Origin of the sequence: Salinicola sp. CR57 (assembly GCF_003206585.1) — a bacterium.
In the GTDB taxonomy this organism is placed as follows: domain Bacteria; phylum Pseudomonadota; class Gammaproteobacteria; order Pseudomonadales; family Halomonadaceae; genus Salinicola; species Salinicola lusitanus.
The window spans coordinates 274,545-387,499 of record NZ_PZJL01000004.1 but is presented as its reverse complement, the minus strand read 5'-3'; the positions used below and the strand labels follow the sequence as shown (position 1 = coordinate 387,499).

The window sequence follows — 112,955 nt, the reverse complement described above, 5'->3', positions numbered from 1 at the left end:
GGCGCATGAAGCCCGTGGCGGGTTATCTCGCCGGACTGCTGTTCGGGCTGGGCCTGGCGCTGAGCGGCATGACCGACCCTGCCCGGGTGATCGGCTTTCTCGATGTCGCCGGCGCCTGGGACCCGACCCTGATCTTCGTGCTCGGCGGTGCCGTGGTCACTACCTTCATCGGTTACCGGCTGGTGTGGCGCCGCGGCACGCCGCTGCTGGCGGGGCGGTTCCAGCTGCCGACCCGGCGCGACCTGGATGCCCGTCTGCTGGGTGGCGCCGCGCTCTTCGGCATCGGCTGGGGGCTCTCCGGCTACTGCCCGGGGCCGGCAGTGGCCTCGCTGGCAGGGCTGAGTTGGCCGCTGGCGGCGTTTCTGGTGGCCATGGTGGTGGGATGGTGGCTCGCGCGCCGGCTTTCTTCCGCTCACTGAGGAGCCAACTCATCCTGGCATCATCGCCGTTCGCCAGACTGTGGCGGGAATGGACCGGGTGAAAACGGGAGAAACATGCGCGTACTACTCGTGGAGGACGATGCACCGGTGGCGGCCGGCATCGAAGTGGGATTGGCGCTGAGCGATTTCGTCGTCGATACCGTGACCACGCTGGACGGTGCACGCGGGGCGCTGGCCGCGATCGACTACGATGCCGCGGTGCTCGATCGCCGTCTGCCTGACGGCGATGGTTTGACGCTGCTGCAACAGTGGCGTCGTGCGGGTATTGCCATGCCGGTACTGATGCTGACGGCGAGAGACGCCGTGGCCAGTCGTGTCGAAGGGCTTCAGGGCGGGGCCGACGATTATCTGGTCAAGCCGTTCGACCTTGATGAGTTGACGGCAAGGCTGCAGGCGCTGTTGCGCCGCAGCGCCGGGCAGGTCGACCGCTCCCTTCGCCACGGGCGCCTGGCGCTGGACCCCGTCGCTCGCAGCGTGACGCTGGATGGCGCACCGGTGGCGCTGGTGCGTCGCGAGCTGATGCTGCTGGAGGCGCTGATGCGCGCGCGTGGGCGGATCCTGAGTGCCGATCAGTTGAAGGACCGCCTTTACAGCATCGACGACGAGATCGAGAGCAACGCCCTCAACGTGCATATCTACCAGTTGCGTCGCAAGCTGGGACGCGAAGTGATCGAGACGGTCCGGGGCGTCGGCTACCGTCTTGGCGCGCTTCCCGCCGACGAGCGACTGCATGGCGATACGCCCTCATGAGCCTGCGGCTGCGTCTCGTCGCCACGCTTGGGATCACGCTGATGCTGCTGTGGGGGCTGACGGCGGCGTGGTCGATGCGCGATCTCTCGACCCAGCTCGAGCGTTCGCTGGATCAGCGTCTGGCACAGTCGGCGCGAATGGTGGCCGGTCTGCTCGGTCGCGTGCCGACGGCGGCCTGGGATGGAGAGGTTGGCGAGACATCGACCATCCCTGCGCTCGAGGGTGTCGCCTGCCGTGTATCATCGCTGCGCGGGCAGGTGGTGGCGGGTACGCATCCGGAAATGAACGATGTTCTCGCAGTCGATGACGAAGGCTACAGCTACCGAGATCATAACGGTCAGCGCTGGCGCGTCTATACCCTGATCGACGACGACAAGCGGATCACCGTGGCGGATCGCCTGCGTGAGCGGGAGTCGTTGCTGGCCCAGGTACGCCGTGCGGCGTTCTATCCCTTTCTGTTTGCTTCGATCGGCAGTCTGATTGCGCTGTGGTGGGGCGTGACCCGGGGGTTGTCGCCGCTTTCGAGGCTGCAGCGGCGCCTGATGTCACGCGATCACGACGATCTCTCGGCCCTGCCGATCCGCGGCCTGCCGGGGGAAATTCGTCCGCTGATCGACGGTTTCAACACCCTGCTTGCACGCACCCGGCGCATGCTGGAGCTGGAGCAGCGCTTTACCGACGATGCCGCGCATGAGCTGCGCACACCGCTGACCGCGATTCGTACCCATCTTCAGATCGCGCGACGCGTCGACGGCGATCCTCGCCGGGAGGCGATGCAGCAGGCGGAAGCGGGGGTGGGACGGCTGACGAAGACGCTCGATCAGCTGCTGTTGCTGGCACGGATGGAGAGCGAGAAGGTCGCGCGGGGAAGTGTCGATTCCACGCGGCTGGGGGAGGCCCTGGAGGCTGCGATGGTGGAGACCGGCAGTCGCGATCGCTGTCACTGGCACGCTTCGGTCTACCGGCTTCACGTTGCGTTGTCCGGGGAGCTGCTGGTGATCGCGCTGCGCAATCTGCTCGAGAACGCCATGCGTCACGGTTCGTCCGACACCCCGATCGAGATCGAGGCTCACGAGACGGATGGCATGGCCGTGATCGACATCGTCAACCAGGGCGAGACCATCCCGCCCGAACAGATCGCCCGCCTGACGGAGCGCTTTCATCGCGGCAATCATCCACAGGGTAGCGGCCTGGGATTATCCATCGTCGAGGCGATCGCCACCCGGGCCAGCGGAAGCCTGCGGCTCGCCTCCGGCGACGGTACCGGGCTGCGGGTTACGCTCTCGCTGCCCCTGGCCTGATTCGCCAGGGGCGGGTGAGCAGGGGTGGACAGGGAAGCTCAGGGCGAGTCGCTACCCATGATTGTGCGCAGCTTGTCCGGGGAGGGTGCACCCATGACCTTATGCACCGCGCCATCGTCGTCCTGATAGAAAATCACCGGTGTGGCATAGAGCTGGGCGTTGCGCATCACTTGCGTGTTGTCGGCGACCCACCGCTCGCTCTGATCGGTTCCCTCGCTGTCCGGCATGGCGTCGGTGCGATAGTGCTCGGCGATCGCGGCGCTGGGATCGTCTGCCGCCAGGATCGCGGCGGCCTTCTCAGGGCTGTTCGCTTTCAGAATGCCCACCATCAGATGACGAATCTGCACATCACCGCTTTCGACCCAGGGCTGAGCATCCTGCCAGAACTTGCGGCAGTAGGGGCAGTTGGGATCGCTGAAGGTGTAGACCACGCGCGAGGCATCGGTATCACCCTCGCGAACCCAGTGATGCTCCGCCATTGCCTTCCATAGCTCGGCATTTTTGGGTCCATCGACGAGCTGTTCCAGCGGCTCGGCGGAGACGTCGCGGCCCTGGGCGTCGATCAGCGTGCCGACGACGGCATGATCGCCGTCCGGCGTCAGATAGGCGGCCACGCTCTGCCCTCGAATGCTGGCAGCGTAGCCCCTGAGCCCGCCGGGGGCGTCGAATTCACCGTGAATGGTGAGGCCCTGCCGCTCGAGTGTCTGGATCGGCGTGGGCCAGTCGTCGGCGGCGGTGGGCAGGCTCGTCGCCAGGGCAATACCGGCGGCCAATGGCAGCGCGAGCCGTAGTCGCATTATCCGGGGGGCGTGGTCTTGCATCGTTGTCGTCTCCTTTTCTGGATATCCGGGGCGAATGAAGCACTCGGGTTGAACGCGCGTCCGGGTCGTCATGGAGCGAAGCGCTCGAGACTGCGATCGAGCGTGGCACGGGAAAGCTCACCGAAGTGGGTGTCGACGAGCTGGCCATCGGCGTCGTAGTAGAGCGTGGTCGGCATCGCCACCGCGCCCACCTTCCGACCGAAGGTCATGTTCGGATCGCGATAGAGGTGATCGAGCGTGAGTGACTCCCGCTGCAGAAACGTCTTGATGACGTCGACGCTCTCGCCCTGATTGACGAACACGAACGACACGTCGTCCCGCTCTCGCTGGGCCTTTTCCAGCATCGGCATCTCGCGACGACAGGGCGGGCACCAGCTCGCCCAGAGATTGACCACCATGGGTTGGTCGGCTTCCTGCAGTACGTTGGGCAGAACCACCGGCGACCCATCGAGATCTGCTAGCGGGATCGAGGGCAGGCTCGCCCCGCGGGGTGTCATCAATGTCAGGGCGCCAGCGGTCATCGACCAGGCCAGGGCACCCGAGAGAACCGCTGCACCCAGGGGGCGGCGCATGGCCGGCTGCCGCCAGAAACGCCAAGCCAGATAGATGAAAGCGATGACCAGCCCCGCCAGTGGCTCGAACCCGCGATCCCGGATGTCTAGCCAGGACCAGAACGTGTCGTAGCTCTGCCAGTAGCGGGCCACGAACACGATGCGTGCGCCGATGACGCCGATCAGCAACGCATTGAACAGAACATCGCCGACGCTGATCTGTCGACGACGGCCCATCCAGGCACCCACGATCAGGGCGACGATCATGGCTACGACCAGCAGAAGCTGACCCAGACTCACGCCCAGCGGCCCCAGGGCGATACTGCGATCTAGCGGATTCATGGTCAGCCCTCCGTGGACTCGTTGGCACGCTGTCTGGCTTGCGCATAGCGGTCGAGAAAGGCTTCGGCATCCAGCTCGCCGATGATGCGGGCGCTGCGCTGCTCCTGACCGTTGGGGCCGAACCACATCAGGGTCGGTGGTCCAACGACACCGAAGTGCTGCATGATCGACTGGTCCTCGGCGTCGTAGTCCGTGACGTCGATACTCAGTCGCTGCACGTTCTGTAGCGCCTTCTTGACGGCCGGGTCGCTGAACACTTCCCGTTCGATGACCTCGCAGGAGACACACCAGTCAGCGGTGAATTCGACCAGTGTCATCTGGCCGCTGTTGGCGGTTGCCTGGACGCGGCGTTCGAGCGTGGACAGATCCTTCACGCCGTCGAACGCGATAGGTCCGGACTCGCTGGCGTCTTTGGAGGCCGCTGCCCCACCGCTCGGGGTGTAGACCGACAGTGGCCGCCACGGATCCCTGGCGCCACCGGCGGCACCGATCAGGATCAACGCGCTCCAAAGACCGATGATGGCGGCACTGGCGGTGGCGAACCGGGGCAGAATGCCACCCGTGCCGTTGCCCCGCGCCATGGCGACGAGAGAGATCGCAGCGCCCAGGCCCAGCGCGCCCCACAGGCCAAGAACGATGGCATCCGAGAGGATTCGGGCGACGAACCAGATCGCCATGCCCAGCAGCACGAAGCCGAACAGCGCCTTGACGCGGGTCATCCAGGCGCCAGGCCTGGGCAGCAACTGGCTGCCGAGCGTGCCGATCAGAACCAGCGGGGCACCCATGCCGAGCCCCAGCGCGAGCAGTGCCGCACCGCCCAACCACGGATTGCCGGATTCGGCGATGAACAGCAGGGCGCCGGCGAGGGGAGCGGTCATGCAGGGGCCGACCAGCAGGGCGGAGAGCACCCCCATGACGGCGACGCCCTTGAATCGGCCGCCGCGCTGTCTCGACAGTCCCGCATCCAGGCGTTGACGCAGTGCCCGCGGCAGTTCGAGCTCGAAGGCACCGAACATGGCGAGCGCCAGCACCACGAACAGCACCGAGAAAATGCCGATGAACCAGACATTCTGGAACAGTATCTGCAGATTGGCGCCAGCCATGGCCGCGGCCACACCCAGTATCGCGTAGGTTGCAGCCATGGGGAGAACGTAGGCGAGCGAGAGCACGAAGCCGGCGGCGCGCGGATTCTCGCCGCTGCGACGTTGGCCGACGATCAGGCTGGAGAGGATGGGGATCATCGGCAGCACGCAAGGCGTGAAGGTCAACAGCAGCCCCATGCCGAAGAACGCTGCCAGCGTCCAGATCCCGTTGCCACCGGCGAGCTGCGCCGCCAGTTGCTGGTCTTCCGCCATCGCGGCGTCTGTCCGGGGCTCAGGCTGAGTGGTGGAGCCTGACGCGACAGACGCTGATGCCGCGGATGACGCATTCGGCACATCGGCCGAGGCATCCGTTCCCAGCGCGTTCGCGTCGGTGGTGCTGCCCCCCGAGGCATCTGCGACGGACTCCAGATCGAAGGTTCGCTGCTGGGGCGGATAGCAGAGGCCGGCATCGGCGCAGCCCTGCCATTGGAGGGTGAGGGTATCGGCTTCCCCGGGGTGCGTGGTCATGTGCAACGCATGACGATAGATCTCGGAACGACCGAAGTACTCGTCCTCGATGGTCACTCCTTCGGGGATGTCGAGTGACAGTTCGCGCTCATCGGCCTTAGCAGAGAAGCTGTGGCGATAGAGGTAGTAACCGGGCTCGATCTGCCAGTCGATGTCTACCTCGTCGCCATCCTGTATCAGCGTCGGCTCGAAGGCCTGATCCGGCGGCAGGAAGTCGCCCTTTTGCCCGAACGGATCCTGCGCCATGGACAGCGTGGCGACACCGAGCAATGCCAGCATCATGATCCACTGGACTCGCCTCGACTGCATCGACTTCCCCTTCGCTCCTGCCCACATTGGCCCCGCTCCTGATTCGATGGCGACAGATTGGCCCATGGGGATGAGCTGAAAATGAACCCTTACCATCGCTGTCGATAGCGTATATTCATATATTGAATATCGTTATTCTTTTTATAAGATCTATGCGGAGGTCAAGATGCACAATTACCCCTCATCGGAGTGGCTCGATTCCATGGGGCTGATTCGAGGCAAACCCGGTAATGCCGAACTGGCGATCCCCAGCTCATCGCTGCCCGTAGGGCAGGAGGTCGATCAGTGGCTTCCCGCGCCCGGCGAAACCTGTCAGGGGCTCTTCCAGATTTCCAGTGCGGCCGATGCGCCGGAGCGCGTGCATGGCGGCGTCATGCGGCTGATAAGAACGCTCAATCTGATGTCACAGGCCGAGGTGACGTGTCGCGCCGTGGTCGTCGTTGCCGGGCCGGCGACGCCATGCGTGTTGAAATCTGCAGCCTATCGCGAGCGGGTTGCCGAGCCGTCACTCGAGGAAAACCCCAACGCGCCCTGGTGGAACGCGCTGCGCCAGCAAGGGGTGCCGGTGCTGGTCTGCCTGCAGGCGCTGGCCGCTCAAGGGCTGTCGCTCGAGGAGGTCGAAGCCGGTATCGAGCCGGTTCAGTCAGGCTTGAGCGCAGCGTTGGCACTGGGACGGCATGGATTCATCGCCATGTCGCTTTAAGGTGGGCTTCTTTTGCGAGGGCGCTTTCTATGAAGACGATTCTTTCTTTCAAAGCCACCTGAATGCGGGTGGCGGTTGTGGTTCAGTGGCGCGTCCATCGCCTTCGGTGCTAAGGTCTCGCCGTGGGAGATGGCATTCCTCCCGAGCGGCTTTCCCGCCCGCTCGAACCACCGTCTATTGGTTAATGATGCCTGCGAGGCGCTTCGGTCGAGGCGTGTCAGCAGGTGTCCGTATTTCCTTCCTTGCTGGCTCGCCTCCTCGAGCGGATCATTTCATCAAAAGGATCTATCGAGGATGTCAGGTATGTGGTTGTCCGTATTGTCGATCGGGGCCGGCGCCGCGATCGGCGCGAATCTGCGATGGCTGTTGGGCGTCTGGCTCAACGCCCTGTTTCCGGCGATCCCGCCCGGTACGCTGGTGGCGAACCTGCTGGGGGCGTGGCTGATCGGTATCGGCATCGCGCTTTTCGCGCAATTGCCGTCCTTGTCGCCGGAGGCCCGGCTGTTCGCGATCACCGGCTTCCTGGGCGCACTGACCACCTTCTCCACCTTCTCCGCCGAGATGTTCGGCAACATTCAGGCGGGGCGGTACGGCATGGCGCTGCTGGGCATCGGCATTCACGTGCTGGGCTCGCTCGCCATGACCGGCCTGGGTTTTCTGACCTACGGCGTCATCCAGAACCTGCTGGGAGGATCGCAATCATGAATCGGCTCAAGAGCGGTTATGAAGTGATATTCATCGTGCCGGAGTCGCGTCGGCATGAGGGCAAGCGTGTCTACGACTGGATCGTCGAGACCGCGAAGAGCCTGGGCATCGGCCGGATGACCCAGCGCGGCGACGTCGAGGGGACCGGGGCGGATGGCAAGCTGCACTCCGCCCATTTCTTCGACCTGGCCGACCAGCCCATCGAGCTGATGTACGCGATGGACGAGGAGACGGCGGAGCGCTTCGTCACGGCCGTCGAGGCAACGGGGGCGCCGGTCTTCTGCATCTGCCGTCCCGTCCACTTCGGTCAGTTGAACGACAAGAGCGACTGAGATCGGCGTAACCGATGGCTCCTGAGGGAGCCAATTCCGTTGGATCTCTCTCCAATGCCATTGCCAGGGTTTGATATGTCTTATATTCTGGACATATGGAAATAAAGAGCGCTATCGACAGTTTCGCCGCCCTGTCCCAGGAGACGAGGCTCGAGGCCTACCGGCTGCTGGTGAGCCATGAACCCGAGGGGCTTCCCGCCGGTGAGATCGCGCGTCAGCTCGACGTGCCGCATAACACCATGTCGGCCCATCTTTCGGTGCTGGCGAGGGCGGGGTGGGTCCTCTCCCGGCGGCAGAGCCGGTCGATCATCTACCGCGCCAATCTCTCTCACATGAGCGAGACGATCCGGTTCCTGGTTCGCGATTGCTGCGCCGGGCACCCGGAGGCCTGTGAACCTTTTCTGACCTGTTCCCCCGGTGGCTGGAACACCGAAGATAAACCGTGAGGGCGCCATGAAACCGTTGATCTATCACAACCCCGCCTGTGGTACGTCGCGCAACACGCTGGCGATGATCGAGGCCTCCGGCGAGACGCCGGACGTGATCGAATACCTGAACACGCCGCCCACGCGCGAGCGCCTGGTCGAGCTGATCGCGATGATGGGCATCACGCCGCGAGAGCTGCTGCGCCGCAAGGGCACGCCGTTCGAGGAACTCGGCCTCGACGATCCGGCCCTGAGCGATGACCGGCTGATCGACGCGATGATGGCGCATCCGATCCTGATCAACCGGCCGATCGTGGTCACCGACAAGGGCGCCCGGCTGTGCCGACCTTCGGAGCGCGTGCTGGCGCTGCTGGCCAACCCGGTGGCGACGTTCACCAAGGAAGACGGCGAAGTGGTGCGGGCCGATGGGGCAGGGCATGAGTGATGGGGAGATGAACGACGAGGTCATGAATGACAGCGGCGCGCGCGAAGTGAGTGATTCGGTCGATCTTGACGACCTGCCCAATATCGATCCGGAGAAGTTGCAGCCGATCGACATCGAGGCGCTGGTGGGGGCCGGCGCGCCGTGCCATCCGCCGCGAATTCTGGTGCTCTACGGCTCGCTGCGCGAGCGCGCCTTCTCGCGGCTCGCCTCCGAGGAGGCGGGCCGGCTGCTGCGCTGGTACGGCTGCGAGGTGAAAACCTTCAATCCTTCCGGCCTGCCGCTGCCGGACGATGCCGAGGCGGAGCACCCCAAGGTACGGGAGCTGCGTGATCTCGCCGAGTGGTCCGACGGCATGCTGTGGGTCAGTCCGGAGCGTCATGGCGCCATGACCGGGGTCATGAAGGCCCAGATCGACTGGATTCCGCTGTCGCTGGGCGGCGTTCGCCCGACCCAGGGCAAGACGCTGGCGGTGATGGAGGTCTCCGGCGGCAGCCAGAGCTTCAATGCGGTCAACCAGATGAGGATCCTGGGGCGCTGGATGCGGATGATCACCATCCCCAACCAGTCCTCCGTACCCAAGGCATTCACCGAGTTCGACGACGCCGGACGGATGAAACCCTCGCCGCTCTACATGAGAGTCGTCGATGTCTGCGAGGAACTGGTGAAGTTCACCTGGCTGACGCGGGAACGCTCGGCCTATCTCACCGATCGCTATTCCGAGCGGGTCGAGAGCGCGGAAGCGCTCTCGCGTCGCGTCAATCAAGGCACTCACTAGAACGTACAGGCTAAGCGTACTCACTAAACGTAATTGCTAAAAAGCACTCACTGAACGCAGGGGCATTCGATGCTGGCACTGGCTATTTTCGTCGTCACCCTGATCCTGGTGATCTGGCAGCCCAAGGGTCTGGGAATCGGCTGGAGCGCCCTCGGCGGGGCGCTGGTGGCACTGCTGGCGGGCGTGGTGCGGCTCTCCGATGTCGGCGTGGTGTGGGATATCGTCTGGGATGCGACCTTCACCTTCGTCGCCCTGATCGTCATCTCGCTGATCCTGGACGAAGCCGGATTCTTCGCCTGGGCGGCGCTGCATGTCGCCCGCTGGGGCAACGGTCGTGGGCATCTGCTGTTCCCGCTGGTGGTGGTGCTGGGCGCGGTGATCGCGGCGTTCTTCGCCAACGACGGCGCGGCGCTGCTGCTGACGCCGATCGTGATCGCGATCCTGCTGCGGCTGGACTTCTCGCCGCCGGCGGCGCTGGCGTTCATCATCGCCACCGGCTTCGTCGCCGACACCACCAGCCTGCCGCTGATCATCTCCAACCTGGTCAATATCGTCAGTGCCAACTACTTCGACATCGGCTTCGACCGCTACGCGGCGGTCATGGTGCCGGTCAACCTGGTCTCGCTGGTGGCGACGCTGGGGGTGCTCTGGATCGCCTTCGGCCGTCGGATTCCCAGGCGCTACTCACTCGAAGCACTCGATGCCCCGCGTTCGGCGATCCTGGATCCGCTGATCTTCCGGGCCGCGTTTCCGCTGCTGGTGGTGCTGCTCGTGGCCTACTTCGTTACCGCGCCGCTGGGCGTTCCCATTGCCTTCGTGACCGGGGCCGCGGCGATCGTGCTGATGGCGATCGCCGGTCGCTGGTGGCAGGGCGGCAAGGGCGCCGCCGTGTCGGTCACCGCGGCGCTCAAGGGCGCGCCGTGGCAGATCGTGCTGTTCTCCATCGGCATGTACCTGGTGGTCTACGGACTGGGCAATGCCGGTCTGACCGACTACGGCGCCCGGGTGCTGCAGTGGCTGGCCGGGCAGGGCAACTTCATCGCCACCATCGGCACCGGCTTCCTCTCCGCCATCGTCGCCTCGATCATGAACAACCTGCCGTCGACCTTGGTGGGGGCGCTGGCCATCGACCGGGCCCAGGTGCCGGCGGTGACCCAGGAGCTGATGGTCTACGCCAATGTGATCGGCAACGACCTGGGGCCGAAGTTCACGCCCATCGGCAGCCTGGCGACGCTGCTGTGGCTGCATGTGCTGGCCGGCAAGGGTTACAAGATCGGCTGGGGGCAGTACATGAAGATCGGCCTGTTGATCACCCCGCCGGTACTGCTGGCGACGCTCGTCGCGCTGGCGGTGTGGCTGCCTGTCATTTCCACACCGTAAGGTGAGCGGTGATAAAGGTCGCCGCAAACAAGGAGTGTCGACATGATCGGGACCCGGCATCCCCACTTCCGCCGTGGGGAGATATTCCGGACGTTTCTGCTGCTTGGGCTAACCTCCTTCGGCGGCCCCATCGCGCACCTGGGGTATTTCCGCGAGGCTTTCGTGGTGCGTCTGAAGTGGCTTTCCGAGTCGGATTTCGCCGATCTCGTCGCGCTGTGCCAGTTCCTGCCCGGTCCCGCCAGCAGCCAGGTCGGCTTCGCCATCGGCCTGCGACGGGCAGGCCTACCCGGTGCGCTCGCTGCCTGGTGTGCGTTCACGTTGCCCTCGGCCATCGCAATGGCGCTGTTCGCCTCCGGCGCGTCGGCGCTGGGGAGCGATGTCGGCCAGTCCCTGATTCATGGTCTCAAGCTGGTGGCCGTCGCCGTGGTCGCCAACGCCGTGTGGGGGATGGCCGGAAAACTGTGTCCCGACCGGACTCGGGCCGGGATCGCCCTGGTGGCCGTGTTCATGGCCGTCTTCATCGGCGGCACGGCAGGCCAACTGGGGGCCATCGTGGTGGGAGCTGGCCTCGGCGTGTGGTGGTGCCGGCCGGTGAAGACGATGACTAGGCCCGGTCGCCTCGAGTTCTCCGGACGCTGGAGCCGCTTCGCGCTTGCGCTGTTCTTCCTTCTCCTACTGCTGCTGCCGCTGCTGCCGCTGCTGCCGCTGGTGGCGTCGACAGGGGGAGGCGAGGTCGTCGCGGTCATGGACGCGTTCTACCGAGTCGGAGCGCTCGTTTTCGGTGGCGGCCATGTGGTGCTGCCGCTGCTGCAGGCCGAGGTGGTCGATCCCGGTTGGATGTCGGAGAGCACCTTCCTGACCGGTTACGGGGCAGCGCAGGCCATGCCGGGTCCACTATTTACCTTCGCTTCCTATCTGGGGGCGGTGATGGCGCCCGGCGTTAAAGGCTGGCTGCTGGCGGCAGTGGCGACGATCATGATTTTTCTGCCGGGCATGCTATTGCTGGTGGGCGTCCTCCCGCATTGGGACCGGTTGCGTGCCTCGTCGACCGCGCAGCGGCTGATCCAGGGCACGAACGCGGCGGTTGTCGGCATACTGGGGGCCGCGCTGTACGCCCCGATCTGGCAGGGCGCCATTGTCGAGCCGGCCGATTTCGCGCTGGCGTTGGCCGGCTTCCTGCTGCTGACGGTATGGCGCTGGCCGGCGTGGCTGGTCGTGATCGCGCTTCCCGTGGGCAGTCTCGTATCGGGCTGACGATTCCAGCGACGAGTGACTGGGTGATATGGGTCTAACGATCAGGCTGGCGTTACACAACGAAACATAACTTCCGCGCTTCTTTAACCTGTATGAACTTCATTGATGGCTGTGAGGCGTACGGTGATCTTGCAGCGTCAGGGAGACGCAGTGCCAAGGAGGGAGTCGCGGGAAGCGATGTTCACAAGGACGCATGGCAGGACGCCATGGCGAATTGGCAAGGAACTGCCACGATCTAACCCCGGCCCCAGCGGCCGGGGTTTTTTGTATCCACCTGGGCGTCGAAGACGCATCTGTATCGCCTCGTCACTCGAGGCCAGCCTGGCCCGGGAGCGCAAGCTTGCCTAAGTCGAAAGCCGAGAAGTCGGGTAAGCCGCATCACCACGATAGTGGCTTCCGTGGCCCGCGGCCGTTCTGGTGCGGCATCATCGCCTTTGGGCTGATCAATGGCAGGTATAGCGGCATGACCAAAACCCAGCTTATCGGTTCGTCGCCGTCACGTGGGTGACGATGTTGCCCGGTCGATCCTACCGACTGACCCAAAAAAGCCGCCATACAGGATGGCGGCCAGACAAGTACGATCGAATGATGAATCAGGCGGCAGAGACGGCCGTGCGGTGCCGGCTTCGGCCAACGGCGATCAGAGCTTTCTCGAGATCCTGAACCTGGCACTTGTACGCCGAGCAGTTCGCGCAGGTGACGCGGGAACCTTCCTCCTGCTTGATGGGCAGTCGAAATCGGTGATGGCCGCAGACGCTGCAGTCAAGATTCAGGGTGACGGTCATCATGCCGATTGCCGCATCGTCTGCTGCTCGAGGCGATGGCTGCTCTCTCTCGCCATCTGCAGGATCAGGCCGCGCGATAGATTGAGTGCGTGAAGCGCGTAGCTCGGCGAGGCGAGATCGGCCTGATGGCCGTAGGTATCGATGAATTCTCCGCACTCCGTGCAGGTGATCTCATCCCAATCTCGTGGACTATCTGCAGATACTGCGTGTTGGTTTCCACAGCGGGTGCATGAAATGTGATGCTTCATGATGCTCCCTCCTTGGTGATTGCTGGCCGTCCTGGCCAGCGAGTTGAGGCAGTCCTTGCCTCCGACGGTTCGACGATCCTTGTCGATTCGGCCAGCGGTCCTTGCTGCCGTTAAGAACACTTTGGCATAGCCGTAAAAATTGTACAAGGGAGATTTCGCGTACAAGAGTCGTCATCGATGGGCAGCATGTTGCTGCCGGCAGCATTCCTGCCTTCCAGCGGGGCGTCGATGCCATAATTACTTTTCGATAAAAGATTTTATCCTTTTCGATCAACGCTCAGGGTGCCAACGATTTCTTGCGGGTGAGGTCGGAGCACTACGGCGAACTAAATGTAATTAAGTTTATTTGTACAGCAGCCGATAGGACGTCTCACGGCATGGTGCGAATGATACAGGCCTTCTCACGCTTGCCGGATCCAGTTCCATACCGCCCAACGGCCAGAGCCGAGGGCATCTATCGGGGGCTTGCCATGCTGCTACTGAATCGAAGTGTGAAATTGCGTCTGGCCGCGAGCCTGGGCGCCTGTGTCGTGATGTTGTTCATCGTCGGAAGCGTCGGGCTGTTCGGTCTGGGCTCGACCAACGATGCGCTCGAACGCACCTACGAAGGCAACGTGCTGACGTTGAAAGCGTTCAGTCGCATCGACCGGGCGCTGCTCGGCAACCGGGTCAAGCTCACTGCGGAGCAGCGTGACCGCGACCCCGAATCGGCGCGGGCGACACAGCAGGAGATCGCGGAGAACGACGCCATCATCGATGCGGCCTGGGAAGACTACTATCCGAATCGCATCAGCGGCCCCATAGAGCGGGAGATGGCCAATGCCTTCATCACCTCGCTGTCCGAGCTACGGTCCTCCATCGCCGAACTCAACGCCGCCGTAAGCGGCAATGATTTCGATCGGGCCCGGGAGATCGCCACGACGACGCTGGCCGAGCGATATTCGGCAGCGCTCGGCGACATCCAGCAACTGGTGGATCGCAACAGCGCGCAGGCCGCCGAGTCCTTCGAGGGCGCGGTCGCGCTGTATGAATGGGAGCGCAAGCTCGTCATCGGCACCATGATCGGTGCATTGATCGTGAGTGTACTGCTGGCACTGTGGCTGATCCGGGGAATCATGACGCCGCTGGGTAAAGCCCAGGATCTCGCCAACGCCATGGCAGACGGCAATCTCGACAACGCGATCGATATCACCTGCAAGGACGAGTTCGGCGTGATGCTGCGCTCGCTGAAGGCGATGGAGAGCCAGTTTTCCCATGTCGTCATGAGCGTACGCGGCAATGCCCAGTCGGTCAGCACCGCGGCGGACGAGATCGCCCAGGGTACCGACGATCTCAGTCGCCGCACCCAGGAGCAGGCCGCGAGCCTCGAGCAGACCGCGGCATCGATGGACGAGATCACCTCGACCGTGCGCCAGAACGCGGAGAACGCCGCCGAAGCCGACAGGCTCGTGCATGATGTCAGCCAGCGAGCCAACGCCGGCGGCGAGGTCGCCGGCGAGGCGGTCAAGGCGATGGAGGGGATCAATGCCTCGAGCCGCAAGATCGCCGGTATCGTCGGGTTGATCGACGAGATCGCCTTCCAGACCAATCTGCTGGCACTGAATGCTTCGGTGGAAGCGGCAAGGGCCGGCGAGCAGGGACGCGGCTTCGCCGTGGTGGCCAGCGAGGTGCGCAATCTTGCCGGACGCAGCGCTGATGCCGCCAAGGAGATCAAGCAACTGGTTCATGAGAGCATGGGTCAGGTCAACGCCGGTACCGAGCTGGTCAATCGGGCGGGCCATGCGCTGGAAGAGATCGTCGGGGGGGTTGCCCGCGTGACCACGCTGGTCGGGGAGATCGCTGTGGCCAGCCGTGAGCAGGCGCAGGGCATCGATCAGGTCAACACCGCCGTATCCCAGATGGATGGCGTGACCCAGCAGAACGCGAGCCTGGTGGAAGAGTCCAGTGCCGCGGGACGATCATTGCAGAGTCAGGCCGCGGCGCTGTTGAAAGAGGTCTCTTTCTTCAGGGGAGCCGCGAGCGGCACCGCCCAGGCGCTACCTGCCGCTTCGACCGGTGTGGCATCGACCGCGCCGGCCAGGAGCGCGCCGAAGTCCCAGGGCCAGGAACGGGCACCGGCGAAAGCCGCCCCACGCCAAGCCGAAACCGAAGAGTGGACCGCTTTCTGACGCTCGTCACGCTTGAAGCGCCTCCCGAGGGGGCGCTTCGCCTCGCGCCCACCCCCGGTAGGCCTTCCGCCCCCCGGACCCGCGTCATTCCGCTCGGTCCTTACTTCGCCGCCAGCTCGTAGATCCACACACTGAAGCCGCCCAGGGTATTGGGGCCGAAGGTATGGGTCAGCGGCACGTCGGTGGCGTCGCGACCCTGAGCGATCAGCACGCGGCCGATGCAGGGCGCGTTGTTGCGCGGATCGAAGGTCCACCAGCGGCCTCCCAGATAGACCTCCATCCAGGCGGCGAAATCCATGTCGGCGTAGGGTGGCGGCTTGCCGATGTCGCTGATGTAGCCGGTACAGTAGCGGGCCGGCAGGTTCATGCAACGACAGAGGGTGATGGCGAGATGGGTGTAGTCGCGACAGACGCCGACCTTTTCCCGGTAGGCTTCGGCGGCCGTGCGCGTGGGTCGCGAGTGCTCGTAGCCGAAGGTGATGTGCTGATTGACGAAGTCGCAGATTGCCTGGACACGGGCCCATCCCGGTGGCGTGCCCTGAAAGCGTTGCCAGGCGACTTCGCTGAGCAGGTCGGTCTCGCAGTAGCGACTGCCCAGCAGATACTGGAGGACATCGGCCGGCAGCTCCTCCACCGGATGCTGGCGGGCTGATGGCTCGACGGGATCGTAGCCGCCGTCGTCATGCAGGATCGCATTGGTGCCGAGGGTGAAGGTGCCGGCCGGGGCCACCATCCGGTTGCACCAGTTGCCGAAGCTGTCGCGATAACTCGATAGATCGACCATCGGCGAGGTGACCAGGTGATCGGGCCCCTCCAGGCTCGAAAAGCGCGAGTGGTGCACGTTGAGCATGGCGATCATCGGTGTGGGGACCGCGAACTGGTAGATCATTTCGCAACCGAGCTGAATTCTCATGAGCGGTTTCTCCGAGGTGCCGTATCGGCGAGTGTTGGCGCGTGTGGGGCAGCTTTGCCCTGGCGTGGGGGCTCGCGCCGGCGTTCTTTCATGCTCCGCCGCCGTCGGCGCTTGCAACGGGTGGCGGCGAGGTTCGCGGGACGGCGCCGGACCATGCCGGATCGGGCCCGCGTTCCGCGAGACGCAGGATCAGCAGATGAGGTTTGCCATCCAGCGTCAGCCAGGCATCGAAGGCGCTGTCGGGCAGCGGCTTGCCATCCAGGGTGGCGCCGGCCGGCCGGTCTTCGGAGGGCCGCTCGACGCGTATCACGCAGGCGCTACCCTCGAGGTCGATGGTGGCCGAAAAGCCCGGCCAGCTGTCGGGAATGCAGGGCGAGACGATCAAGCGGCGACCTTCGCGGCGGATCCCGAGGATGCCTGCCACGCCGGCCTGATGCATCCAGCCGGCGGAACCGGTGTACCAGGTCCAGCCACCGCGTCCGACGTGGGGCGGCTCGGAGTAGACGTCGGCGGCGATCACATAAGGCTCGACGCGGTAACGCGCCACGTCTTCCGGGGTCAGGGCGTGGTTGATCGGATTGAGTAGCGAGAACAGCCGGTAGGCCTGTTCGGCCTGTCCCAGCTTGACGAACGCCAGGATCGACCACATCGCGGCGTGAGTATATTGCCCGCCGTTCTCCCGCAGCCCTGCCGGATATCCCTTGATGTAACCCGGCTCCATGGCGGTCCGGTCGAACGCTGGCGTGAACAGCAGCGCCAATCGTTGTTCGGGTTGGATCAAGTGGCGCGACACCGACGCCATGGCCTGGCTGGCGCGTTCGGGATCGGCGCCTTCCGACAGTACCGCCCAGGACTGCGCGATGGCGTCGATCCGGCAGGCATCGTTATCGTGGGTGCCAAGCCATCGACCGTCGTCGAAGGTGGCGCGGCGGTACCATTCGCCGTCCCAGGCCTCGCTTTCCAGCGCCAGGCGCAACGCCTCGGCGCGTTCCCGCCAGCGTTGGGCGAGGGCCCGATCTTGCGGCGCATCGCGGGCCTCGGCCAGTGGCGCAAACAGCCTCAGCGCGCGCAGCAGTAGCCAGCCCAGCCACACGCTCTCGCCGCGGCCCGCATCACCGATACGATTGAATCCATCGTTCCAGTCGCCGGTGCCGATCAGCGGCAGTCCGTGTTCGCCGAATTGTTCGAGCGCCTGATTCAGCGCGCGGGCGCAGTGCTCGAACAGCGACGCCGTCTCGTCGGCTATCCGCGGTTGTGCGAAGTCGTCATGCGCCTCCGGCGCCAGCGGCGGCCCGTCCAGGAACGCGACCCGCTCATCCAGCACCGCGGTGTCGTCTGCCGCCTGGATATAGGTGGCGGTGGCGAAAGCCAGCCACACCCGGTCGTCGGAGATACGGGTGCGCACGCCCTGGCCGGAGTGCGGCAGCCACCAGTGCTGTACGTCGCCCTCGACGAACTGGCGACCGGCGGCACGCAGCAGGTGATGTCGCGCCAGTGCCGGCATCGCGAAGGTGAGTGCCATGCCGTCTTGCAACTGATCGCGGAAACCGTAGGCACCGCTGGCCTGGTAGAAGGCCGAGCGCGCCACGATGCGACAGGCCAGTGTCTGGTAGGTCAGCCAGCCATTGAGCATGAGGTCCATGGCCGGATCCGGCGTGCTGACTTGCAAGGTGCCATGCAGCGTCTGCCAGTAGGCTTCGACCTCGTCCAGCTTGGCGTCGAGATCGGTACTTCGGTAGCGCGTTATCAGCTCTCGAGCGGCCTCGTCGTCGCTGGCCTGGCCCATGAACGCCACGATTTCGACCGTCTCTCGGGGGGCCAGTGTCAGCTCGCACTGCTGCACCGTGCAGGGGTCGTGTCCCGCCCCGCTGCTTGCCGACAACGACCGCATCGCGGTCAACGCTTCCGGCGCAGCCAGCGAGCCCCGGCCGAGGAACTCGCGGCGGTCGGCGGTCCAGCGACTCTGGCGTCCGTCCAGGTCGACGAACCCGACCCGGCCCGGGAAGGCCTGGTTCCACGGGTTGTGCATCAATAGCGCACCAGTGACGGTATCGTGTCGGGAGATCAGGAACGGTGCCGTCCTGGCCCGCGCCGTGCCCATCACCCACGCGGTATAGGCGGTCACTATCAGCCGACGGGGGGTCGCGGTGCGATTCTCCAGCGTCAGTCGCGATATCTTGATCGGGTCGTTCAACGGCACGTACTGCAGCAGCATCATGGATAGCTGGGGCGTGTCGTGCTCGAAGCGGGTGTAGCCGAAACCGTGACGCGTGATGTGACGGGCCTGATGCCCGGGGCGCGTGCGACAAGGGCGCGCGGTGACGGTCGTCAGCGCGCCGCTGTCGGCATCCTGGACGTAGATCACCTCGCCGGGCAGATCGCTGACCGGATCGTTGGACCATGGCGTCAATTGATTCTCGCGGCTGTTGTCCGCCCAGGTATAGCCGCCGCCCTCCGCCGAGACCTGAAAACCGAAACCGCCGTTGGCGATGACGTTGATCCAGGGCTGGGGTGTGGTATCGCCATTGTCGAGCACGCAGACGTACTCGCGCCCGCCACGGTCGAAGCCGCCGGTGCCGTTGAAAAAGGCCAGGTCCCCCAGCGGCGGGCGCGAGGACGGTGCCACCGCCGGTCGCGGTGACCTGGTCGGCGTGTCGGGGTTGCCATCGATCACGACTGTCTTGTACGCCAGGGATCCACGAGCGGCGTCGGGAGACGGGGTATCGGCCCTGACCGCGCCGGACCCGAGTTTGTCGGCTCGAGCCAGCGTGTCGAGAGCGGGCCTGGATGAAGGCGGCGCCAACAGGGCGTCGAGTTGAGCGGTGAGTGCGCCCTTGCGCGCCGTCAGCACCACACGAGCCACGGCCAGCAGCAGTTCGTGACTGGCCAGATTCAGCTGGTTGGCTCTCAGCGTGTAGATCGAGCCCAGCGCCAGATCGCCTTCGACATGGGGGGGCGGTCGGTTGACGCTAACGGCCGATTCGATCGCCTCCTGCAACTCCTCCAGATAGGAGTGGGCGCGATCATTGAGCACCACCAGGTCGACGCCGAGCCCTTTGGCGCGCCAGTATTCGTGGGCACGCAGCAGGGTCTTGAGCCAGGCCACATCCTCGATATCGCCGAGCCGGAGCAGCACGATCGGCAGGTCGCCGGAAATCCCCATCGGCCAGAGGTTGGACTGCATCGCCATTCCGCGCTCGAGCATATCGGAGGAGGGGCGGAAGCGGGCATCGTTGTACAGGATCGGCGCGGCCAGGCGTTGGAAATCGGCGGCCTCTTCCAGGTCGATGTCGAGGTGACGCAGTTGCACGTGGGCCTGTGTCCAGGCCAGGGTGCGGGCGCGGTCGAAGGCGCTGGTGTCATGATGCTTGTCGATCAGTGCCAGCACCGCTTCACGACTCTCGGCGACCACCGTCCAGAAATCGATGTGGGCAACGTGCCCCGGCGTGATGTGCAGCACATAGCGCAGCGAGAAGATCGGATCCAGCACCACGCCGGTGGTGTTCGACAGTGGCTGGCCGTTCAGCGCCAGGGCATTGCCGATTTGACGCCCCCGGCCCAGAAAACGGGCGCGATCCGTCTCGTACTGAGGCGCTTCGCACTCCCCCTTGACCACCGCGAAGTGCGCCGCCCAGATCGGAGTTTCGCTGGCATCCCGGCGGCGTCGGGTCGCGGTCAGTGCGGCGTAGTCGGCGATGAAATCGGTCTCGACAAAGAGCTTGGCGAAGGCCGGATGGGCGTCGTCGGCGGGCGGCTGCGTCAGCACCACCTCGGCATAGGAGGTCAGTTCGATGGTCAGCGCTTGGCGACCGCCGTTGGTGACCGAGACACGTCGTACCTCTCCATCGTCCTCACCGGAGACCAGCACCTCGAGTGTGGTGGTGATCTCACCATCGCGGCGGCTGAAACGGGCGTGATCCTCGGCGAAGATCACCTCTCGCCAATCGGCTGCCTTGGCCAGCGGGTGCGCGCCAGCGGACCAGCGCACGTTGCTCTCCCGGTCGCGCAGCAGGATGAAGCTGCCCCAGTCATCGCAGGTGGCGTCCTCGCGCCAGCGGGTGATCGCCTGGCGCTGCCAGCGACTGAAGCCGGCGCCGGCGTCGGTCAGCATCACGTTATAGCGACCATTGGAGAGAAGGTGGGTCACTGGAGGCGACGAGGATGGCTCGCCGACGTGCCGTCGCATCGCCGCCGCTGCTGTCGCGGCGGTGCTCGACGGCGCGGCGTGCCTGGCATCGTTGGGAGATGGCAGGGTCGCGACTTCCCGAGGCAGGCGCTCGTGCAGCAGCAGCTCGCTGGCCTGGATGATCGGCTCGCGATGGAAGTGGCCGCGCAGCCGTCCCTCGAACAGGCTGTTGGCGATGGCGGCGATGGTCATCCCCTGGTGATGGGCCATGACGTTGCGCACGATGGCGAAGGTCCGGTCGATCGGCAGTCGCGTCGGGGTGAAGTCGATCGCCTCGAAGAACCCGAAGTGGCTCTCCGCCTCCATGGCTTGCAGGCGGGCAAAGTTTTCCAGCGCAGCCTGCGGCGCGACCATGGTCGCCAGTGCGGTGGCATAGGGGGCGATGACGAGGTTGTCGCCGAGTCCTCGCTTGAGTCCCAGTTCCGGCACGCCAAAGTTGGAATACTGATAGGTGAAGTCGATGTCCCGCGCGTTGTAGGCGGATTCCGAGATCCCCCAGGGGATCTCCTTGCGCCTGGCATAGAGACGCTGGCTGGTCACGACCAGCCGGTTGGTCTGCTCCAGCAGGCTACCGAACGGCGCACGCATGACCAGCGAGGGCATCAGGTACTCGAACATCGAGCCCGACCACGAGATCAGTGCGACGCCATCTTTTAGCGGTGTCACCGCCCTGCCCAGACGGAACCAGTGGCGAGTGGGCAGGTCGCCCTTGGCGATCGCCAGTAGGCTCGCCAGGCGCGCCTCGGAAGCGAGCAGGTCGTAGCAGCCTTCGTCGATTCGATCCTCCCGCGGGGCGTAACCGATCGACATCAGCTTGCGCTCCGGCACCAGCAGGAAGTGGAAATCCATCTCCAGCGCGAGCCGCCGCGATTGCGTTGCCAGCATGGACAGGCGCCGTCCCAGGGTGGCCTCGGATGCCGCCTCCGAAGGATCTCCTTGGGCGGGGGTAGTCCGGGACAGGGGCGCGGTATTCTCGGCGTCGCATCGGTGTTCGTCGAGACAGCGCTGCAGGATCCGCATCCAGCCTTGAGGCGGGACTTCCCCGGTCGCCTCGTCGGCGTCGGTGGCATCGCCGGACTGCGCGCCCAGCAGGTGCAGGCAGCTATCGATCGACTGACGCAGGGCATCGCAGTAATCGATGCCGTAGCCGGTCGATTCGAGATGGGAGGAGAGAGCGTCCAGCTCGTCGAGCAGGGCCGTGCGTGTCTCTGCGTCGAGCGATGCGGTGGTGGCGATGTCCTCTCGGCACAGCAGCAGGGTGTCGGTGAGGCCGTTGCGCGGGTCGGGGACGTGGGGGTGGGCGGCCCAGGCTTCGCAGGCGTTGGCCAGTGTGATCAGGTGGCCTGCCAGATTGCCGCTGTCGACGGTGGAAACGTAGAGCGGATCGAGTGGCGCCAGTGTTCGGGTGTCGTACCAGTTGTAGAAATGGCCCTTGCAGCGCTCCAGCGTGAGCAGCGTGGCCATCGTGGCCTCGAGTCGCTCCACGGCGCGATGGGTGCCGATCCAGGCAAACTCCCGCGCGGCGACGCAAGCCAGCAGATAGAGGCCGATATTGGTGGGCGAGGTGCGCTGGGCAATGACCGGCTTGGGGTCGAACTGGAAATTGTCTGGTGGCAGCGCGTGGGAATCCTCGGTCACGAAGGTATCGAAGAACTGCCAGGTGCGTCGCGCGATGCGTCGCAATGCCTGCGCTTGCGGCGGAGAGAGACGAAGGTTGTCGGTGGTGTCGGTGGGCGCGCGGCTGGTCCAGAGCGCAATCAGCGGAGCGGCCAGCCACAGTAACAACAGTGGCAGGATGACGATCCAGGCCGGTGGCTCGACGATCGCCAGAATCAGCGCCAGTGCCAGGCTCAGCAGGGTGCCGCCGGCCATTTCGCGACCGAACCCGGCCGCGCCGAGACGCTCGTTGCCGGCCAGCTGCGATGCCGTCGTCCACTCCAGCAGATGGCGCTGGGAGATATAGACGCGAAACAGCGTGCGCACGATGGCATCACCCATTTGCCAGGCCTGATCCGCCAGCAGGGCGAGGCTCAGCAGGCAGCGGCCCATTTCGGTTCGCAGGTCCCGCCCCAGTGTCCGCCAATGATGGCGCCAGTTGCCGTCGCGGCGATGGGGCGCGATCGCAGAAACGACCGGAATCAGCGCGGGAATGATCAGGCAGGCCAGCGTCAGTGCCAGGGTGGTGAGCGCGGCCGATATCGGCAGCCAGGCACAGATCATCAGCGCGCCGAACAGGCTAGGTGCCAGCAGCGATCGTCGCAGGTTGTCGGCGATCTTCCAGCAGCCGACGGCGGTCAGCGCCTGGCGATCCGATCGCCTCCCCCAGAACCAGGGCAGTAGTTGCCAGTCGCCTCGCGTCCAGCGGTGCTGGCGCCTGGCGGCAACGTCGTAACGTTCCGGGTAGGCTTCGACGACTTCGACATCCGAAGCCAGGCCGGCCCGCGCGAAGATGCCCTCCAGCAGGTCGTGGCTGAGCAGACTGTTCTCGGGAATTCGGCCCACCAGGGAGCGCTCGTAGGCGTCCACGGCGTAGATTCCCTTGCCCGCGAACGATCCTTCGCCGAACAGGTCCTGGTAGAGATCCGATACCGCGGCGGTATAGACGTCCATGCCGCCGGGGGCGGAGAACAGCCGCTGGTAGCGTGAGCCCTGGCGGCCGATGGGCAGCGAGGGCGTCACCCGGGGCTGGAGAATGGCGTGCCCGCGAACGACCCGGTCGTTGGGTCCGAAGACCGGCTGATTGAGCGGGTGCGCCATCTTGCCGACCAGCCTGGTGATGGTATCGCGAGGCAGGCGAGTATCGCTGTCCAGTGTCACCACGTAGCGCACGTCGGGCGGTACCCAGGGCGTGTGGCCGACGACGTCGATATAGGAGGTATCGTCGGCGCCACGCAGCAAGCGGTTGAGCTCGGTCAGCTTGCCACGCTTGCGCTCCCAACCCATCCAGCAGCCCTCGCTGGCATTGTAGAGTCGGCGACGATAGAGCAGCAGGAAGCGCGGGCCTGCCGGACCAGGGCCATGGCGCTGGTTGAGGTGTGCCATGGCGTCGACCGCACTGGCGAGCAGGATGTCGTCGCTGGCGAGTTCGGCAGTATCCGCGTCGCGGCCGTCCAGCAGCAGGGCGAAGGTGAGATCGCCGCCGGTGCCGGAGAGATAGTGCACTTCCTGTCGCTCGATCAGTTCACGCAGCGCGACCGAATCGGTCAGCATGGCCGGTACCACGACCAGCGTTCTGAGCGTAGCGGGAATGCCCTCCTCGAGTGCCAGACCGGGCAGCGCCTCGCCGCCGACACCTTCGCCCAGGGCGCGGTTGGTCAGCGCCGTCGCCACCTCGTAGGCGGGCAGGACAATCAGTACCAGCCACGGCAGTTGCCACTCCGGTGTCAGACCGGCCGCCGCCAGCGCCCAAACCGCCAGCCCCAGCAGCAGCAGCGTGATCAGGCTGGTGGCGCAGGCGTAGCCCGTCAGGCCCAGCTTCAGCACGGCCCGTCGAATTCGCAGTGCCATGGGCGGACGGAAGCCGAGCGATCGCTCCAGTTCACGACGACCGTCGTCGATCAGGTAATACCCCGGATCGGTGCGTCGTTCCGCCTCGGCCGGCTGGCAATCCGGGGCAAGCTCGGCCTGCGCGGCGGCCAGTGCCTGCTCGGTCACCAATAGCTCGTCCCGGTGCGAGCCGCGGGCCAGTTGCTCGATGGCATTGCGATAGCGGTCGCGGGTGGCGAAGTCCATCTCGGCAAAGCGGCTGCCAGCGCGCAGGCGCTGGTCGACCAGGCTGACCTGCTCGACCAGGGTCGCCCAGTCGAAATCGGCGATGTGACGCAGGCTGGTGATCACATTACGGACGCTGACGTTGGATGCACCTTGGCGTTGCTGGGCGTTGTGCACCACGGCGGCGATCGAGGTGTGCTGGCGAGCGAACTCCTGCTCCAGCCAGGCCAGCGCCGGCACCTTGCCGGGATCCTGATCCCTGAGGCGCTTGACCATCTGGGCGTAGAAGTGGGCGGCGAAAGGCTCGTTGATGTCGAGGTAGGCGTACGCTTGCAGCGAACGGCCATCGTCCTCACGCCGCAACAGGCTTTCGCATAGGGTATCGGCCTCGGCCCGGGCTTCCCGCGCATGGACGATCTGGTCCGAGAGCCGCCGCAGGTTTTCCACCAGAACCAGTCGCAGGCTGATGGCGATCGCCCATAACTCGCCGATGGTCAGCGCTTCTGAGCGCTGGTAGGCATTGATGAAGCGGGCCAAGGTGAGGGGATCGAAATGGCTGTCGGTATGGGCGACGTAGGCCCAGGTCAGGCCCAGCACTCGTGGGTAGCCGGCGAAGGGGCCGTCGGCCAGCTTGGGCAACTGGCGGTAGTAACCTGGTGGCAGGTCTTCTCCGATATCACTGACGTGTTTCTCGACATGGTGGTAGTGATCGAGTAGCCACTCCGCGGCTGGCACGATGCTGCGGCGCTGGGCGACTTCGTCGGCAATGCTGCGGTAGGCCGCGTTCAGCGCCACCGTGTTGTCGAGAAGTCGTCGATGCAAGGGCAGGACCGCTGGCGGGCGCTGGGTGACCGACTGCGCCAGTGCAAGACTATGCGCGTGCTGCTCGAGCCGCTCGGGGCCGAACAGCTCTTCGCGGACCGGGGCCCTGGAATTCCAGGGAGGAGGTGGGGTGGCACTAGCGTTGCCCCGCCGCCACCAGGCATTCATGGTTGATATCCCCGCGATGAGGCGCGGGAGAGAGTGATCGGCAAGCCGTTGCATCGATGCATTGGTGATCTCCTGCCGCCGACCGAGGGGGCAGGGCTCGGGTCGAGGCGGTAACGCCATGCCATGGTGAAGAATGGGGCACGCCTGCTGGCGTTAGGCGGTGCCACTCGAAAGTTCGTCGAGTGTCGAGGTGAAAAGCGTCGCGACCGACGGTCACGGCGTGCTACGAGGTGAGGTGTCACGAGAGGTGCAGGCCGATCTTGGAGGATCGGTACGCGCCTGGCGAGAATCCGAGCAGATCGTGAAGTCAGTATGGGTGCAGGATAGCGAATTAGCGAGTACTGACTTCGGTGCCGGCCAGGGGTCCGGCGCGACGGGATGGGATGCGCCTCTGGAACTGAACTTCCTGCCAAGAAAGTAGTAGTCAGCGGTGAGAGAAGCGACTAACTTCGTGAGGCTCGATACCGTCGAGCCGTCGTGTCCGAATCTCCTGACCATATCGTTTTCCTCTCACTCGAGAACAGGGGGCTAGCGCCTCCAAGGAAGTTGCGATGAAGATCACCCCGCACGAGCAGCGAGTGCTCGTTCTAAAAAAGAGAAATGCTCCTAAGGAGGGGAGTCTTACGACCAGGGCAACGATGGGAAAAATGCCGGCGGGCACACTCAAGACACGCCTCAAGAAACTCATCGAAGGTGGTCTCGACAGGGATCGTGCGATCGAGATCGCGTTGGGCCGCCCCATCGGCCCGCAGGGGCGGCCTAGAAAGACCTGAAGTTTCAAGCTGTTGGCGAGAAGCTGCGGGCGCAGAGGGAGCCGGTCGCGGAATTCATGGGTTTCGCTGACGCCCCAGGCACAAGTCGAATCGAGTCGACACGGCAATGAAGGTGGAATTGCAGGCCAAAGCCTGCTCTCGTCGGGCTTTTGCCGAGAGGTATCTTGGCTAGACTAGCCGTCGTTTCGTTCCCTGCGGAACCTTTCCTTGGCCCCGATCTCGATCGGGGCTTTTTTGTGGCTGGAGGTTCGCGCCACGATGAGGGAGGGCCCTGGGCTCGGCCATCCGATCATGATGGCCTCAAGTACGGAGCCATCGATAGAGCAGTTTGTAGAACGAGACGTCGGTCAACTGGTCGTATCGCGAAAGGTCCCGCTTCTGACCGAACTGCAGCTCAGTGAAGTAGTATTCGCCTTCCGACTTGATGATCTCCTTGATGTCGTCTTCATCGGCAGATGAATACAATAGTATGCGACTACCATGAAGGTACTGCTCTTCGGGAGCGACATGCAGTTTGCAGCTGCCAAAGGAGAGAGTCAGCTTCTGGAGCGTCAGCTCGAAGGTTTCGTCGAACTTTTCCAGCGTATGGGTCTGTTCATCGTAGCGACGATCGATGTCTTCCAGCTCCAGTGCATCAACCCACTCTTCGATGTTTTTCTGCAATAGACACAGGTCTTGTTTACGGGCTTCCAGCTGTTGCCTGAACTCTGTCAGGCGCTGTTGGCAAGTACCAACCTCATCTCTTATGTGACTTTTCAACTGCTCGATATCGACCATGGTCTGGATCCTTTGTCGGAACCTCTAATAGATTTTTTCATTATGATTGGCAACGCAAAAAACCGCCTCTCGGAGGCGGCTTGTCAAATGATGGTTCGCGTCAGGCTGCTGCAGGCTGGCCTCTGGCGGATAGCCGGTTCACGGCACTGAGCGCTTTCTCCAGGTCCAATATCTTGCATTTGAAGGCGCTACAGTTGGCACAGCGGACATTGGAACCTTGCTGGCTGTTGACCGGCAAGTGAAACTGCTGATGACCACAGACGGAGCAAGTGAGATCCAGAGTGACTTTCATCATGCCGATTGCCTCAAATCGAGGTGATGGTCATTCGGGAGGCGATGCGACAAATCCTTCTCGCGCGACATCTTCAACGTCAGACTGCGGCACTGATTGAGAATCTGTACCGAGTAGCTGGGCGCATGGATATCCTTCCAATGACCGACAGTATCGAGAAATTCGCCGCATTCGATGCAGCTGATTTCATCCCACTCGGTGTGCGATTCGAATAGAACCGGCTGGGTGTGACCGCAGCGGGTGCAAGCAATGGTATCTTTCACGATCAGCCCTCCTTGGCTTGGACGTTGGTCTTCCTCACTGACCAGTTGGCGGCAAATCCTTGTCGCCCCGTGCCGGGCATCCCTGCCCGATCGTTCCGGCTTTCCGTGCCGAATTCACGACTTCATGCTGGCATAGCGATGGAGGGTGTACAAGGGTTGTACGGTAGTGGATTCGATGTCTTATTATCCTGCGTTAAACAGTGTCTGGTAAGTCGCTGAATCAGCTAAGCCGGTAGCCAGTCGTGAAAATTGAAATTTTTTGTAAGCTCGCAGGTTGCTGAAACCGGGACATTCATCCTGGGTAGATTCACATCGTTGTTAACGTTTTGTCATCTACCGGGGGCTAGAGTGGCGATGCGATACCGGGAAGGTATCGATCAGCAGGGAAGCGCAACGCAGGAAGCGCGGTTCGACATCAGGGATGATGGGTCAGTACCAGCGCTCAGCCGTGAGGCTTGGCGCTTCTTCGTTGCCGTCTGGCGAGGGTGGCTGGAGCGCCTGGACCGGTCGAGATCGGATTGTCGGCATTCTTAATTGAACGCCAAGGTGTCGAGAACGCTATGCTTAGCGTCAGTGACCCTTCAATTCGGAATCCCCATGAGTTCTCTGAGCCAACACAAAGCGTTCATCCTGTTGCTGACGCTGGTGTCCATCGCGTTCGTCTGGCTACTGCTGCCTTTCTACGGTGCCTTGCTGTGGGCGGTGATTCTGGCGATTCTCTTTCAGCCCATGCACCGGCGTCTGGTCATCCGACTTAAGGGCCGGAACAACTGGGCCGCGCTCATCAGCGTGATGGCATGCGTATTCATCGTCATCATTCCCATGTCGTTGATCTTCGGTGCCCTGGTACGTGAGGGGGCTAGCGTCTACCAGCGCGTGGGCAGCGGTGATATCGACTTCAACCAGTACATCCAGCAGTTCCAGGGGTCGCTACCGGCTTCGGTTCAGAGCTGGCTGGGGGACGCGGGCTTCGGGAGCTTTTCCGATATTAGCAACCGCCTGGCTTCGGCGCTCGAGCAGGGGAGCCGGCTGATCGCCACGCATATGCTGAGCATCGGGCAGAACACGCTCCAGTTCCTGGTCAGTGCCGGCATCATGCTCTATCTGCTGTTCTTCCTGTTCCGGGACGGGCGCTCGCTCGGACAGTTGATACGCACGACGATTCCGCTGAGTGACGAGTACACCTCCAAGCTGATCGAGAAATTCACTGCCGTGGTGCGTTCCACCGTGAAAGGTAACGTGATCATCGCCATCGTCCAGGGGGCGATCGGCGGCGTGGCGTTCTGGGCGCTGGGTATCGAAGCTGCGCTGCTGTGGGGCGTGATGATGGCGTTCCTGTCGCTGCTGCCGGCGATCGGCTCGGCGATCGTCTGGGTGCCGGTAGCAGCGTACCTGTTGCTCAGCGGGGCCTACGTGAAAGGCGTGATCCTGGTATTTGTCGGCGTGGTGGTCATCGGGCTCGTCGACAACTTCCTGCGCCCGCCGCTGGTGGGCAAGGAGACCAAACTGCCTGATTACGTGGTGCTGATCTCGACCGTCGGCGGAATGACCCTGCTAGGGATCAACGGCTTCGTGCTAGGGCCGCTGATCGCCGCGCTGTTCATCGTCGTCTGGTCGCTGTTCCGTCAGGAGCAGCAACAAGAGGCCGAAATGGCGTCACGCGAGGGCACGGCGGGCGAGGTGGTTCCCGAATCGCCGAAGCGCGGTGCGTCAGTGGATGGCTAAGTCATGTTATTGTTATAGTGCTAATTAATTTTTGGAACGCTTTGGATCAGGGCACGGATGTCTGACTTCTCTCCATTCCCTGGCGTCACGGCCCGATGGGCCGCTGGCGCCATGCTCGCCGGGACCTTGCTGGCAGGCTGTGCCAACTATGCCGGGATCGAACCACAGCAGACGCTGACGCCCATCAGCCAATTGAGTGCCAATCAGGTGCTTGGCCGCTCACCGGTATCACCGGCCGCGTGGCCCGAGGCCGACTGGTGGAAGCGGCTGGGGGATCCGGTGCTCGATACGCTGATTCAGGAAGCCTTGAGTGACTCTCCGGACATTGCAGTAGCGCAGGCGAGGCTACGTTCCGCCAACGCTGCCATCGCCTCGGCAAGGGCCGATGAACTCCCCAGCATCGATGCCTCCGCCGAAATCTCGCGCTCTCGCGTCTCCAAGGTCGAAGACCCGCTCGGGCAGGGAAACTTCTACTCCACTTCGCGCTCGCTGCTGCTCTCCTTCGACTATGATCTCGACCTATGGGGCGGCGCCCGTGCCGCCTGGGAAGCCGCGCTGGGAGAAGCCCGCGCCCAGGAGATCGAATACCGTGCCGCCGGATTGACGCTGTCGGTCAATGTGGCACGCGCCTACGTCAGTCTCGCCGATGCCTATGCCCGCCGCGATGTCGCCCAGCGCCAACTGGACCGAGCCCTGCGGATCAACGACATCAACGATGAACTGCTCCAGGCCGGACTCAACAACCAGACCCAGAGCCTGCAGTCGCAGGTGACGGCCGCCAGTGCACGCCAGGCGCTGGAGTCGGCGCAGCAGTCGATCCGCAGCGAGCGCATTTCCCTCGCCATCCTGCTGGGCAAGGGGCCGGACCGTGGCGAGACGATTCCACAGCCCGACGCGCTGTCGCCCGCCATTGCCGCGCTGCCCAGCGTGATCCCTGCCGACCTGATCGGCCACCGGCCGGATGTCGTCGCCGCACGCTGGCGGGTCGAATCCGCCTCTCGCAGCATCGATGCCGCCAAGGCGCAGTTCTACCCCAATATCAATCTCTCGGCGATGGCGGGATTTCGCTCGGTGCTGGGGGATTACTTCTTCAGTGAAGCGGCCAAGTCCGGCAGCGTCACACCTGCCATCTCGCTGCCCATCTTCGAGGGTGGCCGGCTTCGTGCCAACCTGGAAAGCACCGATGCCGAGTACGACCTGGCCGTGGCGCAATACAACAAGACCATCGTCTCCGCGCTGGGAGAAGTCGCGGACGACGTGACGACACTGCAATCGCTGGAGCGTCAGCGCCAGAGTCAGCAGCAGGCCCTGGCAAGCGCCCGCTCCGCCTACGGGCTGGCCGAGGAGCGCTACCGTGCCGGGCTGGCAGACTATCTCGACGTGCTCAGCAGCGAGCAGCAGTTGCTATCGGCCGAACAGAACCTGACCCAGATCAACACCCAACGCCTCGACCGCTCGGTGCAGCTCGTCCAGGCGCTGGGTGGCGGTCTCGTGCTGGACGCCAGCATTCCGCCGGACGAGGACGGCCCGGTCGCTGCGCCGGGCGTGAAATGAGCGCTCCGAGAACTCAGGCGCGGCAGACGATATCGGAAGCGTCGCCCCAGTTGTCCGCCACGGATTTGGTGATTATGATAGGCGCCGCCTGGCCGGTATAGCTCAGCTGGCAGAGCAACGCATTCGTAATGCGTAGGTCGGTGGTTCGAGTCCACTTACCGGCACCAAAAAACCATTGGTTTAGGTATCGCTAAAAAGTCACCTTCGGGTGGCTTTTTTCGTTGGCGTCAACAAAGTCACGACACATGTCTTTGTGATCTGGTTTAAAAATCCTTCCTGTCCAAGTGGATACAGGATCGCCATGCAATTCAGGGCGATCGGCGGTGCAGCAGTGGGCAGGCGAAGTGACGCATCGTATGTAGTCGCACGCGCACTCGCCGAAACAACCGGTCGCAATCGCCATCCAGGCGGAGGCCATCCCTCGGAGGGCACGTAGGCACCAGGCAGGCGAACGCGACCTCGGTCACGCCCGTGCCATGCGGCAGGGTTGGACCCAAAAAAACGGCCCGATAAGCGTCATTCTGGTGATGACTTGCTTACGGGCCTGAAGATGCTGCTCCCTGCGAACTGTGACCATGAACCCAGTTGCAACTGGACGGGGTGTTTTCCGTCCGAGCAGTGCATGGGGAAACATTGTGGCCGTTATATGGCAGAAAGGGGATAGGTAAAATGAAAACAAAAGTTACATAACAAATTAATTAATAAAAACAGTAAGATACTTATTAAAATCATCCGGGTGTTCGATTCGCCGTTACACTCGGTAGCACTAGGTGCTGTCTGAAATCGATGAGCGGGTCTGGCTGGCTGCTCCGGTGAGTGTCTAGGGCTGTCATTTTCGGGAAGAGAGGAACGGTCAAAAGAAACCCGGCGATGGAAAACCGTCAGTGAGGACCGTTTGCCATGCCGGGTCGAAGCGGCCGCAGGGAAGCAACCAGAAATCGATCTTTGGTCGTTTCCGAGAGGACGTCGTTCATGGTCGCCTCTGGAAACTGACCTACGGCCGCTGTTACTGCTTAGTTAACATAAGTTAACGACAAGAAACAAAGAAAGTGTAGTCCTGGAGCGAAAGAAATTTCAGATACTTTCGTAGGGATCGCGGTGATCGGCCACGCCGAGCTCCATCGCTGGGTGGTCATACGCGTTTTCCCGGTTGCGACCGGCTGCCGGCTGATGCGAAGCAGTGTTGATCAACCGCCTGGCGAGGCATCGTCGCGACTCGCTGCACTGGCGATGGGGTGGTGATCGCTTAGCGATGACTCACGCTTTTCGCGCTCCGAGTATGACGCCTTTCAGGCGGCAGCGGAGCGAGGCTCTCTCTACAATCGGGTTTTTCGTCGCGATTCCAGCTCGAAGCGAGAATGCCATGAGAACGCTTGGATGCTTACTGACCGTCATCTGTGTGACGGGCGCGGGTCTGGGCTCGAGTCCTGGCGCCATGGCCAGCGGTAGCGCGGAGGCGAATCCCGCGGCTTCCCCGGCGTGTGCCAATTTCCGCTGTCGTTTCGGGGACGTGCCCAAGGCCGACCCGCCATTGATCGCGGAGCCGTTCGTTTCCTTCTATCGCGACCAGGTCGTCAAGCCGATGCGGCCCTACCACGACTGGGAGCCCACGGCCCCGCAACTGCCGGTATCCCGATCGCCCCGGGTTGACCTTCCCGACGAGACTGCGCGCAGATTACCGGAATCGGACTGATCGTCGCGGCGTTGACCTTTCACTAGCTAATCTCGAGGCGCCTTGCCTGTTAAAGATGCACCGCTGTCATGCGGCATTGGCCCGCTCTTGTCCAGAACGTCGTTTCCTGTCGCGAGACAGGGCGATCATCGCTTTCTCCAGATCCGCGGAGTAACACTTGAACGCCGTACAGTTGGCGCACCGGACCTGTTGTCTCTCGTCGGCTCGCACCGGGAGGTAGAACTGGTCGTGGTCGCAGATCGAGCAGGTGAGATCGAGCGTGACGCGAATCATGGCGCACCTCTGGAGAGGGTGGAGGTTGGGTCATCGTCGTTTCGTGGGCCGTAGTGTGGCCGGCGCGTATGACGCGATGATGAATAGCGTGTTGCCCCGCGCTTTTCCGCCCCATTTTCCGCCGTGGATAATTCAGGATTACTTGATTTACGTTATCGTTGGCGTGATCGGTGAGTGTCACCGTGGCGTCTCTGGACGAGAGACATCGAGGTTGAAATCCCTCGGCTCTTTTCTAGGATAGGTATCCCACTGAAAGACAACTGAGGATCCTTTGACCCTTTCCTAATCAAGTGTCGTGCGGCGCCTCATCTCATATGGCGCTTTGCACCTAGGACTGGATCTGAACCCTGATCACAAACTTGGAGGTGATTGGATGTCAGTACAGACCGCATCCCCCAAAAACCGAAACGCCACGTGGACGAAGCAGGATCGCTATCCGACACGCTTGCGCCAGCCGCAGGACGCGCTCTGGCAACAGCGTCAGGAAGACGTCGTCAAGGGGCGCCATCTCGATGGCCCACTGAACGGCGAGCAACTGGATCGCTTCGAGCGTGACGGTTTCCTGTTCGAACCCAACTTTCTGGGCCAGGCGGAACTCGACGCCCTGCGCGCCGAGCTGGCCTCCATGCTGGATCGTGACGACTTCCGAGACCGGGACTTCTCGATCACGGAACCGCAGAGTCACGAGATTCGCTCGCTGTTCGCCGTCCACCACCTGTCCCGGCGTTTTGCCGAGCTGGCGGAAGACGAGCGCATGGTGGGCCGTGCCCGACAGATCGTCGGTGGCGACGTCTATGTGCACCAGTCGCGTATCAACTACAAGCCCGGCTTCCACGGCAAGGGCTTCGACTGGCACTCGGACTTCGAGACCTGGCACGCCGAAGATGGCATGCCGGAGATGCACGCCGTCAGCGCTTCCATCGTGCTGACGGACAACCATCATTTCAACGGCCCGTTGATGCTGATCCCTGGCTCGCACAAGGTATTCGTGCACTGCCTCGGTGAAACGCCGGATGACAACCACAAGCAGTCGTTGAAACAGCAGGAGCTCGGGGTACCGAGCAACGATGCGCTGCGTGAGTTGATCAAGGCGCGTGGTATCGAGGCGCCGACCGGTGCCGCTGGCGGGTTGCTGCTTTTCGACTGCAACACGCTGCACGGCTCCAATGCCAACATGTCACCGGATCCGCGCAGCAATGCGTTCTTCGTCTACAACCGTCGCGACAACGCCTGTGTCCAGCCTTTCGGCGCCAGGAAACAGCGGCCCTTGTTCCTGGCCCACCAGCCGGACGAAGTATGGACGCCGCAGCAGGGTACCCACTGAGGCAGTGGTGATCGCCGTCCCGTGGCCTCGAGCTTTTCGCTCGATACCCAGGCCCGGGCCGATCTAATGCCAATAAGCCGCCGTTGGAGGTAGACTCGATGAGTTGCCGCCAGCGGCGGCTTCTTGTGTCTGGAGGTTGCCGTTTCGACGCGAACGTCGAGTCGTCGAACGGTCGGTCACGTTCATCGTCATGACTTTGGAGTTCGACATGCCTTTTACCACCCGATTCGTCGACGGTCTCGAGACCGGCCTGCCGCTGGGCAAGATTCTCTGCGTGGGGCGCAACTACGCGGAACACGCCAAGGAGCTCAACAATCCGGTTCCCACCTCGCCGATCCTGTTCATCAAGCCCCCGACCAGTGCCGTCGAACTGGAAGAGCCGATCGAGAGGCAGTTCAGCCACGGCGAGGTGCATTTCGAGACTGAACTGGCGCTGCTGATCGGTAAACGCCTGAGTCGGGTCAGCGCGGAAGAGGCAATGAGCGGCGTGGCCGGGGTCGGCCTGGCGCTGGATCTAACGTTGCGCGACGTGCAGTCGCGGCTCAAGGAAAAAGGGCACCCCTGGGAGCGGGCCAAGGCCTTCGACGGCGCCTGCCCGATCTCGCGTTTCGTACCGGTGGAGGGCGAGATCGACTGGGGCGCGATCACGTTCCATCTCGATATCAACGGCGAGCGCCAGCAGAGCGGCGAGACCAGCGACATGCTGTTCGACATGCCGGCGTTGATCGAAGAGATGACCCGGACCTTTACTCTCGAGCCAGGCGACGTGATCCTGACCGGCACGCCTTCCGGCGTCGGCCAGCTCCCGCGCGATGCCGTTCTCGGGCTATCGCTGTCGCTGGGCCTGGATGTGGGCACGCGTACGCGATAAGGCCATTACGGGCTACGGGCTACGGGCTACGAAGAGCGCCAGNNCCGCTGGCGCTCTTCTCTTGCCGGAGACCATCTTGCTCTCGCGGCCCGTCACTCCAGATAGGTATAGCCGCTGAGACCTTCCGACAGCTCGCTCACGAACAGCTCGCGCTCCTCGACGGTGAGCGGGCTGGCGATCAGTTGCTCGGTGAGTTTCCGCTTGAGCGCCTCGGCATCGAAGTTGACGTAGCCGAGCACGTCCGCGACCGCGTCGCCCTGCTGGACGTGCGATAGCCGCCACTCGCCGTTGGCATCCAGCGCCACGTCCACCGAGTCGGTATCACCGAACAGGTTGTGTAGATCGCCGAGGATCTCCTGGTAGGCGCCGACCAGGAACAGGCCGAGCAGCTTGTCGTCGTCGTCGTCCCACTCCGGTAGCGGCAGGGTGGTCTCGAGCCCCTGGCCGTCGACGTAGAGATCGATGCGGCCATCGGAGTCACAGGTGATGTCCTGGATCACGCCACGACGTGTCGGCTCGCGATCCAGACCGGTCAACGGCAGCACCGGGAACACCTGGTCGATCCCCCAGACATCCGGCAGCGACTGGAACAGCGAGAAGTTGGCGAACAGCTTGTCGGCGAGTTTCTCGGCCAGCTCGTCGGCGATTTCCCGGTGGGCGCGGTTGCGGCTGTCGAGGCGCTGATGGAGGCGCTGACAAGCGGCGAAGTAGACCGACTCCCCCTCGGCCCGGGCCTGCATATTGGCCAGCCCCAGCACGAAGCGATCCTGCAGTTCCCCCACCGCCTGGACCACGTCGTGATAGGCCTCGACCAGATCCCGCGGTTCGCGCATGCCTTCGAGACGGTCGTAGACGCGCCACAGTTCGGCAACATGGGCATCGCCCTCTACCCGGCGCTCCGGCTCGATGTGTCCTAGCCGCTCCTCGCCGATCACGTTGGTGACCAGCACCGCGTGGTGCGCGGTCAGCGCCCGGCCGGATTCGGAGATCAACTGGGGGTGCGGCAGGTCGTGGGTTTCGCAGATCTGGCGGAAGGCCCACACCACGTTGGTGGCGTACTCCTGCATCGAGTAGTTGATCGAGCAGAAGCTCTGGGAGCGGGTGCCCTCGTAGTCCACGCCGAGGCCGCCGCCGACGTCGACCGTGTCGATCGGCGCGCCAAGTTCGCGCAGGCTGTGATAGAACCGGGCGCACTCGCGCAGGCCGCGCTGGATATCGCGAATGTTGGCGATCTGCGAGCCGAGGTGGAAGTGCACCAGCTGCAGGCTGTCCAGCGCGCCCGCGTCACGGACCCGTTCGGTGATCGCCAGCAACTGGCTGGCGGTGAGGCCGAACTTGGACTTCTCGCCGCCGGTATCCTGCCACTTGCCTTTGCCGACGGAGGAGAGCCGGGCGCGCAGGCCGATACGCGGCTTGACCTTGAGCTTCTCGGCCTCTTCCAGGATCAGGCTCAACTCGGAGTATTTCTCGACCACCAGGTAGACCTTGTGGCCGAGCTTTTCCCCCATCAGCGCCAGGCGGATGTACTCGCGATCCTTGTAGCCGTTGCAGACGATCAGCGACGAGCCCTCGTCGCCGGACAGCGCCAGTACCGCCATCAGCTCCGGCTTGCTGCCCGCTTCCAGGCCGACCCTGCCATGGCCACGCTCCTGGGTGGCGAGAATCTCCTCGACCACGCGCCGCTGCTGGTTGACCTTGATCGGATAGACCGCGGTATAGCTGCTCTGGTAGTCCTCCTCCTTCATCGCCCGGTCGAAGGCCATGCAGAGCTGCTCGACGCGGTCGTGGAGGATGTCGATGAATCTCACCAGCACCGGCAGGCGCAATCCGGCCTCGCGCAGGCGATCGACCAGGGTGTCGAGTACCAGCGTCGGCCCAGGGGTTTCGCTGCCCAGTGGCCGGACCAGCGTGCGGCCCTGGTCGTCGACATCGAAATAGCCGCTGCCCCATTGATCGATATTGTAGGTACGGCGGGCCTTGGCGGCGGGGGAAGAATGCTTCATGACGCTCTCCGATCGACCGGCGGTGGACACCCGGCGTGAACGATGACGGTGGGCCGGGAACGCATTTTCGCGCGCATTATGACGATCACGACCCTCGATGTCAGGGAAAAGCTAGTCGAAAGTCGTCAGAGGTACAGTGGTTGACGTCGTACGTCCGTCCGGCAGCACCGGCTCAGGCGATGGCATCGGGGAGTTCGGGGGGCGCGGCCTCGAGCCGTCTGCCCAGCAGCGTGCGGAAGCGCGCCGGGTCATGGGGCGTGATGTCGTGGGCCGGCGGATCGACATGGATCACCAGCAGCCGCGAGAGCCAGTAGCGCAGTGCCGTCATCCGCAGCATGGTCGGCCACAGTTCGCGCTCGCTGTCGGAGAGCGGTCGATGTTTCAGGTAAGGGGCCAGAATCGCGTCATGGCGCGCGACGTTCAGGCTGCCGTCGGCGTCACTGGCCCAGTCGTTGATCACGATCGCCAGGTCGAACAGCAGCTCCCCGGTGCAGCCATTGTAGAAGTCGATGATGCCGCCGAGCCGGTCACCCTCGTAGAGCGTGTTGTCGCGGAACAGGTCGCCATGGATGGCACCGGTCGGCAGCTCGACGCCGCCGAAGGCGTTGGCGTAATCGGCTATCTCGCGACGCATCAGGGCCTGATCGTCGTCGGACAGGAACGGCAGTACCTCGCGATGGCGCCGTGTCAACCAGTCGAGGTCGCGCGGATTGGTGCGCTGGCCGGTGAAACGCTGCGAGGCCTGGTGCATCCGGCCCAGGGCATCGCCGAGTGCGGCACACTGGGCCAGGTTCGGGGCGCTGGGGTGGCTGCCCGGCATGCGCGGGAACAGCAGGGCGGGCCGGCCGGCCAGGCGCTGCAGGGCGATACCGTCGCGATCGTGGACCGGCCCCGGCACCGGCAGTTGCCGTGCGGCCAGATAGTCCAGTAGATCGACGAAGAACGGCAGATCCTCGAACTCCCCCTGCTCGAACAGCGTCAGCACCCATTCGTCCTGGTCGGTGGTGACGAAGAAGGTGCTGTTCTCGGTACCGTGCGGCACACCCTTGAGCGTTTGCAGGCGACCGACGGTGTAGCGTTCGAGGAAATCGGCGACCTGTTCGTCGCTCAAGGGAGTGAATACGGCCATGGGATCTCGGTCGTCAGGGTAAAAAAGGCAGCGCGCATTGTAGCGGCTCGCGGAGCGCTCTCCTACCGGCTATCGGGCACCGGCCGGTGATCGTGCCGAACCGCGGGCACCTCGGACCAAAACGCCGTGGTTCGTTGCCGGCATCACTCCTGTCCGACCCACGCCGGTACCGCAACGCTGGGTGCCTCGACGCGGGTGAAGTCGCCATCGCCGTTGTCGTCGTAGAGGAAGTAGGGCTTGCCGCTGGCGGGCACGATGCGGATCGCATAGAGCTTGCCGTTGACGCGGTACTCGTCGATCGTGCGCTGGCCGTCCTGCTGCGACGTGATGCTGGGCTGCTCCGCGGGCTGTGCCAGCGCGGGCAGCGCCGGCCCGGCGATCAGCAGCGCCATCAGCAGGCTCGCCAGCGGTGCCGTCGTTCGCGATCTTGAGGTCATTCGCGGCCATCGTGACATGGCGGACTCCTTCGCGGGTCTTGGAGCACAGGCTCCCGGGGATACGGATGAACCCAGTGTATCGCTTTCCACCCCACTGGCGCAGGGGGGGGCGAACGCCCTGACGCCGAGCCGAGGCTTGCGTATCATGAGTCCATCGAAAGCCAGCCACGGATCATGCAGCTCATGGCAGATGCCCCCATCGTCCTCGTCGACGGATCGTCCTATCTCTATCGCGCCTTTCACGCGCTGCCGCCACTTTCCACGTCCGATGGGCAGCCCACTGGCGCCGTTCGCGGCGTGCTGGCGATGCTCAAGAGCCTGATCAAGCAGTATCCGCAGAGCCCCATGGCGGTGGTGTTCGATGCCAAGGGCAAGACCTTCCGCGACGAGATCTTCGCCGAGTACAAGGCGCACCGGCCACCGATGCCGGACGACCTGCGCCCGCAGGTCGAGCCGCTGCACGACTGCGTCCGGGCGCTCGGCCTGCCGCTGCTGTGCATCGAGGGCGTGGAGGCGGACGACGTCATCGGCACGCTGGCGCGGCTGGCGACGGATCGTGGTCGCGATGCGGTGATCTCCACCGGCGACAAGGATATGGCCCAGCTGGTCAACCAGCACATCACGCTGGTCAACACCATGAAGGGCGAGACCCTCGACGTCGCCGGGGTCGAGGCCAAGTTCGGCATTCCACCCAAGCTGATCATCGACTACCTGGCGCTGATGGGGGACAAGGTCGACAACATCCCGGGTGTGCCCGGGGTCGGCGAGAAGACCGCGCTGGGGTTGCTCCAGGGCATCGGGGGTGGTCTGGACGCGATCTACGCCGATCTCGAGCGCGTCACCACGCTGAGCTTCCGCGGCGCCAAGACCATGCCGAAGAAGCTTGAAGAGAATCGTGAGCAAGCCTACCTCTCCTACGAGCTGGCCACGATCAAGACCGACTGCGAGTTGCCGGTCGGGCTCGACGACCTGCATCTGGCCGAGCCGGATCGCGAGGCGCTGAAGTCGCTCTATCAGCGGCTCGAGTTCAAGAACTGGCTGACCGAGCTGCTCGAGGGCAAGGACGAAGGCGTCGATGACGTCCAGAGCGGCAGCCGGGCGAAGCTTGGCGAGGCGGCCAGTGGCGAGATCGAGGAAGACGCCGCGCTTGCCACCTCCAGTCGGGAAGACGAAACGGTGCTGACCCAGGCCGCCTTCGACAGCTGGCTCGAGCGGCTTAAGGCCAGCGAGACGTTCTGTTTCGATCTCGAGACCACCAGCCTCAACTACATGGAAGCCGCGATCGTCGGTATCGGCCTGGCGCTGGAGCCGGGTAAAGCGGCCTACATTCCCGTCGGCCACGACTATCTCGATGCGCCCGCGCAGCTCGAACGCGACGGCGTGCTGGCGGCGCTCAAACCGCTGCTGGAGGATCCGAAGATCGGCAAGATCGGCCAGAACCTCAAGTACGATATCTCGGTGCTGGCGAACTACGAGATTCGCGTCGCTGGCGCATTGGACGACACCATGCTCGAGTCCTACGTGCTCAACTCCACGGCGACACGCCACGATATGGACTCGCTGGCGCTCAAATATCTCGGCGAGAAGACCATCAGTTTCGAGCAGATCGCCGGCAAGGGGGCCAAGCAGCTCACCTTCAACCAGATCGCCCTCGAAGAAGCCGTGCCTTACGCCTGTGAAGACGTCGACATCACCTTGCGCCTGCATCGGGAACTGCGCCCGAAGGTGGAAGATGCCGGCCGCCTCGCCGAGGTGCTGGATACCCTCGAGCGGCCGCTGATTCCGGTGCTGTCGCACATGGAGCGCAACGGCGTGGCACTGGATGCCACGCGCCTGCACACCCAGAGCCAGGCGCTCGAGGGGCGGATTCGCGAGCTGGAGACCGAGGCCTTCGAACTCGCCGGCAAGGAGTTCAACCTGGGCTCGCCCAAGCAACTCGCCGAGATCCTGTTCGAGGAGCAGAAGATCCCGGTGATCAAGAAGACTCCCAAGGGGGCGCCGAGTACCGCCGAGGCGGTGCTCGAGGAGCTGGCGCTGGACTATCCGCTGCCCAAGCTGATCATGGCCCACCGCGGCATGACCAAGCTCAAGTCGACCTACACCGACAAGCTGCCGCGGCTGGTCAACCCGGCGACCAATCGGCTGCATACCAGCTACCACCAGGCCGTCACCGCCACCGGGCGCCTGTCGTCGTCCGATCCCAACCTTCAGAACATCCCGATTCGTACCGAGGAGGGGCGCAAGATTCGCCAGGCGTTCGTCGCCCGCGATGGCTATCGGATCGTCGCTGCCGACTACTCGCAGATCGAGCTGCGGATCATGGCGCATCTCTCCGACGACAAGGGTCTACTCGATGCCTTCGCCAACGACCGCGACATCCACGCCGCCACCGCCGCCGAAGTCTTCGGCGTGTCGCTGGAGAAGGTCACCGCGGATCAGCGGCGCAGCGCCAAGGCGATCAACTTCGGCCTGATCTACGGCATGAGTGCCTGGGGGCTCTCCCGGCAGCTGCATATCGAGGCCAAGCAAGCCAAGGTCTACATCGATCGCTACTTCGACCGCTACCCGGGCGTTGCCAGGTTCATGGACAATATCCGCGCCCAGGCCGGCGAGGACGGCTTCGTCGAGACCGTGTTCGGCCGCCGGCTCTACCTGCCGGAGATCAAGGCCCAGAATCACGCCCGGCGCCAGGCCGCCGAGCGCACCGCGATCAACGCGCCGATGCAGGGCACCGCGGCGGACATCATCAAGCTCGCCATGATCGACGTGCACCACTGGCTCAGCCCGGCCAAGGGCCAGGCCGAGTTCGACGCCTGGATGGTGATGCAGGTGCACGACGAACTGGTGTTCGAGGTCGAGCAGAGTCAGGTCGACGACTTCCTCGTCGCGATCCGGGGCCGGATGCAGGATGCGGCCGAACTCAATGTCCCGCTGATCGTCGATGCCAATAGTGGAGCGAACTGGGACGAAGCCCACTAGGGGAGCACATGAATGCACGTCTTCAGCGCTTCCCACTTCGCAGCGTGAAATCGGAAAATCGTAGGCGATTCGGATGATTCGCCTCTGTGGCTTACACTACTGTCATCGTTATCGCCGCGTGACGGCTTTATTTTCGCAAGGAGCACAAGGTAATGGCCAAACAGCAAATCGGTGTCGTCGGCATGGCCGTCATGGGGCGCAACCTGGCGCTCAACATCGAAAGCCGCGACTACACAGTATCGATCTTCAACCGCTCGCGGGAGAAGACCGATGAAGTGATGCAGGAAAACCCCGATAGCAAGCTGGTCCCGTTCTACAGCGTCGAGGAGTTCGTGGCGTCGCTGGAGACCCCGCGGCGCATCCTGCTGATGGTCAAGGCGGGCGATGCCACCGACAAGACGATCGCGTCGCTGACGCCGCATCTCGACCAGGGCGATATCCTGATCGACGGCGGTAACACCCCGTTCGAGGACACCATTCGCCGCAACAAGGAGCTCTCCGAGGCGGGCTTCAACTTCATCGGCACCGGCGTCTCCGGTGGCGAGGAGGGCGCGCTGAAAGGGCCGTCGATCATGCCGGGCGGGCAGAAGGAAGCCTACGACATGGTGGCGCCGATCCTCGAGAAGATCGCCGCCCGCGCCGACGACGGCGAGCCCTGCGTGGCCTATGTCGGCCCGGATGGCGCCGGCCACTACGTCAAGATGGTCCACAACGGCATCGAATACGGCGACATGCAGCTGATCAGCGAAGCCTACGCGATCCTCAAGGGCTCGCTGGGCCTGTCGAATGCCGAGCTGGCGGAGGTGTTCAGCGACTGGAACGAGGGCGAGCTCGACAGCTACCTGATCGATATCACCGCCAAGATCTTCACCAAGAAGGATGATCAGAGCGATCACGACGTGGTCGACATCATCCTCGACTCGGCGGGGCAGAAGGGTACCGGCAAGTGGACCAGCAAGAGCGCGCTCGACCTCGGCGTGCCGCTGCCGCTGATCACCGAGTCGGTCTTCGCGCGCTTCATCTCGGCGCTGAAAGAGGAGCGCGTCGAAGCGTCCAAGGTGCTCAAGGGCCCGGCGCAGAAAACCCTCGAGGGTGACAAGGCCGAGTTCATCGAGAAGGTGCGCAAGGCGCTCTTCTTCAGCAAGATCGCCTCCTACGCCCAGGGCTTCGCCCAGATGCGCGCCGCCTCCGAGGATCATGGCTGGGACCTGAACTACGGCGAAGTGGCCAAGCTGTTCCGCGCCGGCTGCATCATCCGTGCGCGCTTCCTGCAGAAGATCACCGACGCCTATCAGGAGAATCCCGAGCTCAAGAACCTGCTGATGGCGCCGTACTTCGGCGATATCGCCGGCAGTTATCAATCGGCGCTTCGGGACGTGATCGCTCATGCGGTCCAGAGCGGCATTCCGGTACCCACGTTCTCCTCCGCGATCGCCTACTACGACAGCTATCGCAGCGAGAAACTGCCGGCCAATCTCATTCAGGCCCAGCGCGATTTCTTCGGCGCTCACACCTACAAGCGTGTCGATCGCGACGGGACCTTCCACACCGAGTGGCTGCAGGACTGACGGAGACGAAGCGATGGCGGAACTGGAACGGGATCGCGTGCGCGAGCATCTGGCGGGCCATGCGCAGCAGACGCTCGACGAGGGCGCCAAGGCGCACTATCGGGAGCGCATTGCGGCGCAGTTGAAGGCGCGTAACGCGGTGCTGGTCGCGCACTACTACACCGATCCCGAGATCCAGGCGCTGGCGGAAGCGACCGGTGGCTGCGTCGCCGACTCGCTGGAGATGGCACGCTTCGGCAAGGATCACCCGGCGACCACGCTGATCGTCGCCGGGGTGCGTTTCATGGGCGAGACCGCCAAGATCCTGAGCCCGGAAAAGCGGGTGTTCATGCCCACGCTGGAGGCGACCTGCTCGCTGGACATCGGCTGTCCGGCGGACGCTTTCTCCGTCTTCTGCGACCAGCATCCGGAACGCACCGTGGTGGTCTACGCCAACACCTCGGCGGCGGTAAAGGCGCGTGCCGACTGGGTGGTGACCTCTTCGATCGCGGTGGAACTGATCGATCATCTCGACCGGCAGGGCGAAAAGATCCTGTGGGCGCCGGATCGCCATCTGGGCAACTATGTGCGGGAGAGAACCGGGGCCGACGTGCTCTGCTGGGAGGGCGAGTGCATCGTCCACGATGAGTTCAAGGCCAAGGGGATTCTCGATCTCAAGGCGCTGCATCCGCAGGCCGCGGTGCTCGTGCACCCGGAGTCACCGGCCTCGGTGGTGGAGATCGCCGATGTGGTCGGCTCCACCTCGCAGCTGATCAGTGCGGCCCAGAAGCTCGACAACCCCAGCTTCATCGTCGCCACCGATCGCGGCATCTTCTACAAGATGCAGCAACTGATGCCGGACAGAACCTTCATGGCCGCGCCCACGGCGGGCAATGGCGCCACCTGCAGAAGCTGCGCCAACTGCCCGTGGATGGCGATGAACGGGCTGGAGAACACGCTGGCGGTGCTGGAGGACGCCAACGGGTGTGGCCAGGAGATTCACGTCGATCCCGAAATCGCACGCCAGGCGCTGATACCGCTGAATCGCATGCTGGAATTCGGCGCCGAACTGAAGCGCCGATAGATCTGCTCCGATGAGAAACCAAAACGCCCGCCCCGNNCGGGGCGGGCGTTTTTATATCTCTACGATCTAAAAATGATAATTGACGAAAGCACCCGCCCGCCATTGGGTCGCATCGCCGAGATCGTCGACGATCGGGCTATCCTTGGCATCACCGGTCAGGCGCGAGACGCCGACCAGGCCGGTGATCGACCACTGCCGGGTGAGGTAGTAGCTCAGCGAGGCGTCGCCACCGATGGCGAAGTAGCCGTCGTCCGGATCGTAGGCGTTGATACCGGAACGCGCGCTCTCGCGATTCGAAACGCCGAACATGTCGTCGGTCCAGGCGGCGCTGGTGTACTCGAAGCGAGGCCCGATGGTAAAGACCGTTCGCTCGCCGAGCTTGGTGATATGAGTCGCCTTGAACTTGACGCGATAGCCGTCGATATCACCGCTGAAGGGCGTCTCGGCGGCGGCACTGTAGCGCCAGGCGTCGTCGAGGTAGCTGACGCGCAGCCCGGCGGTAGCGCCCCCATCGACCTGGTCGAGATCATCGATGTCGCCGGTGTCGTCGCGGCCAAAGGTGTAGCCGATGAACGGCGCGACCCGCCAGTTGTCCTGCTTGATCACGTTCCAGCCAATGCCATCGGTGACACTGATGAAGAACGTATCGCCATAGGTGGCATCCAGCGACGGCCAGGCATTCCATTCGTAGTCGTCGCTACCCAGGTAATCCGGGCTATAGATCGCTCCGGCGCCGACGGTACCTTCCCATTCGGGCTGGGCGGCGGCGGCCGAGGCGCTGATCGATAGGCCACCGGCGATTGCCAGCAACCAGATGCCATTCCGTGGAGCAGTCATGTCTCGTATCCCTGTAACGAAGCGGGTTCGGCAAAAACATACGGTAGTGTAGGTAAAAAGGCCAGCCTGTCGGCGCAGCCTCATGCCCATTCCTCCACGATCGCGGCGGAATACTCCTGAATGCCATCCACCGCTTTGCGACCGCCGCTATCCTCCTCTAAGTTGACTGTGATGCCGTCGCCTGACACGACGGCGCCTACCCGACTTCCCGGCCAGCGAATTCTCGCTGCCTGCCTCTACCTTGCGGGCTCCCATGCGCGCGGGCGGCATGAGGCGCGCCCGACACGAACGATCTCGATAGCGATAACGAAAAGGATCGGGCGGAAAACTGATGAGGATGATTCCATGGACGACAACCGACGATCGAGCACGGGCGTGGATATCTACGAACCCGGAAACGACTCGACCCAGCCACCCTCTCCGGGCCGCCGGCGCTTTCTGCAGACGGCAGGTGTTTCCGGCCTGGTCGTGGCGGCAGCACCGGCGCTCTCCCAGGTGAGCTATGCCGGGTCGCCGGACCAGCCGCAGACCCAGATCGATGCCCCGCCTGCCGAGGGCTCGCAGCGCATCACGCTGACCGTCAACGGCCAGCGTCATCAGCTGGACGTGACCCCCAACGTGATTCTGCTCGATGCGCTGCGCCACGGTCTCGGCCTCACCGGGACCAAGAAGGGCTGCGATCACGGCCAGTGCGGCGCCTGCACGATCCTGGTCAACGGCACCGCGATCAACTCCTGTCTCAGCCTGGCGGTCACCCACGACGGCGACGAGGTCACGACCGTCGAAGGGCTGGAGAAGAACGGCCAGCAGCATCCGATCCAGCAGGCGTTTCTCGAGCACGACGCCTATCAGTGCGGCTACTGCACGGCGGGCCAGATGATGAGCGCGGTGGCAATTCTCCAGGACGACTCCATCGGCACCAGTGACGCCGACGTGCGCGAGGCAATGAGCGGCAATATCTGCCGCTGCGGCGCCTACAAGAACATCGTCGCGGCGATCCAGTCAGCTCGAGGCGCCGTGAAGGGAGGCAACGCATGAGACATTTCGACTACGCTCGCGCCGAGAGCGCGCAGCAGGCGGTGGCAGCCCACGGGAGCGACCGCGAGGTCTCTTTTCTCGCCGGCGGTACGACGCTCCTGGATCTGGTCAAGCTCGACGTCATGCAGCCGAACAAGATCGTCGACATCAACGGTGTCGCGCTCGACGAGATCGAGCGCCTGGACGATGGCCGCCTGCGTATCGGCGCGATGGTGACCAATACGGCATTGGCCCGTGACGAGCGCGTGGTCGAGGATTACGCCGTACTCTCGCAGGCCCTGCTGGCCGGTGCCTCGACCCAGCTGCGCAACAAGGCCACTACCGGCGGCAACGTCATGCAACGGGTGCGCTGCCCCTATTTCCGCGATGGCGTCTCCGACTGCAACAAGCGCGAGCCCGGCAGCGGCTGCGCGGCGATCGGCGGCGTCAACCGCACCGTTCACGCAGTGCTCGGCACCAGCGATGACTGCATCGCCACGCACCCCTCGGACATGTGCGTCGCCATGATCGCCATCGGCGCCACCATCGAAGTACAGGGGCCAGAAGGCGTCCGCGAGATCGATTTCGCCGACTTCCATCTGCTGCCTGGCGATACCCCTGCACGGGAACATGCGCTGGAACCGGGCGAGCTGATTACCCATGTGGTGCTGGATGCGCCGCTCGACGGTAGCCGCTCGGGCTATCTCAAGCTGCGCGACCGCCAGTCGTATCAGTTTGCGCTCGCCTCCAGCGCGGTGATCGTGCAGATGGATGGTAACACCATTACGGATGCCCGCGTGGCGATGGGTGGCGTCGGCACCAAGCCGTGGCGGGCACCGGAGGTGGAGGCTGCACTCAAGGGCAAGTCGGCGAGCGAACGACTCTTTGCCGAGGCCGCAAAGCTCGCTTTCGAGAATGCCATCGCCTACTCCCAGAACGGCTACAAGATTCCGCTCGGCCAGCAGGCCATCGTGCGCAATCTTTCCGACCTGACCGCCGCCTGATCGCCCGCGAGGAGAATCGACCATGAGCGACAAACCGCAAAGCATCATCGGCGCAGGCGTGGCGCGCATCGATGGCCCGGACAAGCTCTCCGGACGTGCCAATTACGCTGCCGACAACCTGCCACCCAACCTGGCCTACGGCTACGGCGTCTTCAGCACCATCGCCAGTGGCAAGGTTTCGCAGTTGAGCGTCGACGAAGCCCGCAAGATGCCGGGCGTCATCGATATCTTCCACCACAGCCACTTCCCGTCGCTGTACCGGACGCCGTCGAGCTTCGCGCAGGGCAACAAGGTCGAAGAGACCCGGCTGCCGTTCGAGGATGAGCGCGTCTACTACGACGGTCAGTTCGTGGCGCTGGTCGTCGCGGACACCTTCGAGAATGCCCGAGCGGCGGCACGCCGGGTCAAGGTGACCTACGCGGCGGACAAGGCCGTGGCCAATCTGGATCAGGGTGTCGAGGCCAATGGAACCCAGGCGGGCAGCGGCAATCACGATCGCGGTGACGCGGCGTCGGCGTTCGACGGCGCGGCGACCACCATCGATGCGACCTACCGCACGCCGGTGGAAACGCATAATCCGATGGAGATGCACGCCTCCACGGCGTGGTGGGACAACGGCGACCTGACGATCTTCGATGCCTCCCAGGGGGTGGTGGTGGCACGAAACGCGCTCTCCAAGATATTCGCCATTCCGCCGGAGCGGATCACCGTACACGCGCCCTACATCGGCTCCGGCTTCGGCAGCAAGCTGTGGACCTGGCCGCACGCCATCGCCACGGCGGCAGTGTCTCGGGAACTCGGCCGTCCCGTTCAACTCGTCGTGCCGCGCCAGCAGATGTTCACCACGACCGGGCATCGGCCGGAAACGCGTCAGCGCCTGCGTCTGGCGACGGACGACAACGGTAAGCTGGTGTCGCTGCGGCACGAGTCGATCAACACGACCTCCTACACCGATCAGTACGTCGAGACTTGCGGTAGCGTCACCAAGAGCCTCTATCGCTGTCCCAACCTCACCGTCAGCCACGAGACGACCCAGGTGAATCGCGGCACGCCCACCTCGATGCGCGCCCCGGGCGCTGCGCCCGGGTTGTTCGCGCTGGAGTCGGCGATCGACGAGATGGCCGACGCCGTGGGTATCGACCCGGTGCAGTTTCGTCTCGACAACTACGCCGAGCGCGACGAGAGCAAAGACCTGCCGTTCTCGAGCAACCATATCGTCGAGGCAACGAAGCGGGCCGCCGAACGGTTCGGTTGGGCCGACCGTAAGCCGGAAGTCGGCAGCATGAAAGAGGGCCGCGAGATCGTTGGCTACGGGATGGCGGCGTGCAACTGGGAAGCGCTCAAGATGGCCTGCGACGCGCGGGTCTCGATTCGCGCCGATGGCACCGCGTTTGCCTCCTGCGCCACCCAGGATATCGGCACCGGCACCTACACCATCGTGGCACAGGCGGTCAGCGACGTGACCGGCATTCCGATCGATCGCATTACCGTCAAGCTCGGCGACTCCTCCTACCCCGATGGACCGGTTTCCGGCGGCTCCTGGGCGACGGCGACCACGCTGCCGGCCATTGCCGGAGCCGCGCGCAACGCGCTCGATGAAATGAAGCGTTATGCCACGGGTAGCAACGGGGTCTTTGCCGGGGCCTCCAGCGACGATCTGGAGGTCGCGGATGGCGGCTTGCGCAACGCCGATGGCAAGCAGGTGAGTTTCGCCGACATCCTCCAGGCGGGCCGGTACGGCAGCGCCGATGGCGAGGCGCATACCGAAGGGGCGGATTCGAAATACTCCTACCGCTCCTTTGGGGCCCACTTCGTCGAAGTGCGCTGGGACCCGGGCATCTCGCGTCTGCGCGTCGCCCGCGTGGTCAGCGCGATCGATGTCGGCCGCGTGATCAACGAGACCACCGCGCGCAATCAGGTCGAAGGCGCCGTGGTCATGGGCATCGGCATGGGGCTGTTCGAGGCCACCGAATATGACGAGCGCAACGCTCGCCCGGTCAATAACGACTACGCCGAGTACGTGGTTCCCGTGCATGCCGATCAGCCGGAGATCGACGTGATCCTGCTCGACTATCCGGATCTGGCGTTCAACGAGTATGGCGCCCGTGGCATCGGCGAGATCGGCGTCACGGGTCTGGCAGCGGCCGTTGCCAATGCCGTCCATCACGCCACCGGCAAGCGCATCCGCGAGTTGCCGATCACCCTCGACAAGCTGATGGATGACGTGCCCCAGGCACGGAGCGCGTGACGCCACGAAGGGCAAGATCTTCGTGAGGTGATCGCTCCCGCGTCAACGAAAGCCGCCGCGTCTGTCAGGCAATCATGTCCGACGGGCGCGGTGGCTTTTCCCTTCGAAACTACTCCTGCAGCGTCGCTTCGACCAGCTTCTGCATCGCTTGCTGGAGCGGTTTGACGGCGGGGCAGTCGGCGACGCCGTGGCGCTGGGCGATCCACGCCGGGTCGTTGTAGCCGAGCCAGGTCTGGCCATCGTTATCCTGCCAGACGAGGGCTTTCATCGGCAGATCGATGCCGGCGGTCGGGGCGCACTGCATCAGCGGGGTGCCGCCCTTGGGATCGCCGAAGATGACCACTTCGTTGGGCAACAGCGCCATGCTGCGGGACATCGCGCCCTGACGGTGATCGACGCGGGCGAATACGGTCATGCCGCTGGTTCGCGCCTGTTCGGCGAGGCGGATGGCGGTTTCGTGCACGCCAGCGTCGCTCTTGGCGACGATCATGCCGGGAACGGAGGGCGTCTCCTGTACGGATTCGGCCGGCGGTGTCGCCTGCGCCGATACGCTGGCGGTGAAACCCAGCAGGCCGGCGGTGATCAGCGCCAGGCGCAGTTGGCGGAAGAACGGTCGGGGCATGTCTCGTCTCCGGATCGAGGATGTCGTTCGGTAGTGGCACTCGAGGCTGTCGCTCGAGCTTGCGTGTTCAGCGTGCCGATCAGTGATGCGCTGCACCCTGGTCTCCGGTCAGCGCTGCTTCGGCGAGGTCGACCTCGCGGACCAGCTTGCGCAGCACGCTGTCGTTGATGCGGTCGCGCTGGCGCAGCTTGTAGTACTCGCGGCGTTCGGCGCGCAGCGCTTCCAGGCGAGTGTCGCGCTCCAGCTGGCGCAGGGCGGCGAGCTGCGGCGTCGACGTCTCCGTCGAGTGCAGGGTCAGACGCTCGCGATAATAGCTCATCAACTGCGAACTGATGTCGTTGAAGGCGATGATCGTCTCGTCGTTGGTCTTGTCGCGGGCGAATTCGCCGGTGCGATCGTGGTGGTAGCGTTCGATGCGATAGATGGCGGCCTCGGCGCCGGCGATTCTGGCCTTGCGCTCCTCCTCGAACTCATGGGTATCGGCCGGGATCTTGAGATTTCTCAGCACCAGCGGCAGGCCGATGCTGCCGGTGATCAGGGTGAACAGGATCACGCCGGTCGCCAGGAAAATCAGCAGCTCGCGGGCGGGAAAGGGGGTGCCATCAGCCATGACATGTGGCAGCGACAACGCCGCCGCCAGGGTGATGGTGCCGCGAATACCGGCGAGCGTTGCCGCCAGCATCAGCTTGAGCGGCACACGGCCACCGCTGTCCGGCGAGGGCAGCCGCGGCCGTCCGCCGAGAAAGCCGCTCAGCCTGGTGAGCCCGCGACCCACTTCCCGGGCCAGCCAGATCCAGGCGAAACGTGAAGCGAGCAGGGCGATCGAGATCGCGGCCACGTAACCCAGCAGGCGCAGGAATTCGAAGTCGCCGATGTCGTGCAGCGAGTGATCCAGCGCGGCGCTGATGATCGCCGGCAGCTGGAATCCCAGCAGCAGGAAGACCAGCGCGTTGAGGACGAATTCGAGCATTTCCCACACCGCCTGGGTCTGCATGCGGGTGTGGAGCTGGCCGACGCGTTTGATGTCGGCACGATTCATCACCATGCCGGCGGCCACCGCGGAGAGGATGCCGGACATGCCGAGATGCTCGGCCAGCAGATAGGCGGCGAAAGGTAGCAGCAGCACCAGCAGGATGACCTGTACCGTGGTGGCCTCGCCGAGATGCCGCTCGATCAGTCGCGTGCGCAGGAAATTGAAACCGAAGGCCAGCAACCCGCCGACCACCAGACCGCCGATCGAGATCAGCAGGAAGCTCCCGGCCGCGTCGGTCAGCGAGAAAGTTCCGGTCAGCGCTGCCGCGACGGCGAACTTGAACGCCACCAGGCCAGAGGCGTCGTTCATCAACGACTCCCCCTCGAGGATGCGCATCAATCGTGGCGGTACCGGCAGGCGGCCGGAGATTGACGATACTGCCACCGCATCGGTGGGCGAGAGGATCGCCGCCAGGGCGAAGCAGATCGCCAGCGGCAGCGTCGGGAACAGGAGATGGATGAAGTAGCCGACCCCGACCACCGTGAACAGCACCAGTCCCAATGCCAGCGCCAGGATCGGGCCGCGCAGGATCATGAACTCGCGCTGGGGGAAGCGGCGAGCATCGGAAAACAGCAGTGGCGCAATGAACAGCAGCAGGAATATCTCCGGCTCGAGTTCGACGTGCAGCCCCGATGCCGGCCATGCCAGCAGGGCACCGAGCAATATCTGTATCAACGGGGTCGGGAGCGTGGGGACGAAGCGTGTGATGACGCCGGTCGCCGAGGCGACCAGCAGTAAAATCAGAACTAGTAGCAGCGTATTCATCGATCCGGTCGACCGGTGTGAACTCGTTAGCCGCCGAGCTTAACGGATGTCGAACCCGTTGCGGTACGGTGCGACAAAATTTCCCGCCGACGGCTCGGGCGAGATCATGGTGACGTGACTATGCTGTTGTCGGTGGGTGGCATCGATGTCCTGACAACATCGGCTACCCGACGCTTCCGTGACAGACAGGCCGAGCCGTCGCATAGCCGTAGGTGGCCATTGACGACGGGCGGGTACCGCGACGATTTGTGGTTCAGGCCCGTGACCGAGAGAGCGAGACAATGCTCTACGTCTCTCGACCTGCGAAGACGACACCTGACAACGACCGTGACGAGGCGCAGTGACGCGCCGTGTCGTCACCGTTTAGATCCCCGATGAGGAGCCGGCAAGATGGATGATTCCGTGCATTCCCGACCCCGGGTGCCAGAGACTCTCGGTACCCAGACGCTCAATTTCACGCTCAACGGCGAGCCGCGCACCCTCGAAGTCGCGCCGAACGCCGTGCTGCTCGACGTGCTGCGTGAGCAGCTCGGGCTCGGCGGCACCAAGAAGGGCTGCGACCATGGCCAGTGCGGCGCCTGCACCGTGCATGTCGACGGCCAGGCGATGAATTCGTGTCTGCGCCTTGCCGTGATGTGCGAAGGCCAACAGGTGACCACGGTGGAAGGGCTCGCCCGCGACGGCGAACTCCACCCGGTGCAGCAGAATTTCCTCGAGTGCGACGCCTACCAGTGCGGCTACTGCACGCCGGGCCAGATGATGTCCGCCACCGCGCTGCTCAACGACGAGCGCATCGGCACCGACGACGCCTCGGTGAAAGAGGCCATGAGCGGCAATATCTGCCGCTGCGGGGCGTACAAGAACATCGTCGAGGCGATCCAGAGATCCCGCGCGCAGTTGGGCTACGACGCCACGCGCAAGGAGGGAGCGGCATGAGAACCTTCGCCTACTCCCGCGCCGATAGCGTCGACCATGCCGCCCATCGAACGATGCCCGATGCGGCCTTCGTCGCCGGTGGCACCACGCTGCTCGATCTGATCAAGCTCGACGTACTGAAGCCGGAAAACGTGGTCGACATCAACGCGCTGCCGCTCAAGCGGGTCGAGCGGCTCGACGACGGTCGGCTCAAGATCGGCGCGTTGGTCACCAACACCGACCTGGCCCACCACCCCGAGGTCAAGTCGCACTATCCGGTGCTCTCCGAAGCGCTGCTGGCGGGGGCCTCGACGCAGCTGCGCAACATGGCGACCACCGCCGGCAACGTGATGCAGCGCACTCGCTGCCCCTACTATCGCGACCCGGCGGCCAAGTGCAACCGGCGCGAGCCGGGCAGCGGCTGCGATGCGATGGACGGCATCAACCGCATGCACGCCGTGCTCGGCGGCAGCGACGCCTGTATCGCCGTGCACCCGTCGGACATGTGCGTCGGTATCGCTGCCATCGGCGCGACGCTGACGCTGCAGGGGCCCGACGGTGAACGTGAGGTCGACTTCGCCGACTTCCACCGCCTGCCGGGCGACACGCCGCACATCGAGCATGATCTGGCCGATGGTGAGCTGATCACCGCGATCACCTTGGACGCGCCGCTGGAAAACGCCGGTTCGCACTACCTCAAGCTGCGTGACCGTGCTTCCTACGAGTTCGCGCTTGCCTCCTGCGCGGCCCAGTTGGTGCTCGACGGCGACACGATTCGGGAAGCGCGCCTCGCGCTCGGCGGCGTTGCCACCAAACCGTGGCGCTGCAGCGATGCCGAGGCGGCGCTGGTCGGCCAGACCGCCGACAAGACGAGCTTCGAGCGCGCCGCCGACATCGCCCTGAAGGAGGCCCAGGCGCGCGAGCACAACGGCTACAAGATCCCCCTGGCGCGTCAGGCGATCGTGCGCGCGCTGCGCAATGCGGCCCGCGGCGACAAGCCGGCGAGCGAGACACAGGAGAGCCAGGCATGAACGACATGACCCGACCCGACTTCGACAAGCCCCGCGTCGTCGGCCAGCGCACCCCGCGCATCGACGGCGAGTTCAAGCTCACCGGCCGCGCCGGCTATACCGGCGAACTCCACGTCGACGGCATGCTCTACGGCTACCCGGTGCCGGCCACCATCGCCCATGGCGTGCTCGAGTCCCTCGACCTCGATGCCGCCCGCGCGATGCCGGGCGTGGTGGACATCTTCCATCACGGCCACTTCGAGACGCTGCATCGCTCGCCCAACTCCATGGCCCATGGCGACATGGTCAACGAGGTGCGCCTGCCGTTCGAGGACGAGCGCATCTACTACCACGGCCAGTATGTCGCCCTCGTCGTCGCCGAGACCTTCGAGCAGGCGCGGGCCGCGGCCCAACGCGTGGTTGCCCGTTATCGTGAAGAGCGCGGTGCCGTCGTCAGCCTGCTGCAGAGCGAGGCCGAAGGCACGCTGCAGGAGAGCGCCGGCAGCACCCGGGGCGATCCGGAAGCGGCATTCGGCGGTGCCGAGGTCAAGGTCGACTCGACCTACCACATCGCCGCCGAAAGCCACCTGCAGATGGAGATGCACGCGACCCTCGCCGAGTGGCGCGACGCCGGCAAGCGGCTGGTGGTGCACGAATCGACCCAGGGCGTCTTCTTCCAGCGTAACGCCATGGCGCGGGTCTTCGGGCTCGCCCAGGAGAATCTGGAAGTCATCTCGCACTACATCGGCTCCGGATTCGGCAACAAGCTGTTCATGTGGCCCCACTCGGTCGCCACCGCGGTGGCGGCGCGGATGATCGGCCGGCCGGTGAAGGTCGTGCTGCCGCGCCAGCAGGACATGACCAGCGGCGGCAATCGGCCCGCCTCGCGCCAGCGTATCCGCCTGGGTGCCGATCGCAGCGGCAAGCTCACCTCGGTGATCCATGACAGCACCACCGAGACCTCGCTGGTGCATCAGTACGTCGACACCTGCGGCAGCGCCACGCCGAGCTTCTACGCCTGCGACAACGTCTCGACCAGCCAGCGCGTGCTCGAGGTGAATCACGGCACGCCGTGCCCGATGCGCGCGCCGGGCGAGGTCTCCGGCATCTTCGCGCTGGAAACCGCCATGGACGAGCTGGCGGTGGCGCTCGAGATGGATCCGGTGGAGCTGCGGCTGAAGAACAACGCCGAGCAGGACCCGGCGAGCGGGCTGCCATGGTCGAGCAAGCATCTCAACGAGTGCCTGACCAGCGCTGCCAAGCGCTTCGGCTGGGAGCAGCGCAACCCGGTCATCGGCTCGATGCGCGACGGTGACGAGATCATCGGCTACGGCATGGCTTCCTGCACCTGGTCAGCCGGACGTCAGCCGTGCGAAGCGCGGGTCGAGCTGCGCGCCGACGGTTCGCTGTTCGCCGCCTGCGGCACCCAGGACATCGGGACCGGCACCTACACCATCGTCGCCCAAGCCGTGGCCGAGCTCACCGGCGCCGAGCTCTCGCGCATCGAGGTCAAGCTGGGCGAGACCAGCTTGCCGGCCGGGCCGCTCTCCGGCGGCTCCATGGCGACGGCGACGGTGCTGCCCGCCGTGGCGGCGGCAGCGCGCGACGCGCTGGATGCGATCAAGGAAGTGGCAGTGGGCAGTGGCGGCGCATTCGAAGGCAGCGACCCCGATTCGCTCTCCGCACAAGCGGGTGGCCTCACCGATGGCGAGCGCCGCGTGAGCTTCGAGGAGATCCTCGAGACCAGCAAGCTGTCGAGCGTCAACGGTCAGGGCAGCGCCGCCCCCGGAGACGAGCGAAGCGAGTACGCTTTCCGCTCCTTCGGCGCGCACTTCGTCGAGGTCCGTATCGACCCGGAAATCTCCCGAGTGCGCGTGGCGCGGGTGGTCTCCTCGATCGACATCGGCCGGGCGATCAACCCGCCGACGGCGCGCAACCAGGTCGAGGGCGGCATCGTCATGGGCGTCGGCATGGGCCTGCTCGAGAAGCTCGACTACGACCCGCGGGATGCGCGGCTGATCAACGCCAACGTGGCCGACTACATCGTCCCGACGCACGCCGATGCGCCGGAGATCGACGTCGAGCTGCTCGACTACCCGGACTTCAAGCACAACGAGTTCGGGGGTCGTGGCGTCGGTGAGATCGGCCTGACTGGCGTGGCGTCGGCGATCGCCAATGCGATCTACCACGCCACCGGCAAGCGCCATCGCGACCTGCCGATCACCATCGAGGCGTTGTTGGCGTCATCGTGACGGAAGGCCCTGGACGCCATGCAGGAAAAGGTCGACACAGCGTGTCACCCGCTCCTCGATCGCCGCCCGTGAGGGCGGCGATTTCAGTTGCAGCACGCGAATCAGATGCCATTCACCCAGCAGCATGCCGAGGAACATGCCGGCGAGCTCGACGGTGTCGCAGGCCGGCATCAGTCGCCGCTGCACCCGACGCTCGAAGTAGTCCGCCAGAGCGAGCCGGACGCGACCGGGGCCACCATCGAAGAACAGCCGGGCCAGCTGCGGCTGGCGGGGGCTCTCGGCCACGACTTCGCGGTAGATGCCCAGGGTTTCCTCACCCATGACCTTGACCAGCAGGTCGATGCCGAGTCGCTGGAGCGCCGCTTCGATGGCCAGCTCGTCGACCCCCTCGTCGGTCAGGGTGCCGTAGATATGATGGGAGCGGCGTTCGACCATGGCCTGGAACAGGCCTTCCTTGTTACCGAAGTGGCGGTAGAGGGTGGACAGTGAACCGCCGGCGCGACCAACGATGTCGTTGACGCTGACCTGGCCGTAGCCATGCTCGAGAAACAGCTGCTGTGCCGCATCGAGCAGGGCATCCCGACGCTGACGGCCCCGCGCGGTGGTCGGGGGGGAGTCTTGGGGGCGTGGCGATGACATGGTTTTCCCTCGTGCCGGCAAGGCTTGATTTTTTCGATACGCGGTGGCGTTTTCAAGAAGATAGTGTAGTCTACACTACACATTGGTTGGGCGCGCAGTTCCCGCATCAAAATAGGCTCGGCATGAAGATCAAAAAGAAACTCTACACGGCAGTCGTGATACTGGTCGCGCTGGCGGTGGCGCTCGTCTTCGCGTGGCACTGGTGGCAGACCGGTCGCTTTTTCATCGAGACCGACAACGCCTATGTACACACCGATAGTGTCGCGGTGCGCTCGGAGATCAGCGCGCGGGTGATCGAGGTGGCGGTGGACGACAACCAGCGTGTGAAGCAGGGCGATCTGCTGGTGCGGCTCGACGACCGCGATACCCGCAGCCAGTTGGCCCAGGCCCAGGCGCAACTGGCCGTCAGCTCGGCCAACGTGACCCAGGCCCAGCGTCAGGTCGAGCTCGACCAGGCCAGTATCGACGAGGCGCAGGCTCAGGTGACCGCTGCCCAGTCCGACGTCGCCCAGGCGCGCCAGCATCTCGAGCGCTCGCAGTCGCTGGCGGCCAACAACTACGCCTCGCGCCAGCAGTTGCAGGACGACCAGGCGTCGCTGCGGGTCGCCCAGGCCACGCTGGCGGCGCGCCAGGCGAGCGTCGAATCGGCCAAACGGCGACTATCGGCCGACCAGGCTGCCATCGACAGCGCCAAGGCCCATCGAGACGCCGCCGAGGCGGACATCGACTACAACCAGAGCCAGCTGGCCAAGACGCGCATCGTTGCCCGTCGCGACGGCATCATTGGCAATCTGACCGTCGAGCCCGGCGATCTGGCCCAGCCGTCGCTCACCCTGATGCAGTTGGTTCCGGTTGCCAGCGCCTACGTGGTCGCCAACTACAAGGAGACCGAGATCGAGCGTATGCGGGTGGGTCAGCCGGTAACGATTGCGGTGGATGCCTATCCGGACATCACGTTTACCGGCAAGGTCGACAGCGTGGCACCGGCCACCGGCACCCAGTTCAGTCTGCTGCCCCAGGACAACGCCACCGGCAACTTCAACAAGATCGTCCAGCGCGTGCCGGTCAAGATCCGGGTCACCGGGCCCAAGGATCAACTGTGGCGGCTGCAGTCCGGCCTCTCGGTCGAGCCCTCGGTGGATACCCGCGAGGTCGATGGCCAGGCGATCTATTTCGATCCCGGCCCCGAGCTGGACGATGGGCCGCAATCGTGACAGTCCCTTGTGAGTCCGTGGCATGAGTGAAGTGGCAGCACCAGCCGGCGCCGGCCCGCAGGAGATGCCGTCCTGGCACTACCGCTTCGGCTTCATCGCGGCGGTGTTCGGCATGTTCATGGCGATTCTGGACATCCAGATCGTCGCCAGCTCGCTGAACGAGATTCAGGCCGGCGTTTCGGCCTCGAGCGACGAGATATCCTGGATCCAGACCTCCTACCTGGTCGCCGAGATCATCATGATCCCGCTCTCCGGCGTGCTGATGCGCTGGCTCTCGACGCGGGTCGCTTTCGTCATCTCCTGTGCCGGTTTCACTTTGGCCAGTCTCGGCTGTGCGCTCGCCTCGAGCATCGAGCAGTTGATCGTATTGCGCGCCATCCAGGGTTTCATGGGCGGGGCGATGATCCCGATCACCCAGGCGATCAGCTTCTCGCTGTTTCCCCGTCGCGCCATGGGCGCCGTCCAGGGCGTGATCGGCATGGTGGTGACCATGGCGCCGTCGATCGGCCCGACCGTCGGGGGGTACGTCACCGAGCTGTTCAGTTGGCACTGGCTGTTCCTGGCCAACGTGATTCCGGGGATCTTCGTCACCTTGGCGGCATGGCGCTTCCTCGATATCGACAAGGGCGACAAGGAGGTCGCCAAACGTCTCGATTTTCGCGGCCTGATCCTGATCGCGCTGTTTCTCGGCAGCCTCGAGTTCGTGCTCGAGGAGGGGCCGGGCGATGACTGGTTCGCCAGCGAGCTGATCGTGTGGATGACACTGCTCTGCGTGGCCTCCTGCATCGGCTTCTTCTGGCGTGTGTTCACCTATGAATTTCCCATCGTCGACCTGCACGCCTTTCGCAATCTCAATTTCTCCATCGGCACCGGGCTCGTATTCGTGGTCGGTATCGCGATGTACGGCCTGGTCTATCTGATGCCGCTGTTTCTCGGCGGTGTGAGGGGTTACTCGAGCCTGCAGATCGGCGAGGTCATGTTCGTCACCGGGGTCGCGATGTTCTTCACTGCCCCCATCGTGGGGCGGCTGACCAACTCGGTCGATCTGCGCGTGCTGCTGTTCTTCGGCCTGACGCTGATCGGTATCGGGACGATGATGAACAACAACCTCACCAGCGAATCCGGGTTCTGGCAGTTCTTCTGGCCGCAGATCGTGCGCGGTATCGGCATGATCATGTGCATCATCCCGGCCTCCCGCATCGCGCTCGGCACCTTGCCACCGCAGGAACTGGGCAACGCCGCCGGGCTCTTCAGCGTGATGCGTAACCTCGGCGGCGCGGTGGGGCTGGCGATGCTCGATACCGTGCGCGACTGGCGCGAGGACTATCACTGGAACCAGCTGATCCCCGCGCTCAACGAGGGGCGAGTCGTGGTCCAGCAGCAGATCGACAATTACCAGGCGATGCTGATCGGGCATGTCGCCGATCCCTACCACAGCGCGGTGGCGCTGCTCGGCCAGCGCTTTGGCGTCCAGGCCCAGGTGCTCGCCTACAACGACATCTTCCTGTGGCTGGGCTGCATCTACCTGCTGAGCGTGCCGCTGGTGTTCCTGCTCAAGAAGATCGAGCATTGACTGCGGGCTGCGGGCNNCGAAGCTCGAAGCTTCTTTCTGTAATCTGGCTCTCCTGCTGACCCGCCTCAGCGTTTCGTTCGATCGTTCAGGATGGTTTGCCGCGATGAAAACGCCTCAATCAAACAAGCCCGGCGCCGATGAGCCGACCCGCACCGTGCTGCGCCTGATCGGGAGTTTCGCCGCGCCGGTGGCGATCTACCTGGTGGCCTGGGAACTGGTGGCGTGGCTGATACTTCCCGCCGTGGCGGCGGCCGGCCGAGCGTTCACGATCAATCTCTTCAGCGTGCTGATTCCATTCGTCGGTGTTCTGGCCAGTGTCTACCTCGCCGGTGTCAGGGCCGGTCGGTTGCTGGGTGGTGGCGTGATGACGGTGTTCTTCCTCTATCTCTACACCTCTTCCGGCGTCGTGTTCAGCTGGCTGCCGGTGGCGCTGACCCTGGTCGGGATTCTTCTCGCGGTGGCCGCAGCCCGATACTGCCCCACGATGAAACCCGATCTGGGCGATGCCTTCGGCTAGGTGTCGGTCGTGTCCGCCTCGAACTCGCATCCCAGGCTCGGCGACTGGCTGGTCGGTCGCAGCGAGGAGCTTCTGCGGCGGCGCTGGCGAGGCGTGCTGTGGATCGCCGACGACGCCCCCCAGGCCGTCAGCAAGGCTCGGGCCTGGATCGCGGCGGGGCGCTGGCACTCTCCGCTGTGGATCGGCCCCGAGTTGGCCTCTTTCTCCCAGGCGTCGCCACTGCCCGAGGGGATCACGCGGCTGAGCGCCTCCCGCGCCCGCGGCCAACTGGGCAGCGAGCACGATCTGGTGATCTTCGACGCCCTATCCCCCGAGGCGGGGTTCGATCCGGATGCCTTCGGCGCCATCAGCGGTACCGTCCTGGCTGGGGGGTGGCTGGTGCTGTTGACACCGAGGCACTGGCAGCAGCCCACCGGTGCAGACTGGCTGCCGGATGCCGACTATCGACGGCTGGCGCACTGGCCCCATGATGCGGAAACCCTGTCGACTTACTACCTGCAGCGCCTCGCCGGAGGGCTCCGAGACAGCGCCGACCTGGCGGTATGGCCGTCTGATACCGCGTTGCCGCTCTCGTCTTCAGCGATCTTCTCCGGCCCGAGCTCCGATCCAGTCATCGATTCAAGCATCGAGCCAGCGCTCGACCCGGGCTCTCACATCGAGGATCGCGTCAACGACAGCGACTGCCTGACCCGTGACCAGGCCGAAGCGGTTTCGCGACTGACGCGAATGCGGCGACGCCGGCCGGTGGTGCTGGTGGCCGATCGCGGTCGTGGCAAGAGCGCGGCGCTGGGCATCGCGGCCGCGCGTCGACTGATGCGGGGCGAGCGACGGCTCTGGATCGCGGCATCGAGTTCGGTCGCGGTGGAAGCGGTGTTCGAACGCCTCCAGCGATTGCTGCCCGGCGGTAGACGCGACGCGGGTCGTTTCGAGGTCCGCGTCGACGGTCGGGAGTGCCGGGTCGAATGGCTGGCACCGGAGCAGGTCGTCCCCGCGCTGGCGGCACGCGACATCGACGCGCAGTCGCCGCCGACGCTGTTCGTCGACGAGGCGGCCGCGATTCCCGCCGCACGTCTGGTCGACTGGCTGGGTCGCTTTCCGCGGATCGCCTTCGCCACCACGGTGCATGGCTACGAGGGCACCGGCCGCGGATTCGAGGTTCGTCTGCGCGAGGCGCTGGATCGGCTGACCCCGGAGTGGCGGCGGCTACCGCTGGATACCCCCATTCGTTGGGCGGCCGGCGACCCGCTGGAAGCGTTGACCCGAGACCTGCTGTGCCTGGATGCCGAGATCGTCGCCGTCGGCTCCGTTGCGTCCCCGATGCCGGTCGCCCATGTCTGGCTGGACCGGGCGGCGCTGGCCCGGGACGACGACTTGCTGAGATCGATTTTCGGCCTGCTGGTGCAGGCTCACTACCGTACCTCGCCGAGCGATCTTCGCCACCTGCTGGACGGCCCCGACGTTCACCTGCTGGCGGCATTCTCCGGCGACATGGCCGTCGGTATCTGCGTGGTGCAGCAGGAAGGGGGCTTCGATGCCGCACTGGCAGAGGCGATCCATCGGGGGCAGCGGCGGCCGCGAGGGCATCTGCTGGCACAATCGCTGGCCACCCACGGCGGTTACCGGGAGGCCGCGCTCGCCAGCTGGTGGCGCATCATGCGGATCGCCGTTCACCCGCAGGCCCGGCGGGAGGGAATCGGCTCGGCGATGATCGGGCGGGTTGCCGCGACGGCACGGGAGCGCGCTGTCGATCACCTGGGTGTGAGCTACGGTGCGGAGCCGTCGTTGACCGGCTTCTGGCGTCGACAGGGGTTCCGCTCGCTGCGGATCGGGCTGACCCGAGAGGCGTCCAGCGGGGAACCGGCGCAGATGATGGCCTTGGCGCTGGCGAATGAATCGGCACGGCTTCTCGACCGGATGCATGACGATTTCGTACGCCATCTGCCGGACCTGCTGGCAGGTGAACTGCGGGAGATCGAGCCGCTCGTCGTGGCGGCCTGGCTGCACGAAGGGCCCGTGCCGGTCCCGTCCGCCGATCTCCACGAGCGACTGGACTGGTTTGCCGCCGGAGGCGGCGAGCTGGCACCGATCCGGCCCTGGTTGCGGGAGGCCTGGCTGGGCTGGTGGCGGCGACAGCCGTTGGCCACGGTCGAGCGCCTGCTGGCGGTCGAGGAGGGCGGAGCTGTGGTGTCTGGCGACCTGACGCGGTCGGTGCGGATGGCCATCCCGGCGTTGTTCCAGTATCGCGACGAGGCGCTCTCACTGCAGGGGCGGCGGGAACGCCTGGCGAGCGCACGCGGGCTGGCCGCGGCGCTGCTGGCCTGGCACCACGACCGCCGCGATGACGAGGGTACCGAACCGGCGCCTGGCTGAGGCGCGCGAGCACTCGGCACATATGGTCAAGCCGCAGTCAGACGAGTAAGGTGTTTGCACCTCAAAACGAGCCGCGGTTCGCTGGCGGCTCGGGTTTCATTCATCACTCTTTCGACACCCGTTGCGGCGAGCTTCTCGCCGCGCGACGAGGCTGGAATCGACCATGAACGATCATCTGCTGCAACTCTCCCCCGAGCCCGTGTGGCGTCATTTTCGTACGCTCTGCAATACGCCGCGCTCCTCTGGCCACGAAGCGAAGTTGATCGACATCCTGCAGCGCTGGGCCGACGACAAGGGCCTGACCCACGATCGCGACAGCTACGGTAACCTGCGCATCCGCAAGGCGCCGAGTCCGGGCTGCGAGTCCGTCCCCGGCGTGATCCTGCAGGGCCATCTCGACATGGTCACGCAGGCCAACAGCGACCACCCCCACGATTTCCTCAACGATCCACTCGACACCTACGTCGAGGATGGCTGGCTCCACGCCCGTGGTACCACCCTGGGTGCCGACAACGGTCTCGGTGTCGCGGCGGCGCTGGCGATTCTCGAGGCGGACGACATCGATCACGGCCCGATCGAGGCGCTGTTCACGCTGGAGGAGGAGACCTCGTTGCAGGGGGCGCTGTCGCTGGACGAGAACTGGCTGGAGGGGCGCTACCTGCTCAATCTCGACTCCGAGGATCGCGGCGAAGTCTATATCGGCTGCGCCGGCGGTGCCGATGTCGTGGTCGACGCCGACCTGCCGATGCGCGGCTGCGACGAGGAGGAGGTGATGCGTCGCCTCTCCCTGACCGGCCTGGTCGGCGGACACTCCGGCGCCGATATCCACAAGGAGCGGGGTAACGCCAACCAGTTGCTGGTGAGGGCGCTGCGAGGGCTGGGCGAGTTCGAGATTCGACTGGTGGACTACCAGGGGGGCACGTTGCGCAATGCGCTGCCTCGCGAGGCGTTCGCCACCATCGTGGTAGACGAACACCATCTGCCGGCGGTGGAGCAGGCGCTCGCCGATCTGCAGGCGCTCTACCGCGAAGAGCTGGCCGGTGTCGACGACGGTGTCACCTTGACGCTCTCGCCGGGCGAACTCTCCTGCGATGAGGCCGAAGCGCTGACCGATACCGCCACCCAGTTGCTGGTTTCCGCCCTCCACGCCGCGCCTTACGGTGTCGAGCGCATGAGCGTCGAGGTGCCGGGCGTGGTGGAGACCTCCAACAACCTGGGGGTGGTATCGCTGGAGAAGGGGCGCTTCCACCTCTGCGCGCTGGTGCGATCGCTGCGGGACAGCGCGACGCGCAACCTGGCGGACCGTTTCACGGCGCTGTTCGGCCTGATCGGCGCCCAGACACGGGTCGAGAACGTCTACCCAGGCTGGACGCCGAGCGCGGACAGCACGCTGCTGACCCGCTTTCGTCGGCTCCACCAGGAACAGCTGGGCAGCGACCCCGCGGTGAAGGTGATCCATGCCGGCCTCGAGTGCGGCATCATCGGTGGCAAATATCCGCAGCTGGAAATGATCTCCTTCGGTCCGGTGATTCGCGGCGCTCACTCACCCACCGAGCGTACCGAGCTGGCCTCCGTCGAGGAGTTCTGGAAGGTGCTCAAGGCGCTGGTCGCCGACATCGCCTCCGGCAAGGCTGCCTGAAGCCGACCCGGAAACGAGTCTGGCGAGTGGTGCTCTCGTGACAAGGCGTTCTCGCCGGAGCGCCATCGAGAGAACCGCTCGCCTTGGCGGCTTCTCTCCCCAATCGCTTTCCGATCACGACGACCGGTTATAACGCCTCCGTTCGTGCCAAACTGGGTGATCGGCCAGCACACACTCGCTCATACTTGGCAGGGTCGGAAGAGTCGTAGCTTGCGGGAGGCATGAATGAAGGTGAAACGCATAGTCTCGAATATTGCCGCAGCCAATCCCTCAAATGCGGAGAATTTTTACTCAGCTATTTTTGGGCTTAAGCTTGTGATGGATCACGGATGGATAAGGACCTATAGCTCGGGTGAGGAAATGAGCAGTCAGGTAAGCGTGGCCTCGGAAGGTGGATCCGGCACACCTGTTCCTGATTTATCCATAGAGGTCGATAGCCTGGAAGTCGCCCTGGAGAGGGTGAAGAACAATGGCATAAAGATTGAGTACGGGCCTGTAACTGAGCCCTGGGGTGTCCGCCGGTTCTACATCAGAGATCCTTTCGGAAAGCTCATCAATGTCCTACAACATGAGTAGTCGTCGGGCATGTTCTATCGATTCTCGTCACTCGGGCCTCCTTGCCTCCGCTTCTCTGCGCCAAGGGGGCCAGCGCGCTCAGGCGTCATGCTCCGGCTCTTAGGACTTTCTAGATGAAATCAGTCTTCGACAGCGTACCTTCTGACTTTCGGCTTCTATCGGTACTCGTGACCATCGTAGTCATTACGTTTCTGGTGAACTGGGCTGTCATTGCGATAATCAATAGGCTGGAAGCGTCTAAGTTGGCAACGGCCTCGGTCGACAAAACCGCGCTCAATTTCGCCAAGCGTCTAATATCCGTCGTGATCTATGGTGTCGGCGTTGGCGCATGCCTGACACGGATCCCCGAGCTCGATATCGTGGGTCATTCACTACTGACGGGCGCCGGTATTCTCACCCTCGTCGGCGGTCTGGCCTCGCAGCAAGTACTTGGCAATATTGTCAGCGGTTTCATGATCGTGTTCTTCCGTCCGTTCAGGATCGGCGACCGAATAACCGTCTCCGGCAATTACACTGGGACAGTCGAAGACATCACGCTTCGGGAAACCATCCTCCGTGATGCGGAGAACAATCGAATCATCATCCCGAATTCACAGATCAGCAGTGAGGTTGTGGTCAATGCCAACCACACAGACAGTAAAATCTGCAAGATCATCGAGGTGGGTGTCGGCTACTCATCCGACCTGGAGCAGGCGATGACGATCATGCAAGACGAGATCGTCAAGCATCCCCTGCTCATTGACCAACGCACAGAAGAGCAGATACGAGATAACGCCCCGATCGTGCCAGTACGAGTCACGGCGCTCGGTGATTCTTCGGTTACGCTGAGAGCTTGGGCCTGGGCAGACAGCCCTGCCAACGGTTTCGTGTTGCAATGTGACAGTTACCTCAATCTAAAACGCCGATTCGACGAGGTCGGCATCGAAATTCCCTTCCCGCAGCGAACTATCTCGTTCGCCGATGGATCTTGAGTCAACTCGCTGACCGAAGACCCGAAGGAAAGGAATGCCCGCTAGGCGGAGCACAATGATGCCTAGCAGCTGGCTCGTCTTCCGCTATTCCTCTTCAGTCGTTAGCTTCAAACGGGTGTGGCTGGAGGAAGAAATCATAGCCACGACCCTGGAAGGGTCAGTGGTTTGAGAAGCGTGCTGATGAGGCCTGTCTCTCAGGGAGAAAAGTGAGACACGACGGCGGAAGCCTGTCGCTAGACCGTCGACTTTTCGAGGTAGGTCTCTGAGGGGCTCGTCATCTCAGTCGAACGTGGCGTCAATCCGCATCAATCCATTTCCATAGGCTAGAGGCCGAATATTCGGCGGACCTCTTTCCGATAAACGACGGCAATGCAGGCAGGGAAAGGCCAGCAAGAGCGTCTTATTGCTGCTGCTGGCGATGCGTGTCCTCGCGTACCGCCTCGCAACCTTCCTCCGAGATGTATCCCTTCGCCAGCGCGTGCTCGGCGATGCTGACGCTGTCCCGGGCGAGGATCAGTTCGCAACCGGCGTGCTTGACCTCATTGGCCAAGGCCTCGATCGCGGCGTCCCGCTTCGGGTCGTTGTCCACCTTGCGGATGTAGATGGCGCGGACGCGGTCGGGATGCATCTTGACGATCTCGGTGTAGACCTCAGGGTCGCGCTGGCCGCTATCGCCGATGAGAATGAAGGGGAGCGTGTCGTAGAGCGACAGCATGTTGCAGATGACGTCGGACTTGTGATCCTCGGCCTTGCGTGGCCAGGGCCGCTTGAGCGTCATGCCCCACTCGCGCAGGAACAGGATAGGCCCGACCGGGATACGGTTCATGTTGAAGAACATCTCGAGGACTTCGTAGATGCTCCAGGGCCCCCGCGAGACATACAGCATGGGGCGTTTGCGGTTGCCCTCGGCACCGCCGTAGAGCGCCCGGTATAGGGCGGCGACGCCGGGGAAGGCGGTACGCCGGTCGGCCTTTTCCATGAACAGGCGATAGAGCATCTTCAACTTGTTGGCGACGCCGGTGTACATCACGGTGTCGTCGATATCGCTGATCACGATCAGGTCGGTACTCGCCGGCGGTATGTAGATCTCGGTCTCGGTGCTGATGGCGTCGTCCTCCGAGAGGACTTCCAGCTTGACCGAGTGCCAGATCGCTTCGGCGGGCAGGGTGTGGGTAATGTCGATATGGGCGTGGAAGTAGCCATCGCGATCGGTGGTGACGGTGGCGTGGGTGGCGCCGAGCCGGATGTCGACCCGTGCATCCCTGACACCATGCCTGACCAGACGACGCGTGACGTCGACCAGATCGCGAGCCGCTCCGCCTTTCTCCCACTTCATCAATCGTCCGGGCTGGCGGAAGACTCGGCCCATGATGAAGGCTTCCGTATGCGAGCCGTAGCCGCGATAGGGATGGACGATCACCCCACCCTCGCCCTTGTCGCCCCCCCGCATGGGACGTGTGAACAGGCGCACCAGCTTCTTGGTGAAGTGGATGAGCTTGGTCACGAACAGCCGGGGGAGCGAGCCAGCGCGGTCGGTTTCGGAAGCGGTGTCGGAGGAGTGGGGCACGATAGCTGGCAATCCTAGGTTCGATTAACGATGAGTATGGGAACTTGCAGGTTATCGTGCAAAGTCTGGCCGTTCACCGATACCAGATACCAAGACGCCCACCATAGGGTGGGCGTCCGGAGGGTCGTTGTCGAGCGTCGATCAGGCGTGCTGATTGCTGTGACGACCTTCGGCCAACTCTTCGAGCAACTTGCCATTGAAGTCGTCGAGATCCTTCGGCGTGCGGCTGGTGACCAGGCCGCTGTCGACCACGACCGACTCGTCGAACCACTGGGCACCGGCGTTTTTCAGATCCTGCGCGACCGAGGGTACCGAGGTCATCTTGCGGCCCTCGACGACGCCGGCGTTGATCAGGATCCAAGGCGCGTGACAGATCGCCGCGACCGGTTTGCCGGCTTCGAAGAAGTGCCTGACGAACGCCAGCGCCTTGTCGTTGAGTCGCAGCGTATCGGGATTGAACAGGCCACCCGGCAGCACCAGGGCGTGGTAGTCGGATTCGTTGACCGCGTCGAGACTCTTGTCAGCCTCGTAGGTGTCGCCCCAATCCGTCTCGGCCCAGGCGCGAATGCCCTTGCCGTCCGGGGTGATGACATGAGTCTCGACGCCCTGACCTTGCAGCGCGGCACGAGGGGAGGCGAGCTCGGACTCCTCGAAGCCGTCGGCGGCGAGGATTGCGACACGTTTACCGTTAAGTTGCTGAGCCATCTTGACCTCCTGGTCTTGATATATCGGCTTGATGTTTCGATGAGTGGCAAGCCCATGGGCCATCCCGGTCCATGTCTCGGCTCACTCAGGAAGTTTGGGATAGTCTGGGCAAAGTTCAAGGAAAAACGCGCGTCGGACGCCTCGGGCTGGAGCACGCGGCTTGCGCGCGGGAGCCGACTCGGGGATGGTGGCCGCCGCGAGATGGCGAGTGAGTGCCAGGGCAAGAGGAAGCGATGCGATGAGTGGCGGAGTGGGGGAATGGCTGTTGCCGTCTACCGGCGGGCTCGTCCTGCTGGGTGGTCTGGTGACGATCCTGGTCGGTGTCCTGGTGTGGCAGCGCCGGCACTGGATGGGCGAGCGCGACAGCCTGCAGGCGCGGCTTCAGACCAGCGAGACGCAGTGCCGGCGCCTGGAGCAGGAACTGGCCCAGAGCGACGGCCAGCAGGACGATCTCCGCGAGCGGCAGGCGCAACTGCAGCAGCAGCTCGGTGCCCGCGAGCAGCAACTCGAGGCCCTCAACGAGCGCCTGGCGGCGCTGCGCGAGCAGTACGGGCGGCTCGAGACCCGCCACGAGCAGCAGCAGAACCAGCACGCGGAACAGCTCCAGTTGCTGGAGCAGGCGAAGACGCGGATGGGGCACGAATTCGAATCCCTCGCCGGGCGCATTTTCGACGAGCGCCAGCGCGCCTACAGCGCCCAGAGCCGCGATAGCCTCGAGGCGCTGCTCAAGCCCTTCCGCGAGCAGGTCAGCGGCTTTCGCCAGCGGCTCGAGGAGATCCACGGCCAGGAGGTGCGCGAACGCACCACGCTCAAGGTGCAGATCGACCAGCTCGCCACCCTCAATCGTCAGATCACCGAAGAGGCGGCCAACCTGACCCGGGCGCTCAAGGGCGACAAGAAGATGCAGGGCAACTGGGGCGAGGTGATGCTGGAGTCGGTGCTCGAGCGCTCCGGGCTGCGCCGCGATATCGAGTACCGCCGCGAGGTCTCGATCGAGGGCGAGCAGGGCCGTCAGCGCCCCGATGCGGTGATCTACCTGCCCGACGACAAGCATCTGATCGTCGACGCCAAGGTCTCGCTCAACGCCTATGTGCGCTACGTCAACGCCGAGGAGGACGCCGAGCGCGAGCAGGCGCTGCGGGCCCACGTACAGGCGATCCGGGCGCATATCGACGGCCTGGCGGGACGCGACTACCCGCGCCTGCCGGGGCTGCGCTCGCCCGATTTCGTGTTCCTGTTCATGCCCATCGAGCCGGCCTTCGCGGTCGCCTTCCAGTTCGACGACACCCTGTTCCAGGACGCCTTCTCCCGCGACATCGTGGTGGTCACGCCGACCACGCTGCTGGCCAGCCTGCGCACCGTGGCGAGCCTGTGGAATCTGGAGCGCCAGAACGAGAACGCGCGCCATATCGCCGAGCGCGCCGGCAAGCTGCTCGACAAGTTCCAGGGCTTCGTCTCGAGTCTCGAGGATGTCGGGCGCCATCTGGGCCGTGCCCGGGGCAGCTACGACCAGGCCATGGGGCGGCTCGCCACCGGTCAGGGCAGTCTGGTCGGCCAGGCGCTGGCGCTGGAGAAACTCGGCGTGCGCATGAAGCGCGCGCTGCCCGAACATCTGACCCGGGAGGCGGACGCCGACGAGACGGCACTCGATAGAACCCCGGCCGACGCTGATGCGAGTCGCACGGGTGACGACGGTGAGAACGAGAGGGGTGAAAACGAAAGAGGCGAGAACGAGCACGCCAAGAGCGGCCCTGCCGAAAGCGAGCGCGCCGAAGATAGCGCGCATACCGATAGCGATACCGCACCCGCCGCGCAAGGCCGCCCGGGGCAGGGCAGGCCGGGTTAGGCGGTCTCGGCGGCGTTCGGCAGTGCCGCACCGCCCGCCGCCAGGTCGATCGCCAGGCCCTGCAGGCAGAGCAGCGCCATCACCTGATGGTCGGCGCCGACGCCGAGCGCCACCAGCCGCTTGGCACGTTCGATCGCCGGGGCCGCGGGGTCGATGTCACCGCGCCAGCGCACCACCAGGCTCTCCTCGGCCGCCTCGACGTAGTCGATGCGCTGCACCGTATCGGCGAGAAAGCCGATCAGCCCCTGGCCGCTGTCGGCGATCAGCACGTGCTGGGGTGGGCGCGATGCGTCGCGGCCCAGCAGGCGGCGCAGATCGACCAGGGCGACGCTGCGTCCTTGACGGCGCCAGACGCCGGCGAAGCGCGGGTCACCGCCGCTGGCGAGATAGTCGGTGGGGGCGACGTCGACCGCGTCGAGCTGATCGAGCAACGTGGTGTAGTCGCCGGCACAGGTGAAGCGCACCAGCGCGAAGCGTCGCCGGGGTTGGTGCTCGGCGGCCGCGCTGCCCGTCTGGGTGCCGTCGAGCCGCGCATGCAGGCGCGCCAGCGCACTCAGATTGAGCGCCGACAGCAGCTCCCGGTGATCGAGCGCCAGCGCATCGCGCCCCGTGGGGCAGGCGACCAGTCCGGCCACCGCCGCCGGCTGCCCCAGGCCGGCGGGCGACAGGGTGCCGTCGGCACTGAGCGTGGTGACGTGTTCCAGGGCCAGTGCCAGACGCCCCTCGGGGCCATCGAGCACCACCATGTAGCGGGGCCGTGCGCGCTGCGGGGCGCGCCCGATCAATGCACTGGGGTCGAACAGGGGCAGCCGTGCACCGCGCAGCGTGACGTTGCCGAGGTAAGCGTCGAGTTCGATCGGTGGCGATTCGATCTCGGGGCAGTTGGCGACCTCGCCGACGATCGCGGTATCCAGCGCCAGCGGCTGTCCGCCACTCTCCACGATCAGCCAGCGCCGGGCGGTGAGCCGTGTCGGCGTGGCATCGCTGGTCAGCGTCGGCGGCGCCGAGGCGCCGGATGACGGGCGCTCGGTCCGTTCTGGCGATGGTGTCACCGCGACCATCTCCTCCAGCGCGAATAGCGCATCCAGGTCGAGCAGGTACGCCGGGTGGGCCAGGCTCGGGTGATCGATCAGCGCCGGCGTCAGCGCCAGGGTGCTGCCGTCGCCGTGGCTCACGGCATGGCGCTGGCTGGGCAGCACCTCGATCACATCGACGATCTGGCTCACGCACAACCCGAAGCGCGCACCGCGATGCGCCACCACGGCGACGAAGCTGGCCCGAGACTTGCCCTGGCGGAGAGTCTTGCTCTGGGCTTCGTCGATAGGGACCTCGTCGACTTGGGGCTCATCATGGGCATCGAGAGTGGACGCTGCCGGGAGGTCATGATCGAGCTGCAGCAGCCCCGCCAGGTCGACCAGTGGCAGCGGCTGGCCGCGCAGCGACAGCGTGCCCAGCGACCATGTCGGTGCCCGCGGGCGCGGCGGCGGCAGGCGCTCCAGGCGTACCATTTCTTGCAGGTCGTGGGCATCGAGGGCGACATCGCCGGCACCGACGCGCAGGATGCCGAAGACGCACGCGCTCATGACGTCGCTCGCTCCTCGCTGCGAGTAACCCGGGCCAGTTCACGGATCGCAGTATCGACCCGGTTGGCGGTCTCGAGCTGGGCACTGGCGGTGGTGGCGATCTCCTCGATCGAGTCGGTGGTCTGGGCCACGCCCTCGACGATACGTGCGAAGGAGTCGGTGGCGCGCTGGGTCACCGTGTTGCCGCTGTCGATGCGCTTGAGCGACTCGCCCAGCAGACGGTTGATCTGACGTGTGGCGTCGGCAGATTTCTCGGCCAGCTTGCGCACTTCGTCGGCGACGACCGAGAAGCCCAGCCCGTGCTCACCGGCGCGGGCGGCCTCGATCGCGGCGTTGAACGCCAGCAGGTTGGTCTGCGAGGCGATCTCTCCGATCACCTTGACGATGGCATCGATATCCTCGGAGGACTTCTGGATCGCCGCCATCGCCTCGCGCGAGTCGTTCAGCGACTGAGTGCCGCGGTTGGCCTCCTGCTGGGTCTCGCGGGCCAGCGAGCGGGTCAGCTGGGTATTCTCGGCGATCGAGGCGATGGAAGCGTTGAGCGCATGGATCGACTGGCTCATGGCCTCGGTCTGGGCCTGGATATGCTCCTCCAGCTCGACCTCGGCGGTGATGTCGGTGGCAAACTTGATCACCTTGTAGGGCTTGCCGTCGGCGTCGAAGATCGGGTTGTAGGTGGCCTGGATCCAGACCCGGCGGCCATGCTTGCCCAGGCGCATGAAGCGCCCGTCGAACAGTTCGCCGCGGCTCAGTGCCAGCCAGAAGTCGCGGTACTCGCGGCTGACCACATGGTCGGGCGTGCAGAACAGGCGGTGATGCTGACCCACGATCTCGTCGGCGTGGTAGCCCAGGGTATCGAGAAAGTTCTGGTTGGCAGCGAGGATGTTGCCCTTGAGGTCGAACTCGATCACCGCCTGGGCGCGATCGATCGCCTTGACCTTGCCTTCGTACTCGGCGACGGCACGCTTCTGCAGGGTGATGTCCGAGGCCAGCTTGATCACCTTGTGCGGTTTGCCCTCGTCATCGAGCACCGGGTTGTAGGTCGCCTGCAGCCAGATATCCTCGCCCTGATGTGTGACGCGCTTGAACTCGCCGCTGACGTACTCGCCGCGTCCCAGGCGCATCCAGAACTCCTGATAGGCGCGGCTCTGGGCGTAGCGCTCGTCGCAGAACAGGCGGTGGTGCTGGCCGATGATTTCGTCGCGGTGATAGCCCATGGCGTCGAGGAAACGCGCATTGGCGTCGAGCACATGGCCGTCGAGGTCGAACTCGATCACCGCCTGGGAGCGGTTGACCGCCTGCCACAGCGCCTCCAGCGGCGGGGCGGCGAGTGTGTCGAAGCTGTCGGTGGAAGTGTCGAGGGGCATGAGGCCTCCGCAGAGCGGGAAGTAAGCCGCGAGCCTGTCGGATGACGGGGCTCGTGGTGGATACCGCACAACATCGGCTGGGTGGTGTCGAAGTTTAATTAATCTCGACTATCGGTGAGATAAACCGTACCCCAAAAGACGATGCCGCCCCGGAGGGCGGCATCGACGTCGGCAGCGGCAGTGAGAGCGAGCGCTTCAGCCGAGATAGGCGTTGAGCATCCACACGGTCTTTTCCTGCTCGCGGATGTAGTCGCTGGCCAGGGAGGCGGTGCCTTCGTCGTCGGCGTCGCTGGCCTGGGAGAGCAATTCGCGCTGCAGTTCGATCAGCACCTGAAACCCCTTTACCAGACCCTGCACGCACTGCTTGCCGTCGGCGACCTGCTTGTCCTCCTGAATCTGCGACACCTTGGCATAGTCGCTGTAGGCGTGCAGCGGCTGATAGCCCAGGGTCAGGATCCGCTCGGCGACCTCGTCGACCTTGGTCAGCAGGTCGGTGTAGATCTCCTCGAACTTGGCGTGGAGCTCGAAGAACTGCTCGCCCTTGACGTTCCAGTGGTAGCCGCGGGTGTTCATGTAGAACACCTGGTAGTTGGCGAGCAGCGTGTTGAGCTTTTCGGCGAGTTGCTCGGCGCTGGAAGTATGCAGGCCGATGGCATTGGTATCGATGTCGGACATGGTCTCTCTCCTGAAAGGTGATCGTGACAGTGTAACCGGGCGCTCTCCGAAGCCCCATCCAAGTCTCGATATGGCGCGGATAGCGTCGTTCTATCAGGACGTTAAGCGCGTTCCATGCCTGGGTATATCAGGGCCACATGACGACAAAACAAGCGTCGTGAAAGAGCGTCCGGTGGTATGTCATCCCTGGCTGCCCACACGCCACAGCCTGGCCAGCGTCCGCGCGCGATCGGCCAGCAGTTCGCCGCAGCGAGCCAGTGCCTCGTCCAGGGTGATCGGGCCATCCGCCAGTGCGAACGCGGCCGTGATGCCGTGATCGAAGGAGGCTTGCCACTGATCGCCCAGCCTTCCGGCCAGCACGATGGTGGGAACGCCGAAGCGCTCTGCCCGGCGGGCGATGCCGATCGGCGTCTTGCCGGATAGGCTCTGACCGTCGAGCTGGCCCTCGCCGGTGATGACCCAGTCGGCGTCGGCCAGCAGTGTGTCGAAATCGACCTGATCCATCACCAGTTCGATGCCGGGACGCAGGGTGGCGCCGAGAAAGGCGCGAGCCGCGAAACCCATCCCGCCGGCGGCGCCAGCGCCCGGCAGCTCCCTGAAATCCTCGCCCAGGATCCTGGCGGCATGATCGGCGAAGTGCGACAGCGCCTGGTCCAGCCGCTCGACATCGGCCTCCGTGGCCCCCTTTTGCGGGCCGAACACGGCACTGGCACCGCGTGGCCCGAGCAGCGGGTTATCGACGTCGACGGCGGTCTGAACCGTCAGCGAGGCCAGCCGCGGATCGAGGCCATCGAGATCGAGTGTCGCCAGCTCGGCCAGCGCGGCGCCGCCGGGGGGCAGGGGGTTGCCTCTGCTGTCGAGCAGTCGTCCGCCAAGGGCAGCCAGCATGCCGGCGCCGGCGTCGTTGGTGGCGCTGCCGCCCAAGGTCAGTACCAGCGACTCCGCGCCGGCATCCAGTGCCGCCACGATCAGTTGCCCGACGCCAAAGGTGGTGCTGTCGAGCGCGGTACGCTCGTCACGCTTGAGCTGCTGCAGACCGCTGGCCTCGGCCAGCTCGACGAACGCGGTGCGCGATGCCTCGTGCCAGCCCCAGGCCGCGGTGGCCTCGCGCCCTAGCGCATCCTGCACGCTTGCCGTTCTCCGCTCGGCACTCGTCGCCGCCAGCAGGGCATCCAGCGTGCCCTCGCCGCCGTCGCCCATCGGACATTGGTGCAGGATGGCATCGGGCAGTTCCCGCTCGATGCCGGCGGCGATGGCGGCAGCGGCGTCGCGGGCGGAAAGGGCATCCTTGAAGCTATCGGGGGCGATGACGATGTTCATGGCATCCTCGGCTGGGAGTGAATCGAAACGCATCGTGGTAGGACCTGGGCGTCTGTCGGACGTGACACTGATTTGCCGCGGATCCCGGGCCTTTGGCCAAGTTCATTCGATCGGATGCGTCAAACAGCGGGCCATCCGCCTTATCCGATCGACAAATTTGACTCAGTATCCGTTTTTTTTCGCGTCGATCGGTCCCGCAGACAGGCCCTAGCATAACGTCGTTGCAAGCCGGCAGCGACGGGCGGCGGCTTGCGGTCGGCGGAGCGTGGCGGAACGCAGTGTCGGCCACGGCGGAAGCAGCATGGAACGGTGGCCGCGAAACTGGCATGCTGAACACTGTTCGCAATCTTCTGCGAGGATACCGTGATGAACGATCTGCGATATCGATTGGGGCGCTGGGCGGCGATGTGCGTCGGACTGGGTCTCTTGAGCGGATGCCAGGCCATGTCGGCGCCGGAGCCCACCTCGGCGATGGGTGGCAACGCCTTGCCCGCCGCCTGCCGCTGGCCGGCCGGCGGCGGCGATCCGCTGGTGCGGCTACGGGCCACGCGAGATGCTCTGGAGAGCCAGGGCTACACCATCCTGGATACCGATGCGTCGCTGGGGCTGGTCAGCGCCGAACGCAAGACCTCACAGCCGGGTCTTGGCGCCGTCAACAGCCCGTTCGGGCGTACCGGCCTGTGGGGAGGGTTCGGCCTGGGTGGCAGGAGCGGGTATTCGCTGGGGGTGTTCCAGAACTTCGGCGGTGGCTACAACACCGATCCGGTGCAGGTCGAGCGCGTCTCGGTGGTGACACCGGAGGCGACGACGCTGGTCGACCGCGATTCGGTGGTGGTCGATCACAACGGCTATGTGATCGACGCACGTAGCTACAATCAGCCTTCGTTCTGCCAGCAGTTGCGCCAGGACATCGAATCTCGTCTGAACCCGCCCGCCACCGGAGTGACACCATGAGAGACCGCGAGACGATGCCTCGCAGGCGAGCCGTGACAGCGTGGTCCGGTGGACGCAAGGCCGCCTGGCTGGGCGTGCTGGTCGGGTTGCTGCTGCTGACCGCCTGTGCGGTGTCGCCGCAGCCACAGCCACGCAGTATTGCCGTACAGGCCACGGCGGATGAGACGCTCAAGGCGACGCTGGCGATGCTGGCCGAGCGCGGGTTCGTGATTCGCCACGGCGATGGCGATCTGGGCCAGCTCGATGCCGTGCTCGCCTCGCGCTCCGGCTACGAGATTCACGCCCAGATCACCAGCGGCGGCGAACGCCCGCCGGGGCTGGTCATGCAGAATGGCGATACCTACCTCACCTTGAGCGGTCGGCGCGGCGGCCAGCCCCTGGACGCGCTGGAACTCGACCCCTTGTTCATCGACGTTCAGAATCGATTGGGATTGCTGCCTTGAGAAAACGGTTTATTTGGCGACACTGCGCATGGCTTGGGTTGACGATGGGGGTGCTGCTGGGGGCTTCGCCGGCCGCGCTGGCGCATCCCCACGGTTGGGTCGACATGAGCGTCGAGGGTGTCTTCGACGATCAAGGCAACCTGACCGCTCTGCGCCAGCGCTGGCGCATGGATCCGTTCTACAGCCAGGTGGTGATGGAGGAGATGGCGACCGTCAAGGATGGTACCAGCATGGCCCAGCGCCTCGATGCGCTGGGTGTGGAGATCCGCAACAATCTCGCTACCCAGCACAACCTGACCAACATCACGCTCGACGGTCAGCCCGTCACCCAGGGCGATGTCACCGACACCAATACCGACTATCGCGACGACCGGCTGGTGTACGAGTTCGTGCTGCCCCTGTCGGCACCGCAACCGCTGGCCGGCCATACCCTGAACTATCGGATTTTCGATCCCACCTACTACATCGAGATGGTGCACGAGGCCAACGAGGACGGCTCCCAGCCACTACCCGACGCCCTGAAGCTGGACCATCCGCCGGCGGGCTGCACCACCCGGATCGTCAAGGCGACCCCGGACCCGCAGAAGGTGATGGAGGCGGCGATGCTGGACAAGGGTGAGAATGGCGAGCCGAATCTCGGGCGCTTCTTTGCCGAGACCGGAGAGATCACGTGCCCGGGCTGAAAATGACGCTGAGATTCCTGGTGCCGCTGGCGCTGCTGATTGGCGTTGGCGGAATGGGTTATGCGCTGGGGTGGTGGCAGCAGGTCGCGGTCCAGATCGTCTTCTGGCAGGGCGAGTTCTATCACGCCCTGGTCGAGGCCGTCAGTGCGCTGAAGCGCGCTCCCGATGCGACGGCCTGGGGCGTGCTGCTCGGTGTGAGCTTCGCTTACGGTGTTTTCCATGCCGCGGGACCGGGCCATGGCAAGGTGGTATTGAGTACCTATCTGGCGTCGCAGGGGGGCGCCTGGCGCCGCGCGCTGGGCCTCTCCGTGCTGGCGGCTCTGCTGCAGGGCGTGATGGCGATCGCCATCATCGGCGTCCTGGTATTCGGTCTGGGGTGGTTGACCCGCCAAGCGATGGGCAGCATCGATCAGGCGGAACTGGCGAGCTTCGCGATCGTCACCCTGGTCGGGCTGTGGCTCTGTATCCGGTCGCTGCGACGCCTGTGGCGAACGCGCCACAACGCTGGCACCGCTGCCATGACGACCTTCACCTCGACCTTCACGCCGGTGACGACGACCGGCCCGGCGCCGGGGAATTCGTCGCCAGGCCCGGTAGCGCCTGCGCAGCGACACGCACACGACGCCCAGTGCGGGTGCGGTCACGAGCATCATATCGATCCCCAGCAGGCGGGAGACTGGCGCGTGGCGCTGCTGACGGTGCTGTCGATCGGTATCCGCCCCTGTAGCGGCGCGGTGCTGCTGCTGGGCGCAGCCTCCCTGCTGGATCAGTTCGGCAAGGGGGTGGTCGCGGTCCTGGCAATGTCGCTGGGGACGGCGCTGACCGTCTCATCGCTGGCCCTGCTCAGCGTGCTGGCGCGCGACTGGGTCAAGCGCCATCTCAAGCCCGCCAGGGGCGGCGGCCAGTGGCAGGCGTGGGTCGGTCTGGCCGGCGGGGCGCTGATACTGGTGCTGGGTCTGTCGCTGACCCTGGCCCAGTGGCAGCGAGGGCCGGCCGCCGGTCCCCCCATGCTTGGCGCGCCTACCGCGCAGCAGTCCGACCCCGCGCCGGGGCCGTTCGGCGCTGGGCGAGGCTGACCCTCACGGCGGTGAGGTGAACATCTCCGGTCGATGTCACGACGACGACGTCGCAGAGCTCGCCAGCCGTGCGATCTCTGCGCGACGCTGCTCGAGCACATCGGCCGGATAGGCTTCGGCGCTGCCATGGCCCCAGATCGGGCCGGGCCAGGCGGCATCGTCGGCAAAGCGCACGACGACATGGAGATGGAACTGCGCCACGACATTGCCCAGCGTGGCGATGTTCAATTTATCCCCGCCGTAGAACGTCATCATCGCCTGCCCCAGTCGCGTGGCTTCCTGCCACAGGCTCGCCTGGTCGTCGCCCGGCAGATCGTAGATTTCGACGACACCGGCGCGCTGCGGGATCAGGATGACCCAGGGGTAGCGGGCATCTCGACTCAGGCGAACCTGGCACAGGGGTAGATCGACAATGTGAATGCTGTCCTGTTGCAGGCGAGAGTCGAGCGTGAAATTGGGCATGACGCCTCCGGCGGTGGAGAAGGGGAAAAGCGAATCGCGAGGCGTCACTTTACGTCGGGGCCACAGGAGCGTCGAGTTGCGCTGCGAACGGGGCAACGGTGGTAAGCTCTCGATTCCGTCGCACCGGTCGGCGACCTTGCAACGAGGAACATGGCAATGAAAGCTGGGTTGGGATGGCTGGCCATCGGCTGGCTGATAGTCACACTGAGCGCCTGCAATACCATGCATGGCCTGGGCAAGGACATCGAGCGTGGCGGCGAGAAGATCCAGAACGCTTCGCAATAGCGTTTTGGATGCCGAATCCGGGAGTTAGGCAAGATCTCGTACGCGTTAGCACGACTCTCTGCTATTTTGATGACAGGCCGATCACAAAACGGCCCGGATGGGCCACGCGTCCGTCCGCCCAAAACGTTAAGGAGGACGACATCATGAAACGCCTAATCGCTTTCTCTCTGTTCGCATTGTTCAGCGCAGGTATCCTGGCAGGCTGCAACACGGTCGACGGTGCCGGCAAGGACATCGAAAGCGGCGGTGAAGCCGTTCAGGACGCCGCCAGCTGACAGCCGAATGCCCGGTCCTCGACGGATCGGGCATTGGTTCCTTTCTTGATTGTTCCCACATGCTTGTTCCCACATGGCCCATTACCTCCCTCCGACGCGTGATATCGTCACCTTGTCTCCCCGGCAATCGTCGATAGATCGGAGCCCGCCATGACATCCCCACTCCGCACCAAGTCCAGCCCGCAGGGGCACGAAAGCGATCGTGAGCCGCTGACCGGCTACGATGATGCCAGTCCGCACGCGCTCGACACGCTGCCCGGGCCGCAGGAATCTCCCGTTTCCATCGTCTTCAACGAGACCGCCTACGCCACGGTGCTGGCGACGCCGCATCAGCTCGAAGCGCTAGCGGTCGGTTTCGCGTTCAGCGAGGGCGTGATCGACCGATACTCCGATGTCGAGGCGGTGGCGGTCGAGACCAGCCGCCACGGCTTTCGGGTCAGGTTGCGGGTGGCCGAACGGATTGCCCGGCGGGCCGGCAGTCAGGCGCGGGCCACCCTGTCGACCAGCGGCTGTGGTGCGTGTGGGGTGCAGGAGGAGTCGCAACTGCTGTTCGGCCTGACCCGACTGCCTGTCACGTCGTTGCCGCCCGTCGAGAGCCTCGGCGCGGGATTGGACGCGCTGCGAACCGAGTCTTCGCCGGGTGTTCATCTGGCACTAGGCCTCTCCGAGCAGGGCCGGATCGACACCGTCGGCCGCGATATCGGGCGCCACAACGCACTGGACAAGGTAATTGGTGCCAGCCTGATGGCCGGCAGTATGCCGGCGCTGGTAATGACCTCCAGCCGTTGTAGCCTCGAACTGGTGCAGAAGAGCGTCCGGGCTCGGATTCCGTCGCTGGCGACGCTCTCCTATCCGTCCCGGCTCGCGGTCGAGGTCGCCCGCAGCTGCAATCTGACCCTGATCAACTGCCACCGCGGCAAGCGGCTCGAACTGTTGAGCCGCGGCGACAGCTGAGTCAGAACGTCGGCCCTGCTTCCTCTAAAGCCCTGCGCGTATCGGCCGATACGTTACCTCGTCCCGCGTGCCTGCTAGCTCCCGCCAGTTGTCGACAGCCGAAACGTTAGCGGCGTAATATACTTTTGTATTACGACCAACGTCTGCAGCGCGCTCGTCACTTCTCGCGGGCATCAGCCGCTTTGCGCCGACACCGGATCCCGAATCTCATGCCGACCCAAGCCGACCGTATCGCTGCGCGCCGGCGGGCATCCGTCCGCGATTTCCGGTCGTCACCGAACGTGTAAGGAACAGCATGTCCCAGTTTCAACGAGAGTCCCGTCCCGAGTCTCCCGCCGAGGATGCCCCAAGGGCCGCGTCGGCCAAGGCACCCAAGATATTCGACTATCACAACCCGGCCGGTGGCTGGGGCGCGCTGAAGTCGGTGGGCCGGCATCTGCTGCACAGCCGCTCGCCGGCACTCAACGCCCGCTCGCTGTTCAAGCTCAACCAGCCCGACGGGTTCGACTGCCCGGGTTGCGCCTGGGGCGATCCCGAGCACGGCTCGTCGTTCGAGTTCTGCGAGAATGGGGTCAAGGCAGTGACCTGGGAAGCGACCGCCAAGCGCGTCACCCGCCAGTTCTTCGCCAAGTACAGCGTCAGCGAACTCAAGACCTGGGACGACTATCGGCTGGAGGACCAGGGGCGTCTGGTCGAGCCGATGCGCTACAACGCCGAGACCGATCATTACGAGCCGGTGGCGTGGGACGAGGCGCTCGATCTGATCGCCGACGAGCTCAAGGCGTTGCCAACCCCGAACGATGGCATCTTCTACACCTCCGGCAAGGCGTGCAATGAATCCGCCTATGTGTTCCAGCTACTGGCGCGCCTGTTCGGGACCAACAACCTGCCGGACTGCTCCAACATGTGCCACGAAGCCAGCGGCGTGGCGCTCAACGCCGCGCTGGGCACCGGCAAGGGCAGCGCGCGGCTGGAGGATTTCGAAAAGGCCGAGGCGATCTTCGTGTTCGGCCAGAACCCGGGCACCAACCATCCGCGCATGCTCGGCGTGCTGCGCGAGGCGGCGGAACGCGGGGCGACCATCGTCACCTTCAATACCCTGAAGGAGCGTGGGCTGGAGAAATTCGCCGACCCGCAGAAGCCGCTGGAGATGCTGCACAACGGCAGCCATCGCATCAGCAGCCACTACTTCCGGCCCAAGCTGGGCGGCGACATGGCCGTGGTGCGGGGAATGGCCAAGGCGCTGTTCGCCCGCGATGCCGCCGGGGAGGCGGTGCTCGACCACGACTTCCTGAACCGGCACACCGCGCACCTGGAAGCCTACCGTGCTCGCGTCGAGGCGACCGATTGGGCGACGCTGGAGGCCCAGTCCGGCCTGACCCGGGAGGAGATGGAGCAGGCGGCCGAACTCTACGCGCGCTCCAATGCCACCATCGCCTGCTGGGCCATGGGTATCACGCAGCACAAGCACTCCGTACCGACGGTGCGCGAGATCGTCAACCTGCTGATGCTGCGCGGCAACCTCGGCAAGCCCGGTGCCGGCACCTCGCCGGTTCGCGGCCACTCCAACGTCCAGGGCGATCGCACCATGGGCGTCTTCGAAAAGCCGTCGAAGGCGCTGCTCGACGCGCTGGAGGCGAAATATGCGCGGCCGATGCCGCGTGAACATGGTGTCGATTCGGTGGCGGCGGTCGAGGCGATGCGTGACCAGCCGGGCAAGGTATTCATTGGCCTGGCCGGAAACTTCACCCGCGCCATTTCCGATAGCGTCGTCACCGAGAAGGCGATGGCCAACTGCCGCCTGACCGCCTTTATCAGTACCAAGCTCAACCGCAGTCACCTGGTGACCGGAGACCAGGCCCTGATCCTGCCGTGTATCGGCCGCAGCGAGATCGATCGCAATGCGGCCGGAAAGTCGCAGCTGATCACGGTGGAAGACTCGATGAGCATGGTTCACGGCTCGGCCGGGATCAACAAGCCGGCGGACCAGTCGCTGCGTTCCGAGATCGCCATCCTGACCGGCATTGCCGAGCGGTTGTTCGCCGACGCAGCGATCGCTGGCGAGGTCATCGATTGGGCAGCGATGCGCGAGGACTACGATGTCATCCGCGAGCATATCGCCGCGGTGATTCCCGGGTTTCACGATTTCAATAGCCGCGTGCGCGTGCCGCGGGGCTTCTGGCTCGCCAACCCGGTGGCCGGGCTCGAGTTCGGCACCGCGACCGGCAGGGCCGAGTTCTCCGCTGACCCGCTGCCAGCGGCGGTGATGCACCAGCAGCTCGCCTCGCGCGAAGGTTGGCTGACGCTGCAGACGATGCGCTCCCACGATCAGTACAACACCACCGTCTACGGTTACGATGATCGCTATCGCGGCATCGAGGGCGGTCGCCAGGTGATCTTCCTCAACCGTGACGACATCGCGCGGCTCGGGTTCGAGGCCGGTCAGTGGGTCGATCTGGTGGGCGAGTCCGACGGTGGCGTCGTCCGCCGTGTCGACGGCTTCAAGATCGTCGCCTACGACACCCCCCAGGGCTGCGCCGCGGCCTACTATCCGGAAACCAATCCGCTGATTCCGCTTTCCCACAAAGGCGATTTCAGTCACACCCCGGCCTCCAAGTCGATCGCCGTCAGGCTCGAGGCGAGCACGCGACTTGCCTGAACCGCTCGACCCGAAGGCGCTGCAGCGTCGACTGGCGACGCTGCAGTCCGAACATCCCGAACTCGACCCGCTGGCGGCGCTGGTGCTGCTGGCGATTCGTCACTCCGGCGCGGCGGGCGATAGCGGCGTCTCCACGGCACTGGTATCCCGTCGTCTGGGCCTCGAGCACGCGCTTGTCCGCCGGGCGGCGGCCGAACTCGAGAGCGACGGCTGGGTCACGGCCACGCCGGTCGGTGGCGCCAGTCCTGCCCTGCGGTTGATTTTGGCCACCAGTTGCTGACTCAATGCCGGTATCGATGCACTTCACGATCACCGGAGAAGGAAGTCAGATGCCAGACGATCAACTGAAGGGACGAGTCGCCGTGGTCACCGGCGGCGGGGTGGGAATCGGTTTCGCCATCGCCCAGGCGCTGGCCGCTGCCGGGGCGCGAGTGGTGATCACCTATCGCTCCCACGAGCCCGATGCCGGGATGCTGGCAGCACTGGCCGCCAGCGGCGGCGAACCGGCGCTGGCGCGGTCGCTGGATGTGACCGACGAAACCGCCGTCGAGGGGTTCGCCAGCTGGCTGGGAGAGGAAGTCGGCGGTGTCGATATTCTGGTCAACAACGCCGGCGGCCTGATTCAGCGTTCGACCATCGAGGAGATGCCGTTCTCGCTGTGGCGTCGGGTACAGGCGCTCAACGTGGACTCGGTGTTTCTGGTCACCCACCACCTGCTTCCGCTGTTTCGCGATAGCGGGCGCGTCGTGACCGTCTCCTCGCTGGCCGGGCGCAACGGCGGCCATCCCGGCGCGACGGCCTACGCCACCGCCAAGGCGGCGCTGTTCGGCTTCACCCGGGGGCTGGCCAAGGAAGTGGCCGATCGCGGTATCACCGTCAATGCGCTGGCGCCCGGCTTCATCGAGGCGACGCCGTTCCACGCCACCTTCACCACCGACGAATCGAAGCGCGCCACCCTCGAGACGATTCCCGTCGGGCGGGCCGGATTGCCCGAGGACGTCACTTCGGCGGCGCTGTGGCTGGCCAGCGACGGTGCCGCTTTCGTCTCCGGCACCATCATCGATATCAACGGCGCCCAGTACTTTGGTTAACGGCACTTCGGTTAACGGCACTTTGGCTGGCGGAGCTCGCTGAGAAAGTCGTCGAGGCAGCCAGCCAGCGCGTCGGGGCATTCGAGCATCGGGGTGTGGCCGGCATCGAGCGTCTCGAGCCTTGCATCGGCGATACCGGTGGCCAGCTCCCGGGCGTGTCGAAGCGAGCGAGCCGGATCGCGGATACCATGGATGACGAGCGTCGGACAGCGGATCTCGCCTAACTGCGGGGCGAGATCGAGGCCGCGCAGGCTGGTCATGGCTCGGTGGGCGCGTTCGGGGCCAGTGGCTAGGGCGTAGCGACGCAGTGCATCGCCGTGACGGTCCAGCGCTTCCTTTCCTACGCAGCGCAGCAGGAAGGTGTCGATGAAGGCCCCTCCCCACTGGGCCAGCAGGCGCTGCGGCAGATCGGGATCACCGTGATGGGCGGCGCTGGCGCCGGTATCGATCAGTACCAGGCCGTCGAGGCTATTGCCCAGCGCTGCCGCGACCTGTAACGCCACGACGCCGCCGGCCGAGTGGCCCACCAGCAGCCGGTAGCCGCGTTTCCGGGCGGGCCAGCGGGCAACGATCTCCCCGGCAGCAAGCTCCAGATCGCCGACGCCCGGCCCGGCAAGCCAGTCGAGAGATTCCCACGTCCAGCCGGCCGCCAGCGCTACCGGGGCGAAGATCGTCGGCGGCAGCAGCGTGCCGGGCAGGGCGGTCAATCGACCGGCCGGACCGGCGACGCGATCAGCCACCGATGGCGCCGATCAGCCAGGCGAAGGCGAGCAGGATGATGCCGATACCCCAGGCCCACAGGAAGGTGAACTTGAGGTGCTCGCGCAGCTCGACGCCGGCCAGGCCGATGGCCAGATAGACGCTGGGCACCACCGGGCTGATGCTGAAGCCGGTGTTTTCGCCGATCAGCATCGCCCGAGCAACCGCCTCCACGGGGACGCCGGCGGCGGTGGCGATGTCGCGCACGATCGGCATCAGCGCGAAATAGTAGGCATCCGGCGAGAACAGCATCCCCAGAGGCACACCGAAGAAGCCGACGATCAGGTGTAGTACGCTCGCCGAGCCCGCCGGTAGCAGCTCGATCAGCGCACCGGCCATGCCGTCGGACATGCCGGCGCCGGCCAGGATACCGAGCAGGATGCCGGCGGCGAGCATCACCAGCGCCATCTGCAGTGCATCGTTGGCATGCCTGGCCAGTTCCTTGCCCTGAGCTTCCGGACGCGGGTAGTTGAGCAGCAGGGCGATGCCGAGACCGACCATGAAGCTGGCGTAGAGCGGGAAGGCGCCGGTGAACAGAATCAGCAGAATGATCAGCGTCAGCCCCACGTTGGCCCAATAGCGCCAGTCGCTGAGCGGCAGGGCGGTTTCCCGCGGCGGCAGCAGGTAGGCGCTCATGTCGCCGCTGGCATGGCCGTGCCCGGTGACGCGGTTGTGACGCTGCGCCTTGATGCCGAAGTAGCTCGCCAACCCCAGCAGCAGCACGATCCCCAGCGCCTGTACCGGTATCAGTGGCAACCACAGTTCCGAGGCGTCCACGCCGGCGGTAGCCGCGGCGCGGGCCGTGGGGCCGCCCCAGGGCACCATGTTGATCACCCCGGCACTCAGCCCGACCAGGCAGAGCAGGATCAGCGGGCTCATGTTGAGGCGCTGATAGAGCGGCAGGAAGGCGGGAATCGTGAGCAGGAAGGTCGCCGCGCCGACGCCGTCGAGATGGGCGATGGCGGCGACCAGCACGGTGACGATGGCGACTCTGAGCGGCTCGCCCCGGGTACGCTTGATCAGGAAGTTGACCAGCGGGTCGAACATCCCACGTTCACGCATGATCCCGAAATAGAGGATGGCGAAGATGAACAGCGTCGCGGTCGGGGCGACGGCGGTCAGGCCATCCTTGATGAAACCGCCGGTCTCGGCGGGGGTGAAGCCCGCCAGCAGGCTGGCAGCGACCGGGACGAGGGCGAACGCGACCACCGGGGTCAGTCGTTTGAGCAGTATCAGTGCGATGATGCCCAGCATCATCACGAATCCGAGCGTTGTTATCATGATGGCTCCGTGAGTTGGCGTAGGTTGGGGCGCTTTGGCGCCTCTTGGATGGGAACGGGGCCCATGGCACCGTCCTCCGCTGGCTGCCGATCGTCACGACGCGACGACCCCGGTCGCGTTCAATCCCCGGGCGAGGGCAGGCACATGCCCAGCAGCAGATAGCTCAGGCTCTTGCCGTGGCGGTCGAGGGTGGCACTCTGGTTGACGCCGCCCTCCAGCGCGCCCTCGATGACGAAGTTGATACCGGCGAGCTGGGGCAGGCAGTAGCGCGTGACCCTGGTCGGATGGCGATGGCCGAAGCGCGCCGCCACCGCGTCTTCGGAGAGGTGTCGCTCGAGCCAGGCGTAGTGACGGCGCTCGAAGGCGAACACCGCCACGTTCAGCGTGTTGCCCTTGTCGCCGGCGCGGGCGTGGGCGAAATCGGCGAGTAGCACGTCAGGTGTCATCGTCGGTACCTCATGGCCAGGTCACGAACGGTGTCACCCGTTCGCGTGCGATCAAGAAGGATCGGGTGCGCAGCGATTCGCCGAGCTGCCGGCGGACACCGCCGCCGCCGGCCGGTCCGTTGAGGTAGAGCGTCTCGAGCTCCTGCAGCGCCAGCTCGACGGCCTCGCGATCGCGATCGACGAGGCCCAGGCGCAGGCGGACGTCCTCGACGGCGGCGGCATCCTGCAGACGATCCGCCAGCCAGTCGCCGCTGCCATCGTTGAACAGGCTGGCGACGCCGATCAGGTCGAAGTGGGGCCGTAGTGCCGGCAACCGGTCATCCAGCCGCTGGCGCAGAATGTCCATGGCCAGCTGGGCCCGCTCTACCGCGCCGGGGCCGGCGTAGGAGATTCCCGCCTCGCCGAACCACAGCCCGCGCAGCCCCAGGTTGCCCTTCAGTGTCGCCGGGGCCGGGTGGCCCTGGATGCCGTGTATGGCGACACGATCCGGGCCCACCGTTTCCAGGCTCGCCCGGGAGACATCGAGGGTGACGTCCGGGGTCAGGTAGGCCGCAGGGTCGTGGACCTCGTAGAGCAGTTGCTCCTTGACCGTCTGCTCGGTGACGCAGCCGCCGCTGCCCGGGGTCTTGGTGAGGACCAGGCTGGCGTCGCTGCCGACTTCGGCGATCGGGCAGCCGAGGTGGGCGGGGTCGGGAATCGCCTTGCGTCCCGCATCGGCGAAATAGCCGCCGGTGACCTGGGTTCCGCACTCCAGCAGATGGCCGGCGGCCGTGGCCACCGCCAGGTGCTGCCAGTCGTCGGCTGCCCAGCCGTGGGCGTGGCGCAAGGCACCGACCACCATCGAAGGGTCCGCCAGCCGCCCGCCGATGACGATGTCCGCCCCTCCGAGAAGCGCCTCCGTGACCGCTTCCGCACCGATGTAGACGTTGCAGGAGACGATCTCCTCGCGTGGACAGTCGGCGGGAAGCCAATCGGCCGTGTCGTCGAGCGCCTCGCCCAGGTCGTCGCCCAGCACGCAGGCGATGCGGGCCTCGAGCCCCTGTGATTCGAGTTCTCGTCGCAGCCGACGCGCCGCCGCCACCGGGTTGGCGGCGCCGCCGTTGGTAATGATCGGGATGCCGTGAGTCAGACAGGGCCGGAGGATCGGCGCGAGAAACGCGAACAGGTGCGTGGCGTAGCCAAGATCGGGGTCTTCCAGCCGCCGCAACTGGGCTTCGGCGAGAGTGCGTTCGGCCAGCAGTTCGAAGAACAGATAGCGCGGGCCGTCGCGCTCGGCGAGTGCCGCCACCAGCGCGATCGCCGCGTCGGGGCGATCGCCGGCAAAGCCGGCACCGCAGCCGATATGCGCTATGCGTCGAGGGGAGGGGAGCATGAGGGATCCATGGCATCGAAGATCGAAAAACAATGGCGTAGCGCGACAGGATCAGGCAAAGCCATATATCTTATGAATTGATAAAAAATTTCGATTCGAGGGCGAGATGTTTCATCAGCGGCAGCTGCAGGCATTCGTGCGAACCGCCGAGTTGGCCAGCTTCACGCGGGCCGCGAAGGACATCCACCTGTCGCAGCCTGCGTTGAGCTATCTGATACGAAAGTTGGAAGGAGAACTGGGCATTGCGCTGTTTGCGCGCAATACCCGTACCGTGGTCCTGACGGAAGGTGGGGCGCTGTTTCTGGGCCACGCCCGGCGTATCCTCGCCGACATGTCGCTGGCGCTGGACGACACCCGCAACGTGCGCGAACTCGAGCAGGGAAAGGTCACGGTGGCCGGGCTGCCTTCGGTGGCCTCGTCGTTGCTGCCGCGGGCCATCGCCGCCTTTCGCAAGCGTCATCCCAAGGTGACCGTCGTCCTGCGCGACGGCCTGGCCGACCAGGTTCACCAGTGGGTGCGTCGCGGTGAGGTCGACATGGGGCTGGGGTCGCCTCTGCAACGGGACCGGGAGCTCGATTTCCAGCCGCTGTTTCACGACGATCTGCTGCTGATCACGCCGCCACGGGTGGTAAGGCGCAGTGAATCGCCCTGGTACGGGCTCGACCAGATGCCCTACATCGCCATGGCCCCGGGCTCGAGCGCCAGGCACTACGCGGATCTGGCGATGGAGCACGCCGGCAGGCAGGTCGCGCCCAACTGGGAGGTGAGCTTCATGAGCTCGGCGATCGCCATGGTGAGAGCGAAGCTCGGCTACGCGCTGCTGCCGGCCTCCAGCGTCGACGTCTTCAATCTCGACGACATCACCCGATTGCCCGTCAACATGCAGGAGCCACGGGAAATCGGCATTCTCCGGCGCAAGCCGCTGCACGCCTCGCCGGCGCTGGAAGCCTTCCTTCGTCAGTTGCGAAAGCAGATCCCGCCCACCGATGACCCTGCCCCCGATGAGAACGGGAGCGCTTCCCCGGCTTAGCCCCCGAACGCGTAGCGCCGCTCCAACCGCTCGAACAGCAGGTCGGTGACGATCGCCAGCAGCCCGACCAGCAGGGCGCCCTGGATCACGTAGGCGAGGTTGTTGCCGACCAGGCCGGCGATCAGCGGTGTGCCCAGGCTCTTGGCGCCGACGGTGGAGCCGATGGTGGCGGTGCCGATGTTGATGATCACCGAGACGCGAATGCCGGCGATGATCACCCGCATCGCCAGCGGCAGTTCGACGCGGCGCAGAATCTGCCAACGGCTCATGCCGTTGCCGCGGGCGGCCTCCAGCGTGGTCTGCGGTACCGTGCCGAGACCGGCGATGGTGTTCTGGATCACCGGCAGCAGGCCGTAGAGGGAGAGGGCGATGATGGTCGGGGCGAAGCCGAAGCCGGCCAGCGGAACGGCTATGGCGAGCACCGCGGCGGGCGGGAAGGTCTGGCCGATGGCGGCCAGCGACGACACCATCGGCTCGAACTCACGTCCGACCGGGCGAGTGACGAACAGGGCCGCGGCGATGCCGATCGTCACCGAGATCAGCGACGACACCAGCACCAGCCCGATATGGGCCAGCATCAGGTTGAGGAAGCTGTCGCGGGCGTAGAGCGGGTTGCCGAGATCGGGAAACAGCGCCCGAAACAGCGGCTCGAGCTGGGCCATTCCCAGCGTCAGTGCGATCAGCAGCGCGATCAGCACAAACAGTACGCCGTTGCCGGCGGAAGCCGCCCGCCACTGTCGCGCGCTTCGAGCTGCGCCGCTCATGACGCCGGCCCTCCGGCGTGCAGCCCGCCGTTCGACTCGATTCCCATGATGCCCTGCATGCCCACCTCGCCGACCAGCTTGCCGGTTTCATCGACGACCGGCAGCACCATCACGCGATACCAAACCATCCGCGAGAGCGCTTCCTTCATGCTCATCTCCGGCGTGGCGATCCACTCCGACCTGACGTCGGTGTGCTGATGCTGGTCGTCCAGCCGGGCGCCCTCGAGAACGATCGGCCGGCCGGCCTCGTCGAGTCGCCAGCAGTGATCGAGGCCGGGAAGCGTGGCGTGATGGGTCAGGCTCGGAGGCCGCTGGTACTGATGGACCCAGCGCCGCGAGAGCAGCTTGAGCCCCAGGTCGGCCTGGCCGAAGAACTCGCGAACGAAGTCGTCCGCGGGTTTCACCATCATCTCGATGGGGCGGTCGTACTGGACCAGCCTGCCGTTGTTGAGCAGCGCGATCCGGGTCGCCAACTGCAGCGCCTCGTCCATGTCGTGGGTGACGAAGACGATGGTCTTGCCGGTCTGGCCATGAACCCGACGCATCTCCGCCTGGAGCGCCTCGCGGGTGATCGGGTCGACCGCGCCGAACGGCTCGTCCATCAGCAGCACTTCCGGATCGGCGGCGAGCGCGCGAGCCACGCCGACGCGCTGCGCCTGGCCGCCGGAGAGCTGGTGCGGGTACTTGTGGCGGAACTCGGCCGGGTCGAGGTGGAACATCGCCATCAGTTCGTCGACCCGGTCGTCGATACGGGACTTCGACCATTTCAACAGCTGCGGCACGGTGGCGATATTCCGGGCCACGCTCCAGTGCGGGAACAGCCCGGTCGACTGGATGGCGTAGCCGATCCGTCGCCTGAGCTGCTCGGCCGGTAGCTCGGTCACGTCGTCGCCGTTGAGAATGATCCGGCCACTGCTCAGCGGCACCAGCCGGTTGATCATCTTCAGGGTGGTCGACTTGCCACAGCCGGAAGGGCCGATCAGCACGCCGAACTCACCGGTCTCCAGCGTCATCGAGACATCCTCGACGACGTTCTTGCCCGCGTAGGTCTTGGTCAGCCCTTGCAATTCAATCATGGGTCTTTCCTGATCGGTGCCTGAAACGGCGTCAGCGAGTACCGGAAGGGCGGCTCAGGCTGACCAGAATCTGCAGCGCAAAGTCGGCGATGACTGCCAGCACGATGGTCGGGATGGCGCCCAGCAGCACCAGGTCGATGGCGTACTGGCCGAGCCCTTGGAAGATGAAGGCGCCGAAGCCGCCGGCGCCGATCAGGGCGGCGACCACCACCAGCCCGATCGCCTGGACGGTGACGATGCGCAGCCCCGACAGGATCACCGGTAGCGCCAGCGGGATCTCCACCCGCCACAAGATCTGGCGCGGCGTCATGCCCATGCCGCGGGCCGCCTCCAGGGCGCCGGTCGAGACACCGGCGAGGCCGGAGTAGGTGTTGCGCACGATCGGCAGTAGCGAGTAGAGCACCAGGGCGATGATCGCCGGCGCCACGCCGATACCGCTGACCCCCAGCTCGCCCAGCCACGGTACCGCCCGGCCGAGCGCCGAGAGCGGTGCGATCAGCAGCCCGAACACCGCGATCGACGGTAGCGTCTGGAACACGTTGAGCACACTGAACAGGCCGTTGCGCAGGCGGGCCCGACGATTGGCCAGTAGGCCCAGCGGCAGACCGACCAGCAGGGCGGGCAGCAGCGCACCGCCGACCAGCAGCAGGTGTCGCACCAGCTGGTCGATGAAGTTGTCCCGCTGGTTGGCGAATTCGCGCATGATCGACAGGGGCGAGAGCAGGTCGCCGGAGAAACAGACGCCGATCACCGCCAGCGCCGCGACGCCGTAGAGGGCGCGTCCCGCCGGGCCGAGACGCAGCCGTTGCAGCGCATCGATGGCGATCAGCGCGCTGACGAACAGCAGGACCCAGAAGGTTGCGCCCTGCGACACGCGCGCGGCCGGCGAGGCGTCGGCCAGGGCGCCATGGGCGTAGGTCCCGAGTGCCTGGAGATCGAGCGCCAGCAGCGGTAGCGTGGCGCCCAGCGACAGCCACAGCGCGAGGCGTCGGGGCAGCGGTCCGGACAGCGCCGCGACCAGCAGCAGGAGTCCGATCAGCGCGAAGGCCGCGAATTGCCAGCTGGCCAGCGCCTGCCACAGCATGATCGGTTGGCCCGACACCAGCCGATTGGGGGACAGGCTGGCAAACGGCAGCAGCACGACGCTGGCGACGGCCGCAATCAGCAGCGTCGCCAGCACCCGGTTGCCGACCCATCGGCGTCGTTCGGGAAGCGCCACGATCGAACTCAGTCCAGCAGGCCTTGCTCGGTCAGGTAGTCATGGGCGACCTGATCGGCCGGCAGCCCGTCGACCTGGATCTTGCCGTTCAGCGTCTGCAGCGTCTCGCGGTCGAGGGATTCGAATACCGGCTTCAGCAGTTCCGCGATCTGGGGATAGGCGTCGAGCACCGACTGACGCACCACCGGGGCCGGCTCGTAGACCATCTGCACGCCCTTGGGATCGTCCATCACCTTGAGCCCGGCGGCGGCGATGGCGCCGTCGGTGCCGTAGACCATGGCGGCGTTGGTGCCGCTGGTGCCTTCGGCAGCGGCACGGATGGTGGCGGCGGTGTTGCCGCCCGAGAGCACCAGCAACTGGTCTTCGTCGAGCGTGAAGTCGTAGGCGCGCTGGAAGCTGGGCAGCGCCGCATCGCTCTCGACGAATTCGGCCGAGGCGGCCAGCTTGATCTCGCCACCGTCACTGACCCACTGGCCGAAATCGGCCATGGTGGACAGGTCGTTGTCGTCGGCCACGTCCTGGCGTACGGCGATGGCCCAGGTGTTGTTGGCCGGCGCCGGTGTCAGCCAAGCCAGCTGATGCGCTTCGCTGTCGGCAGCCTTGATCTTGTCGTAGCCCGCCTGCTCGTCCTTCCAGGCCGGATCGTCGGTCGTGTCGGTGAAGAACGCGCCGTTGCCGGTGTATTCGGGGTAGAGATCGATATCGCCCGCCACCAGCGCCTGGCGCACGATGTTGGTGGGGCCGAGCTGCAGCCGACTATCGACCGGCAGGTCGGCGTTTTCCAGGACGTCGACGATCATGTTGCCGAGCAGGGAGCCCTCGGTATCGATCTTGGAAGCGACGCGTATCGGCTGCTGGTCGTCCTGCGCCACGGCTTGACCCATGCCGAGGCTGGCGGTGATCGCCGCGGCGGCGACGGAGGTGATGAGGCGAACGGAGAGCGACGGGCGCATGGTGGCGTTCCTTTGCGATCGATGAGCTTGAAGACTCGGTTGTTTTGGGTCGTCCGTCCGGGACGGCTCTGCGTGGCTGACCGGGACAAGGGCTGGTCAATGAGAGTTTGAGTCTAGCGGCACTGCGCCGGGTCGACCAGCCGATGCCGAGTTCGGCGTGACCTGCTAGGCTTGGCGAACCCAATGTGGCGCCCGGCTCGGCGCGCCTCAATCAACGAGAGCGGTTTCTCCAGCAAGGAGCAAGGCATGAAAATTTCCGGTGCGGCGCTGATCGTGAGTGGCTTTCTATTGGCGGGTTGCAGCACGGCGCCCAAGCCCGACGAGGCGCCTCTGCCCCCCGACGTGAAGCCGGTTCCCGAGGATGCCTGCGGTGCTCAGACGGTGGGTAGCCTGGTCGGGGAAACCCTCACCGATGCGCTGCGGGCGGATATCGCGGACCGATCACGGGCCTCCGAGATTCGAGTCATCGAGCCCGGCAAGGGCTACACCATGGACTACCGTGCGGAGCGGCTCGATATCAAGGTCGACGATCAGCGCATGATCACGGATATCTCCTGCGGTTGATCGCGGAAACAGCGGACTTCGAGGGCCGAGCCATTCGGCCCTTTTCTTTCACGCAGCGGGCCCTGCCGGGGAGGTTGCCATGCTACGTACCGAGATCATCACCGAGGGAACGCTGACCTGTTTTTCTCCCGGACTGCAATACGAGGACGGCTCGCCGGTCAACGTCGAGGTGTCGGCGGTGGTGTTCGACGGCCATCGTCTGCTGCTGGCCAGCGACAAGCCGATTCCGGGTGAGGGGCGCTCGGCCGTCTTCGCCTTCGATCTGGTGGAGGGGATACCGGATCCCGATAGCCATCGATTCCTGACCGCCGATGCCATCCGGCGCGCGGTCAAGTACGAGGACTTCGCCCTGACCGTCGATGGACGCTACATCCTGGCGACCACCGGATTCGACCGTATCGACGACGAGAGTCACGACCTCAACGTCTACAATCACCTGCTGATCTGGCCGGTGGGCGAGCCGGAGCGGGTGCAGGTCGTGGATCCGGATCCCCGCGACGATGTCGAGGGTTCGCTGGAGCTGCGTCGCAAGCTCGACGATGCCATCGGCCTGCCGTACTACAAGATCGAGGGGCTGGCAGCGGTTCCGGCCTCGCCTGAGCTGGGCGAACCCTGCGATGGGTTGTTGCTGTTCGGCGTTCGAGAGCAGGGGCGCGCGCACGACGACTTCGATTACGTGGCTCGCGTGGTGGGCGTTCACTATCGGACGACGGCCGTCGGCAATCTGGAGTTCGTCGACGAACTCCGCGAGCGCTACCGCTTCGACCCCTCGGAGTACGCGGGTGTCCGACACATCTGCGGTCTATCGAGCCTCGAATACGATCCCTTCAACGATCGCCTCTATCTCATGGCCAGTTTCGAGGTGGAGGACGAGCACGGCGAGCAGATCGGCGGCTATCTGTGGTCGATGGCACTGGCCGATCTGAGTCGCGGGACCCCGCCCTCGATCGTGGAGGACGTTCACGGGGAGGTGCTGGAGTTCGAGCACAAGGCTGAGGGGTTGGCGGTGCTCGACGCCGAGCGGCTGTTCGTGGCCTACGACAACGATCGCGACATGTCGCTGGGCCGAATCGACCAGCGGGACGAACGGGAGGCGTGCGAGGCGCCCTACACGCTATTGCGAATCGTGCCATGACGGCGGCAACGCTGGCGATCCGACGTGCGCCGAGGCGCCTTGCCGCAGGCCACGACGGGAGAGCGAGATCATCATGCTGAAGGATTCCCCGCGGGCCTATGGTCGAGTGACGCGAATCCTGCACTGGCTGGTCGCGGTGCTGATCGTCACGCAATTGAGCAGTGTGTTCGTTAACGCCCTGTGGAAGGACAACGCCTTCAGCCAGGCGATCTTCCCGTGGCATACCACCATCGGGGTGAGCGTGCTGATCCTGATGGCGGTTCGCACATCGTGGTCGCTTTCCCAGCGCCGGCGTCGCCCGCCCCACGAAGGCGGGCTGCAGCGCCTGGCCATCGTCGGCCACGTGGTGATGTATGCGTTGCTGATACTGATGCCGCTGTCGGGTGCCTTGATGACCTGGGGCATGGGGTACGGCGTCCATCTCTTCGGCAAGGCCTGGTTCGAAGGCGCCGATGCGCCCTGGGCCGCCAGCTTCGGTGGCCTGCACGGCACGTTTGCCTGGCTGCTGACGCTCATGATCGTCGGCCATGTCTGCATGGCGATGTACCACCACTTCCGGCTTCGAGATGGCACCTTGCGCCGGATGCTGGGGCCGGCGCCCGACTGATTCGCCGGTTCAGCCCCCGCCAGTCGGTTCGGCGGTGTCGTCGCGCCGGGTTCGCGGCTCGCTGAGCTCACTTTTCCAGCGCTTGATGGCGACCTGCTCCTTGAGCAGCTCCAGCATGTCGATCAGCACCTGCTGGGTCACCCGGTCGGTCTTGTCGTCGACCTGCAGCCAGGCGTCGAGACCGCTGCCGACCAGGTCGGTCATCAACGAGTGGAAATGCGGCGAGCGCAGACCATCGATGGCCTCGTGGACGACGCGACTGGCAATGTCGCTGAGGCTGCGTTCGATGCTCTCCGCCACGGCATCGCCCATGGGCAGGCGCCGTAGCCGCCGCAGCTCCTCGTTCTCCTCCATCGTCCTGGCCACCAGCGCCGCGACATAGCGGTGCACCTGCTGGTGATTCTCGGCGTAGCCCTTGCTGACGGTGCGCTCCAGCCGGCTGGCGATCTCGTCGACGAGGGCCGCCTTGCGCGGCTGGATCACCTCGTTCGACATGCGCTGGGTCAGGTGTTTGCTGTTGCGGATCTCCTTCTGCAGATCGCCGAGCAGGTTGATGGCGACCCGGTCGGAGATCTCTTCCATCAGCACACCGTAATAGGTGCGATAGAAGCGATAGAGACGCCAGCGCGTCACGTCGACGAGGCCCAGGCGCTGCAGCCGGATCAGCAGCGAGATGACACGCAGCACGCGCAGCAGGCGGAATCCGGCCAGGGGGATGCAGCCGAGCACGTCGTACCAGTGCACGAACGGATAGAAGAACCAGCGGGCATAGCGGCGCTGGGCGATGGCGATGGCCCAGCCCAGCAGCACGTCGAGCAGGAAGATGGCGACGAAACAGAGGTCGATCTCGACGAAATTGGCTCTGATGTAGGTGTCGTAGGCGGCATGGAGACCCGGCGCCACGGCGCCGAAAGCGCTGTTGAGCGGCGGGATCAGGAACAGGCTGTCGAACAGCAGCAGTGCCAGGTTGATCGCCACCAGCACGACGACGGCAAGATCCCAGATCATCAACAGCCGCTCGCCGAGCGGACTGGACCGCCTGGCGGTGCGGGCTTGATGGAATTCGGCTTCAGGCATCGAACATCCTTGTTCGTCGGGGGTTAAGGCCGGCGACGATATCGCGGGAGGGGGAAATGTCACTGTCCGGCCGGATAGGCCTTGAGATGCTCGGCCATGGCGTTGCGCTCTTCCTCGGCTTCCTGCTTGCGCAGCTTCTTGCGCAGCGCCGCCTTCTCGAAGCGTAGCTTCTGCAGTGGGGTCTTCAATTCCAGCGACGGTACCGGGACGGGATTGCCGTCATGGTCGACGGCGACCATGGTCAGGTAGCAGCTGTTGGTGTGGCGTATCACCCGTTCCTGGATCGATTCGGCCAGCACCTTGATGCCGACCTCCATCGACGAGCGGCCGACGTGATTGATCATCGCCAGGAAGGTCACCAGTTCGCCGACGTGGATCGGCTGCTTGAACAGGACCTGGTCGACGGAAAGGGTCACCACGTAGCTGCCGGCATAGCGGCTGGCGCAGGCGTAGGCGACTTCGTCGAGCTTCTTGAGAATCGCCCCGCCATGCACCTTGCCACTGAAGTTGGCCATGTCGGGGGTCATGAGTACGGTCATCGACAGCTCGTGCTGTCGGGGCAGGTCATCGGGCGTCACGGTATCCTCGGGGTCGTCTGGTGCGTGTTTTTATGCGCCAGATGTACCACGTTTGGCCCGGACTGCCCATCGATCGTCCCGCCGGTTCCCTCGCGCCGGCTCTCGGGCGCGAGGGCGGCGAGCTAGATCAGGGTCAGCCCCAGCCCGATCACCACCCCCGTGACCGCCAGCTGGATGAGGCAGAATCCCATGATGTCCTTGGCCTTGAGACCGGCGATGGCGAGCACCGGCAGGGCCCAGAACGGCTGCAGCAGATTGGTCCAGGCATCGCCCCAGGCCACGCCCATGGCAACGCGCGAGACATCGGCACCCAGCGCTTCGGCGGCCGGCAACATGACCGGCGCCTGAACCGCCCACTGGCCGCCACCGGAGGGCACGAACAGGTTGACGATACCGGCACTGATGAACGACCAGAACGGCAGCGTATCGGCAGTGGCGATGGCGACGAACATCTCCGAGAGCGACTGCGCCAGACCGGACTGCATCATGATGCCCATGATGCCGGCATAGAACGGAAACTGGATCACGATCCCGGCGCCGCCCCTGATGGCCTCGTTGAGGCTGGCAAGCAGGCTGCGCGGCGTGCGATGGAACACGATGGCGAGTGACAGGAACAGGAAGTTGACGCTGTTGAGGTTGAGCCCGCCGCCGGCAAAGACGAAGTAGTGGATCAGGTAGAGCAGTCCCGGCACGCCCACCAGCAGCGACAGCAGGGTACTGTTTTCCAGTCGCTCGGCGGGTCGCTGGGCCCGAGTGGCGTCCGGGGCCTCCGGTTCCGAGAGCTGGTCACGGCTGACGAAGACGCTCTCGTTCTCCGGTGGCAGCATCCAGCGATTGATCAACGGCATGATGACGAACAGCGCCACGACGATGGCCAGGTTGTAGCCGGCGAAGATCGTCTGCGAGGTGGGAATGATACCGATCTGGGCCTCGCTGAAGTGCCCCGGCGTGGCGATGGTCAGCGGGATCGAGCCGGCCAGGCCGCCGTGCCACACCACGAAACCGGAGTAGGCGCTGGCGATCAGCAGGCGGTAATCGACCCTTATCTGTCGTGCCAGTGCCTTGGCGAACAGCGCCCCGATGACCAGCCCGAAGCCCCAGTTGATCCAGCTTGCGGCGAGCGATACCAGGGTCACCAGAATGATCGCGCCAGCGGGCGTCCGGGCGGTGGCGGCGAGCCTGTCCAGCAGGCGCTTGATCGGTGGCGAGTTGGCGAGCATGAACCCGGTCACCAGCACCATCAGCATCTGCATCGAGAACGACAGCAGTCCCCAGAACCCGTCGCCCCAGTACTGCATGACCGCCAGTGGCGATTGTCGTTCGAGCAGCATCGCCGCCAGTGCGGCGACGATCGTCAGCAGCAGTACGAAGATGTAGGGGTCGGGCAGGTAGCGCTCGACCAGCTTGACCGCCGGGCGGGAGAGGCGCTGCAGCATGAGGGGTATCTCGTCGGTGAACGTGGGGCGAGCCTAACGCATCCCCGCACTCTCCATTAGTCAACCTTGGTCTAGCGACTTGTTTCCGGGGAAGTTTCGCTGCCGGCGGTCGGCGACCAGCGCGTCCTTCGGTAGTACAGGTAACAGAGGCCGAGAGAGGTCGAGCGCACCAGGGTGAAAAACAAGAATGCGAACCACAGGCCATGATTGCCGTAGCCCTGGGTCAGCCACCACACCGGCAGATAGCAGGCGATGGCCAGCCATACGGTGTCGCGCATCGCACGGCTTTCGGTCGCGCCGATGAAGACGCCATCGAGCAGGTAGCTCCATACCGCCAGCGCCGGCATGGCGATCATCCAGGGCAGGTAGTCGGCAGCGGTGGCGCGGACCTCCGGCAGGTCGGTCAGCAGCGATATCAGCCCATTCCCGGCCACCGCGAACAGCAGCATCGAGCCGCCCGTCACCAGCAGCGACAGCTTGCCGGCGGCACCGACGGCGGCGCCGAAGTCGTTCCAGTCGCGTCGTCCCACCGAGCGTCCGGTCAGCGCCTCGGCGGCGTTGGCGAAGCCGTCCAGGGCGAACGAGACAAGCATGATGAACTGCAGCAGCACGGCATTGGCAGCGAGGACGGTGTCGCCGAAATTGGCCCCCTGGGCGGTGAAGAAGGCCTGGGCGAACAGCAGCCCCAGCGTTCGTACGAACAGGTGCTGGTTGACGCGAATCAACGCCGAGTAGTGGCCCCACATCCACAGCGCCTGGCGCGACAGCGATCCGCCCAACTGCCGACAGTGAACGGCGACCCGCCACAGGCCGAAGGCCAGCGCGCTGTAGTCGGCGATCAGCGAGGCCCAGGCTACGCCGTCGCTGGCCAGGCCGAAGCCGACCACGAACAGTAGGTCGAGGATGATATTGACGCCGTTGGTGAGCAGCAGGATCGCCAGCGTGATGCGCGTCTTCTGCTGGCCGATGAACCAGCCCAGGATGGCGTAATTGGCCAGCACCGCCGGGGCCGAGTAGATCCGGATATGTGCGTAGTCGGCGGCGAGCCGCATCGCCGTCTCGCTGCCGTCGAGCAGCCACAGGCCGAAATCGATCAACGGGTGCGACAGCAGGATCAGCATCAACCCGATCGTGGCGGCCATGACCAGCGACTGCGCCAGCAGTAGACGCACGTCGCTGTCGTTCTCGCGACCCACCGCCTGGGAGGTCAGGCCTGTGGTGCCCATTCGCAGAAAGCCGAATCCCCAGTAGAGGAAGCTGAACAGCGTGGCGCCGAGCGTTACTGCTGCCAGATAACGTGAGTCGGGGAGGTGGCCGACGACGGCCGTGTCCACCAGGCCCAGCAGCGGGACGGTGATGTTGGAGAGGATGATCGGCCACGCCAGCTTCCAGATGTGGCGGGTCGTATATTGAGAGGCCAAGTCGTGCTTCCTGCGGTTCGTCGAAATCCAGCCAGCGGCGTCCGCCAGCATACTCGCAACTCGGCCCCGTGCGGGTCGCGAGTTGCGCTGTCGGCGAAATTTTCTAGGCTTAGCTCGATGTCACGCGAATGCCATCGTCGTCTGACCGGCCGATCCCGGAGACCGCATTCGCTATCGCCAACGGTTGAACAAAAGCCGAGAGCCAAGGGAACCTGACCATGTCGCCAAGCAGCGAGCAGCCGGCTTTGCCCGGTCGTCGTGCACTCACGTGCGCCTTTCTGATGGGGGGAATGTTCTCCTCCCAGGCCCATGCCATCACTGCCGTCACCGATATCGACTATCTCGGTGCCGGCATCGCCACACCGAGCGCCCCGCATTCGCTCTACGAGAGTGACGATGGACGTCTTCGCCTCAACGGTGGGCTGACCCTCTACGGTTTCGGCGCCGCGACCGATAACGTCAATTTCGGATCAGGGTCCAGTATCGATGGCGGCGCGCCCACCGGGACCAGCCCTGACTGGATGGAAGCCGCAGGCCAGCCGGCGCTGACGGCGGAGTGGGATATCCCCGACGGCGGCACCTGGTTCACCGGTGTTCAGGGCAGCTACGCGCTGACCCGCGGCAGCGCCTACGGCGATGCGGCCGGCGCGACACCCGGACATCCCGAGCATGCGCGTCTCGATCGCGCCTATCTCGGATGGCGCAGCGGCGATCTGTGGGCCAATACGCTGGGCGAGGACGCGATCACGCTCTCGGCCGGACGCCAGAAGTTCGAATTCGGCGACGGCTTTCTGGTCGGAGACGGCTTTACCGATACCGGCAAGTACGCGGGCTACTACATCGGCCCCAGCGAAGGCTTCAAGAACAGTGCCGTCGCCTCGATCGAGAGTCACGGCTGGCACGGCGACCTGTTCCACCTCGAGGCCGATCAGTACGTCAGCGGCGGGCCGGATGACGAAACCAGCACCAATGGCGTCAACGTCGACTACACCTGGGGCGATCGGGCCAAGGTGGGCGCGGCCTACCTGCGAGTCTACGACAGCGACATCGCCGGCCGCGACGGCATGGACGTCTACAACCTGCGAGCCAAGGGCAAGCCGTTCGCCGCCGTGCCCGATTTCTCGCTGGGGGGCCAGATCGTCCGCGAGAAGAACAGCGATGAAGGCATCGACGACAACGGCTGGTATATACAGGCGACCTACGACTTCTCCGAGGCGCCCTGGACGCCGCAGATCGCCTATCGCCACGCCGAATTCGGCGAGGACTACGACACGCTGTTCTACGACTTCGCCGGCGGCTGGGGCAACTGGTTCATGGGCGAGATCGTCGGCGAGTACATGCTGTTCAACGCCAATCTGGATGTCGACATGCTGCGCTTTTCGGTGGCGCCGCGGGACGATCTGGAGGTCGGGGCGATCGGCTACCGGTTCCGCTATCACGACACCGAAGCGGCGGGTGCGAGCCATAGCGACTTCGCCAACGAATTCAATCTCTATGCCGACTGGTCGATCACCGAGCGTCTCTCGTTGTCGGGTATCTACGCCATCGCCGACCCGCAGCAGGGGGCCGAGGAGCGCTTCGGTGGCAACGACGACACCGCTCAGCTGTTCGAGCTCTACGCAACCTACACGTTCTAGCCGCACCGCGAACGCGATGCCGTGAATGCAGGGATGCCAGCGCCGCTCCGACCCGGAAATCGGCGCGGCGCCGGCGTTTTCAGCGGTTACGCTGGACCAGCGCGGCGACGCAGGCCGCCAGCTCGTGGCGATGGGTCAGGCGAATGAAGCGGATGTGCCGGTAGGCCGGGTCGATCATGGCGGCCAGATAGCGCCTGCGATTCTGACGCCAGGTCCCCAGCGACCAGAGCAGGATCGAACGGCGACTGAGGAAGGTTTGACGAAAGCTTTCCCGGTTACCGGTACCGGGCCAGAGCTCCTCGCGGGTGACGATGCGCTCGATGGCGCGGCGCACGGATTGGCTCAGCACTCGCCAGAAGCCCAGGTCGAGCCAGATGACGATATCCGCTTCGGGCCACTTGATATGACGTGTGCGATCGAAGTTGCCGTCGATGACCCAGCCGTCCGGCGATGCCGCCATGGCCTGGCGGAGACGCGAGAAGAACTCGTCGTCGGGAGTGCCTTGCCAGTCGGCTTGCCAGTAAAGTTGGTCGAGCTGGATATGCGGAACGTCGAGCACGCTGGCGAGTTTTCTCGCCAGCGTGCTCTTGCCACTGCCACTGGTACCGACGACGTTGATCTTCATGGTGGGCGTTTCGCGGATAACGGGCGCGACCCGGATGTGCGGTGGGCTCATTCACGGGTCACGGGAGCGGGACGAGCGGGCTCAGGCTGCGGTGATGATCCGGTACTTTTCCATCAGTTGCTCTTTGCTCTCCTCGCGCTCGGGGTCGAGCGGAATGCAGTCCACCGGGCAGACCTGCTGGCACTGGGGCTCGTCGAAGTGACCGACGCACTCGGTGCAGCGGCCCGGGTCGATCACGTAGATCTCTTCCCCGGGCGAGATCGCGTCGTTGGGACATTCCGGCTCGCAGACATCGCAGTTGATGCATTCATCGGTGATCATCAGTGCCATGTAACCGTCCTCGCGGCGCTCACGCGCCGTCTGCCGCGAACCGCCGGCGGAGTGCATCGACAACGCACGGCGATACGTGTTGGGAAACGTCCCCGCCGAGGCGCGCGATCTCGCGCACGAGGGTCGAGGAGATATACGAATTTTCGATCTCGGGGGTCAGAAACAGCGTCTCGACATCCGGTGCCTGGGCGCGGTTCATGTTGGCCAGCTGCATCTCGTACTCGAAGTCCGAAACCGCCCTGAGCCCGCGCAGGATGATTCTCGCCCGCTGCTGCACCAGCAGTTCGGTGAGCAGGCCGTCGAAGCCGATCACATCGACATTGGGCCAGTCGGCGACCACTTCGCGAGCCAGTGCCTCGCGCACCTCGAGCGACAGCGTCGGCTGCTTGCGCGGGCTTTCGGCGACGGCGATCACGACCTTGTCGAAGATCCTCGCGGCGCGCTGGATCAGGTCCCGGTGACCGTTGGTGATTGGGTCGAAGGTGCCGGGGTAGACGACGATGTTCTGCATTCGCAAGACTCCACGCTGATCGAGAGCATGGCGGACGGCCGACTGCTCGGCCGAAGTCGATTTCCTGTCCGGGTGTCGTTGACGGTCCGAACTCAATCCAGTGTACCGAAAGGATTGTCGACCTTCAGCGATACGGGGTTGGCATAGCCGGGAATCCGGATCGCATCGCGACCGACTTCCAGCTCCGGCCCCTCCAGCACGCCCTCGCCGAAGCGATAGATGACCTCGAATCGTCCCGCATCGGCCTCGGCTTCGTACTGCGCGGCGGCGGCGAGCGTGCGCTCGCGGCGATGCCGCCAGTCGTCGAGTGCGCGCTGGCCGTGGCGCTGGGCCAGCAGACGCTCGGTCACTTGCGGCGACAGCAGCAGGCCGGTGGCGTTGTTGCCGCCGAACCCCTTGGCGTTGATGAAGCTGCAGTCCGCCTCGAACGCGAGTGGCTCCTGGAAGAAGCGTAGCTTCTCGGCGTAGACATCGTCCGCCACCGCATCGAGCGTCGGAATGCCCGGCACCCAGCCATGGGCGAAGGTGCCCAGGGCGCTGGCGATCTGGTCGCCGGCGGCAGTGCCTTGAGAATGGCCGATGAACGCCTTGATCGCGGCGACCGGCCAGTTTTCGATGCCGTTGGCCCGGGCCACCTGGTCGAAGATATGCGACTCGGTGGTGCGGTTCTTCGGCGTGCTGGTGCCATGGGCGTGGAGATAGCTGCGCTGCCGCACGCTCTGTTCGCCCAGGATCGAGGTGGCCAGGGCCACCGACTTGCCCAGCGTGAGATAGTTGCCGATACCGGGGGCGGAGATCGAACGCTTCCAGCCGTCGGCATTGACGTTCACCTCGGGCACGGCGGCCAGGATCTGGGCGCCGGTCTCCAGCACCAGCGAGTCGTCCATCAGCAGCACGAACTGTGCCGCCTCGGCGATGGTGAAGCCGCAGTTGCGGGCGAACGGACGGCAGGCGCGCTGGTAATCCTCGTCGGTCAGCAGCTCCAGCGCGTCCAGCGCCATCAGGCTCTGGTCGTCGGCGAGCGCGCTCATGGCGCGAAAGCCTTCGATGATCTCCGGCGTCACCGGCGCATCGCTGGTGCCGACCATGACGATGCGGCGACGGCCCTGGCGGATATCGTCGATGCCGAGTCGCAGGTTGTAGAGGAAGGTGGCGCAGGCGCCCTGGATCGCACCGGTGGCGCCCACGCTGCCGAGTACGTAGGCATTGAGGAAGTCCGCCGGCATCTGGCCATAGCCCAGCGGCATCTGCTTGGAGGTGGTCCGCTGGCCGGTGACGAAGCTCTTCAGCATGCCGCCCCAGCCGGCGTCGTCGAGCTGGCCGATGGAGTTGCCGGCGTAGACGGCGATGGCATCCGGATCCACCCGGTCACGCAGCGATTCCCAGTCGAGCCCGCTCTGGCCTAGGCAGTCGCTGACGCCGAAGATCGCCATCGACAGGCCACGCGGGTGGTGAACGCTGCGGTAGAAGGTTTCCGGCGAGAAGCCCGACGGCAGGCAGCCGGCAGCCCGCACCAGCGCCTGCCGCCTTTCGGGCAGCAGCGCGTTCAGCGTACCGGCAGGCACGTTGACCTCGACGGTCTGCCTGTCGAGCTCGCGGATCTCCCAGCCATCGGGCAGTGGCTGCGGCAGTTGGCGCCGTGACGTGGTGAAGCTCACGGGCTGCGAGAACGTCAGCCGCATCTCGCGGTTGCCGGGGATACCGGCCTCCCGGAAGGCGTCGTCCTCGATGCGCCGGATCAGCGTCTGCTTGAGAATCTGCTCGCGGTAGCGATCGACGACCGCGGCCTCGCCGAGCGTCTCGCCATTGGCACTCTGCCATTGGCCCTCGCCGCACGGGGTGACCAACTGCATCAGGGTCGCCAGGGCAACGAGCGTACGGGTCTGCTCGGCGGCTGGCAGAACGTCGAGAATCGTGCGGCGGTAGGCTTGGTGCCCGGAGGTTCTACCCGCGGCGTTGACGCCGCCCATACCGACGATTACCGGTAAATGTGACAAGCCACGTCCCTCGTGAACATTGGGGCAATCGGTGACCATGACATGGGGATGGATCGACTGCGATGAAAGGATATTCCCGCCGGGGACTCAGCTTTCGGCCCAGACCGGTTGAGAAAAGCCCCCGAGCGAACAGGGAAAACAGTGATCGTACATGCCATCGAAGGCCGTATTGCCAGGATTGGCTGAATGTGGGCAGGGATGATACACCTGCGCGCGCGCGCCGTCATGCCACGCCAGGTAAGCTATCGTGCGTTCCGGATGCATGGGTCGGGCAGCCGGCTGCTAGAATACCCGGCCTGTCGCAGCTTTATCATCGGTGTTCTCATGCAAGCCTCATCGCGCGCCATCGTCTCAAGTCAGCAGGGGCCGCACCAGGATTTGATGCGCCGCGTCCAGCGCGCTCGCGATAGCGAGTGGCAACGCCCGCCGGCCGAGCATACGCGGCTGGCCTTCGCGGAAGCGGCTCGATGGCTGGAGGCGCAGTGCCGGCCGCTGATCCTCGATGCCGGCTGTGGCGTGGGGCTCTCCACGCGCCGGCTCGCCGAACGTCATCCCGATCATGCCGTGATCGGCGTGGATCGCAGCGAGCTGCGGCTGTCGCGAGATCACGGTGCCTTGCCGGACAACGCGCGACTGGTGCGTGCCGATCTGGTCGATTTCTGGCGCCTGGCGCTCGCCGCCGGGTGGCGGCCGGCGCGGCACTACCTGCTTTATCCGAATCCCTATCCCAAGAGCACGCAGCTCAAGAAGCGCTGGCACGGCCATCCGGTCTTTCCCTCGCTGCTCGCGCTCGGTGGGGTGCTGGAGCTGCGCTCCAACTGGGCCATCTATGTCGAGGAGTTCGCCCTCGGCGTCGAGGCGCTGCTCGGGGTCGAGGGCAAGATCGCTGCCTTCACTCCCGGCGTCACGTTCATGACGCCATTCGAGCGAAAATATTACGAGAGCGGCCAGACGCTGTGGCGCTATCGCGTCGATCTCGCCGCTTCGCTACCCAACGGAGAGCCCGCCCGATGAGCTATCTGCTCCTCGCCCTGGCGATCGTCGCCGAAGTCGTGGCAACCAGTTCGCTGAAAGCCTCGGCCGGCTTCACACGCTGGCTGCCAAGCCTCGTGGTGGTCGTGGGCTACGGCTTCTCGTTCTATGCGCTGTCGCTGGTGCTGAAGTCGCTGCCCGTGGGCATCACCTACGCGATCTGGGCCGGCCTCGGTATCGTGCTGGTGACGCTGATCGGTATCGTGTTCTACGGCGAGAAACCGGACCTGCCCGCCTACCTGGGCATGGGGCTGATCATCGCCGGCGTCGTCGTCATCCAGGTTTTTTCGCGGCTGTCGTCGCACTGACGTGCGGTGGTGCCTCCTCTCTTTCAGCGCTTTCGTCTTTTGGTACTTTGACATGACACCAGGCATCGCCTCCGAGGGGCGTTAATTGGTACGCTCTGGACCAGATTGGCCCTCATTTTTCTTTGAAGCGAGCATCCATTATGCGGCAGTGGCTAGGTCGGAGTTCTCTGTTTCTCGGTGCGTTGTCACTATCGGTGGTCTCTATCGTCGTCCAGGCAGCCGGGTTCGATCATGTCGCCCGGCTCGCCGACAAGGGTTTCGTTATCAGCGCCCAAGCGCGGCTATTGGATAGCGGAGAGGTGCTGGGCGCCCTCAATCCCTCGCAACCGCTGTCGCCGGCATCCGTCACCAAGCTCTACACCGCCGCCGCCGCCCTGGATCGCTGGGGGCCGCAGCACCGATTCACCACTCGCTTCGTCTCCACCGGCACGCTCGATGGCAACGGCGTCCTGCACGGCGACCTGGTGCTCGAGGGCGGCGGCGACCCGGCGCTGACATCGGAAGAGCTCTGGCGGCTGATCCAGAAGCTGCGGGAGCTCGGGGTTTCCAGCGTCGACGGGCAACTGGTGATCAGCCAGTGGCGCTTCGGCCCGGTGACCTGCCAGACCAGCGATCGCTGCAAGACGCAGACGGAGGGCACCAACGCCTACGCCTCGCTGCTCTCCTCCGCGGCGGTCAACTATGGCAGCTGGTGCGCCACGGTGATGCCGGGGGGGGTCGGCCAGCCGGCACGGATCACCAGCTGCGACACGGTGGCGCCGACCCTGCGAATCCAGAACGACGTGACCACGGTCGCCGCGGGCGGCTCCGCCGACCTCTACGCCAAGCGGGTGACCGACAGCCAGGGGGACACGCTCAAGGTCAGCGGGCAGATTCCCGCCGGGACCTATCCCCGTCCCATCTACAAGGCGAGCTCGGATCCGGCGGACCAGACCGGGCAGACGCTGCTGTCGCTGCTGCGCCAGGCGGGGGTGCCGGTCAGCGGGGGCTACGCGGTCAGTCGGCAGGCTCCGCCGTCGATCGCCAAGGAGTTGGCCGCCGTCGAGGGCAAGCCGCTGCAGGAGCTGCTGCTGCGCACGCTCAACTACTCGAACAATTTCATGGCCGACACCCTGGCGCTGGATCTGACCTCCGGCACCCAGCAGAATCTGCCGGACGCCGGGCGGGAGCTCGAGCGTTTCGCCACCAGCCTGCCGGGACACGGTGCGGCGATACTGCGCAGCGGTAGCGGGCTGACGCCGGAAAACCGGGTGTCGGCGCAGAGCGTCAACTCGCTGCTTGGCGCGATGTATGGCAATGCCTCGCTGTTTCCCACGTTCGTGGCCGGTATGCAGGTACCCGCCAACGGGCCGATGCATTTCATCCGTCGTGGCAGCCAGACCTTCCAGGACCACGTGATGCTCAAGACGGGCACGCTCAACGAGCCGGTGACGGTACGCGCGGTGGCTGGCTATTTCCGCACCGACAGCGGGCGCTGGGGCAGCTTCGCCGTGCTGGTCAACGGTACCGCGTCGACGCCGTATCTCTCCTGGCGCGAGACGCTGCCGATGGTCGCCGACGACCTGACCGCGATGATCGAGCGCCACTAGGACGTGTCCACCCGCGACGTCGTGAGCCGGGTGAATCGGTTGGACAGGCCCTGGCGTTTTCGCCGAGGCGGGCGACCCGGATTGCCTCCGTGTTCGCCCGCGCGCAAAATCGCACCGTTTGCTCCACGCTTCCCACATGAGGACGTCTAAGTGCTGTCACGCCTTTCCCTATTCGCCGCCGCCATCGTCGTGAGCGTTGCCGGTTGTGCCTCGAACCCGGATGACGCCGCAACCGGCGCCAACGCACCGGCCGCCAGCGAAGCCCTGGTCGGTACCTACTGGAAACTGATGACGCTCGACGGCGAGCCGGTGCCCGTGGCGGACAACCAGCGCGAAGCGCATCTGGTGCTCGATGCGCAGGGGCGTGTTGCCGGCTCGACCGGATGCAACCGGTTGATGGGGGGCTACCGGATGGAGGGCGATACGCTGACCTTCTCGCAGCTGGCCTCGACCCGAATGGCGTGTCCCGGGGAGATGGCGACCCTCGAACAGGGATGGCTGGCGACACTCTCCGAAACGGCGCACTACTCGATTTCCGGGCAGTCGCTCGTGCTGAAGGACGCGGCTGACAGAACGCTGGCCAGACTCAAGGCCAATGCGCTGTATTGAGCGACGCGCAAGCTCCCTGATTCGACCGTGAGAACCGTACCTTGACCCTGATCGACTGCGAGTTCGACCTGCACGGCGATGCCGTGCTGACGATCTTCAATGACGCCATCCTCAATACCACTGCGCTCTACGAGTATCAGCCACGGACGAGGGCTGTCGTCGAGCAATGGTTCCAGACCAAGCGCGCAGGGGACTTTCCGATCCTCGGCATGCTCGACGACGATAGCGGCCGGCTGATGGGGTTCGCCAGCTATGGCCCGTTTCGGCCCCATGCCGCCTATCGCTACAGCGTCGAGCACTCGGTCTACGTGGATGGCGACTTCCGCCAGCGGGGCGTCGCCAGGCAGCTGATGACGGCACTGATCGCGCGCGCCGAGGCTCAGCAGTACCACACCCTGATCGGCGGCATCGATGCCGCCAATGCCCCCAGCATCGTGCTGCACGAACGGCTGGGCTTCGAACATGCCGGCACTGTCCGTCAGGCCGCGTTCAAGTTCGGGCGCTGGCTCGATCTGGCTTTCTACCAGCGGATCCTGGCGACGCCGGAGCGCCCTAGCGCGGAGTGATCAGGGGGTATCGCCGGGCTTGTCCGACTGGCCGGTGCTGCCGCTGTCGGCATCGTCGTTGATAGCCTCCGTCGGCGTGCTCGGCAGCGCATCGGAACCTATCGCCAGCTTGTCGGCGTCGGCGATATAGACCTCCTGGCTGCTGCGCAGGAACAGGCAGAGTTCCTGGCCGGCCTGACCGTTCATGTGGTCCTGCGGGTAATGACCCTGGATCAGCAGTGCCGTCATGCCGGCCTCGTCGTCGAACAGCACCGGCTCTCCAGCCGGGGCGGCATCCGGAAACTGGCTGGCCTGCTGGCACTGTTCGATGACCGCCTGATCGTGCTCCTCCCAGGCGGCATCGGTGGAAGCGTGGGCGGGGCCGGCCATGGCGAGCATGGCCGTGGCGAGGCAGGCCGGGACGGTGTAGGGCGTGAAACGGCGCATAAGGGAAACGGTCCTTGTTGCCGGTGGTAGGGGCGATGCCGGTAGCGTGTTACCGGCCGCCAGTGGTGTGAGCGCATCGCGCCCGTCGAGCTGGCACATTTTCCACGGAGTCAGCGGTCGTGGATCTTTCTCGGGCACTGTTGGCCCGCCACTGGAGTATAGACCTCGTATGGCACTATCCGTTGGATTGCTGTTTCTGGCCGTGGTGTTCTCGACCTCGGTGTTGTCCGGCGTCTTCGGCATGGCCGGCGGGCTGATTCTGCTTGGCTTCCTGCTCGCCTGGTTACCGGCAGCGACGGCGATCGCCGTGCACGGAGTGATCCAGCTCACCGCCAACGCCTCGCGCGCGTGGCTCTCGCGTCGCTTCATCGACTGGCGCATCGTCGCCATGATCGCCTGCGGCGTATTGATCGCGGCCGGGCTGCTGGTCCTGGTGCGCTACTCGCCCAGCGAGACGGTGGTGCTGATCGTGCTCGGACTGATGCCGGTGATGGTATGGATACCCAAGCGCTGGTTCCATTTCGACGTCTCGCGGCCGGGGCATGCCGTCCTGTGCGGGCTCGTCTCCGGGGGATTGACCATTGCCGTCGGCGTATCCGGCCCGACCATCGACCTCGGCTTCATCCGTACCCATCTCGACCGGCGCACCGTGGTGGCGACCAAGGCCACCATTCAGGTCATTGCGCACAGCCTCAAGATCCTCTTCTACTGGCAGGCGGCCCTGGCGATGGATAGCGGTGAGTGGGGCTGGGTGGCGCTGGCGATTCCTTTCGCCTTCGTGGGCACGCGCACCGGCAATCTGGTGCTCTCCCGGCTGACGGATGCCGGCTTTCGCTACTGGACGCGCTGGATCGTCACGGTGGTGGGGGCCTATTACCTGATCCGGGGACTGATGGGGCTGTGGGCGTGATCGTGCCCGCCGGCGGGGCGGCCGTGCAAGAGGTCTACTCCTGAGAGGGGCTGACGCCGAAATAGCGCTTGTACTCGCGACTGAACTGCGAGGTGCTGCGATAGCCCACATCGACGGCAGCCCGGGCCACGTTGACCCGCTGCTGGCCCAGCAGAACCCGAGCCCGAAGTAGTCGCAGGCGCTTGAGATACTGCACCGGCGACAACTGTGTCACGCGCTTGAAGTGGTGATGGAAATGCGAGGCGCTCATGTTGGCACGTTCGGCAAGCGCTTCCACTGTCAGCGGCAGCGCGAAATGGCGATGAAGGTAGTTCAGCGATTCGGCGATGCGCGCGTAGTGTCCCTGCTGCTGTACCAGCTCCCGCAGCGACTGGCCTTGCGGACCGTTGAGCGCCGCGAACAGCACCTCCCGCACCCGGCCCGCGCCCAGCGCCCGGCTGGTGCTCTCGTCCGACAGGCAGTCGGCCAGCCGTTGCACCGCTTCCGCCATGGTGGCATCGAGGGGGACTGCCGCCATGGGCTCGGGGGAGCGGCGATTGCCATCGGCCGGTGTCGGCAGGTGGTGAACCAGTTCGCTCAACGTCAACGGGTCCACATCGATGGACAGGCCCAGCAGCGGCGCGCCGGGGCGGGCCAGCGTCTCGCACTCGAAGGGTAGCGGCATCGCTTGTACCAGATAGTTGCCGGGACCGTAATGAATGACCCGGTCCTCCAGATAGCCGATCTTGTCGCCCTGCGCGATGATGAACAGCCCCGGTTCATAGATCAGCGGTGTCCGCGGATAGCTGCATTCCGAGGCGATCAACTTCACTCCGTCGATGTGGGTGGCGGAGAAGCCGTTGGTCATGGCCAGCGGTGCCAGCGTCCGGGCCAGATGGGAAGCCCAGTCGGGTGCCGGCCGGGTCGGTTCGATGTCGTCCCGCGATGGCTGATCGCTGGGCGACACTTGGAGTGCGTGCTCGAGCATGACGTCTCCCGAAAGTGAGTCGATACGGAGGATCAGCGTATTGTGCATGAAAATAGCGTTATAAGATAACAAAATGCGCTGTTTCAAGAGAATAGGGTGGATGTTCGACAGGATTCGGCATGGCGACCTTCAAGCGCATCGACCAAACTGATCGCGTTTTCGCGCTCCGTGTCACGGCGCGTCATTCGTCTCCTCGACCAAGGGTTACCGCTATGACTCAGGCTACCGCCACGCCCGCCAAGGGTTACGCTGCGCACTCCGCCACGACACCGTTGGCACCCTGGGACTTCGAGCGCCGTTCGCCGCGCCCGGATGATGTCTCGATCGAAATTCTCTACTGCGGCGTCTGCCACAGCGATCTTCACTTCGCTCGCGACGACTGGGGCATGGCCTCCTATCCGGTCGTGCCGGGGCACGAGATCGTCGGCCGCGTCACGGCCGTGGGCGACGACGTCAGTCAGTACCAGGTCGGCGATCTGGTCGGCGTCGGCTGCATGGTGGACTCCTGCCGCCAGTGCCAGGCCTGTAACGAAGGCCTCGAGAACTACTGCGCCGAAGGTTTCGTGATGACCTACGGCAGTCCCGACAAGCATGACGGCACCCTGACCCAGGGCGGCTACTCCGACAAGGTCGTGGTCAGTGAACGTTTCGTCGTGCGCATGCCCGATGGCATCGACCTCAAGTCCGCGGCGCCGATCCTGTGCGCCGGTATCACCACCTATTCACCGCTGAAACACTACGGCGTCAAGCCGGGTGACAAGGTCGGCATCATCGGCATGGGCGGTCTCGGCCATATGGGGGTCAAGCTCGCCAAGGCGCTGGGTGCCGAGGTCACGCTGTTCACGCGGTCCGAGTCCAAGAAGGCGGAAGCCAGAAAGCAGGGCGCCGATCACGTGGTGATCTCCACCAATGACGACGAGATGGCAGCGATCACCGAAACCTTCGACTTCATGCTCGACACGGTGCCGGTGCAGCATGATATCAACCCCTATCTCAATGCCCTGAAGCCGGATGGCACGCACATTCTCGTCGGCCTGCTCGAGCCGCTCGATCCGGCGGTATCCGGTGCCAACCTGGTCTTCCGTCGTCGGGTGCTGGCCGGTTCGCTGATCGGTGGCATGCCGGAAACCCAGGAAGTACTCGATTTCTGTGCCGAGAACGGGATCACCTGCGATGTCGAGATGATCAACATCGATCAGATCAACGAGGCCTGGGAGCGCATGCAGAAGGGCGACGTGAAGTATCGGTTCGTGATCGACATGGCATCGATCAAGGAGAGCTAAGAGCCAAGAGCTTCGAGCCTCGAACGCCAGCGACGATGTCGCTGGCGTTTTTCGTTCCACCGCCACGCTGTTTTTGGCGGCTTGTGGCTCAGGGCTGAACTCTCACCAATCCTTCCTGTGCCGTCGATGCCACCAGGCGGCCTTCGCGGTCATAGAAACTGCCACGAGCGAAACCGCGTGCGCCGCCCGCCCAGGGGCTCTCCATCACGTACAGCAACCACTCGTCGATCCTGGGGTCCTCGTGAATCCACAGGGCGTGATCCAGGCTGGCGATGCGCAGGCGCGGATCGCCGAACTCCACATCGTGGGCCAGCAGCGAGGTCAACAGCAGGTTGAAGTCCGAGCTGTAGGAGAGCAGGTAGCGGTGCAGTGCCGGGTCGTCCGGCATCGGGCCGCCGGCCATGCGGAACCAGATCATCCGCGAGGGCGGACAGTCATGGCGCTCTTCCACGGTGATGAATTCGACAGGGTGTCCGTGGAAGCGCTGGTGGACCGCCTTGCCTTCCGCCAGCAACGCCTCGGGCGTGGGTACCTCGGGCGCCTTGGGTTGGTGGCTCAGGCCGTGTTCACGTCCCTGGAAGGAGGCGCTGCAGAAGAATATCGGTTTGCCCTTCTGGATCGCGGTGACGCGCCGCGTCGTGAAGCTGCCGCCATCGCGAACGCGGTCGACGGAGTAGATCACCGGGAGCTGGGCATCGCCGGGGCGGAGGAAGTAGCCATGCAGCGAGTGAAGATAGCGATCCTCGGGCACCGTGCGGGTCGCGGCGGCGGCGGATTGGCCCAGAGCCTGACCGCCGAAAAGTTGCGGCAGCCCCAGGTCCTGGCTCTGACCACGGAACAGGTTCTCCTCCAGCGCTTCCAGGCCAAGAAGCTGGATAAGGTCGTTCAGCGCTTGTGTCATTCGGGTATCCTTGATGGCGCGTCGATGATGGCTGGTCACGAGTATATCCTGCTCGATGGTGACTCGCCGCGACGCGGCGCGGCAATACGGGACGATCATGATACGCAACGACGAATTCTACATGCACCGGGCGCTGGATCAGGCCCGGCTGGCGCTGGAGGCGGGCGAGGTGCCGGTTGGCGCCGTGGTCGTCGATGGCCGGGGCGAACCGATCGGCGCGGGCTACAACTGCCCCGTCGGTGGTCAGGATCCGACCGCCCATGCCGAGGTGCAGGCGCTGAGAAGCGCGTCGCGGGCGCTGGGCAATTACCGGCTGGACGACTGTACGCTGTTCGTCACGCTCGAGCCCTGCCTCATGTGCACGGGGGCGATCATCCATGCCCGGATTCGGCGGGTCGTCTACGCGACTGCGGAGCCCAAGGGCGGGATGGTCGAATCCCGCGCCAACCTCTTCGCGCAGCCCTGGTTCAACCACCGGGTCGAGATCGAGGGTGGCGTGCTGGCCGCGCCGGCGAAGCGCTTGCTTCAGCA

100 protein-coding genes, 1 tRNA gene and 1 riboswitch (2 of these 102 cut by a window edge) are annotated in these 112,955 nt (G+C 64.9%); of the genes, 60 read left to right on the top strand and 41 right to left on the bottom strand.

The genetic code is table 11. The features are described 5' to 3' along the window. The 4 genes from DOM56_RS06465 to DOM56_RS06450 form a co-directional block, all read left to right on the top strand. Positions 1 to 9, top strand: the final stretch of a protein-coding gene (locus DOM56_RS06465; protein WP_110708018.1) for a YeeE/YedE family protein. Its footprint begins 450 nt before the window's first position; only the last 9 of its 459 coding nucleotides appear in the window; its start codon lies beyond the left edge, outside the window; its stop codon occupies positions 7 to 9. Next, on the top strand, positions 6 to 419 hold the full coding sequence (locus DOM56_RS06460) for a DUF6691 family protein (protein ID WP_110708017.1): 414 nt from the start codon (positions 6 to 8) through the stop codon (positions 417 to 419). Before DOM56_RS06465 ends, DOM56_RS06460 begins: the two co-directional genes overlap by 4 nt. 75 nt (positions 420 to 494) lie before the next feature. Then, positions 495 to 1,190 (top strand): response regulator, encoded by a 696-nt coding sequence (locus DOM56_RS06455; protein WP_110708016.1) that lies wholly within the window; start codon positions 495 to 497, stop codon positions 1,188 to 1,190. Beyond that, complete coding sequence (locus tag DOM56_RS06450; RefSeq protein WP_110708015.1) at positions 1,187 to 2,491, top strand: ATP-binding protein; 1,305 nt, start codon at positions 1,187 to 1,189, stop codon at positions 2,489 to 2,491. The genes DOM56_RS06455 and DOM56_RS06450 overlap by 4 nt, the downstream gene beginning before the upstream one ends. 38 nt (positions 2,492 to 2,529) lie before the next feature. Here DOM56_RS06450 and dsbG read toward each other — a convergent pair whose 3' ends face one another. The 3 genes from dsbG to dsbD form a co-directional block, all read right to left on the bottom strand. Next, a complete protein-coding gene (gene dsbG, locus DOM56_RS06445; RefSeq protein ID WP_198655697.1) occupies positions 2,530 to 3,312 on the bottom strand; it encodes a thiol:disulfide interchange protein DsbG in 783 nt (260 codons plus the stop codon). A 68-nt stretch (positions 3,313 to 3,380) separates the two neighbouring features. Next, positions 3,381 to 4,205, bottom strand: coding sequence for a prolipoprotein diacylglyceryl transferase family protein (locus DOM56_RS06440; RefSeq protein ID WP_110708013.1), 825 nt, complete (start codon positions 4,203 to 4,205; stop codon positions 3,381 to 3,383). Positions 4,206 to 4,207: 2 nt separating this feature from the next. Further along, positions 4,208 to 6,151 carry a protein-disulfide reductase DsbD gene (dsbD, locus tag DOM56_RS06435; RefSeq protein WP_110708012.1) on the bottom strand — a complete coding sequence of 648 codons (1,944 nt, stop codon included), beginning with the start codon at positions 6,149 to 6,151 and terminating at the stop codon, positions 4,208 to 4,210. A 139-nt stretch (positions 6,152 to 6,290) separates the two neighbouring features. On the opposite strand from dsbD, the gene DOM56_RS06430 reads away from it, so the two are divergent. The 8 genes from DOM56_RS06430 to chrA all read left to right on the top strand — a co-directional run bounded on the left by DOM56_RS06430 (position 6,291) and on the right by chrA (position 12,143). Then, the gene (locus tag DOM56_RS06430) at positions 6,291 to 6,827 is read left to right on the top strand and encodes a DsrE family protein (protein ID WP_110708011.1); all 537 of its coding nucleotides are present in this window, start codon (positions 6,291 to 6,293) and stop codon (positions 6,825 to 6,827) included. Between the two features lie 116 nt (positions 6,828 to 6,943). Continuing rightward, positions 6,944 to 7,028: riboswitch (Fluoride riboswitch) on the top strand. A gap of 102 nt (positions 7,029 to 7,130) precedes the next feature. Further along, positions 7,131 to 7,532, top strand: a complete 402-nt coding sequence (crcB, locus tag DOM56_RS06425) for a fluoride efflux transporter CrcB (RefSeq protein ID WP_110708010.1) — start codon at positions 7,131 to 7,133, stop codon at positions 7,530 to 7,532. Continuing rightward, positions 7,529 to 7,864: a DUF190 domain-containing protein gene (locus DOM56_RS06420; RefSeq protein WP_110598127.1), complete on the top strand. Its 336-nt coding sequence runs from the start codon at positions 7,529 to 7,531 to the stop codon at positions 7,862 to 7,864. Before crcB ends, DOM56_RS06420 begins: the two co-directional genes overlap by 4 nt. A gap of 95 nt (positions 7,865 to 7,959) precedes the next feature. Further along, a complete protein-coding gene (locus DOM56_RS06415) occupies positions 7,960 to 8,310 on the top strand; it encodes a helix-turn-helix transcriptional regulator (RefSeq protein WP_110708009.1) in 351 nt (116 codons plus the stop codon). A 7-nt stretch (positions 8,311 to 8,317) separates the two neighbouring features. Continuing rightward, on the top strand, positions 8,318 to 8,734 hold the full coding sequence (arsC, locus tag DOM56_RS06410; RefSeq protein WP_110708008.1) for an arsenate reductase (glutaredoxin): 417 nt from the start codon (positions 8,318 to 8,320) through the stop codon (positions 8,732 to 8,734). A 22-nt stretch (positions 8,735 to 8,756) separates the two neighbouring features. After that, positions 8,757 to 9,509, top strand: coding sequence for an arsenical resistance protein ArsH (gene arsH / locus DOM56_RS06405; protein WP_110708076.1), 753 nt, complete (start codon positions 8,757 to 8,759; stop codon positions 9,507 to 9,509). Between the two features lie 69 nt (positions 9,510 to 9,578). After that, a complete protein-coding gene (locus tag DOM56_RS06400) occupies positions 9,579 to 10,889 on the top strand; it encodes an arsenic transporter (RefSeq protein WP_110708007.1) in 1,311 nt (436 codons plus the stop codon). A 42-nt stretch (positions 10,890 to 10,931) separates the two neighbouring features. Then, positions 10,932 to 12,143 carry a chromate efflux transporter gene (gene chrA / locus DOM56_RS06395; protein ID WP_110708006.1) on the top strand — a complete coding sequence of 404 codons (1,212 nt, stop codon included), beginning with the start codon at positions 10,932 to 10,934 and terminating at the stop codon, positions 12,141 to 12,143. A gap of 784 nt (positions 12,144 to 12,927) precedes the next feature. Here chrA and DOM56_RS06385 read toward each other — a convergent pair. Next, positions 12,928 to 13,176, bottom strand: coding sequence for a hypothetical protein (locus DOM56_RS06385; protein WP_110708004.1), 249 nt, complete (start codon positions 13,174 to 13,176; stop codon positions 12,928 to 12,930). A 470-nt stretch (positions 13,177 to 13,646) separates the two neighbouring features. Here DOM56_RS06385 and DOM56_RS06380 point away from each other — a divergent pair, with 470 nt between their 5' ends. Beyond that, positions 13,647 to 15,344, top strand: a complete 1,698-nt coding sequence (locus DOM56_RS06380) for a methyl-accepting chemotaxis protein (protein ID WP_110708003.1) — start codon at positions 13,647 to 13,649, stop codon at positions 15,342 to 15,344. A gap of 100 nt (positions 15,345 to 15,444) precedes the next feature. On the opposite strand, the gene DOM56_RS06375 is transcribed toward DOM56_RS06380, so the two are convergent. Both DOM56_RS06375 and DOM56_RS06370 read right to left on the bottom strand, forming a co-directional pair. Beyond that, a complete protein-coding gene (locus DOM56_RS06375; RefSeq protein WP_110598116.1) occupies positions 15,445 to 16,257 on the bottom strand; it encodes a transglutaminase family protein in 813 nt (270 codons plus the stop codon). Positions 16,258 to 16,345: 88 nt separating this feature from the next. After that, positions 16,346 to 25,144: a glucoamylase family protein gene (locus DOM56_RS06370; protein WP_198655696.1), complete on the bottom strand. Its 8,799-nt coding sequence runs from the start codon at positions 25,142 to 25,144 to the stop codon at positions 16,346 to 16,348. Between the two features lie 551 nt (positions 25,145 to 25,695). Here DOM56_RS06370 and DOM56_RS06365 point away from each other — a divergent pair. After that, entirely contained in the window at positions 25,696 to 25,917 is a 222-nt protein-coding gene (locus tag DOM56_RS06365) for a hypothetical protein (protein ID WP_110708002.1), read from the top strand. A 300-nt stretch (positions 25,918 to 26,217) separates the two neighbouring features. Here the strand turns inward: DOM56_RS06365 and DOM56_RS06360 are convergent, their stop codons facing one another. Then, a complete protein-coding gene (locus tag DOM56_RS06360) occupies positions 26,218 to 26,694 on the bottom strand; it encodes a hypothetical protein (RefSeq protein ID WP_157958177.1) in 477 nt (158 codons plus the stop codon). Between the two features lie 291 nt (positions 26,695 to 26,985). Beyond that, positions 26,986 to 27,249 (bottom strand): hypothetical protein, encoded by a 264-nt coding sequence (locus DOM56_RS06350; protein WP_110707999.1) that lies wholly within the window; start codon positions 27,247 to 27,249, stop codon positions 26,986 to 26,988. A gap of 597 nt (positions 27,250 to 27,846) precedes the next feature. Between DOM56_RS06350 and DOM56_RS06345 the strand changes: the two genes are divergently transcribed. From DOM56_RS06345 to DOM56_RS06315, 6 genes are all read left to right on the top strand, one after another. After that, positions 27,847 to 28,974, top strand: a complete 1,128-nt coding sequence (locus DOM56_RS06345) for an AI-2E family transporter (protein WP_110707998.1) — start codon at positions 27,847 to 27,849, stop codon at positions 28,972 to 28,974. A gap of 57 nt (positions 28,975 to 29,031) precedes the next feature. Beyond that, on the top strand, positions 29,032 to 30,528 hold the full coding sequence (locus DOM56_RS06340; protein ID WP_110707997.1) for an efflux transporter outer membrane subunit: 1,497 nt from the start codon (positions 29,032 to 29,034) through the stop codon (positions 30,526 to 30,528). Between the two features lie 91 nt (positions 30,529 to 30,619). Beyond that, positions 30,620 to 30,695 (top strand) — tRNA-Thr (locus DOM56_RS06335). Between the two features lie 1,196 nt (positions 30,696 to 31,891). Further along, positions 31,892 to 32,221 carry a hypothetical protein gene (locus tag DOM56_RS06330; protein ID WP_157958176.1) on the top strand — a complete coding sequence of 110 codons (330 nt, stop codon included), beginning with the start codon at positions 31,892 to 31,894 and terminating at the stop codon, positions 32,219 to 32,221. Between the two features lie 646 nt (positions 32,222 to 32,867). Further along, entirely contained in the window at positions 32,868 to 33,818 is a 951-nt protein-coding gene (gene thpD, locus DOM56_RS06320) for an ectoine hydroxylase (protein ID WP_110707994.1), read from the top strand. Positions 33,819 to 34,026: 208 nt separating this feature from the next. Next, positions 34,027 to 34,689 carry a fumarylacetoacetate hydrolase family protein gene (locus DOM56_RS06315; protein ID WP_110708074.1) on the top strand — a complete coding sequence of 221 codons (663 nt, stop codon included), beginning with the start codon at positions 34,027 to 34,029 and terminating at the stop codon, positions 34,687 to 34,689. A gap of 92 nt (positions 34,690 to 34,781) precedes the next feature. On the opposite strand, the gene speA is transcribed toward DOM56_RS06315, so the two are convergent. The 3 genes from speA to DOM56_RS06300 form a co-directional block, all read right to left on the bottom strand. Next, positions 34,782 to 36,692, bottom strand: coding sequence for a biosynthetic arginine decarboxylase (gene speA / locus DOM56_RS06310; RefSeq protein WP_110707993.1), 1,911 nt, complete (start codon positions 36,690 to 36,692; stop codon positions 34,782 to 34,784). A 172-nt stretch (positions 36,693 to 36,864) separates the two neighbouring features. Beyond that, the gene (locus DOM56_RS06305; protein WP_110707992.1) at positions 36,865 to 37,821 is read right to left on the bottom strand and encodes a homoserine kinase; all 957 of its coding nucleotides are present in this window, start codon (positions 37,819 to 37,821) and stop codon (positions 36,865 to 36,867) included. A 143-nt stretch (positions 37,822 to 37,964) separates the two neighbouring features. Then, on the bottom strand, positions 37,965 to 38,276 hold the full coding sequence (locus DOM56_RS06300) for a DUF2782 domain-containing protein (protein WP_232822202.1): 312 nt from the start codon (positions 38,274 to 38,276) through the stop codon (positions 37,965 to 37,967). 165 nt (positions 38,277 to 38,441) lie between these two features. Here DOM56_RS06300 and polA point away from each other — a divergent pair, with 165 nt between their 5' ends. From polA to nadA, 3 genes are all read left to right on the top strand, one after another. Further along, positions 38,442 to 41,237, top strand: coding sequence for a DNA polymerase I (gene polA / locus DOM56_RS06295; RefSeq protein ID WP_110708073.1), 2,796 nt, complete (start codon positions 38,442 to 38,444; stop codon positions 41,235 to 41,237). A gap of 152 nt (positions 41,238 to 41,389) precedes the next feature. Continuing rightward, positions 41,390 to 42,805, top strand: coding sequence for an NADP-dependent phosphogluconate dehydrogenase (gene gndA, locus DOM56_RS06290; protein ID WP_110707990.1), 1,416 nt, complete (start codon positions 41,390 to 41,392; stop codon positions 42,803 to 42,805). A gap of 13 nt (positions 42,806 to 42,818) precedes the next feature. Next, positions 42,819 to 43,868: a quinolinate synthase NadA gene (nadA, locus tag DOM56_RS06285; protein WP_110707989.1), complete on the top strand. Its 1,050-nt coding sequence runs from the start codon at positions 42,819 to 42,821 to the stop codon at positions 43,866 to 43,868. A 66-nt stretch (positions 43,869 to 43,934) separates the two neighbouring features. Here nadA and DOM56_RS06280 read toward each other — a convergent pair whose 3' ends face one another. After that, entirely contained in the window at positions 43,935 to 44,705 is a 771-nt protein-coding gene (locus tag DOM56_RS06280; protein ID WP_110707988.1) for a MipA/OmpV family protein, read from the bottom strand. 345 nt (positions 44,706 to 45,050) lie between these two features. Here DOM56_RS06280 and DOM56_RS06275 point away from each other — a divergent pair, with 345 nt between their 5' ends. The 3 genes from DOM56_RS06275 to DOM56_RS06265 are packed head-to-tail and all read left to right on the top strand — an operon-like array spanning position 45,051 to position 48,974. Next, positions 45,051 to 45,743 carry a (2Fe-2S)-binding protein gene (locus DOM56_RS06275; RefSeq protein ID WP_110707987.1) on the top strand — a complete coding sequence of 231 codons (693 nt, stop codon included), beginning with the start codon at positions 45,051 to 45,053 and terminating at the stop codon, positions 45,741 to 45,743. Further along, a complete protein-coding gene (locus DOM56_RS06270; protein ID WP_110707986.1) occupies positions 45,740 to 46,726 on the top strand; it encodes a xanthine dehydrogenase family protein subunit M in 987 nt (328 codons plus the stop codon). Before DOM56_RS06275 ends, DOM56_RS06270 begins: the two co-directional genes overlap by 4 nt. A 22-nt stretch (positions 46,727 to 46,748) precedes the next feature. Then, the gene (locus DOM56_RS06265) at positions 46,749 to 48,974 is read left to right on the top strand and encodes a xanthine dehydrogenase family protein molybdopterin-binding subunit (protein WP_110707985.1); all 2,226 of its coding nucleotides are present in this window, start codon (positions 46,749 to 46,751) and stop codon (positions 48,972 to 48,974) included. A gap of 109 nt (positions 48,975 to 49,083) precedes the next feature. On the opposite strand, the gene DOM56_RS06260 is transcribed toward DOM56_RS06265, so the two are convergent. Beyond that, the gene (locus DOM56_RS06260) at positions 49,084 to 49,596 is read right to left on the bottom strand and encodes a DUF302 domain-containing protein (protein WP_198655695.1); all 513 of its coding nucleotides are present in this window, start codon (positions 49,594 to 49,596) and stop codon (positions 49,084 to 49,086) included. A gap of 79 nt (positions 49,597 to 49,675) precedes the next feature. Then, positions 49,676 to 51,394, bottom strand: a complete 1,719-nt coding sequence (locus DOM56_RS06255) for a Na+/H+ antiporter (RefSeq protein ID WP_110707984.1) — start codon at positions 51,392 to 51,394, stop codon at positions 49,676 to 49,678. A 390-nt stretch (positions 51,395 to 51,784) separates the two neighbouring features. Between DOM56_RS06255 and DOM56_RS06250 the strand changes: the two genes are divergently transcribed. From DOM56_RS06250 to DOM56_RS06240, 3 genes are read left to right on the top strand one after another with little or no spacing between them, the layout of a single operon-like run. Further along, positions 51,785 to 52,330 carry a (2Fe-2S)-binding protein gene (locus DOM56_RS06250; protein ID WP_110598085.1) on the top strand — a complete coding sequence of 182 codons (546 nt, stop codon included), beginning with the start codon at positions 51,785 to 51,787 and terminating at the stop codon, positions 52,328 to 52,330. After that, positions 52,327 to 53,340 (top strand): xanthine dehydrogenase family protein subunit M, encoded by a 1,014-nt coding sequence (locus DOM56_RS06245; RefSeq protein WP_110707983.1) that lies wholly within the window; start codon positions 52,327 to 52,329, stop codon positions 53,338 to 53,340. Before DOM56_RS06250 ends, DOM56_RS06245 begins: the two co-directional genes overlap by 4 nt. Continuing rightward, on the top strand, positions 53,337 to 55,571 hold the full coding sequence (locus DOM56_RS06240) for a xanthine dehydrogenase family protein molybdopterin-binding subunit (RefSeq protein ID WP_232822201.1): 2,235 nt from the start codon (positions 53,337 to 53,339) through the stop codon (positions 55,569 to 55,571). The genes DOM56_RS06245 and DOM56_RS06240 overlap by 4 nt, the downstream gene beginning before the upstream one ends. Here DOM56_RS06240 and DOM56_RS06235 read toward each other — a convergent pair. After that, on the bottom strand, positions 55,563 to 56,210 hold the full coding sequence (locus DOM56_RS06235; RefSeq protein ID WP_110598083.1) for a TetR/AcrR family transcriptional regulator: 648 nt from the start codon (positions 56,208 to 56,210) through the stop codon (positions 55,563 to 55,565). The two genes, DOM56_RS06240 and DOM56_RS06235, sit on opposite strands and share 9 nt — an antisense overlap. 122 nt (positions 56,211 to 56,332) lie before the next feature. Between DOM56_RS06235 and DOM56_RS06230 the strand changes: the two genes are divergently transcribed. From DOM56_RS06230 to DOM56_RS06200, 7 genes are all read left to right on the top strand, one after another. Next, a complete protein-coding gene (locus DOM56_RS06230; RefSeq protein ID WP_110707982.1) occupies positions 56,333 to 57,424 on the top strand; it encodes an HlyD family secretion protein in 1,092 nt (363 codons plus the stop codon). Between the two features lie 22 nt (positions 57,425 to 57,446). Beyond that, positions 57,447 to 58,997, top strand: a complete 1,551-nt coding sequence (locus DOM56_RS06225; protein ID WP_110707981.1) for a DHA2 family efflux MFS transporter permease subunit — start codon at positions 57,447 to 57,449, stop codon at positions 58,995 to 58,997. A 103-nt stretch (positions 58,998 to 59,100) separates the two neighbouring features. Further along, entirely contained in the window at positions 59,101 to 59,514 is a 414-nt protein-coding gene (locus DOM56_RS06220) for a hypothetical protein (RefSeq protein WP_110707980.1), read from the top strand. A 9-nt stretch (positions 59,515 to 59,523) separates the two neighbouring features. Further along, positions 59,524 to 61,884, top strand: a complete 2,361-nt coding sequence (locus DOM56_RS06215) for a GNAT family N-acetyltransferase (RefSeq protein ID WP_232822200.1) — start codon at positions 59,524 to 59,526, stop codon at positions 61,882 to 61,884. A 163-nt stretch (positions 61,885 to 62,047) separates the two neighbouring features. Beyond that, positions 62,048 to 63,523, top strand: coding sequence for an aminoacyl-histidine dipeptidase (locus DOM56_RS06210; RefSeq protein ID WP_110707979.1), 1,476 nt, complete (start codon positions 62,048 to 62,050; stop codon positions 63,521 to 63,523). Between the two features lie 225 nt (positions 63,524 to 63,748). Continuing rightward, positions 63,749 to 64,099 carry a VOC family protein gene (locus DOM56_RS06205; RefSeq protein WP_110707978.1) on the top strand — a complete coding sequence of 117 codons (351 nt, stop codon included), beginning with the start codon at positions 63,749 to 63,751 and terminating at the stop codon, positions 64,097 to 64,099. A gap of 113 nt (positions 64,100 to 64,212) precedes the next feature. Beyond that, positions 64,213 to 65,070: a mechanosensitive ion channel family protein gene (locus tag DOM56_RS06200; protein ID WP_110707977.1), complete on the top strand. Its 858-nt coding sequence runs from the start codon at positions 64,213 to 64,215 to the stop codon at positions 65,068 to 65,070. A gap of 400 nt (positions 65,071 to 65,470) precedes the next feature. On the opposite strand, the gene DOM56_RS06195 is transcribed toward DOM56_RS06200, so the two are convergent. Continuing rightward, on the bottom strand, positions 65,471 to 66,637 hold the full coding sequence (locus tag DOM56_RS06195) for a phosphatase domain-containing protein (protein ID WP_342588710.1): 1,167 nt from the start codon (positions 66,635 to 66,637) through the stop codon (positions 65,471 to 65,473). A gap of 141 nt (positions 66,638 to 66,778) precedes the next feature. After that, positions 66,779 to 67,342, bottom strand: a complete 564-nt coding sequence (locus DOM56_RS06190) for a type 1 glutamine amidotransferase domain-containing protein (RefSeq protein ID WP_110598203.1) — start codon at positions 67,340 to 67,342, stop codon at positions 66,779 to 66,781. Between the two features lie 238 nt (positions 67,343 to 67,580). Between DOM56_RS06190 and rmuC the strand changes: the two genes are divergently transcribed. Further along, a complete protein-coding gene (gene rmuC, locus DOM56_RS06185) occupies positions 67,581 to 69,188 on the top strand; it encodes a DNA recombination protein RmuC (protein WP_110707976.1) in 1,608 nt (535 codons plus the stop codon). On the opposite strand, the gene DOM56_RS06180 is transcribed toward rmuC, so the two are convergent. The 4 genes from DOM56_RS06180 to DOM56_RS06165 all read right to left on the bottom strand — a co-directional run bounded on the left by DOM56_RS06180 (position 69,185) and on the right by DOM56_RS06165 (position 74,133). Further along, entirely contained in the window at positions 69,185 to 70,771 is a 1,587-nt protein-coding gene (locus DOM56_RS06180) for a chemotaxis protein CheW (RefSeq protein WP_110707975.1), read from the bottom strand. The genes rmuC and DOM56_RS06180 overlap by 4 nt on opposite strands. Then, positions 70,768 to 72,138, bottom strand: coding sequence for a PAS domain-containing methyl-accepting chemotaxis protein (locus DOM56_RS06175; RefSeq protein WP_110707974.1), 1,371 nt, complete (start codon positions 72,136 to 72,138; stop codon positions 70,768 to 70,770). Before DOM56_RS06175 ends, DOM56_RS06180 begins: the two co-directional genes overlap by 4 nt. Positions 72,139 to 72,333: 195 nt before the next feature. Further along, the gene (locus DOM56_RS06170; RefSeq protein ID WP_110598074.1) at positions 72,334 to 72,813 is read right to left on the bottom strand and encodes a Dps family protein; all 480 of its coding nucleotides are present in this window, start codon (positions 72,811 to 72,813) and stop codon (positions 72,334 to 72,336) included. A gap of 180 nt (positions 72,814 to 72,993) precedes the next feature. Next, a complete protein-coding gene (locus tag DOM56_RS06165) occupies positions 72,994 to 74,133 on the bottom strand; it encodes a glycerate kinase (protein WP_110707973.1) in 1,140 nt (379 codons plus the stop codon). A gap of 366 nt (positions 74,134 to 74,499) precedes the next feature. Here DOM56_RS06165 and DOM56_RS06160 point away from each other — a divergent pair, with 366 nt between their 5' ends. The 4 genes from DOM56_RS06160 to DOM56_RS06145 are packed head-to-tail and all read left to right on the top strand — an operon-like array spanning position 74,500 to position 77,289. Further along, a complete protein-coding gene (locus DOM56_RS06160) occupies positions 74,500 to 75,087 on the top strand; it encodes a hypothetical protein (protein WP_110707972.1) in 588 nt (195 codons plus the stop codon). Positions 75,088 to 75,119: 32 nt separating this feature from the next. Beyond that, on the top strand, positions 75,120 to 75,530 hold the full coding sequence (locus tag DOM56_RS06155) for a hypothetical protein (protein WP_157958175.1): 411 nt from the start codon (positions 75,120 to 75,122) through the stop codon (positions 75,528 to 75,530). Positions 75,531 to 75,574: 44 nt separating this feature from the next. Beyond that, positions 75,575 to 76,213, top strand: a complete 639-nt coding sequence (locus DOM56_RS06150) for a DUF1007 family protein (RefSeq protein WP_110707970.1) — start codon at positions 75,575 to 75,577, stop codon at positions 76,211 to 76,213. After that, positions 76,201 to 77,289 (top strand): nickel/cobalt transporter, encoded by a 1,089-nt coding sequence (locus DOM56_RS06145; protein ID WP_232822199.1) that lies wholly within the window; start codon positions 76,201 to 76,203, stop codon positions 77,287 to 77,289. The genes DOM56_RS06150 and DOM56_RS06145 overlap by 13 nt, the downstream gene beginning before the upstream one ends. Before the next feature lie 36 nt (positions 77,290 to 77,325). Here the strand turns inward: DOM56_RS06145 and DOM56_RS06140 are convergent, their stop codons facing one another. Beyond that, complete coding sequence (locus tag DOM56_RS06140; protein WP_110707969.1) at positions 77,326 to 77,751, bottom strand: HIT domain-containing protein; 426 nt, start codon at positions 77,749 to 77,751, stop codon at positions 77,326 to 77,328. Between the two features lie 156 nt (positions 77,752 to 77,907). Between DOM56_RS06140 and DOM56_RS06135 the strand changes: the two genes are divergently transcribed. The 6 genes from DOM56_RS06135 to DOM56_RS06110 all read left to right on the top strand — a co-directional run bounded on the left by DOM56_RS06135 (position 77,908) and on the right by DOM56_RS06110 (position 83,015). After that, a complete protein-coding gene (locus DOM56_RS06135) occupies positions 77,908 to 78,036 on the top strand; it encodes an entericidin A/B family lipoprotein (protein ID WP_110707968.1) in 129 nt (42 codons plus the stop codon). Positions 78,037 to 78,179: 143 nt separating this feature from the next. After that, a complete protein-coding gene (locus DOM56_RS06130) occupies positions 78,180 to 78,311 on the top strand; it encodes an entericidin A/B family lipoprotein (RefSeq protein WP_075562204.1) in 132 nt (43 codons plus the stop codon). A 150-nt stretch (positions 78,312 to 78,461) separates the two neighbouring features. Beyond that, a complete protein-coding gene (locus tag DOM56_RS06125) occupies positions 78,462 to 79,265 on the top strand; it encodes a formate dehydrogenase accessory sulfurtransferase FdhD (RefSeq protein ID WP_110707967.1) in 804 nt (267 codons plus the stop codon). Positions 79,266 to 79,560: 295 nt separating this feature from the next. Continuing rightward, complete coding sequence (locus DOM56_RS06120; RefSeq protein WP_110707966.1) at positions 79,561 to 81,924, top strand: FdhF/YdeP family oxidoreductase; 2,364 nt, start codon at positions 79,561 to 79,563, stop codon at positions 81,922 to 81,924. Further along, positions 81,917 to 82,204, top strand: a complete 288-nt coding sequence (locus tag DOM56_RS06115; RefSeq protein WP_110707965.1) for a helix-turn-helix domain-containing protein — start codon at positions 81,917 to 81,919, stop codon at positions 82,202 to 82,204. The genes DOM56_RS06120 and DOM56_RS06115 overlap by 8 nt, the downstream gene beginning before the upstream one ends. Before the next feature lie 49 nt (positions 82,205 to 82,253). After that, positions 82,254 to 83,015, top strand: a complete 762-nt coding sequence (locus DOM56_RS06110) for an SDR family oxidoreductase (RefSeq protein ID WP_110707964.1) — start codon at positions 82,254 to 82,256, stop codon at positions 83,013 to 83,015. Between the two features lie 11 nt (positions 83,016 to 83,026). Here the strand turns inward: DOM56_RS06110 and DOM56_RS06105 are convergent, their stop codons facing one another. From DOM56_RS06105 to DOM56_RS06090, 4 genes are all read right to left on the bottom strand, one after another. Beyond that, entirely contained in the window at positions 83,027 to 83,755 is a 729-nt protein-coding gene (locus DOM56_RS06105; protein WP_110707963.1) for an alpha/beta hydrolase, read from the bottom strand. Then, positions 83,748 to 85,055, bottom strand: a complete 1,308-nt coding sequence (locus tag DOM56_RS06100; protein ID WP_110598055.1) for a citrate:proton symporter — start codon at positions 85,053 to 85,055, stop codon at positions 83,748 to 83,750. The genes DOM56_RS06105 and DOM56_RS06100 overlap by 8 nt, the downstream gene beginning before the upstream one ends. Positions 85,056 to 85,174: 119 nt before the next feature. Further along, positions 85,175 to 85,501 (bottom strand): hypothetical protein, encoded by a 327-nt coding sequence (locus tag DOM56_RS06095; RefSeq protein WP_110707962.1) that lies wholly within the window; start codon positions 85,499 to 85,501, stop codon positions 85,175 to 85,177. Positions 85,502 to 85,511: 10 nt separating this feature from the next. Then, complete coding sequence (locus tag DOM56_RS06090) at positions 85,512 to 86,873, bottom strand: acyclic terpene utilization AtuA family protein (RefSeq protein WP_110707961.1); 1,362 nt, start codon at positions 86,871 to 86,873, stop codon at positions 85,512 to 85,514. A 106-nt stretch (positions 86,874 to 86,979) separates the two neighbouring features. Here DOM56_RS06090 and DOM56_RS06085 point away from each other — a divergent pair, with 106 nt between their 5' ends. After that, positions 86,980 to 87,903, top strand: a complete 924-nt coding sequence (locus DOM56_RS06085; RefSeq protein ID WP_110707960.1) for a LysR family transcriptional regulator — start codon at positions 86,980 to 86,982, stop codon at positions 87,901 to 87,903. Here DOM56_RS06085 and DOM56_RS06080 read toward each other — a convergent pair. The 4 genes from DOM56_RS06080 to DOM56_RS06065 are packed head-to-tail and all read right to left on the bottom strand — an operon-like array spanning position 87,900 to position 91,915. Continuing rightward, positions 87,900 to 88,667, bottom strand: coding sequence for an ABC transporter permease (locus DOM56_RS06080; protein WP_110707959.1), 768 nt, complete (start codon positions 88,665 to 88,667; stop codon positions 87,900 to 87,902). The genes DOM56_RS06085 and DOM56_RS06080 overlap by 4 nt on opposite strands. Then, complete coding sequence (locus tag DOM56_RS06075; RefSeq protein ID WP_110598050.1) at positions 88,664 to 89,743, bottom strand: ABC transporter ATP-binding protein; 1,080 nt, start codon at positions 89,741 to 89,743, stop codon at positions 88,664 to 88,666. Before DOM56_RS06075 ends, DOM56_RS06080 begins: the two co-directional genes overlap by 4 nt. A 31-nt stretch (positions 89,744 to 89,774) precedes the next feature. After that, positions 89,775 to 90,962, bottom strand: coding sequence for an ABC transporter permease (locus tag DOM56_RS06070; RefSeq protein WP_232822198.1), 1,188 nt, complete (start codon positions 90,960 to 90,962; stop codon positions 89,775 to 89,777). An 8-nt stretch (positions 90,963 to 90,970) separates the two neighbouring features. Next, entirely contained in the window at positions 90,971 to 91,915 is a 945-nt protein-coding gene (locus DOM56_RS06065) for an ABC transporter substrate-binding protein (protein ID WP_110707957.1), read from the bottom strand. A gap of 246 nt (positions 91,916 to 92,161) precedes the next feature. Between DOM56_RS06065 and DOM56_RS06060 the strand changes: the two genes are divergently transcribed. From DOM56_RS06060 to DOM56_RS06050, 3 genes are all read left to right on the top strand, one after another. After that, positions 92,162 to 92,479: an I78 family peptidase inhibitor gene (locus DOM56_RS06060; protein ID WP_110598047.1), complete on the top strand. Its 318-nt coding sequence runs from the start codon at positions 92,162 to 92,164 to the stop codon at positions 92,477 to 92,479. A gap of 79 nt (positions 92,480 to 92,558) precedes the next feature. Continuing rightward, positions 92,559 to 93,614 (top strand): hypothetical protein, encoded by a 1,056-nt coding sequence (locus DOM56_RS06055; RefSeq protein WP_110707956.1) that lies wholly within the window; start codon positions 92,559 to 92,561, stop codon positions 93,612 to 93,614. 73 nt (positions 93,615 to 93,687) lie between these two features. Then, positions 93,688 to 94,221 (top strand): cytochrome b, encoded by a 534-nt coding sequence (locus DOM56_RS06050; RefSeq protein ID WP_110707955.1) that lies wholly within the window; start codon positions 93,688 to 93,690, stop codon positions 94,219 to 94,221. 9 nt (positions 94,222 to 94,230) lie between these two features. Here DOM56_RS06050 and DOM56_RS06045 read toward each other — a convergent pair whose 3' ends face one another. The 4 genes from DOM56_RS06045 to DOM56_RS06030 form a co-directional block, all read right to left on the bottom strand. Then, the gene (locus DOM56_RS06045; RefSeq protein WP_232822197.1) at positions 94,231 to 95,298 is read right to left on the bottom strand and encodes an ion transporter; all 1,068 of its coding nucleotides are present in this window, start codon (positions 95,296 to 95,298) and stop codon (positions 94,231 to 94,233) included. 59 nt (positions 95,299 to 95,357) lie between these two features. After that, positions 95,358 to 95,837, bottom strand: coding sequence for an acyl-CoA thioesterase (locus DOM56_RS06040; RefSeq protein WP_110598044.1), 480 nt, complete (start codon positions 95,835 to 95,837; stop codon positions 95,358 to 95,360). Positions 95,838 to 95,998: 161 nt separating this feature from the next. Next, entirely contained in the window at positions 95,999 to 97,312 is a 1,314-nt protein-coding gene (locus DOM56_RS06035) for a short-chain fatty acid transporter (protein WP_110707954.1), read from the bottom strand. A gap of 71 nt (positions 97,313 to 97,383) precedes the next feature. Then, on the bottom strand, positions 97,384 to 98,733 hold the full coding sequence (locus DOM56_RS06030; protein ID WP_232822196.1) for an MATE family efflux transporter: 1,350 nt from the start codon (positions 98,731 to 98,733) through the stop codon (positions 97,384 to 97,386). Between the two features lie 218 nt (positions 98,734 to 98,951). Between DOM56_RS06030 and DOM56_RS06025 the strand changes: the two genes are divergently transcribed. Further along, positions 98,952 to 100,370, top strand: coding sequence for a hypothetical protein (locus DOM56_RS06025; RefSeq protein ID WP_110707952.1), 1,419 nt, complete (start codon positions 98,952 to 98,954; stop codon positions 100,368 to 100,370). 79 nt (positions 100,371 to 100,449) lie between these two features. Here the strand turns inward: DOM56_RS06025 and DOM56_RS06020 are convergent, their stop codons facing one another. The 4 genes from DOM56_RS06020 to DOM56_RS06005 all read right to left on the bottom strand — a co-directional run bounded on the left by DOM56_RS06020 (position 100,450) and on the right by DOM56_RS06005 (position 103,806). Beyond that, positions 100,450 to 100,995 (bottom strand): adenylate kinase, encoded by a 546-nt coding sequence (locus DOM56_RS06020; protein ID WP_110707951.1) that lies wholly within the window; start codon positions 100,993 to 100,995, stop codon positions 100,450 to 100,452. A gap of 81 nt (positions 100,996 to 101,076) precedes the next feature. Next, positions 101,077 to 101,388, bottom strand: a complete 312-nt coding sequence (locus DOM56_RS06015) for a YfhL family 4Fe-4S dicluster ferredoxin (protein WP_232822195.1) — start codon at positions 101,386 to 101,388, stop codon at positions 101,077 to 101,079. Then, positions 101,345 to 101,836: a pantetheine-phosphate adenylyltransferase gene (gene coaD, locus DOM56_RS06010; RefSeq protein ID WP_110707950.1), complete on the bottom strand. Its 492-nt coding sequence runs from the start codon at positions 101,834 to 101,836 to the stop codon at positions 101,345 to 101,347. The genes DOM56_RS06015 and coaD overlap by 44 nt, the downstream gene beginning before the upstream one ends. 92 nt (positions 101,837 to 101,928) lie before the next feature. Further along, positions 101,929 to 103,806 (bottom strand): beta-ketoacyl synthase, encoded by a 1,878-nt coding sequence (locus DOM56_RS06005; RefSeq protein ID WP_110707949.1) that lies wholly within the window; start codon positions 103,804 to 103,806, stop codon positions 101,929 to 101,931. 351 nt (positions 103,807 to 104,157) lie between these two features. Between DOM56_RS06005 and DOM56_RS06000 the strand changes: the two genes are divergently transcribed. The 5 genes from DOM56_RS06000 (at position 104,158) to DOM56_RS05980 (ending at position 107,937) form a co-directional block, all read left to right on the top strand. Further along, positions 104,158 to 104,847 carry a methyltransferase domain-containing protein gene (locus DOM56_RS06000; protein WP_110708067.1) on the top strand — a complete coding sequence of 230 codons (690 nt, stop codon included), beginning with the start codon at positions 104,158 to 104,160 and terminating at the stop codon, positions 104,845 to 104,847. After that, entirely contained in the window at positions 104,844 to 105,173 is a 330-nt protein-coding gene (locus tag DOM56_RS05995) for a multidrug efflux SMR transporter (RefSeq protein WP_110598037.1), read from the top strand. The genes DOM56_RS06000 and DOM56_RS05995 overlap by 4 nt, the downstream gene beginning before the upstream one ends. Positions 105,174 to 105,313: 140 nt before the next feature. Continuing rightward, positions 105,314 to 106,762: a D-alanyl-D-alanine carboxypeptidase/D-alanyl-D-alanine-endopeptidase gene (dacB, locus tag DOM56_RS05990; protein WP_110707948.1), complete on the top strand. Its 1,449-nt coding sequence runs from the start codon at positions 105,314 to 105,316 to the stop codon at positions 106,760 to 106,762. 150 nt (positions 106,763 to 106,912) lie between these two features. Continuing rightward, positions 106,913 to 107,371, top strand: coding sequence for an META domain-containing protein (locus DOM56_RS05985; protein WP_232822194.1), 459 nt, complete (start codon positions 106,913 to 106,915; stop codon positions 107,369 to 107,371). 41 nt (positions 107,372 to 107,412) lie between these two features. Continuing rightward, positions 107,413 to 107,937 carry a GNAT family N-acetyltransferase gene (locus tag DOM56_RS05980; protein WP_110707947.1) on the top strand — a complete coding sequence of 175 codons (525 nt, stop codon included), beginning with the start codon at positions 107,413 to 107,415 and terminating at the stop codon, positions 107,935 to 107,937. Here the strand turns inward: DOM56_RS05980 and DOM56_RS19830 are convergent, their stop codons facing one another. Further along, positions 107,938 to 108,363, bottom strand: a complete 426-nt coding sequence (locus tag DOM56_RS19830; RefSeq protein WP_198655694.1) for a hypothetical protein — start codon at positions 108,361 to 108,363, stop codon at positions 107,938 to 107,940. A gap of 169 nt (positions 108,364 to 108,532) precedes the next feature. On the opposite strand from DOM56_RS19830, the gene DOM56_RS05970 reads away from it, so the two are divergent. Beyond that, positions 108,533 to 109,273 (top strand): TSUP family transporter, encoded by a 741-nt coding sequence (locus tag DOM56_RS05970; RefSeq protein WP_110707946.1) that lies wholly within the window; start codon positions 108,533 to 108,535, stop codon positions 109,271 to 109,273. A gap of 34 nt (positions 109,274 to 109,307) precedes the next feature. Here DOM56_RS05970 and DOM56_RS05965 read toward each other — a convergent pair whose 3' ends face one another. After that, positions 109,308 to 110,240, bottom strand: coding sequence for an AraC family transcriptional regulator (locus DOM56_RS05965; RefSeq protein ID WP_110707945.1), 933 nt, complete (start codon positions 110,238 to 110,240; stop codon positions 109,308 to 109,310). A 212-nt stretch (positions 110,241 to 110,452) separates the two neighbouring features. Between DOM56_RS05965 and DOM56_RS05960 the strand changes: the two genes are divergently transcribed. After that, positions 110,453 to 111,523, top strand: a complete 1,071-nt coding sequence (locus DOM56_RS05960; RefSeq protein ID WP_110707944.1) for an NAD(P)-dependent alcohol dehydrogenase — start codon at positions 110,453 to 110,455, stop codon at positions 111,521 to 111,523. Positions 111,524 to 111,611: 88 nt separating this feature from the next. Here DOM56_RS05960 and DOM56_RS05955 read toward each other — a convergent pair whose 3' ends face one another. Then, the gene (locus DOM56_RS05955) at positions 111,612 to 112,424 is read right to left on the bottom strand and encodes an acyl-CoA thioesterase domain-containing protein (RefSeq protein WP_110708066.1); all 813 of its coding nucleotides are present in this window, start codon (positions 112,422 to 112,424) and stop codon (positions 111,612 to 111,614) included. Between the two features lie 100 nt (positions 112,425 to 112,524). Between DOM56_RS05955 and tadA the strand changes: the two genes are divergently transcribed. Next, positions 112,525 to 112,955: the 5' portion of a tRNA adenosine(34) deaminase TadA gene (gene tadA, locus DOM56_RS05950; protein ID WP_110708065.1), read on the top strand. 34 nt of this gene lie beyond the right edge of the window; the window shows 431 of its 465 coding nt (coding positions 1-431); its start codon is at positions 112,525 to 112,527; its stop codon lies beyond the right edge, outside the window.

Excerpts from the sequence above, each read along its gene's own strand:
- DOM56_RS06460 (WP_110708017.1), top strand. The coding sequence starts at position 6 with ATGAAGCCCGTGGCGGGTTATCTCGCCGGACTGCTGTTCGGGCTGGGC.
- DOM56_RS06455 (WP_110708016.1), top strand. The coding sequence starts at position 495 with ATGCGCGTACTACTCGTGGAGGACGATGCACCGGTGGCGGCCGGCATC.
- DOM56_RS06450 (WP_110708015.1), top strand. The coding sequence starts at position 1,187 with ATGAGCCTGCGGCTGCGTCTCGTCGCCACGCTTGGGATCACGCTGATG.
- dsbG (WP_198655697.1), bottom strand. The coding sequence starts at position 3,312 with ATGCAAGACCACGCCCCCCGGATAATGCGACTACGGCTCGCGCTGCCA.
- DOM56_RS06440 (WP_110708013.1), bottom strand. The coding sequence starts at position 4,205 with ATGAATCCGCTAGATCGCAGTATCGCCCTGGGGCCGCTGGGCGTGAGT.
- dsbD (WP_110708012.1), bottom strand. The coding sequence starts at position 6,151 with ATGTGGGCAGGAGCGAAGGGGAAGTCGATGCAGTCGAGGCGAGTCCAG.
- DOM56_RS06430 (WP_110708011.1), top strand. The coding sequence starts at position 6,291 with ATGCACAATTACCCCTCATCGGAGTGGCTCGATTCCATGGGGCTGATT.
- crcB (WP_110708010.1), top strand. The coding sequence starts at position 7,131 with ATGTGGTTGTCCGTATTGTCGATCGGGGCCGGCGCCGCGATCGGCGCG.
- DOM56_RS06420 (WP_110598127.1), top strand. The coding sequence starts at position 7,529 with ATGAATCGGCTCAAGAGCGGTTATGAAGTGATATTCATCGTGCCGGAG.
- DOM56_RS06415 (WP_110708009.1), top strand. The coding sequence starts at position 7,960 with ATGGAAATAAAGAGCGCTATCGACAGTTTCGCCGCCCTGTCCCAGGAG.
- arsC (WP_110708008.1), top strand. The coding sequence starts at position 8,318 with ATGAAACCGTTGATCTATCACAACCCCGCCTGTGGTACGTCGCGCAAC.
- arsH (WP_110708076.1), top strand. The coding sequence starts at position 8,757 with ATGAATGACAGCGGCGCGCGCGAAGTGAGTGATTCGGTCGATCTTGAC.
- DOM56_RS06400 (WP_110708007.1), top strand. The coding sequence starts at position 9,579 with ATGCTGGCACTGGCTATTTTCGTCGTCACCCTGATCCTGGTGATCTGG.
- chrA (WP_110708006.1), top strand. The coding sequence starts at position 10,932 with ATGATCGGGACCCGGCATCCCCACTTCCGCCGTGGGGAGATATTCCGG.
- DOM56_RS06385 (WP_110708004.1), bottom strand. The coding sequence starts at position 13,176 with ATGAAGCATCACATTTCATGCACCCGCTGTGGAAACCAACACGCAGTA.
- DOM56_RS06380 (WP_110708003.1), top strand. The coding sequence starts at position 13,647 with ATGCTGCTACTGAATCGAAGTGTGAAATTGCGTCTGGCCGCGAGCCTG.
- DOM56_RS06375 (WP_110598116.1), bottom strand. The coding sequence starts at position 16,257 with ATGAGAATTCAGCTCGGTTGCGAAATGATCTACCAGTTCGCGGTCCCC.
- DOM56_RS06370 (WP_198655696.1), bottom strand. The coding sequence starts at position 25,144 with ATGAATGCCTGGTGGCGGCGGGGCAACGCTAGTGCCACCCCACCTCCT.
- DOM56_RS06365 (WP_110708002.1), top strand. The coding sequence starts at position 25,696 with ATGAAGATCACCCCGCACGAGCAGCGAGTGCTCGTTCTAAAAAAGAGA.
- DOM56_RS06360 (WP_157958177.1), bottom strand. The coding sequence starts at position 26,694 with ATGGTCGATATCGAGCAGTTGAAAAGTCACATAAGAGATGAGGTTGGT.
- DOM56_RS06345 (WP_110707998.1), top strand. The coding sequence starts at position 27,847 with ATGAGTTCTCTGAGCCAACACAAAGCGTTCATCCTGTTGCTGACGCTG.
- DOM56_RS06340 (WP_110707997.1), top strand. The coding sequence starts at position 29,032 with ATGTCTGACTTCTCTCCATTCCCTGGCGTCACGGCCCGATGGGCCGCT.
- DOM56_RS06330 (WP_157958176.1), top strand. The coding sequence starts at position 31,892 with ATGAGAACGCTTGGATGCTTACTGACCGTCATCTGTGTGACGGGCGCG.
- thpD (WP_110707994.1), top strand. The coding sequence starts at position 32,868 with ATGTCAGTACAGACCGCATCCCCCAAAAACCGAAACGCCACGTGGACG.
- DOM56_RS06315 (WP_110708074.1), top strand. The coding sequence starts at position 34,027 with ATGCCTTTTACCACCCGATTCGTCGACGGTCTCGAGACCGGCCTGCCG.
- speA (WP_110707993.1), bottom strand. The coding sequence starts at position 36,692 with ATGAAGCATTCTTCCCCCGCCGCCAAGGCCCGCCGTACCTACAATATC.
- DOM56_RS06305 (WP_110707992.1), bottom strand. The coding sequence starts at position 37,821 with ATGGCCGTATTCACTCCCTTGAGCGACGAACAGGTCGCCGATTTCCTC.
- DOM56_RS06300 (WP_232822202.1), bottom strand. The coding sequence starts at position 38,276 with ATGTCACGATGGCCGCGAATGACCTCAAGATCGCGAACGACGGCACCG.
- polA (WP_110708073.1), top strand. The coding sequence starts at position 38,442 with ATGGCAGATGCCCCCATCGTCCTCGTCGACGGATCGTCCTATCTCTAT.
- gndA (WP_110707990.1), top strand. The coding sequence starts at position 41,390 with ATGGCCAAACAGCAAATCGGTGTCGTCGGCATGGCCGTCATGGGGCGC.
- nadA (WP_110707989.1), top strand. The coding sequence starts at position 42,819 with ATGGCGGAACTGGAACGGGATCGCGTGCGCGAGCATCTGGCGGGCCAT.
- DOM56_RS06280 (WP_110707988.1), bottom strand. The coding sequence starts at position 44,705 with ATGACTGCTCCACGGAATGGCATCTGGTTGCTGGCAATCGCCGGTGGC.
- DOM56_RS06275 (WP_110707987.1), top strand. The coding sequence starts at position 45,051 with ATGGACGACAACCGACGATCGAGCACGGGCGTGGATATCTACGAACCC.
- DOM56_RS06270 (WP_110707986.1), top strand. The coding sequence starts at position 45,740 with ATGAGACATTTCGACTACGCTCGCGCCGAGAGCGCGCAGCAGGCGGTG.
- DOM56_RS06265 (WP_110707985.1), top strand. The coding sequence starts at position 46,749 with ATGAGCGACAAACCGCAAAGCATCATCGGCGCAGGCGTGGCGCGCATC.
- DOM56_RS06260 (WP_198655695.1), bottom strand. The coding sequence starts at position 49,596 with ATGCCCCGACCGTTCTTCCGCCAACTGCGCCTGGCGCTGATCACCGCC.
- DOM56_RS06255 (WP_110707984.1), bottom strand. The coding sequence starts at position 51,394 with ATGAATACGCTGCTACTAGTTCTGATTTTACTGCTGGTCGCCTCGGCG.
- DOM56_RS06250 (WP_110598085.1), top strand. The coding sequence starts at position 51,785 with ATGGATGATTCCGTGCATTCCCGACCCCGGGTGCCAGAGACTCTCGGT.
- DOM56_RS06245 (WP_110707983.1), top strand. The coding sequence starts at position 52,327 with ATGAGAACCTTCGCCTACTCCCGCGCCGATAGCGTCGACCATGCCGCC.
- DOM56_RS06240 (WP_232822201.1), top strand. The coding sequence starts at position 53,337 with ATGAACGACATGACCCGACCCGACTTCGACAAGCCCCGCGTCGTCGGC.
- DOM56_RS06235 (WP_110598083.1), bottom strand. The coding sequence starts at position 56,210 with ATGTCATCGCCACGCCCCCAAGACTCCCCCCCGACCACCGCGCGGGGC.
- DOM56_RS06230 (WP_110707982.1), top strand. The coding sequence starts at position 56,333 with ATGAAGATCAAAAAGAAACTCTACACGGCAGTCGTGATACTGGTCGCG.
- DOM56_RS06225 (WP_110707981.1), top strand. The coding sequence starts at position 57,447 with ATGAGTGAAGTGGCAGCACCAGCCGGCGCCGGCCCGCAGGAGATGCCG.
- DOM56_RS06220 (WP_110707980.1), top strand. The coding sequence starts at position 59,101 with ATGAAAACGCCTCAATCAAACAAGCCCGGCGCCGATGAGCCGACCCGC.
- DOM56_RS06210 (WP_110707979.1), top strand. The coding sequence starts at position 62,048 with ATGAACGATCATCTGCTGCAACTCTCCCCCGAGCCCGTGTGGCGTCAT.
- DOM56_RS06205 (WP_110707978.1), top strand. The coding sequence starts at position 63,749 with ATGAAGGTGAAACGCATAGTCTCGAATATTGCCGCAGCCAATCCCTCA.
- DOM56_RS06200 (WP_110707977.1), top strand. The coding sequence starts at position 64,213 with ATGAAATCAGTCTTCGACAGCGTACCTTCTGACTTTCGGCTTCTATCG.
- DOM56_RS06190 (WP_110598203.1), bottom strand. The coding sequence starts at position 67,342 with ATGGCTCAGCAACTTAACGGTAAACGTGTCGCAATCCTCGCCGCCGAC.
- rmuC (WP_110707976.1), top strand. The coding sequence starts at position 67,581 with ATGAGTGGCGGAGTGGGGGAATGGCTGTTGCCGTCTACCGGCGGGCTC.
- DOM56_RS06180 (WP_110707975.1), bottom strand. The coding sequence starts at position 70,771 with ATGAGCGCGTGCGTCTTCGGCATCCTGCGCGTCGGTGCCGGCGATGTC.
- DOM56_RS06175 (WP_110707974.1), bottom strand. The coding sequence starts at position 72,138 with ATGCCCCTCGACACTTCCACCGACAGCTTCGACACACTCGCCGCCCCG.
- DOM56_RS06170 (WP_110598074.1), bottom strand. The coding sequence starts at position 72,813 with ATGTCCGACATCGATACCAATGCCATCGGCCTGCATACTTCCAGCGCC.
- DOM56_RS06165 (WP_110707973.1), bottom strand. The coding sequence starts at position 74,133 with ATGAACATCGTCATCGCCCCCGATAGCTTCAAGGATGCCCTTTCCGCC.
- DOM56_RS06160 (WP_110707972.1), top strand. The coding sequence starts at position 74,500 with ATGAACGATCTGCGATATCGATTGGGGCGCTGGGCGGCGATGTGCGTC.
- DOM56_RS06150 (WP_110707970.1), top strand. The coding sequence starts at position 75,575 with ATGGGGGTGCTGCTGGGGGCTTCGCCGGCCGCGCTGGCGCATCCCCAC.
- DOM56_RS06140 (WP_110707969.1), bottom strand. The coding sequence starts at position 77,751 with ATGCCCAATTTCACGCTCGACTCTCGCCTGCAACAGGACAGCATTCAC.
- DOM56_RS06135 (WP_110707968.1), top strand. The coding sequence starts at position 77,908 with ATGAAAGCTGGGTTGGGATGGCTGGCCATCGGCTGGCTGATAGTCACA.
- DOM56_RS06130 (WP_075562204.1), top strand. The coding sequence starts at position 78,180 with ATGAAACGCCTAATCGCTTTCTCTCTGTTCGCATTGTTCAGCGCAGGT.
- DOM56_RS06125 (WP_110707967.1), top strand. The coding sequence starts at position 78,462 with ATGACATCCCCACTCCGCACCAAGTCCAGCCCGCAGGGGCACGAAAGC.
- DOM56_RS06120 (WP_110707966.1), top strand. The coding sequence starts at position 79,561 with ATGTCCCAGTTTCAACGAGAGTCCCGTCCCGAGTCTCCCGCCGAGGAT.
- DOM56_RS06110 (WP_110707964.1), top strand. The coding sequence starts at position 82,254 with ATGCCAGACGATCAACTGAAGGGACGAGTCGCCGTGGTCACCGGCGGC.
- DOM56_RS06100 (WP_110598055.1), bottom strand. The coding sequence starts at position 85,055 with ATGATAACAACGCTCGGATTCGTGATGATGCTGGGCATCATCGCACTG.
- DOM56_RS06095 (WP_110707962.1), bottom strand. The coding sequence starts at position 85,501 with ATGACACCTGACGTGCTACTCGCCGATTTCGCCCACGCCCGCGCCGGC.
- DOM56_RS06090 (WP_110707961.1), bottom strand. The coding sequence starts at position 86,873 with ATGCTCCCCTCCCCTCGACGCATAGCGCATATCGGCTGCGGTGCCGGC.
- DOM56_RS06085 (WP_110707960.1), top strand. The coding sequence starts at position 86,980 with ATGTTTCATCAGCGGCAGCTGCAGGCATTCGTGCGAACCGCCGAGTTG.
- DOM56_RS06080 (WP_110707959.1), bottom strand. The coding sequence starts at position 88,667 with ATGAGCGGCGCAGCTCGAAGCGCGCGACAGTGGCGGGCGGCTTCCGCC.
- DOM56_RS06075 (WP_110598050.1), bottom strand. The coding sequence starts at position 89,743 with ATGATTGAATTGCAAGGGCTGACCAAGACCTACGCGGGCAAGAACGTC.
- DOM56_RS06065 (WP_110707957.1), bottom strand. The coding sequence starts at position 91,915 with ATGCGCCCGTCGCTCTCCGTTCGCCTCATCACCTCCGTCGCCGCCGCG.
- DOM56_RS06060 (WP_110598047.1), top strand. The coding sequence starts at position 92,162 with ATGAAAATTTCCGGTGCGGCGCTGATCGTGAGTGGCTTTCTATTGGCG.
- DOM56_RS06055 (WP_110707956.1), top strand. The coding sequence starts at position 92,559 with ATGCTACGTACCGAGATCATCACCGAGGGAACGCTGACCTGTTTTTCT.
- DOM56_RS06050 (WP_110707955.1), top strand. The coding sequence starts at position 93,688 with ATGCTGAAGGATTCCCCGCGGGCCTATGGTCGAGTGACGCGAATCCTG.
- DOM56_RS06045 (WP_232822197.1), bottom strand. The coding sequence starts at position 95,298 with ATGCCTGAAGCCGAATTCCATCAAGCCCGCACCGCCAGGCGGTCCAGT.
- DOM56_RS06040 (WP_110598044.1), bottom strand. The coding sequence starts at position 95,837 with ATGACCGTACTCATGACCCCCGACATGGCCAACTTCAGTGGCAAGGTG.
- DOM56_RS06035 (WP_110707954.1), bottom strand. The coding sequence starts at position 97,312 with ATGCTGCAGCGCCTCTCCCGCCCGGCGGTCAAGCTGGTCGAGCGCTAC.
- DOM56_RS06025 (WP_110707952.1), top strand. The coding sequence starts at position 98,952 with ATGTCGCCAAGCAGCGAGCAGCCGGCTTTGCCCGGTCGTCGTGCACTC.
- DOM56_RS06020 (WP_110707951.1), bottom strand. The coding sequence starts at position 100,995 with ATGAAGATCAACGTCGTCGGTACCAGTGGCAGTGGCAAGAGCACGCTG.
- coaD (WP_110707950.1), bottom strand. The coding sequence starts at position 101,836 with ATGCAGAACATCGTCGTCTACCCCGGCACCTTCGACCCAATCACCAAC.
- DOM56_RS06005 (WP_110707949.1), bottom strand. The coding sequence starts at position 103,806 with ATGGGCGGCGTCAACGCCGCGGGTAGAACCTCCGGGCACCAAGCCTAC.
- DOM56_RS06000 (WP_110708067.1), top strand. The coding sequence starts at position 104,158 with ATGCAAGCCTCATCGCGCGCCATCGTCTCAAGTCAGCAGGGGCCGCAC.
- DOM56_RS05995 (WP_110598037.1), top strand. The coding sequence starts at position 104,844 with ATGAGCTATCTGCTCCTCGCCCTGGCGATCGTCGCCGAAGTCGTGGCA.
- dacB (WP_110707948.1), top strand. The coding sequence starts at position 105,314 with ATGCGGCAGTGGCTAGGTCGGAGTTCTCTGTTTCTCGGTGCGTTGTCA.
- DOM56_RS19830 (WP_198655694.1), bottom strand. The coding sequence starts at position 108,363 with ATGCGCCGTTTCACGCCCTACACCGTCCCGGCCTGCCTCGCCACGGCC.
- DOM56_RS05970 (WP_110707946.1), top strand. The coding sequence starts at position 108,533 with ATGGCACTATCCGTTGGATTGCTGTTTCTGGCCGTGGTGTTCTCGACC.
- DOM56_RS05965 (WP_110707945.1), bottom strand. The coding sequence starts at position 110,240 with ATGCTCGAGCACGCACTCCAAGTGTCGCCCAGCGATCAGCCATCGCGG.
- DOM56_RS05960 (WP_110707944.1), top strand. The coding sequence starts at position 110,453 with ATGACTCAGGCTACCGCCACGCCCGCCAAGGGTTACGCTGCGCACTCC.
- DOM56_RS05955 (WP_110708066.1), bottom strand. The coding sequence starts at position 112,424 with ATGACACAAGCGCTGAACGACCTTATCCAGCTTCTTGGCCTGGAAGCG.